Consider the following 107360-nt stretch of genomic DNA (forward strand, 5'->3'; position numbering starts at 1 on the left):
CATAAAAGTTTATAACTTTTTATAAGTTTTCAGTAACGGGTATTAGTAATGTTAAAAGGAAAAAATGTTTTATTATGTGTCAGTAGTTCAGTTGCAGCATATAAGGCTGCGGAGCTTTGTTCTCTTTTGGTGAAAGCTCATGCAAATGTTAATGTGATAATGACTGAAAATGCCACGAAGTTTATTTCACCTATAACCTTTGAATCGCTTACACATAATAGAACAGTTGTAGATACATTTGATAGAAATCACTCTTATGAAATCGAACATATCGCACTTGCTGATCTGTCAGATGTAGTAATGGTAGCGCCGGCAACAGCGAACGTTATTGCCAAACTTGCAAACGGACTGGCAGATGATATGCTTTCGACTACCGTTCTTGCATGTAACTGCCCTAAAATCGTGGCACCGGCTATGAATACCAAAATGTACGAGAATCCTATAACAACTGATAATATTGAAAAGCTAAGGCATTACGGATTCGAAGTAATAGAACCATGTAGTGGACATCTTGCCTGTGGTGCAACAGGAAAAGGAAAGTTGCCTGCTCCGGAAGATTTGTTTGAAAGCATTGTGCATGCTATAAGTCACGAAAAAGATCTGGCTGGGAAAAATATTCTGATTACAGCTGGTCCTACCAGAGAATCAATAGACCCTGTAAGATATATAACTAATCATTCAACAGGAAAAATGGGATATGCTATTGCAAAGGCAGCAGCATATAGAGGAGCAAATGTTACCCTTGTTTCAGGACCTGTTGATTTGAAAAAACCATCCTATGTTAACATTGTAGATATCGTTACAGCTAGAGAGATGTTCGAAGAAGTTACAGCAAGATCTAACGATATGGATATAATCATTAAAGCTGCCGCAGTAGCAGACTATAGGCCTATTACAATTGCAGATGACAAAATAAAGAAAAGCGATGATGAACTTTCTATAAAATTGGAACGAACAGATGATATACTGAAATTTCTAGGAGAACATAAGAAGGAAAATCAGTTTTTATGCGGATTTTCAATGGAAACAAAAGATATGCTGGAAAATTCCAGAAAGAAACTTGTTAAGAAAAATCTGGATATGATAGCTGCTAATAATGTCAAAGTAAAAGGTGCAGGATTCGGAGTCGAGACAAATGTCCTTACACTTATCACAAAAGACAAGGAAAAACAGTTGCCTTTAATGAGTAAGTTCGATGCTGCAAATGTTCTTTTGGATGAAATAATAGTTGATTCTAGGATAAAGTAAAAAGAGATTGAAGGCTGAATTCGTGAGATTATTTGGAGAATAGTATGCTTAGCTTGAAATAAATATATCTATCTGAGCTGATTATCTTTACGGCAATCTTAACCAGTTTCAAACGGATTGTATCTACACATTGCTTCCTCATGGAAGAGCACAGAGCCAGCCGTTTAAACCAATTGAATATGTTGTAAGCAAGTGCATGGACCTAAAGGCGGTTTGCATTGGCGAGTTTTGAGTGGTTACATACAGCCCCAAAATTAAATCCGTTCTTGCTCTCCTTTATGAAGTTCTCCATGTTTCCTCGACATTTTAAAGACACCCCCTCTTGGTTTATTCCAAGTTCCAATCTGATAAAAAAACTCACCATATCTTCACCTTCTTGTTTGCCTAAAGATTGAATCATCGGTAAGTTCATTTGCGCAGTTATCCTCATAGTATGATGAGAAAATTTGGTAGATGACTTTCAAAAGATTTTCATCGTCCTTGTGAGTCATATGGCCTGAAAAACCATTGGTATGAAATATGCTGCCTATCAGCTTATCAAAGTGAAGTTTGCTGATGAATTCTTTTATTAGAAGAAGATCAGCATCGGAGGATAAATCGCCTTCATCAAAATTTAATTTAAAAAGCTTATTGCTTTCTAAGGTTGTATACTCATCAATTAGATATATGAAGCCTCTTCTTTGTTATGTTTTTGGATTCGACACCTAAAATTTTAACAGAATTGAGGCTTTATTAATACCCCTTAAACTTCACTTATTGGGTAAAGGAAACATCCGATATAGAATATGTGTGTTTGTATGAGGAGGTATATATATGTATTATCAGAATTTAACAAAAAAGTATCCAGTGAGCAAAACTATTAGGAATGAATTGATTCCTATTGGGAAAACATTAGAAAATATTCGTAAGAATAATATTTTGGAATCTGATGTGAAGAGAAAACAGGATTACGAACATGTTAAAGGGATTATGGATGAATATCATAAACAGCTTATAAATGAGGCTTTGGATAATTATATGTTACCAAGCCTTAATCAGGCTGCAGAAATTTATTTAAAGAAGCATGTTGATGTGGAGGACAGAGAAGAGTTTAAAAAAACTCAGGATTTATTAAGGAGAGAAGTTACTGGTCGATTAAAGGAACATGAGAATTATACTAAGATAGGTAAGAAAGATATATTAGATTTATTAGAGAAATTACCGTCTATATCTGAGGAGGACTATAATGCATTGGAGAGTTTTAGGAATTTTTATACCTATTTTACAAGTTACAATAAAGTAAGAGAAAATCTTTATTCTGATGAGGAAAAGTCATCTACGGTTGCATATCGATTGATAAATGAGAATTTACCAAAGTTTTTGGATAATATAAAGAGTTATGCTTTTGTAAAAGCAGCTGGTGTATTGGCAGATTGTATAGAAGAAGAGGAACAAGATGCTCTTTTTATGGTTGAGACATTTAATATGACCTTAACACAAGAAGGAATTGATATGTATAATTACCAAATTGGAAAGGTCAATTCAGCTATTAATTTATATAATCAGAAGAATCATAAAGTAGAGGAATTTAAGAAAATCCCAAAGATGAAAGTATTATATAAGCAGATTTTATCTGACAGGGAAGAAGTGTTTATTGGTGAATTCAAAGATGATGAAACATTACTGTCATCTATCGGGGCATATGGAAATGTATTGATGACATATTTAAAATCAGAAAAGATAAATATATTTTTTGATGCATTAAGAGAGTCCGAAGGAAAGAACGTTTATGTGAAAAATGATTTATCGAAAACAACTATGTCAAATATTGTGTTTGGAAGTTGGAGTGCTTTTGATGAATTATTGAATCAGGAATATGATTTAGCGAATGAGAATAAAAAGAAAGATGATAAGTACTTTGAGAAACGTCAAAAAGAATTAAAAAAGAATAAGAGCTATACATTAGAACAGATGTCGAATCTTTCAAAAGAAGATATAAGTCCAATTGAGAATTATATTGAGAGAATTTCGGAAGATATTGAAAAGATATGTATCTACAATGGTGAATTTGAAAAGATTGTAGTTAATGAGCATGATAGTAGTAGAAAATTGTCAAAGAATATAAAAGCTGTAAAAGTAATTAAAGACTACTTGGATTCTATTAAAGAGTTAGAGCATGATATCAAACTTATTAATGGAAGCGGACAAGAATTAGAAAAGAATTTAGTTGTCTATGTTGGTCAAGAGGAAGCGCTAGAACAATTAAGACCGGTGGATTCTTTGTATAATCTGACAAGAAACTATTTGACAAAAAAACCATTTTCTACAGAGAAGGTAAAGTTAAATTTTAATAAATCAACACTATTGAATGGCTGGGATAAGAATAAAGAAACAGATAATTTAGGAATATTGTTTTTTAAGGATGGAAAATACTATTTGGGTATTATGAATACAACTGCAAATAAAGCATTTGTGAATCCGCCAGCGGCAAAAACAGAGAATGTTTTTAAAAAAGTGGATTATAAGTTGTTACCAGGTTCTAATAAGATGCTTCCGAAAGTGTTTTTTGCTAAATCTAATATTGGATACTATAATCCATCTACAGAGCTTTATTCTAATTATAAGAAGGGTACGCATAAAAAAGGACCAAGTTTTTCTATAGATGATTGCCATAATTTGATTGATTTCTTCAAAGAATCTATTAAAAAGCATGAAGATTGGTCGAAATTTGGATTTGAGTTTTCTGATACAGCTGATTATAGAGATATTAGTGAATTCTACCGTGAAGTTGAAAAGCAAGGTTATAAATTAACTTTTACCGATATAGATGAATCATATATTAATGATTTGATTGAAAAAAATGAATTGTATTTGTTTCAGATATATAATAAAGATTTTTCTGAGTATAGTAAGGGTAAACTTAATTTACATACATTGTATTTTATGATGCTTTTCGATCAGAGGAATCTAGATAATGTAGTATATAAGTTAAATGGAGAGGCTGAAGTCTTTTACCGTCCTGCGTCTATTGCTGAAAACGAACTGGTTATTCATAAAGCTGGAGAAGGGATTAAGAATAAGAACCCAAATAGGGCAAAAGTAAAAGAAACAAGTACGTTTTCGTATGATATCGTAAAAGATAAGAGATATAGTAAGTATAAATTTACACTTCATATACCAATTACAATGAATTTTGGTGTGGATGAGGTAAGAAGATTTAATGATGTTATAAATAACGCGCTAAGAACGGATGATAATGTAAACGTTATTGGTATAGATCGTGGCGAAAGAAATCTATTATACGTTGTTGTTATTAATTCCGAAGGAAAAATTCTAGAACAGATATCATTAAATTCGATTATTAACAAGGAGTATGATATTGAAACAAATTATCATGCATTATTAGATGAAAGGGAAGACGATAGGAATAAAGCGCGTAAAGATTGGAATACAATTGAGAATATTAAAGAATTAAAAACAGGATATCTGAGCCAAGTTGTAAATGTGGTTGCAAAACTTGTTTTAAAATATAATGCAATTATTTGCCTAGAGGATTTGAATTTTGGCTTTAAAAGAGGGAGACAAAAAGTTGAAAAACAGGTGTACCAAAAGTTTGAGAAAATGCTTATAGAAAAGCTTAATTATCTTGTGATAGATAAGAGTAGGGAGCAAGTTTCTCCAGAGAAAATGGGTGGTGCGCTTAATGCTTTACAATTAACATCTAAGTTTAAAAGTTTTGCAGAATTAGGAAAGCAAAGTGGCATAATTTATTATGTCCCAGCGTATCTAACAAGTAAAATTGATCCGACAACAGGATTTGTTAATCTGTTTTATATTAAGTATGAAAATATTGAAAAAGCAAAGCAATTTTTTGATGGGTTTGATTTTATTAGGTTCAATAAGAAAGATGATATGTTTGAATTTAGCTTCGATTATAAGTCTTTTACACAAAAGGCTTGTGGTATTCGCAGTAAATGGATTGTTTACACTAATGGAGAAAGAATAATAAAGTATCCTAATCCTGAAAAGAATAATTTGTTTGATGAAAAAGTAATTAATGTTACAGATGAAATAAAAGGCTTGTTTAAACAATATAGGATTCCGTATGAAAATGGAGAGGATATAAAGGAAATAATTATTTCTAAAGCTGAAGCTGACTTTTATAAAAGGTTATTTAGATTATTACATCAGACTCTTCAGATGAGAAATAGTACTTCAGATGGAACAAGGGATTATATAATATCGCCAGTAAAAAATGATAGAGGCGAATTTTTCTGTTCAGAGTTTTCAGAAGGTACTATGCCTAAAGATGCAGATGCAAATGGGGCTTATAATATAGCCAGAAAGGGCCTTTGGGTATTGGAACAGATAAGACAAAAAGATGAAGGTGAAAAGGTTAATTTGTCAATGACTAATGCAGAATGGCTTAAATATGCGCAATTACATTTGTTATAAGGAAAGCATGTAAAATGGAAGATGCTATACTCATTACTGAATTAAACGATTTTATATTTTGCCCGGTTTCTATCTATTTTCATAAAATGTATAAGGAAATGGATAGAATGATCTATCAGAATACAGATCAAATAAATGGGACTGCCGCTCATAAGACTGTTGATGATGGAACATATTCATCAAGTAAAGATATTTTGACAGGATTGGATGTGTATTGCGAGAAATATATTAGGGATTGAAGGTAATGCGGCAAAAGTATACTTTGCACGAATTTTTGACAATGTAAATTGGAAAAGACGGCAGCCAAGAATTAAATTTGATTATATAAACAGTCTTTTGGATATTGGATATACAATTTTGTTTAATTTTATAGAGTGTATTTTGAGTGTATATGATTTTGATGTATATCAAGGTGTTCTTCATACGAATTTTTATATGAGAAAGTCGTTAGTGTGTGATTTGATGGAGCCGTTTAGACCGATTATAGATTGGCGTATTAGGAAAGGAATTAATTTAGGACAGTTTAAAAAGGATGATTTCGTTTTGGTTGGTCAGCAATGGCAATTGGAATATAAGAAATCAAATGTTTATTCAATGATTTTTCTTGAAGATTTATTGAATAATAAGGAATGTATTTTTCTATATTTAAGAAGTTATTATCGAGCGTTTATGAAAGGGAAAGATTCTAGTGAGTTTCCATTGTTTGATATTAATTCTAGTGATGTCTCATTATTATCGGGGGAGATATGATTATAATTAGTTATGATATTTCGGATGATAAGTTAAGAACGAGATTTTCGAAGTATTTGTCTCGTTTTGGTCATAGAATACAGTATTCTGTATTTGAAATTGATAATAGTGAAAAGATTCTTAATAATATAATGGCAGACATATCTAATAGATATGAGAAAAAGTTTTCTCAGGAAGACAGCGTTATTATCTTTGTTTTATCGAAGTCGTGTAAAACAATCAGGTATGGATATGCTAAAAATGAGGAAAAAGATTTAATAATGATAACGTGAGTGCAAACCTTTAACTTAATTAATAAATATATGGTGCTAAGTGAAGAAAAAGTGGTTTTGATTATAAAAAGTATTAAAAGAATAATGTTTAAGCTCAGTGATTATTGTTAATTGTGACAGTGTACGAGCTTAGTACTTATAAAGAATTTCTACTATTGTAGATTGCTCAGGAATGCTCTCTATAAGATTATGCTTAGTACTTATAAAGAATTTCTACTATTGTAGATGGAGTTGGGGTCTCCTGTGCACTTGTGTGCTTAGTACTTATAAAGAATTTCTACTATTGTAGATTAAAAACTCATTCATATTTTCTCACTTTGCTTAGTACTTATAAAGAATTTCTACTATTGTAGATCCAACGGCTTATATAAGGGGGATGTGCTTAGTACTTATAAAGAGTCTTAACTATCGTAGATTAATAGGAATGGGTGACACTTAATGTGTTTTAGATAGAAGAAATTCTTGATAAAAATGGTTGGAATAAATATAAGACTAATGGTGAATTTATGAGATCAGTAGTCAATAAGGGCGTAAAAGAAGTAAACGATTTTACCATCTTTGAAGGTGAAAATTGACTTAGATAAGGACGGGAAATCTGTAAAAGGTATATATTTTTATGTGTCAGAGAAAGAAGAAAATGATTATGATTATGATATTGTACAAGGAATAAAACAAGAACTGACGAGCGAAGAGAAGAATGCTGTTCTGGATGAGGTAGCAGGTAAACTGATAGCGACTTTTAAATATACAGGGATAAAAGATATATGTGATTATGCTGGCTATCAAGATATAAAAAATTAAGCCTTTTATAAAGTGTGTTATTTTTTGAAAAAATAGAGGATGATGCTGAAAGAACATCAGTGAAAAGAATTGTAGGGAAATTGAATACAAGTTTTTTATCAATTTTTTGATAAAGATAAGGAAACATAACGAATAGGTATTCTTATAAATAAATTTAATTGTAAAGGAGCAATAGAGTTATTTCTTTAGCTTCTTTTTTTAAAATAAAATATTTTGCTAGATAAATTTATTTCTTATTTAAAAATTCTCTATATTAAAAATGAATCAGTTGATGAAGACTTAGTAGTCAAGATAAATTTACCAAGGGAGGAAAAGTTAAATGGATAGTAGTGCAAATTATTTTTTAACAAACGTAAAGGAATTATATAGAGAGCGAAAATTTGAATTACTATTTGTTCAACAGAGATTATGCTTAGATTCATGCTGATATGATTTATGGTAATGCCTATATTCGTGTTTACGAGTAAAGTGAGATATTAGGATTTGATGTTGTGACTGAAATCGGGAGACTATAGAAATGATACAAAGCTTAATATTAGGATTACTAAGTATACTATATCATCAATCCATATCTAATTAATAAAGGTATGAAAAAATAAAGAGTTCGTAAAAATGATAAGTAATGGTTGAAAACAGTTAATCAGTTCTTTTTTATGATAAAATCTTAGAAATATGAATGAAAGGAAAAGATAGATATGCTTAAAACATTAGAAGTATGTTTTGCTTCTGTTTTATTTATTGTTCTAATAGTAATTAACCTTTTTTATAATAATCAAAAAGGTTGCAAAATTCTTGAAACACTTAAAAATCTGTTGGAAAAGTTTCTGAAGTGTTTCAAAAAAATTTTGAATAGTTATACAAAAATATATAACATAGATGATAATAAAACAGGTGATAATAAAACTTGGAAACGTGTATGTGTTGTTTATGCTATTTTGTTTTTGGTATTTATTTTGTTGGTTTCTTTCTCCACTTCCATTGAAGCAAGTGATAATAAAGCTATAGTACTTGTTACCACGATAGTTTGTTTTATTGTTTTGTTTCTTTTATCATTTTCTATTTTTGGAATTTTATTTGCATCGATTTCTTGGTTTATTGATTTTTATGGAAATAATGAAAACAAGTACAGTAAGATTATATTTAGTATATCTGTAAGTATGGTTTTATTTGTGTTATTTGCTTTTTTATATCCAGATATTTTTTATTCACATAATAAATTTTTAGCTTATGTATTCCTAGCAGGAACTATTACTTTCTATTTAAGAATTATTGAATTGTTGTTTATAATGATAAAAAACCCATTTAATGCTGTGAATAGTAATGACGATAAAAAGTCAGAACAGAGTGATGAACTCAAAAAAACAGAGCGAAGTCTAAAACGAATTATAATATCATCAATCACTATTGTAATAATGATGATATTGGATCTTTTTTTTATGACATTAGGAGTAAATTGTATATGTAATAATGCTTATACTTTTGGTACAAGTAAAAAACACATTATTATACAATTGTTCTATTATACAATTATTTCATTCACGACAATTGGATATGGAGATGTAGTTCCTCAACATCTTTGCAGTCAGATTTTGGCTAGTCTAATTTCAATATCTAGTGTTTTGTGTTTAATTATTTTTATTGGTTCTTTATTCTCGCATAATATTTTTATTAACGAAGAAAAAGCAAGCAAAAGTTAAGATAAAACCTGTATACGAGGATGCTTAATTAGGTTTTTACAAATGATAAAAATTATCATTATCAATACTTGTTTTACTTCTCATTTTTGACTATACTAGTGTTTTGTTAGTAAGAGCTAACATCAAACATAGGAGGTTTGCGATGAGGAGAGGGAATAAAAAATTGTTTTATTCAGTAGGGCTGGCAGCTGCATTGTCTGTTTCTGTGATGTTCACACCACTTGGAATGGAGAATGTCAGTGCCAAGGAGCAAGTTGTACTCCACAAAGAAGAGAGCGTTTCTTTGGAAACTGGGCAGACAGCACTTCTTGAGTGTGAGAGAGCTTATGGCTACAGCGATTATGACATTAGCTGGTCATTTGACAAGGAAGGAATCGTTAGTATTGTAAGCAGTGATGATGGTAACACATATGATTCCTATACTAATGCTGTGATAAAGGCTGAACATGCAGGAAAGACAACAGTTACTATGCATGCTGACTATCATGGAATGTGGTCATATGATGAAAAGTTCGAAGTTGAAGTAACAGGTGATTCTTCTGATGACAATGGAAATAGTGAAGAAGAGAAAGAAGACACCAAAAATCTTTATATCCGATTAGTTGGAAGTTTTAATCACAAGATGGTTGGCGAGCAGGATGTTGATACTGTTTCTAGTGCAACACATGTAAGCTACAAAAGTGACGATGTGAATGCTGTTAAACTTGAGGCAGCACTTGTTGACAAGGATACTGCAAGAGACGACATCAGCGAGGATGCATGGCATTCTTTGAGCTATTTTGAAAAAAGTGAAGATGCTGTAAAAATAAATCCGGATCATACAAAGACCAAAATTGATATTTGTCCTCAGTGTCCGGGTGTTGAGGCATCATATAATGTTTGGGATGGAACAGTTATTCTTAAAGGAACTCCGCAAAAAGAAGGTAACTATAAGGTGTCTGTTACATTTACAGATACTGAAAATAGAACCGCAGTAAGTAACGAAGTTGATTTTCATGTTTATGCTCAAAGCGAAAAACTAATCGATAATTTGAAGTATGAAAACTGTACCAAGACACCAGATGGAAAATACATTTATGATCAGACATCATGGTATATGCCTGATCTTGGTGAAAGTACAGTTAAAGTGCCAAAGGATATAAAAGCCTGGTTTGGTTCTCATGAAATGGGAACATACGGTGAACTCGGAAAGGCGATTTCTCTTACTAATGGAGAGCAGCCTACTCAGACTCTTATAATTCCCAAAGGTGCCAATCTTACTATGGTAAATATGCGCGTTCATAGTAGCGTTAAGATTATCGTAGAAAAAGGTGCAAAATTTTCAATCAGACAGTCTACATTAGAGGGAATAGTAGATGTAAAAAAAGGCGCATCAATTTCTGTTGATTACATTGATTATGGTGAAGATAAGGGATTTATCTATGGTTCTGCTGTAAATGGACAGATAAGACTTCATGATGGCGCAACTATAGAAAATGCAAGAATTATTTCTCACACGAATTTTTCTCAAAGAGATGATTTTAACAGGAAAAACAGTGAACCTGTAGTTAAAGTTGATGGAAAAGTTAATGTTAAAGGAGATGTTTACATATTGGCAGATGAAGCAGCCGATTATGGTGTTGGCCAAAAAGCTTTATATGTAAAAGGCTCTTTGAACGTCCCAGAAGGCTCTACTTTGGCAGTATATGGTGGCGGAAGATCTCAGCTTTCTTCTAAAGGCGGAGATGCCATTACTTTGAATAAGGGTAAAATTGCAGGAAATGGAAGACTTGTTGCTATTGGCGGATTCGGAATGAATCTTACAGGTAATAGAAGCATTATAGGCGGCGGATGTGCTGTATCAGGAAATGGAAGCATTTCTATTAGCAAAGCATACCTTGAAGGTGGTTATAGCTTTGATAAAGAAACAGATCCTGTAGGCGGAAAAGTAAAGTTCCCGGCAAAAGCAAACTGCAAATTCGTAACCGGTAAGTGCATCGCAGGAACAGGTGAAACAACAAGTCCATATTATTGGTCAGGGACAGGCGACTCTAATGGTACATGTCCAAAGATTGATGCTATTCCATTCAACTAAATAGTGTTGTGACATTAAAAAAAGTAGCAATAACAAAACAAATATGTTTTGTCGTTGCTACTTTTTTGAAATTATCTAACTGATTCTCTTGCAAGTGCTCTTGGTTTAATTGCAAGTTGAGGAACTTTAATGCTTGCAAGTTTCTTTACAATGATGAAGAAAACAAGTGATGCAATAAGCGTAAGTGGAAGGTTTAAAGTGCTTTCTTCTGCTGCAATAAATTCATATGTATATATGATTACAACATACTGTATTACATACATTTTGGTAATATTACTGCTAAGCTGTTTAAAGTATGTCTTGACACTTTCTGGCAGTATGCAGCTTGCTACGTAGCAAAGTGCAAGATATCCAAATCCAAATGCGAGCATACAGAGGTTTCCATATAATCCCATGTGATAATAAGGTATCTGATATTTGTTATCAAGCTGTCCGAAGTCAATTGAAAGGTAGAAAGCAACTACCATCATTATTCCGTAGATAGGAAATCCGATTAAAGCAAGTTTTCCATAAAAAGCCTTTTTGTTGCTGCAATTTGAAAGTGCTGTTCCAAATATATATCCTGCAAGTGGGAAGATTATCCATGAGCAGTAAGGAAAATATGAAGTGTCATTAACTCCGATAAAAAGATCTATTGCATAACCAAATCCTTCTTCAGGAAGTGTAAGATATTTGGAAATCAATTCTCCAGCAAGAGATACGACAACTCCGTAGGCAACAATTTTTTTCATGTTCCAGTTGAATTTTTTTATAATAGCAAATGTGAGGAAAGTAAGTGCTGCAAACTGTAAGATGTCAACATTAAGAAGTTCACTTATAGCAGTTCCGAGTCTGCTAGAATCTTTTGCTGTAAAAAACAAAATTATATGTGGGAGTGAATAAACAAGGAAGTTATACACATAACTTAGTACAAGCATTTGTCCGCCACGCTTTGCAAGCTGTTGCCATGTATTATTTCTTGAATATACAATACCGATTCCAAGTGCGAACATGAAAATCGGAGCACCTGGAGGGCTTCCAAGGAATTCAATTATCGATTCAGCCAAAGAGTTGCTGCCATCGAAAAAGTATTCTGTGGTATGCACAAGAACCATGTAGATGATTGCTAAGCCTTTAGCAATATCAATTTCTACTTGTCTTCCCTTATTAATCATGACAAAATCCCTTTCTAAATAAAATACAACCTAAAAATGATACTTAAATAATTTTGGATTCATGCGGATTTACAAAAATCTCAGTAAGTAGTCATATTCTTTGTATGAGCAAGGTAAATTAGGTTATGGTTACCTAGCTGTAAATCATTGTAATCATAAAAATGCACCTTGTCTACAAAGAAATGCAAATTTATGATTTCTTAATCCTTGCTTTATAATTAAAAAACACTTTGTTATCAAAATATGCTCATTTCTAAACTAGCATAAATGGATAGCAAAGTGTTTGGCAATAAAGTGTTTTTTTAATAAAGTATTTGGTTTGTTTTAGGCAGCGTATGGAATTTGATAATCTTGCAAATAAGCTAAAAACAAAACATAGTTAGTAAAACTACTGTCTATTCTAGTTATTTTGGTTGTGTTTTTAAGGGTAATGCATACTTCCTCAATATAGTAGGAAGAATTCTTTCTTTGTTTATATGTAACTTCAGTATGGAATGAAGTTACATCGCTTAGTGAAAAAGATTGTTTTCTTCCAAGTAAGCTTTTTATTTCAATGTCTGGTCCGTTTATACTTACCGTTTTGGAGATATCATTAATTACCATTGCCACCGAACCAATAAAAATAAGTGTAATGACAATACTAAGGATATCTAAATTTGCTATTGAAAAACTGTTTTTATTCGTATACGAAATGTAGCACATAAAAGCTATAAGACATACTATCTCAAATATCGAATATGATTTTAACTTTTTGGACATTTTGAAAGAATGAGTTACAAAGGTGTTTGGTCTATAATTTTTAGGAACGCTTCCAACCTGGCGTATACATAAGTTGTTTTGTCTTAAGACATTAAAGAAATACTGCTTACCATTTGGATTTATGTTTAGAAGATCAATTATTATTTCTTTGTCTGGAGATGAAAGAGTTATAAAGCTCTGAGAATCACAAAGGCAGGTAGTTACTGTCTGTAATGGTATTTTCTTTTCGAAAATACCATATTTAACAGAAATACTGTTAGAAGTAATGACATATTTTCTTTCAAGTAATCCAAAAACTCCAAAATATAGCACAAAGGCAATAATTAAAGAACCAGCGCAAAGAAGAGGAGATTCAAGAATTCCATTTGACCATGCAAATGTGGTAAGACCGGATAGAGCAATAAAAGTTATAAAAAAGACTAGAGTTAGTGTTCTAAGGCGATTATCAATAATTATTACATTGTTTTTTCTAACGTGTGGCTGATATCTTTGTTTAAACATTTTTCAATCCTCTTTCTCTATGTTAAATTCTCAAACTTCTCATAATATTAAGATGAAAAGCTTTGTTAATTCTAAAATCTACTTAACTATAGCACTTTCATGAATTGTTTCAAGCCTTTTTAGAGTGTTGAATATACAACTAACCGAAAAATGGCAAGAATTGCTCATATTTTGCTTATTTTATTCATAATAATTGATTTGAGCATGTAACAAGTTTATGATGAAATTGTTACGAAAAACTTATGGGGTTATTTCGTTATAGTAAGTTATGCTGATTGTTATTACTCAGCATAACTTATCAATTCGAAAAGCTATTTAACATAGGGGGTATTATGGGAAAAAATAACTTCTATAAGGCAATCTGCATTCTATCTGTACCATTTCTTTTAGCAGGTTGTGAAGCAAAAAACGACAATAGTGCAAACGGCAAAAGCACTGAAATTAGGGAGGAAAAAACAGCAATGTCAGATGCAGCAGCAACAATTACAAAAGATAAAGGAATTGAAGATGCAATCGCACAGGAAACTTCTACAGTTGATATTTCAGTAGATGTAGCATCAGATGATGAAGAAAGAGTTCCTACTGCTACAATTGAGAATAAAATTCCGGTTAAGTATGTGAACATGCGTGTTACAGATGCAGGTACCATCGAGCATATAACCTATACAGCTCATGACTATTTTGGCGATGGTGCTGAAATTGAAAAGAAAGCAAATGTATATCTTCCAGCTGGTTATGACAAATCAAAGAAATACAACGTTTTGTACCTTATGCATGGTATAGGAGGCGATGAGAATGAATGGGGTATGACCGGAAATACATCAAGAGTAAAGAATATCATGGATAATCTTTCATACTATGGAGATATTGAATCTTTTATAGTAGTAACTCCTAATGGTCGTTCGGCAGCTAATCATGCAGCAAGTGGTTCTGATTACAATTCTTTTTATTGCTTTGGAAAAGAACTTCGAAATGATCTTATTCCTTACATCGAAAGCCACTACAGTACTTATGCTCAAACTGATAAGCCTGATTATAAGCTTTCTGATAATAGACAGCATCGAGCTATGGCAGGTCTTTCTATGGGAGGAATGCAGACAATTAACATCGGAATTGATGAATGCGTTGATTTGTTTAGTTATTTTGGTGCTTTCTCTGCGGCTCCAACCAGCAATCCAGCCAGCAAGACTGCACAGATTTTAAAAGATAATAAGTATAAGATTAATTATTTCTATAATATCTGTGGAACTGAAGATAACGTTGCCTATGCAAGTGCTTCCCAGGCTGCAAAAACACTTCCAGCATTGTGCAAGCAATTTGAAGAAGGTAAAAACTATATGTGGCAAGAACTTCCTGGCGGACATGATTTTAATATCTGGTACTTGGGTTTCTACAATTTTGCTCAGTTGTGCTTTAATTAAAAAAATATGTGCAAATTGGTTCTTTAAAGTTTTTTATGGACCAATTTGCACTTTTTTCTAATTATACTTGCAATTAATGTAGCTTTCTGGAAAATTCTGTATCTTTCCCATTAAATATGTTATGATATTTTACGGTTTGTTTTACCTTAGTAAAAATATAGATTTTTGTCACTTCGTTCCAAAAACTAAGCAAACTGGCCATTAAAAAAAGGCTTCGCCTTGGACCAGTTTGCTACTTGATTTTTATTCTCACGAAACTCGCAGTAAATGCGAGTTTCTGAATGTAAGTGACAAGAAGTCATGACTTTTTGCTGAGATTTATGATAATCATCAGCAAGAATATTGCTTTTTTGGACAAAATTTCTCTTGACGACAAATTTTGGTCTGGTACGGTTCTTGATTTTCCTGATGGAAACAATAACCTATTGTATAAAAACAAGTGCAGCAGGAATTATTACGTTTTTTATATTGAAGGAAAGTGATAGTTGTTGCTACTGAAGGGAGTTTGTAGCTTTGGAATGGGAAGAATATTTTAGTGACGATATTTTAAAAAGAGGAAAAGAGTACTTTGAAAAAGAAAAAGTAAAAAGATTCGAGGTAGATGACAAAGAAAAATCCTGTCAGGCAAAGGTACTAGGAACTCACATATATAATGTCAAGATTAAAAAAAGTAAATATGGTTATGATTTTGAATGTGATTGTGAGAATTCCAAAAACTTTCATTGCAAACATATGGCAGCAGTAATGTATAAGTGGTCATATACTAGTCTGGAAGATTTGAATGAGGAGTATGGGTTTGAGTCTGATAAGGATAGCTTCTTTTTTAATATAAAAAAAATAGTAAAATCTGAAAAAGATTTTTCATATTCTGATTTTGAAGAGGCTAAAGAGTTAATAGATAAAGGAAAGATTGAACTTACCGAAGTTGAAGATCATTCTCTAAATAATGGAATTACCGGTATAAATGTTCTAAGGCTTCAAGGAACATATCATAATAGCTTAGCAAGCTATGATGTTAGTGCTACTATATCTCAAGATAAGATTATTTTATCAAACTGTAATTATTGTAATTATGATATTCCAAATATATTTTTTAATTCAGGTTCAAAATGCAAACATATTTTAGCCCTGATTCTTTTAGCTGACAATTATATTGCAAAATATAATCCCGGTGATGCAACAGATTATGCAGGAAGTAGTTTATTGCAGAAATATAAAAATATACGTGGAATAAAGAAAATAGACGATGACATAACAAGAACGAATCTTGTTAGAATCGTTCCAAAGGTTTCAGTTGACAGTAAGGCTCAAATGTCTGTTTGTTTTAAAGCTGGTATTGAAAAACTCAATATTATTAAAAATGTTCCTGAGTTTATTGAGGCAAGAGAAAAGTTTAAAGTAATAGATCTTGCAAAGAATAATACTATTTCTTTTATGGATTACGATTTAACTGTGGAAGCATCAAAGTATTTTGATTTTATGCTCGAGTCAAAAAGATTGGATGAATATGTTAGAGAACAAGTTACAAGGCTTGTTTCATCTTTGTATGATTTTTCATTAAAAAAAGCGCCTAAACAAAAGATAAATCTGACATCTGAACTTATAGATAAGTTTTATGATATATCTGAAAATACTTATGTAGAGTTTTCAAGTGAAGGTGCAGGTAATCAAAGCGTATTTTTTGGAAAAAAAGATATAAGAGCAAGTGTTATTGTAGATAAAGTTATTGATGAAAAAGGAAATTTTGCCTATGCAAATGTAATAGTTAAAATGCCTCTTCTATTTAAGGGAAACGAGTACAATTATTTTTTTGATGAAGATGATGGCCTTTTCTCAAGAGTTGATGAACTTTCCGAGGAATTTATGCTATTGTTTGAATTTGCCAAAGACGGAAATACAAGCTTTAGAATTGGTAAAAAGAGATTATCCGAGTTTTATTACCGAATACTACCTCAACTAATGGATGCGCCTGATATTGAGGTTCAGATAACTGATCGTGAAGTATTGGAAGAAAATCTTCCGCCGCAGTGCCGGATTGTTTATTATCTAGATGCGGACGACGACATTTTAAAAGCCAGAGCCGTAGCTTTATATGGTGATAAGGAATTTCAGGTTCGTGTAGCTGCTGAACAGGAATATCCGCTTCCACAAGATAGAGATATAGAATATGAGCAGTCAGCTTTAGACGTTTTGATGCGCTATTTTCCACATAATGAAAAGGGAGATGATTTTTGTTATTCTTATAAAAGGAGTGACGTTATATACGAAATTCTGGAAGAGGGATTAAAGGAATTAATGTCAGTTGGTGAGGTCAAGGCAACTGATGAGTTTAACCGACTAAGAATAAGGAAGACTCCAAAGGTGAGCATTGGTGTATCTATTTCTAATGGTATTCTGGATCTTGATATACAAACTGATGATATGTCTTCAGAGGAGCTGCTTGAACTGCTTGAAAGTTATCGTAAGAAAAAGAAATATCATATACTTAGAAATGGTGAGTTCATACGTCTTGAGCGAGAGAATACTATTGAAGAACTTAATGCTACAATGCAATCAATGGGAATTTCTGCAAAAGAGTTTACAAAAGGAAAACTTCATCTTCCTTTGTATCGTTCATTATATATAAATAAGCTATTGGAAGAACATGACGAAATAGCAGCAAAGAGAGATAAGAATTTCAAGAATCTAATAAGAAATTTTAATGAAGTTAAAGATTCGGATTTTGAAGTTCCAGAGAGCCTGTCCAATACTTTGAGAGAATATCAGGCATATGGATTTAAGTGGCTTACGACATTATCAGAATTGGGCTTTGGAGGAATACTGGCTGATGACATGGGACTTGGTAAGACCCTACAGGTTATAACCTTTCTTCTTTCTCGTAAGGAAATAGAAAAGGAAAATGGAAAAAATATTTCAGCTCTTATTGTGTGTCCTGCTTCTCTTGTTTATAACTGGGAAGAAGAGTTTAAGAAATTTGCTCCATCTATAGATGTTAAGACAGTAACCGGTAGTACTTCTGAAAGAAAAAAGCTTCTGTCAGCCCAAAAGCTTCCTGAAGTTTTGGTGACTTCATACGATTTATTAAAGAGAGATATTGGGTTATATGAAGAACATAAATTTGACTATGAAATAATTGATGAAGCACAGTACATAAAGAATCAAACTGCTGCCGTAAGTAAGGCTGTAAAAGTTATAAAGAGTAATCAAAGATTTGCACTTACAGGTACACCAATAGAGAACAGACTTAGTGAGCTTTGGAGTATTTTTGATTATCTAATGCCGGGATTTCTATATACCTATGATAGATTCAAAACTGATTTTGAGAATAGCATCACCAAAGATAAGGATGAGAATGCTATTAATCAGTTAAAAAATATGGTAAGTCCGTTTATATTAAGAAGACTTAAAGAAAATGTTTTAAATGATTTGCCTGAGAAAATCGAAGAAATTAGATTTTCAAAATTTGAGAGTAAGCAAAGAAAACTATATGATGCACAAGTTACACATATGAAAAAAATACTTACAAGTAAGGAATATAGCGCTGGTAAAGATAAGATTAAAGTATTGGCTGAACTGACCAAGATAAGAGAAATCTGCTGTGATCCAAGTCTTATTACAGAAGGATATACAGGTGATTCGGCTAAGAGACTTTCTTGTATGCAGCTTATTGAGAGTGCGATTGATGGAGGTCATAAAATCCTTCTTTTCTCACAGTTTACATCCATGCTCGAACTGTTGGAAAAAGATTTACAAAGTGCAGGTATAGAGTATTACAAGATAACTGGTCAAACACCTAAAGAAGATAGAGTAAAACTGGTACATGCTTTTAATAAAAATGAAATACCGGTTTTCCTTATTTCGCTAAAAGCTGGCGGAACCGGACTCAACCTTGTAGGCGCCGATGTAGTAATACACTATGATCCATGGTGGAATCTTGCAGCCCAAAATCAGGCAACAGACAGAGCGCACCGAATGGGCCAGAAAAAGAAAGTATCTGTATTTAAGCTTATAGCAAAAGATACTATTGAAGAGAAAATCGTTGAAATGCAGAATGCAAAGAAAGATTTGGCAGATGCAATTTTGAACGGTGAAAGTGAATCTCTTATGAGTATGAGTAAAGAACAGCTTATAGAACTCTTAGGGTAAGTGACAAAAAGTCATAGTTTTTGGGTTTGATGATTGTATAGATGAGTTTTGATGGCTTGTAATATTTCATGAGCAGAACTGTTTATAAACGTTGGTACTTAGGTTCTGTTTTTTAGAACCTTATGTACCATTACGTTTATAATCAAGCGAAAGCGTGTCTGCGACGAAATATACAAACAACAAAACGGATTACATGAAATAAAAAACTATAGATTTTTGTCACTTCCATCCCTTACTTCTTGACGGTTGAATAGCCAATAACCTCTGCGTTTTCCATTTCATCTAGAAGGCTATTATATATTTTTTCTGCATCTTCGCTGCTTACAGAATCTTTTTTTGATCCGTCATCTGATTCATAGTGATAAGTTTCGTTTCCGTCTTTATCATATTCAACACTTACTTTTTCCATTATCATGAGCTTATTGTCTGTAAGAGAATATTTGCAGACAAAATGGTTGCCTCCTGTATAAAGCTTGCCGTCTTTTATCGACAATGGATAAGCTGTTCCGCCAGAGCATACCTTGCCGACTTCTACGATAACAGAATCCTTATACATGAAAATTGTAGAATCGATTGAGGCAAAGTTTCCATCCTGATTGTCATAGGTTCCGCTGCTTACAAGAAGAACATCCGTTCCATCTATGTTAGCATTAGCATAACCCATTCCATCTGTAAGCTTTTTATCTACTATCTGAGTAAAAGTATCACAGCCGGAAATATCTATATTAGGAGCTGTTTCTTCTTCCATATCTGCTTTTTCAGAAGATGTATTAGTGCTTGATGAATCAGAAGATTCTTCATTAGAAGCTTTGGTGTTTAAGTCAGAGCTTTTAGTTGCTGATTCATTTGAAGCAGTAATCTGTGTAGATGAATTACTTGTTGAAATGTTTTGGTCATTTTCACTGTTTTTACAACCTGCAAGTGAAAATACCATTATTCCCATAAGGGATAGTACTAACAGTCTTTTTTTCATAACCATTCTCCTTTGCTTTTTTAGTCACATATTTTAATTGTATCATGTATAAGATAAAACTCAATTCATTGTTATATACAAATAAAAGGTTATGTCTTTCAAATCTCATTCCGATAAACTATGTGAAATAGTAAAAACGTTGTTGAAAGCTAGGTAAATAACTTTATTTATTAGTTTTCAAAAAGTAAAATTACCAGCTTTTTATCAGGCAACAAATGCACCATACAACTGATATTCGATGTTTTATTTTTACAGGTAGTAAATTAAAAACAAGGATGTTAGGTTGCTGCATAAACAGCAACATGGCGTGGATTAGCAGAAAGGAGGACACAGATGCCTACGAAAGTTCAAGGAGGTACCGATGTCTTTTCATTTGCGCAATTGACTGATCCTGCAAAAGAATGGATGGAACCAGGAATGGATATTCCAAGTTTTGGACAGACTATAGCTCAGGTAAAAGAGTCATTTAAAAGCGCTTCGGCAAAGACACAGCAGATATCTTCAAAATCAAATGCTCAGGGCGTTATGCAAAAACAAAGACTGGATTTAAATAATACCGAAAAAAATACAGACTCTAATAATAAATCCAAAAATCTCGATGCAGGTAGTTTATCAAAGACAGACCAAAGGCAATTGGTAAAGAACAAGACAGTTCAGGTAACAGATAAAACCGCTGACACTCAAACAGATTATTCAAAGGATGATTTTATCTCGGAAGATTTGGAAAAAGCAGGAAAAGAACTTGTTGAGAAAATTGCTAAAGAGTTTGGAATTGATAGTGCACAGGTATTGGATGCAATGCAGATTCTAGGACTTGAATATGAAAGCCTTTTGCAAATTGACAATCTAAAAGATTTGGTTATGACAGTAATGGGAAGTGATGATTCTATAGATCTTCTGACAGATTCAGGATTATACGATCAGTTTAAGAAGATTTTAGAGGAATTAAGAAATGTTTTAGAAGAAATTTCTAATGGAAACGGTATTGAGGTTTCCGAACTTTCCGACATAATCAGTGAGAAAATTTTACAAAAGCATTTATCTGATTCCAAGGAAGAATTAGAATTAGCATCTTCAGATAATGATATTTCTTTTGAAAAAGCGCTTGAAGGTATGTCAAACAAACAGGTGGTAGATGAGTCTGGAAAGAAAACTGATGTGAAAGAAAACGACCAAAATATAGACACAGTAGTTACACCAGATAAAAAGGATACTGAAGAAGTAAAGAATATTTCTTCTGACAAAGATTTTTCGAACAAGCATGAAGAACTTCCGGAAAATGCCAGAAAACATCAACAGTATTTGGCAGAAAAATCTAATAATGACAATGTAGAAAAGATTGAAATTAGTCAGGATAGTAATGCTTTAAAGATGAATCTTCAGACCGCAAATCCTTTTGAACAAATTTTTACAGGAATTTCTGAAGCACTTAAAGAAAATATACAATCGCAGCAGATTCAGGGAAACTACACAGGACATGGAGTTGATCAGAGCAGTATTTTAAAACAGATTTCTGACGCAATTAAAGTTCAGATTAAAGCTGAGGCAACATCAATGGAATTACAACTTCATCCAGCAAGTCTTGGTAGCGTAAAGGTACTGGTACAGCAGGCTCAGGAAGGCGGACTTATAGCAAGATTTACAGCACAAAGTGATGCAGTTAAGGCAGCTCTTGAATCTCAGATTTTATCACTTCAGCAACGCTTTGATGAGCAGGGATTAAAGGTAAATGCAGTAGAAGTAACAGTGGATGCACATGCATTTGAGCAGAATCTTGAGCAAAACAGGCAGTCAGATGCGCAGATGCAGGAGCGTAAGAATTCATCATCTAGTAAAAATAGGAGAATTAATCTTGCTGATCTGGACCTTTCTTTGGAGGATGGCAAGGAGCTAGATGACGATGAACGCATTGCTAAAGAAATGATGAAAGCAAACGGTAGCACCATCGACTACATGGCATAGACATTTTAGCCTAGCTTTCATCGGAAAGGATGTATTTTATGTCAGTTTCAGCGATTGTCAACGAGAATGGAGAAATAGTCAATAATAGTGATCCTAAAAAAGCTAAAGGGATACAGGATAGTACAGGTACTTCTATTAAAGATTATAAAGATCAGTTCATGCAGCTATTAGTAGCACAGATGAAGTATCAGGATCCTCTTGAACCAACTTCAAACACCGAATATATTTCCCAGTACGCTCAGTTTACACAGGTTGAACAGATGCAGAATATGGCAGATGCAATGGCTCTGTCCAGAGCAGCTGATCTTGTAGGTAAGACTGTTCAGATTACTAAGGTTGATGACGAGGGTAATAGCAGAATAGTGGCAGAAGGCAAGGTTGACTATGTAACTTATCAGCATGGAGATGCATATGTAACAGTGAACGGTGTATCTTATAATGCAGATCAGGTATCTTCTGTTATAGATTCGACATACTCTAATGATACCAAGAGCCTTATGGAAATTCAGGAAATATTAGCTAAGCTTCCACCGGTAGAAGAAATTACTCTTGCCGCTAATGAAAAAGATCTTGAGAAGCTTGTTAACAAGTACAACAGCCTTAGCGATATAGAAAAATATCTTACAGATGCTCAGATTGCCAAGATAAAGGATTATGCTACAAAATATGCAGCTTTAGTAGTAGAAGAGACGGCTAGTAATGCGGCAAAAGAGCGTGAAAGACAAAATGAAAATGCGGTTTCACAAAACACAGGAACACAAGCGAATACAGAAGAAACATCGCAAAGTCAAGAAACTCAGAACCAGGGAACAAATGTTAATGCAGTAGAACAGGCTCAAGATAATACAGATAACAATAGCGCTGCAGATACTAATGAAGAACAGGCACAAGAAGCAACTGGTTCTACGCAGGCTCCTCAAGGGTCATAAAAATTTACAAAAAGAGATATTTAAAAAACTAATGCAGTAAATGGTCATGGGATGAATAAGCTTTGTCCCATGACCAGAAAAGAGGGAATGATGAACGGAATCAATAAAAACTTTCTCTCAATTGATCAGATTCAGAATACCTACTTAAAAGATGCTGTAGCGGTTACAAAGGAAATAGAAAAGCAGACAGCATCCTTTGCAGAAATTTTGGATATTGCGTCATCGAAGAACAAAGAGGCGGAGCCACTTCGTTTTTCAAAGCATGCGACAGCAAGGCTAATGGACAGAAATATAGAGATGACTACGGATCAGATTAATCGCCTTAATCAGGGTAAAATCGAGGCAAGTGAGAAAGGAATAAAAGAGTCACTGATTTTGGTAGATCAGTTGGCATTTATTGTAAATGTAAAAAATAATACAGTTGTCACAGCTATGAATAATGACGATACAGATGAAACAAAAGTATTTACAAATATTGATGGAGCTGTTATCGCATGAACCCTTTTTCATGAAACTTGCATCAAATGCAAGTTTCTAGAATAAAGGCAATAAAGTAAGTATAAAAAAGGAGTTAATGCTTAGACCGGACCATTATGGAGGTCGTGCGTTTTGGATTGAATGAAAAAGCGCAAAGAAAGCAGAAAAACTCCTTCTTAATCCGGATTTTGTTTCCGGCAAATGCATATAGGAAGGCATTTGGTTTTTTTAAGGAGGATTTATCTATGTTAAGATCTATGTACTCAGGTGTTGCAGGACTTAAAACTCACCAAACAAAGATGGATGTTATTGGTAATAATATCGCTAACGTTAATACAACAGCTTATAAAGCTCAGCAGATTAATTTCAGTGATCTTATGTATCAGACAACACAGAATGCATCTGGTGCTACAGCTACAACTGGTGGTGTAAATGCAAAACAGATTGGTCTTGGTTCTATGTCAGCATCCATTTCGACAGCTATTGAATCTCAGGGTGCAACTCAGACTACTAACAATCCTTTCGATATCATGATAAATGGTAATCAGTTCTTCGTTGTTAACAGTGGAACACAAAATCTTTATACAAGAGATGGTTCGTTCTATGTTGACGGTGACGGAAATCTTGCAATGCAGTCTAAAGGTTTCTATGTAATGGGATGGAAAGCAGAAGAAGACGATACAGGTGCTCTTATTATCAATACAACAGGTGAACTTACAAAACTTCAGGTTAAGAGTAAAGATATCGAGACATATCCACCAGAAGGAACAACACAGGGCCTTATGTCAGGAAATATTGATAAGAACGACAAGAATGTCCTTTCTTCAGCTGGAAAAACTCTTGCAATGGAATTCTATGACAACAAAGGTTATCTCTATACAGCTAAGTTTACAGTAAAAGATACGGATACTCTTAACAGATATACACTTGAACTTTCAGATGTTATTGATTCTACTAATACTTCAATTGGTAAGGCTGCAATGTCACAGCTTACATTCGGCTCGAATGTAGGTGAAGAGGACAGATCTCTTGGAAAGAGCGGAACTCTTAAGCCAGCAGTATATGGTGAGAAAGATGCAAATGGTAACATCATGTTCTTCCGTTCAGCTATAAATGGAACAACATATACATCAGAACGAATAAATACGCCTACAACAATTCCTGGTGTATATTCAATGGGCGGCACAACAACATTTACAGCGGATCAGATTACTCTTATGAATGAGGCTTACAATGGAACTTTTTCATTAGATAACGGAGTACTAAAATTCACATCTACAGAACCAAACGCAACAGCTCTTGTAGTTAGTAAGTATACAGTTGATGACAAGGGTAATATTTCATTCTCGGTTATAGATCCTGTAAACGGAAGTGACTCTGTTCAGACAGGATATTCAGTACTTACAGTTAATACAAACGTTGATCCTAATACGATTACTTTCCAGGATAGCAGCAGTACTCAGGTTGGAACATCAAGTGTCCCAATGACTTACACAGATGGCGGTTCAACAGCACTTACAGTAGACCAGGCAAGAATCCTTAGCACAGTAATGGGCGGAACATTTTCAATAAATGGATCTTCTCTTAGATATACCAATACAAATGGAGAAACTTATACAGTTGATAGCTACACAATAGATGCTAGCGGAGCTGTTACACTCCAGATGCATGATAAAGCTATAAATTATGAGATGAACAGAAACTCTGTAATTCTTAATTTTGCTCCATCAACTGGTAATATTGCAAACTTTGCAGAGGGAGCGGTAATGCCTATTATCAACTTTACACCTGACGTTGATGATCCGACTCAGGCAGATGGTGATGCAGCATGGACAGATATTACAGTTAACCTTCAAACACTTACAAATGTTAACACCAACGGTTCTAGTACAATAACAGCCAACAAGGGTGATAAAAACGGTAACAATGAAGGTCGTAAGCTTGGTAAGATGACAGGAATTTCTGTAGCAGTAGACGGAAAAATTACAGCAAGTTATTCCAACGGTCAGTCAAGACTTATTGGACAAATCGCATCAGCAACATTTGCCAATGCATCAGGTCTTGAGAAGCAGGGTGACAACCTCTATGCTTCTACAATGAACTCCGGTGATCCGGCAATTCAGGATATCACAGTATCAGGCGGATCAATGACTACAGGTGTTCTTGAAATGTCTAACGTAGACCTTTCAAGTGAGTTCACCAATATGATTACAGCACAACGTGGTTTCCAGGCAAACAGCCGTATTATCACAGTTTCAGATACTCTTCTTGAAGAATTAACAAATCTGAAGAGGTAACTGTAAAGTTTTAAAATCATAAGCCGATATTATTAACGAGATTTCGGAATTTAGATGTTTAAAAAGTTTTATCACATGCAATTTATTCGCACCTTTCCATGGGGGAAAGGTGCGAATAATTGATAAAAAACTGACAAAAAAATCTAAATTTTGGTGTCCTAATTTATTAAAATCGACAGACAAGTACGTGATATCGTGTTATAATGTTTTATATGTAGTACATTATTAATTTTGTTAGTCCCGACATATAAAACATGATAATGCTGATTGCAAGTAAATTGCTCATAAAATGTCGTCGATAAAACTGTCATTCCGCATTTGTTGACCAAAGGAAATATCAATTTAAAGGAGAGATAAACGTGGATATAGCTACATTAGGTTCAGTTCTTCTAGGTTTGGCAATGGTACTTTTAGGTATCGCGACTGCCGGTGGTCTTCAATCAATTCCTAGCTACATTGATATTCCATCTGTAGCTATTACCTTTGGTGGTGCATTCGCTGCAACACTTGGTACGAAGACAATGGATGGCTTCGTAAGCGGTATTAAGACATTTGGTATGGCTATGAAGCTTCCGAACATGGATATGTCTGCTATGATCAAGCAGATAATTGACTTATCTAATACAGCAAGAAAAGAAGGTCTTCTTGCTTTGGAAGAAGCATCCAGTAATATCGAAGATCCTCTTTTGAAAAAAGGATTGCTCCTTACAGCCGATGGTACAGAACCAGAGCTTGTAAGAGGTATTCTTGAAGCAGAGATTAGTTCAATCGACGGACGACATAAAGAAAATATTAAGTTCTGGGAAGACTTGGCTGCCCAAGGTCCTTCATGGGGTATGATCGGAACTCTCGTAGGTCTTGTTAATATGCTTAAGAACATGTCCGATGCTTCATCTATCGGTCCTTCTATGGCCACAGCCCTTTTGACAACACTGTACGGTTCACTTCTTGCTAACTGGATTTGTTTCCCGATTGCAGAAAAACTTAAATTTGATAATGGATCAGAGTTAACATATAAATCGGTAATGATAGAAGGTATTCTTTCTATTCAAGCTGGTGAAAACCCGCGTGTAACAGAAGAAAAACTTAAAGCATTCCTTAATCCTTCTCAGAGACAGGCTTATGAAGCAGCTAATGGTGAAGGTGGAGGAGGCTGAGAACAGGACACTCCTTTGTTTAGAATAGCTTTTATTGGAGATTTCAATGAAGAAAAAAGAAGAAGAAGTCAAAAAAGGTTTGCCTGCCTGGCAAGGTACATTTGGCGATCTTATGAATTTGCTACTTTGCTTCTTCGTACTTCTGTTTTCTATGTCTACTATGGACGCTGCAAAGTACGAGGAGGTTGCTGCTTCCTTTAGTTCGGCTTTTGGTATTTTAACAGGAGGTCAGGGCGCATTAGGAGATGGTGCTTTAATTGGTGATGGTATTTCACAGCTCAACAATCTTGGAACTATGTCTTCTTCAATGGGTAAAAAGACATCAGGTGAAGCTACAGAGGATAATGATTCCAAAGAAGGTGATAAATCACAGGCCCAGATGGAAGTAGAACAGGAACAGCTTGAAGCTTCAGAGAATCTGGCAAGTCAGGTTACAGAAAGTCTTCAGAAAGATATGACAGAGCAGGAAAAACAGGAGCTTACAGAGGAAGAAGTCATATCTGATGTTACGCTAAATTATACGAGTCAATATGTACAGCTTACAATTAACGGTTCAATTTTATTTGATTCAGGTAGTGCAGAAGTTAAGAACGATGCTCATGGCGTTTTAAATAAGGTTGGAGCAGTTCTTGAAACTTTCGCAGGAGGCACTATTGAAATAGAAGGTCATACTGATAATGTCCCTATTAAGAATTCAAAGTTTGCCAGCAATGATGAACTATCAGATGCGAGAGCCAGATCAGTCTTCTATTACCTGATAAAAAATACTGGTCTTGACCCGGCTAATATCAAGCATGCAGGTCGTGGAGATTATGTTCCTGTGGCTGATAACAAAACCGCAGAAGGAAGAGCCAAGAACAGAAGAGTAGAAATTAGGATTTATAATCCTCTAAGTCCTAACTATTAAAAAGATGGAGGCTGAACATGAAAAGAAACTTGCTATCAATCATTATATTGGCGTTGCTTTTAGTCAATATTGTAATGAGTGCTATTATGTTGATTTCTGTGATGAATACAAATCAGAAGACAGCTGATGTCATCAGTAAAATTGCAGAATCACTCGAGATTGAAACAACTTCTAATAATTCAGGAGCATCTTCATTTGGAAGAGATGCTCAGGATATCCCGGCATCCGAGTCAGCGAACTATGAGATTAAGGAGTTGACACTTGCACTTTCGGATGGAAATTATCTTCAGTGCAGTGTTGTATTCTCAATGGATACACAGGCAGCAGATTACGCCACAATGGGAACAAGCGATACTCTTTCAGGAGCAGAGAGTAAGATAAAATCCATTATTACAGATGTGGTAAGTTCCTACTCAATTGATACTGTATCTTCCAGCAAAAAAGAAATAGAGAAAGCTATTTTGGAGAGAATGCAGGAATACTTTAAATCAACATTTATTTATGAGGTCAGCTTTAGCCAGTTTATTCCTGTTAAGACCTGATTTGGTAGCTAATAACAAGGTGATTCATGAAAACCTAAGGCAGGTGAGAAGATTTGAGTGAAGTCCTTTCGCAAAATGAGATAGACAACCTACTAGCAGCTTTATCTAGCGGTGAAGTAGATGTTGAGGAGATGTCAAAAGGGGATGAAAAGAAAGTCAAAGATTATGACTTTAAACGTCCTGCCAAGTTCTCGAAAGAACACCTGAGAACGCTGGAAATAATTTTTGAACATTATGGGCGACTCCTTGCTACGACACTTCCTTTGTACCTTAGAAAAAATGTACAGGTTTCGGTTGAAAACTCAGAAACAGTTACATTTTCTGAATTTTCAAATGCTTTGAGTAACCCTGTAATACTTGGAATTGTAAATTTTCATCCACTCCAAGGCCAGATTGTTGTTGAACTACAGTCAAATGTTGGATTTGCATTCATTGATCGAATGCTTGGCGGAGAAGGAAATGGAATAGATAAGCCAAGAGCATTTACAGATATTGAGATGCCTCTTATCGAAAAGCTTATGACAATCTGTATTCAACAGATGATTGAACCTTGGGAAAACGTATTAGCTATAGATCCTATATTAGATAGAATTGAGACTAACCCGCAGTTTGCACAGGTAATTTCACCAACTGATATGATTGCGATTGTTACGCTTAATATCAAACTTGGTGAAATTGAAGGTCTCATGAATTTCTGTTTACCTTATTTCACTCTTGAGAGTGTAATGGATCACTTGAATACTAAATACTGGTATTCGAGTATGCAGAAACATGCAGAAGAAAATGATACAGTCTACATGGAATCAATGGTTAGAAGAGTAAGGGTTCCAGTTACGGCTGTTCTTGGAAAATGCAGAGTTTCAGTTGCAGATTTTTTGCAGCTTCAAATAGGAGATATTATAAGGGTGGATACGCGTGTAGATAGAGAGATGCATGTGTATGTCGGAGATATTGATAAGTTTACAGCACTACCTGGAACTGTGAATGACAAAAATGCTGTTCGCATAACATCAGTCATAAGAGAGGAGGATTGAGTGGATGGATGGAACGCTGTCGCAGGATGAAATAAATGCCCTGTTAAATGGCATGGATAGCTCTGACAACGCTGCTTCCGATGGTGATGCACAGGGGGGAAGCGATTCGTCCTCAGGAATAGATGAGTCGATTCTTACAGATGTTGAGAAAGACGCCGTTGGCGAAGTTGCAAATATATGTATGGGCTCTTCAGCCACAACATTGTTTTCGTTGCTGAACCAAAAAGTCAGCATTACGACACCACGGGTTGAACTTGCTAATTGGGATACTATCATAGAAGACTATGAAAGACCGTGTGTATTTGTTCAGATTAAGTACACAATCGGATTAGACGGTATGAACATCATGATTATGAAAGAACGTGATGTTCTTGTTATCACTGATCTTATGATGGGTGGTGATGGAACTAATATCGAAGGAGAGGTTGGAGAACTGCAGCTTTCCGCTATTTCAGAGGCGATGAACCAGATGATGGGTGCTTCGGCAACATCACTTTCATCCATGATTAACGAAAAAGTTGATATCTCACCGCCTCAGGCGATAAGACTTGCAACCTCTAATACGGATCCGGCTGAAATTGCAGAATTTTTACAACAGACTTTTGTAAAAATAACATTCAGAATGCAGATTGGCGATTTGGTAGATTCAACCATAATGCAGTTGTATCCGGTTGATTTTGCCAAGAGTTTGTATGAAACATTCTCTACAACTCAACCAGATAGTGATTCATCTTCGTCTCCGCCTCCTGCACCAGCACCTACACCAGCGCCTTCAGCTCCACCGCCGATGGCAATGGATCCGATGATGCAACCACAAATGGCTATGCCTCAGATGGGAATGCCTCAAATGGCACCGATGCAAAATATGAATGTACAACCAGCTCAATTTCAAACATTTAATCCAAATACACTTATTGGTCCGGGTGGAGAGAATATTTCTCTTATTAAAGACGTACCACTTGAAGTAACGGTAGAACTCGGCAGAACACATAAGCCGATTTCTGATATCCTGGATTTTGCTCCGGGAACGATTATAGAACTTGATAAGATTGCAGGCGAACCTGTTGACGTGCTTGTTAACGGCAAGTTCGTAGCAAAAGGTGAAGTAGTAGTAATCGAAGAAAGCTTCGGAGTAAGAGTAACAGAGATAATAAAGTAAACCAGACTCATAAAAAGAATGGAGAGTAACGATGGCACAGAATGTTTTAATTTGCGATGATGCAGCATTTATGAGAATGATGATCAAGGATATCCTCAGCAAGAATGGCTACAACGTAGTCGGCGAAGCTGAGAATGGTGCTAAAGCTGTTGAGAAATACAATGAGCTTAAGCCTGATTTGGTGCTTATGGATATCACCATGCCTGAGATGGATGGAATCCAGGCGCTTAAGAAAATTAAAGAAGGTGATGCAAACGCAAAGGTAATCATGTGCTCTGCAATGGGTCAGCAGGCTATGGTAGTTGAAGCAATTCAATCAGGTGCAAAGGATTTCATTGTTAAGCCATTCCAGGCTGATCGTGTTCTCGAAGCTGTAAAAAAGGTTATTGGCTAAATGGACGCGAGCTCATTTGCTCAGTTTTTTACCGTCATTCTCCTATTTGTCCTTGTGCTTGGGTTAACGGCATTTGCAACAAAAAAGATTGCAGGATTCCAGAGAACCCATGCACAAGGCACTAATATTGAAATCATTGAATCTTATCGTCTGTCACAGACTAAGGTTATTGAAATTGTTCGGCTAGGTTCAAAATACGTAGCCATTTGTGTATGCCAGGATACTGTGACAAAGCTTTGTGATCTTTCATCCGAGGACGTGGAAGCTTTCGAGGTAAAAAGTGATAAGAATAGCTTTGATTCTTTATTCAGGAGAATAAAAGGTGAAGTAAGTTCTGATGTGGATGCAGGGACACTACAAAATTCGCAAAGTAAAAAGGATGGGGATCTGACCGATATATGAGTAATCATAAGGGTACGGAAAGTCTAAAAAAATTATGGATTAAGGCACTTATGTCTACGGCAATGCTAGCTATACTTGTGCTTATCCTTGGTGGTATCACATCAACTGTATCCTATGCTACAGAAAAAGGCTCTACAATTGTAAATGATACAACCCCTACAGATCCTACAAGAGATCGAAAGAGTAATCTGACTGGTTCTAAAAAGGAAAGAACAAATGTTAATGAACCCGGAACCGCAAAAGATGAAGAGGATCTGAAAAAACTAAATATTGCTAATACAGTTACTGTTACCTATGACAATGGTAACGGTTCTTTAAATGGCAGTTTGCGAATACTTCTGACGCTCACACTTATTTCACTTGCTCCAACTCTTATTATTATGGTGACGTCATTTACGCGTATCATCATAGTTCTTCATTTTACAAGAACAGCCCTTAATACGCAGACTGCACCACCTAATATGGTACTTGTAGGTCTTGCGCTTTTTCTGACTTTCTATATTATGCAGCCTACAATAAATGCTATTTATACTAATGCTTATGTTCCTTTTGAAAGCGGGAGGATAGATCAGGAGCAGGCTATTGAAGCAGCAATTACTCCCATAAGAGAATTCATGTATCCACAAACTCAGAGAAAAGATGTGGAAATGTTCATGGAAATCAGCGATCAGAAATGGGATGGTACTCTTGAGAATATTCCTACAACAATATTAATACCAAGCTTTATGGTAAGTGAACTTAGATCAGGATTCATTATAGGTTTTTTGATTTATGTTCCTTTTATAGTTATTGATATGGTAGTTGCATCAGTACTTATGAGTATGGGTATGATGATGTTGCCTCCTACTACAATTTCCATGCCATTTAAGATTCTTTTGTTTATTCTTGCAGATGGCTGGAATCTTATTATAGGAAATGTAGTAAGAACGTTTTATTAGCAGAGGATTAAAAAAGGAGAAATGGCGTATGGATGTAGATATAGTAAGCCAAATCATTAGAGAGGCGTTATATTTGGTAATTCAGGTTTCTGCGCCTATACTTCTTATAAGTATGTGTGTAGGTCTATGCGTTTCTATTTTCCAAACGATGACCTCTATTCAGGAGCAGACATTAACATTCGTTCCTAAAGTTCTCGTTACATTTATTACCATTATCCTTCTTGGTAACTGGATGGGCACTAGAATAACAGACTATATGACGAAACTTTGGGGGAATTTTACTTTGTATATAAGGTGATATTTTTTAATACAAGGATTTGGGGAAATGATAGATTATTCTTTTTCATACGGTGATTTAGAATATTTTTTATTGATACTGATACGGGTGTCTGCATTTGTGTATGTAGCACCCTTTTTCTCGATTAAAGGGATTCCGAGGCTTATGAAAGTGGGATTTTCTGTCTTATTGAGCATGATGCTCTATGATGTAGTCCCTAGAGAAAGTATTGTATACAGTGATGTGTTAGGATATGCATTTTTGGTGGCAAAAGAAGTATTTGCCGGAGTGACATTGGGATTTTCTGCCCAGATTTGTATTCTTATATGTACATTTTCAGGACATATAGTTGATATGATGACTGGCCTTTCTATGGTGTCCATCATGGATCCTTCATCCAATCAGCAGGTTACAATAACAGGCGCATTGTATCAGCAGGTTATGATGGTAATACTGGTAATAACCGGAATGTATAGATTTCTGATAAGAGCTATTGCGGATTCTTTTATTGTTATTCCTGTCAATGGAACAGTGATTAATTCCGGAAAGCTTTTAACAGTTATAACTGAGTTCTTGAGAGATTATGTCATTATAGGTTTTAGAATAACACTTCCTGTTTTTATCATCATGTTTACAATGAATATTGTACTTGGTGTTTTAGCTAAAGTTTCTCCTCAACTGAATATGTTTGCAGTTGGTATTCAGATTAAGATTTTAGTGGGGCTTAGCATTATGTTTCTTACTTGCGGAATGCTAGGCAGCGCAGCAGATTTTATTTTTTCTACTATGAAAACTTTGATGCAGGAGTTTGCGTATGGATTACAGCCTTAGGCTTTCCTACAATCTACAGTTCTTTGCAAAAGAAGGCCCTGGCGGTGAGAAAACCGAAGAGCCTACTTCTAAACGTCTTGGTGATGCCAGAAAAAAAGGTCAGGTAGCCAAGAGTCAGGAGATAACTGTAGCTGCTGATTTGTTTGCTTTTTTTATATTGCTAAAAGTTTTTTCAGATATCCTTGGTAACAGAATAATAAATATTTTTAGAAGGTCTTATAACGATATTCCAGATCATATGAAGCAAATTAATGGAAGAATGCCGTTTAAGACCATGCATACAGAACTTGTAAGAATACTTTTGGAGGTATTGATTACAGCTGCACCTTTTTTTATAGCAGGTGTGGTGCTGGCTCTTTTGTGTAATTACATTCAGTTTGGATTTAAGGTTGTAACAGAACCATTGAAGCCAAAGCCTGATAAGTTTAATCCTATCAATGGTCTTAAGAGAATTTTTTCAATGCAGTCTATCTTTAATCTTATTAAATCTCTTTTGAAAATAACATTGATAAGTGCGATGGTGTTTATAACACTTACCAGAAGAAAAGAGTCAATTTTTCTACTATATGGAATATCGCTTAATCAGGGAATCTCTCTTATGTGGGATATCATGATTGAAGTAGGAATACGATGTGCGGCAGTTTATATGATAGTGGCATTTATAGATTTCGTTTATCAGAAACATAAATTCCACGAAGATATGAAGATGACTAAACAGGAAGTAAAGGATGAATATAAAGACTCTGAAGGTGATCCTCAGATAAAGGCAAAGCAGAAACAGAAAATGCGTGAGCAGTCAATGCGAAGGATGATGAAAGAATTGCCAAAGGCAGATGTAGTAATCACTAACCCAACGCATATAGCTGTTGCACTAAGTTACCATGAAGGAGAAGATATAGCCCCTAGAGTAGTAGCTAAAGGAGAAGATTTCCTTGCGAAGAAAATTAAAGACGCTGCTAAAGAACATGGAATTGAAATTGTAGAAAACAAACCACTAGCCAGAATGCTCTATGCAAACGTTGACGTAAACGAATTCATACCACCAGAACTTTATAAAGCAGTGGCAGAAGTACTCGCATACGTATATAAGCTTAAAGGCAAGGTATGACTTCTTGTCACTTACATTCAGAAACTCGCATTTACTGCGAGTTTCGTGAGAACAAAAGTCAAGTGGCAAACTGGTCCAAGACGAAGCCTTTTCAAATGGACAGTTTGCGTAGTTTTTGGAACGTAGTGACAAAAAACTATAGAATCATATCGAAAATAACGAAAGAATTCTTTAGTGATAAATGTTTAAAATATCGTTAATTTACGATGCAAAATTTAGGAAAATTTGATAAAATAATGATAAAGGGTTGAAAATCAAAATAAAGCATGTTTACATGCGCTTTATTTTGATTTTACAATCCGAATATTTTTCTTTTTATTACTCCAGATAGAAATCCAAGGAAGGGGGTGAAAGTATGGATACAGTCAAGCTCCGCAATGTGTTAATGGACTATGGTGTTGCTTTATATGTTGTATCAGCTCTTGTCATGCTTATCATACCAATTCCTACCATTTTGATGGACATATTGTTGGCAGTTGATCTTTCCATTGCTTTTGCAATTCTTTTTAATGCGATGTATGCCAAAGAAGCTCTGGATATGAGCTTTTATCCAACTCTTTTGTTGATGACCACAGTGTTCCGTATCGCTCTTAACGTATCCTCAACTAGACTTATTCTTACACAGGGAAATGCTGGTGAAGTTATCACAGTATTTGGTAATTTCGTAGGCGGCGGTGATTTAATAGTCGGAATCATTGTCTATATTATTCTTGTTATTGTTCAGTTTGTTGTTATCAACAAAGGTTCAGAACGAGTAGCAGAAGTTACAGCCAGATTCACTCTCGATGCTATGCCTGGTAAGCAGATGGCGATTGATGCAGATTTGAATACAGGTGCAATCGATGACAAGGAAGCAAAACAAAGGCGAGAACATCTGCAGCAGGAAGCAAGCTTTTTCGGTAACATGGATGGTGCTACCAAATATGTAAAAGGAGATGCAGCCGCAGGTCTTATTATAACAGTTATTAACCTTGTTGGCGGTATTCTCATGGGAATGACTAGAATGGGGCTTACTGCTGGAGAAGCTGCTGATAAATTTTGCATCCTGACAATAGGTGATGGTCTTGTTTCTTCAATTCCATCACTTTGTACATCACTCGCAACAGGTGTACTTGTAACAAAGGGAGCCGGAGAATCAGATTTTGGACATACGCTTATTAAACAGGTATTTGGACTTCCAAAAGTTATGATTCTAGTGGGTGCAGTAGTTGCCTTTTTGGGTGTTTTTTCACCACTTCCGTGGCCAGTTTATTGTTCAATAGGTATTCTGTATATTCTAGGCGGCCGAATGATGCAAAAGACAATTGAAAAATCCACAGTTGAGATGCAGGTGGAAGAAAGTGAGCAAACCCAGGCAGAAGAAATAAGGCAACCTGAAAATGTCAATTCACTTCTTCAGGTTGATCCAATCGAATTGGAATTTGGATATGGAATTATTCCACTTGCTGATATCAATCAGGGCGGTGATTTACTTGACCGAGTGGTTATGATTAGAAGGCAGATAGCCTTAGAACTAGGAACAGTTGTTCCTATTATAAGACTTAGAGATAATATTCAGCTTAATCCTAATCAGTACATTATTAAGATTAAGGGAATTCAAATAAGTGAAGGCGAGATATTATTTGATCACTACATGGCAATGAATCCTGGAAGTGTCAAAGAAGAAATAACAGGTATACCAACATTCGAACCTTCCTTCCATCTACCTGCGATATGGATTACTGAAAGCCAGAGAGAGAGAGCAGAAGCGCTAGGTTATACAGTAGTTGATCCTCCTTCCATAATAGCAACACATTTGACAGAAATAATAAGAGAACATATCGCAGAACTTCTTACAAGGCAGGATGTTCAGAATCTTATTAATAACCTTAAAGAAAATAATGGTGCTGTTGTTGAAGAACTCGTACCAAAACTTATGACTATTGGTGAAATTGAAAGAGTTCTTAAGAATCTTTTGTCAGAGGGCATATCTATACGAGATCTTGTATCAATTTTTGAAACGCTTGCAGATTATGCCGCGACGACTAGAGATACAGATATTTTAACAGAATATGTAAGACAGGGACTTAAACGAGCAATATCTTCGAAGTACTTTACAGATGAAGATTCTACAAATGTAGTAACACTTGATCCTATGCTTGAACAGGAAATAATGAGTTCAGTAAAACAGTCAGAAAGCGGCTCTTACCTTACTCTTGATCCGGAGAGAACCAGAGCAATATTAAAGAGTGTAAAAGTTCAGGCAAAGAAACTCGAAGATACAGGAAGAATTCCTATTGTAATGACATCACCTATTGTACGTATGTATTTCAGAAAACTTTCAGAGGAATCTTTCCCTGATTTAGTAGTAATCAGTTATAACGAAGTTGATACAAATATTAAAATTCAGTCAGTTGGTATGATAACTGCGTAAAGAGGGCGTGACGGGCATGATCATAAAAAAATTTGTAGGAAAAACTGAAGAAGAGGCAACACAGCAGGCGAAAGATGAGCTTGGAGAAAGCATTGTGATCATGAATGTCAAGCTGATTAGAAAAGGCGGCTTTTTCTCATTCTTATCTAAGCCAAAAACCGAAGTTACTGTTGCCAAAGAAGAAGAGGATGTGATGAAAAGTATTACTAACAAGAAGAACTCACATCCTGAAGAAAAAATAATAGAAAAAGAAGACTTTAGTTCAGTGAAGGTAAGCGGGCCGCATATTTCTTCTATAGATATTAAAGTCGGAGAAGAAAGTGATGAAGAGATTAGCCGCAGAAAAGCTGAAGAAGAAAAAGAAATTCGTGAAAGACGTGCAAAAGAGAAAGAAAAAGCTCTAAAAGAAGTTTCTTTGCGTGCAAAAGAAAAAGAAATATCAGGAAACAGTGATGCAGGCAAAAAACTGGCACAGGCTTCAAAAGAGGGAATTATTCCTCCTCTTAAAGTTGGCAAAGCCAAAATGTCAGAATCAAGACAGGCTACCATGGAAATTCCAGACAAGGATCCATATTTTAATAATCTTTCTATAAATGACATAGTTAACTCTGAGAAAAACATGGTAAATGCGGACAAAGATCAAGCTAAAATTATTGAAGAAAAGCTTGATAGTCTTCACCATCTTCTCGAAAAGAGCATGGGAGAGTCAGGAAAGACTACTGAGAAAAAAGAAGAAAAAACTTTTAATACTATTACAGAATCAGACAATGAAAGTGTTAATGAAGATGACGAAACAAAGTCTTTTGTGAAAGTACTTCGTAATACACTTATTGAGAATGAAGTCGATGAGAAAAATGCTGATGAATTAATAAAAGATGTAGAAAGAATTGCAAAACCTGATATGCCTATGGAATATTTGCTTGCTAATGTATATCAGAAGATGGTTTTGAGGTTTGGCGATTCAGTTAAGATAGTACCGGCCGAGAATACAGCGAAGGGACTTATTTTTGTTGGGCCAACCGGAGTTGGAAAAACGACTACAATTGCCAAACTTGCTTCATTTTTTAGTGTAACTCAGCACAAAAAAGTGGCACTTTTGACAGTAGATACATACAGAGTTGCAGCAGCAGAGCAGCTTAGAACCTATGCGTCTATTCTCGAAATACCATTTAGAGTTATTTATTCTGTGGAAGAACTTGAACAGGCGATAAAAGATTATATTGATGTTGATTATATTATGGTAGATACTGCCGGTCATTCTATTAAGAATGAAGAACAAAAAGAAGATGTTGAAAATTATGTGAAGTGTCTTGAACAAAATATTGATACCGATGTATTCCTTGTAATGAGCGCAACTACAAAGTATCGTGATCTTATCGGTATTGCGGATGCTTACAAAAATGCTTTTGAGTATAAGCTTATTTTTACCAAAATGGATGAAACAGGTAGTGCAGGAAATCTTTATAATCTTCGTATTTATACGGAAAAACCCATGTCTTATATCACAGATGGACAGAATGTTCCAGATGATATAGCCATTTTTGATGCACAAAAAGTGGTTAAGAGTCTTTTAGGTGGAGGAAGTGAGACTGAGGAAGAAGAGTCATAAGACAAGTGTACGTGAAAAAGTAAAGCACCTATTATTCTAAGAAAAGTGGGGACCGGAAAATATGGATCAGGCGACACAGCTTCGTAATATCATAAAATGCGCTAGCCTGGAGGCGGGCAGAGCATCAAGACCTCTGGCAAGAGTTATCACTGTAACTAGTGGAAAAGGGGGGGTTGGTAAAAGTAATGTTGCTATAAATCTTGCTATCCAGTTTAGGAAAATGGGGCAGAGAGTAATTATTCTGGATGCAGATTTCGGGCTGGCTAATATTGAGGTTATGTTCGGTGCAGTTCCTAAACATAATCTTGGAGATTTGATTTATCAAGATAAAAAGATAAAAGAAGTTATAACCTGGGGGCCAATGGGCGTTGGTTTTATCTCCGGAGGATCAGGAATTTCAGGTATGTATAACCTTTCTAGAGATTATTTGGTAAAAATCATTGTAAATCTTGCGGAATTGGATGCAATTGCCGATACAATAATTGTAGATACCGCTGCGGGTATTTCTGATGCAGTTTTGGAGTTCCTTGTAGCAAGTGGTGAAATCATACTTGTTACAACCCCTGAACCTACATCTATTACGGATTCGTATTCTTTGCTGAAAGCACTTAACGCTCATCCTCGTTTCAGTCCGGATGAAACAGTTATAAAGACTGTATCTAACAGGGTTGAAACAGAAGAAGAGGGAGAACAATTGTATCACAAGCTAAGTACAGTTGTGAGTCGTTATTTAAAACTTCCAATGATTTATTTGGGTTATATTCCTCAGGATGAACTTTTAGTTAAGGCAATTATGCAGCAGTCACCTATTTCGATTACGAACCCGAATGCAAGATCTGCTAAAGCGTTTGAACACATTGCAGCAGAACTAACAGGACCTTCATCTAGCATCAGGGAAGTAAAACCGCGTGGAATGGCAGCTTTCTTTTCTCATATAGTAAAAGGCAGAAAGCTAGATTCTGATGCGCAGACTCAGAAAGATAACTCTGCTGTATCATAAATTAAAAGTGGCTTAGAAACTGTGCCAGGGAGTGATTTTATGTTATCTGATTACATTTGCCCCGGAAATCGTATTGAATTGCAAGGCGTGACAGTCAATCCGGAAACTGGTGAAGAAGAAAAGAAAATATATGTAAGCGAAGTATATGATATTATCACGGATGAACGCATTGATTTAATGATGCCGCTTGAAAAAGGTCAGCTTCGTCTTCTTCCTGTTGATGCACGTTATCAGATTGTTTTTTATGGAAAAAAAGGTCTGTACGAGTGCGATGGAATCATTTCTGACAGATATCGTTCCAACAATATTTTTATTCTGACAATGGATCTTTTGTCTCCACTGAAAAAGTTACAACGCAGGGAATATTATAGATTTACCTGCGTTATCGACATGAAGATAAGGCAACTTCGTGACAATGAAAGAAAATTATTGCAAGCCAATAGGTATTTTCCGATTAACAAAACTGAACCAATGGATGATGCCACTATCGTTGATATCAGTGGTGGTGGTATGAGGATGATTTCCAAAATCAGGTATGATGAAAATGTCTGGGCATACGTTACATTTGAGCTTCCTAATGGTTCATCACCACAAAAATTTCAGATGTTCACGAGAATGCTTCGTGTATCAGAACTTGAGAATAGACCTGGATTTTTTGAACATCGTATGCAGTTTATTATAATTGATGAGGAACGAAGAGAGGATATTATTCATTATATATTTGAAGAAGAACGCAGGATGATGCGCAGACGATAGATTGTATCTATTTTGAGACGAAAAAACGTCTAAGAATGGAGAAAAAATGAAAAAAATTTTTTTGGTTGATGACTCTGCACTCATGCGAAGTGTGTTAAGTGATATTATAAACTCAGATGGAAGGTTTCAGGTAGTAAAAAGCGCAAAGGATGGTGAAGAAGCACTTTCTATACTGCAAAAAGAGGCTTCATCCTTTGATGTAATGGTACTTGATGTTAATATGCCACGAATGAATGGAATAGATCTTTTGAAATGTATTAATAAAGAGTCTATTCGAATAAAGACAATGATGTCAAGTACGGATACAAAAGAAGGTGCAAAAGTAACATTAGATGCACTGGATTTAGGAGCTATTGATTTTGTTCATAAGCCTGACAGGGCTAGCGCATGTAAAACAGAAGATTTTGCAAAAGAATTTCTTTCTACACTAGATGCGGTTTGTAGTAGTAGAATACCAACCACACCTATTCGTAAACCGGTAAAAAACGAAGAAAAAGAGAAAGAGAAAGATAAGGCAATCTTGAATGTGATTAAAAAGCATACTAGTAGTATAACTGGCAAAAAGTTAGTTGCTATAGCATCATCAACAGGTGGGCCTAGAGCACTACAGGCAGTTATCCCTAAACTTCCTAAAAATTTAAAAGCACCTGTTATACTGGTACAGCACATGCCTGTAGGATTCACAGCTTCATTGGCATCAAGACTTGATTCATTATCAGAACTTACTGTAAAAGAAGCTGCAGAAGGCGATGTGCTAGAGGCAGGTACTGTGTATATTGCAAAAGGCGGAATACACATGTACATTGAGAACACTGTGGGTAAATCAGTTATACATTTAAAAGATGGTCCTACGCGAGAAGGTGTTAAGCCGAGTGCCAATAACATGTATGAATCCCTTATGGATTCAAGATATGATGAGATTGTTTGCGTAGTCTTAACCGGAATGGGTGCTGACGGAACAGAAGGAATAAAGAATCTCAAAACAAAGAAAAGAGTTCATGTCATTTCTCAGGATGAGGCATCGTGTACTGTATATGGTATGCCAAGGGCAGTAGCGGTTGCGGGACTATCTGATCAGGTAGTTTCGTTAAATGATGTGGCACAGGAAATAGTTATGAACGTCGGCGTGAATTAATAAGGCGAGAAACGTCGGCATTACAAGGAGGGTAAATTTTTATGGATACATCTCAATATCTTGGCGTATTTCTCGATGAGGCAAAAGAGCATATTCAGACGCTCAATGACTCAATTATGACTCTTGAGGACGATCCTACTAATGAGGATTGTATTAATGAAATCTTCCGATCTGCTCACTCTATGAAGGGTATGGCAGGTACTATGGGCTATAAGCGTATGCAGCAGCTTACCCATGATATGGAAGATGTCTTTTCTGACGTTCGTAATGGTACTCTTAAAGTTGATTCTAATATGACAGATACTCTTTTCAAGTGTCTTGATGCTGTACAGGCATATGTAGACAATGTTGAAGAGACTCAGGATGAAGGTACAAATGATAATGAAGAGCTTATTAAAGCTCTTGCAGATATAAGAGCAGGTAAGAGCGGAGGCGGCGGTGCAGCGCCAGCACCAGCAAAGGAAGCAGCGCCGGCAGCTGAGGCAGCGCCAGCACCAGCAGCTGAGGCAGCACCGGCTGGAATAAATTTTAAAACAATGCGAATCGACCCAAGTGCAAAGACTACACTTGAGCAGGGCATTGCAGAAGGCAAGAAAGTATTTGGACTTAATGTTAAGATTGCCGATACATGTCTTTTAAAAGCAGCGAGAGCTTTTCTTGTATTTAAAGACCTTGAAGATATAGGTGAAATTATAGCTTCAGATCCTAATACACAGGATATTGAAGATGAGAAATTTGATCATACATTTGCTGTTTTGGTAATTACTGATGAAGAGGAACCTGATAAAGTTGCTGAAATCGCAAAGAATGTTTCTGAAATAGAGTCTGTTGAAATAGGTGAGGTTGATGCTAAGTCTATTAAGACAACAGAAGATCCTGTAGAGGCAGCAGAAGCAGCACCGGCACCAGCAAAGGAAGCACCAGCAGCGCCGGCACCGACACCGGCACCAGCACCAGCAGCAAAGGCAGCACCAGCGCCAGCAGCAAAAGCAGCGCCGGCACCAGCAGCCGCAGCAAAGAAGCCTGCTGGGAAACCGGTAGTTAACCGAACAGTCCGTGTAGATATTGAAAAACTTGATAGTCTTATGAACCTTGTGTCTGAGCTTATCATTGCCAAGAATTCACTTATAAGTGCGGCTAGCTCGGCAGGTCTTGCAGATGGAAATGTTAATGAACAGATTGAATATCTTGAATCAGTTACAACAAATCTTCATGAATCAGTTATGAAGGTTCGAATGGTTCCTATTGAATCTGTACTGCAGAAATTCCCACGTATGATACGTGACCTTAATAAGACACTTAATAAGAAAATGGTTCTCACCATGACTGGTGAAGATACAGAAATGGATAGAACCGTTGTAGATGAAATCGGTGATCCTCTCATGCACTTGCTTAGAAACAGTGCTGACCATGGTATTGAAGGAGATGCACAGATTCGTCTTAACAACGGAAAATCTGAAGAAGGACATATTTTCCTTAACGCATTCCAGGATGGAAACTCTGTTGTTATCGAAGTTGGTGACGATGGTAATGGTATTGATCCTGAAGCTGTTAAGAAGAGAGCTATTGAAAAAGGCGTTGTAACGGAAGCTGAAGCAGCTGCAATGACAGAACAGCAGTGCATAGAGCTTTTGTTCCATCCTGGTTTCTCAACAGCTAAAGTCGTAAGTGAAATATCAGGTAGAGGTGTTGGACTTGACGTTGTAAAGAGTAAGGTTGAATCACTTTCTGGCACAGTATCTGTAAAGAGCAAACTTGGAGAAGGATCTACTTGGACAATTAGACTTCCTCTTACACTTGCTATTATTCAGGGTCTTATGGTTGAAGTTGGCGGAGAAAAATATGCTATTCCGCTTGACTCTATCGAGATTATTGAGAATGTACCTGTATCTGAAATCAAACTTGTATCTAATAAGGAAGTTATCAACCTTCGTGGAACAGTTACACCTCTTATTCGCATGAATCAGGTACTTGATAATGAATCTGAGAGCGATCCTAATGAAGATATGATAGTTGTTATCGTTAAGAAGGGCAATCAGAGAGTTGGACTTGTTGTTGATAAGATGGACGGACAGCAGGAAATCGTTATTAAGCCTCTTGGTAAGTTCATTAATAAGTGCAAGTTTATCAGCGGTGCGACTATCCTTGGTGATGGTGAAATTGCTCTTATTCTTGATACAAATGCCATTGCATAAACGAAAAATGTTTTTGCTAAATCAGTTGTAAGAAAGGATAAATTGTTATGAATGAACTTAGAGATATAGAGGATATAGGCGAAATCGTGCAGTATATCATCATCAAACTTGGTGACGAACAGTATGGAATTGATATTAAGTTTATCGATAATATAGTTCGTATGCAGCAGATAACAAGAGTACCAAAAGTTGATAACTATTTCCGTGGAGTTATAAATATTCGAGGTTCTATTGTACCTGTTATGAGCATTAGACTAAAAATGGGAATGGAACCAGATGTTCTTACGGATAAGAGCAGAATTATCATCATCAAGATGGATGAAGGCGAACTTTTAGGTATTATTGTAGATCAGGTAGAACAGGTTATGAATATCGGCAACAAGAATATTGATAAGCCTTCTGTTGATAAGAAGAAAGAAAAGGGTGATTTTGTAAGCGGAGTTGGTAAATATGATGGTGGTCTTGTTTCTATTCTTGACCTTACAGCTCTTAATCCTGACTACGACAAAGAACGCAAAGAGGCCTAAAAGTTTTAAATCTTTATTTTCATTAAAAAGAAATTGTTGCTGTCAAAGTATTGTTTAGTAAAAAGTAACTGATATATAAGAGTCAAAAAGTCAAAATTAACTGCAAAAGATTTTGGCTTTTGACTCTTATATCGTTACTGTTTGTTCTGTAATGCTTATAAACAGTAATCTTATATCATATTGTTTTTCTGATTATTACTGCCTTTTTTAGTTTTTTTATAGCAGGCAGGGAATCTTTTTGTATAAAATTGACGAAAATACGAATATTAATATATAATACTTCACTAAATATTAGAAATAAAGTATAATAAAATAATAAAGAAACGATATTTAGTTGTTCATTTTTCATAAATTCTATTTGTATCTGCTTTTTGTTTTGAAGGAGGATACCAGATGGGCGAGATGAGTCTGGATGCACTGTCCGAAAAATATTTCGATGTGCTAAAAGAGTTAGGAAATATTGGTGCTGGAAATGCCACAACTGCTTTGGCTCAGATGATAGGTGATAAGGTCGACATGTCCGTTCCACAGGTACGTCTTCTTGAATTTAAGGATGTAGGCGACATTATGGGTGGTGCAGACAAGATTATGACTGCCATCTATTTGAAACTTGAAGGCGATGTTAATGGTTCGATTATGTTCATGTTAGGTCAGGCAGAAGCAAGACATCTTGTAAACAAACTGACAGGTCAGAACACTCCTGATGATGAGCCATTTGGCGAGATGGATATGTCCGCTCTTCAGGAAATTGGAAACATTATTACAGGTTCTTATTTGAATTCACTATCTCAGATGACGCAGCTTGTAATGCTTCCATCAGTTCCTTATGCAGCAGTTGACATGGCAGGAGCAATTCTTTCAGTACCAGCGATTGAATTCGGAATTATGGGCGATAAGATGCTTCTTATAGAAACAAGTTTTTCAGATGATATAAGCTTAAGTGGTTATTTTATTCTTTTACCAGATCTTGAAGGCTATACAAAGATTTTATCATCCCTTGGTATACAGTTAACGACAGAATGATAATAGTTCTGATGATTACGATTTTTTAGTATGAGGGACATATATGCCAACAATCGTAAAAGTTGGAATGGCGGATTTGAATACATGTAAAGCACCTGATGGGATAACGACTCTTGGACTTGGTTCCTGTGTAGGAATAGCAATTCGAGATCCGGTAACGAAAATAGGTGGGCTTGCACATGTAATGCTTCCCGATTCCACTGAAATAAAAAACAATAATAATGTTTATAAGTTTGCGGATACGGGCATTCGTGAACTTGTTAAACGTATGATTTCGCTCGGAGCAAGTAAGACTCGATTGGTAGCAAAAATTGCTGGTGGAGCGCAAATGTTCGCATTTCAGTCAACAAGTAATGCTATGCGGGTTGGTGACAGAAATGTGCAGGCTTCATTAAAAGCCTTAAAAGAACTTAATATTCGTGTAATAGCGCAGGATACAGGTAATAATTACGGAAGAACAGTAATTTTCTATCCTGAAACTGGAGATTATGTAATTCGAGCAGTAGGAAAGCCGGAAAAAACCATATGAGTGACGATATTAAAGAAAAAAGGGATGAGATACTTAGTCGGAAGGATCCGATGGTTGAAAACATCGTTAAGGCTATCCGGCTAAATGAAAAAAAAGGATCACAGGTTGTAAAAATCAATTACAAAGTCTTAATTGATCCTAAGGTTAAGCTTATAGCTCCTTTTATTATGCTAGGTGGTACATCTGTTATTGCAGTGTATACGTTTTTGCAGGGTAATTATTCTAAAGAAAAGTGGTTCGTGATAGTATTCTCCACAATGGTTTTGTTCTTACTGTTAGGGACAGTATTGCAGCGTTTTGTGGAAAAATTCGAAGTTGATGCAGTAAAAAGAGAAATTAAGCAAAGACTGGATGAAGAAGATGAAGCTGAAAAATTAAAAGAGCAGGAAAATGAAGATTCGATGGGACAGGAATAATTCATTAACGGTGCAGGGACAGATACGAATCTGAAAAAAATATGGGTATGGGGGTATTTGTTCAATGGATGAAGCATCCCGAATCAAAATGTGGAAAGAATATGAAAAAAATAAGACTCCTGAAATACGCGAAAAGCTTATTTTAGAATATGCACCGCTTGTAAAACTGGTTGCAGGTCGTTTGTCGATGTACTTGGGATTTAATGTTGAATATGATGATTTGGTTGGATATGGTGTCTTTGGACTTATAGATGCAATTGACAAATTCGATACTATGAAAGATGTCAAATTTGAAACCTATGCAAGTCTTCGAATAAGAGGCGCGATACTAGATCAGATTAGAAAAATGGATTGGATTCCACGAACAATTCGTGACCGTCAGAAAAAAATCGGTGCTGCTATTAAAGAAGTTGAAGCAGAAAGCGGACATGTGGCTACAGATTCTGAGGTAGCCAAGAAGATGCAAATTTCCGAGGATGAATACCTTAATTGGCAAAGCCAGATGAAAGTGACAGGTGTTATTTCTCTTAATGAATTCATGGAGGCTGGTAGTGATATTTCCGAAGATGCCGGAACCGGTCACACTTTTGAAAAGCCTGAAGAAGTAGTTGAGAAAAATGAATTGAAAAAAATTCTAGGTCAGGCACTTGATCTTTTGACAGAAAAAGAAAGAAAAGTTGTTCTTTTATATTACTACGAAGAGCTTACATTGAAAGAAATTAGTAATGTGCTGGAGGTTTCCGAGTCTAGAGTATCACAGCTGCATACTAGAGCACTTCAGAAAATGAGAGTTAAATTAGGAAAGTACATGGGCATTCTTACAGATCGCAACTAAATTGTAGATGAGGTTGAATGATGAACGGTTATTTTCAATTGGTAGCAGGAAAAAACGGAACAGCAATTAAAGTTTTTAGAGGAACAAATGGAGACCCGGATGCTACAGCCAGGGAGATTACTGAATATCTACATGTAAATGGTCTTGATTTTAATCCGACCGCACTCGACAATGCAATAAGAAAAGGTGACGGAGAACCGGTTGATATTATAGCAACTGCGCTTGAAAAACCGATTCCTGAATCTTTTGATATTGATATGTCGTTGGATCAGATGGAAGTTACAGTCCGTTTCTATCCTCCTTCAGAAAATGGACCTGAAATCGATTCTGAAAAAGTGATTTCAACCTTAAATCAGAAAAAAATAGTATTTGGAATTGACGAACAAGCGATTAATAGTTATTTTAATGATAGAAAGTATTGTACTAATTATGTTGTTGCTAAAGGTATCCCGACTAGAGAAGGTCAAGATGCCAAGATAACATTTTCTTTTGATACAAATTTGCGTATTCATCCAGAGACAAGAGAAGACGGAAGCGTAGATTATTATAATCTTAATCTTATTAATCATTGCAAAAAAGGCGATGTGCTAGCAACTCTTACTCCAGCAGATATGGGTGAGGGTGGCTGTAATGTTCTAGGAGCAAAAACAAGACCCAAAAATGTTAAGTCGATGTCGCTAAAAGGCGGAAAAAATGTTACAATGTCAGAAGACAAACTTACTTTGACTGCTGATGTTGATGGGCATGTTTCTTTGCAGGAAGGTAAAGTTGTTGTTTCTAATGTACTCAGTTTAAAAGAAGTAGACCTTTCTACAGGTAATATAGTATATGATGGCTCTGTTGAGATAGCAGGAAGTGTTGCCAGCGGTTTTAAGGTTGAAGCAGGTGGCAATATTCAAGTAAAAGGTAATATTGAAGGGGCTCATTTGAAAGCCGCAGCTGATGTTATTATAGAGCGCGGTGTTAACGGAATGGGTGAAGGTGTTATCGAAGCAGGCGGAAACATCGTAACGAAGTTTATTGAAAATGCTAAGGTTTATGCAGTAGGCAGTGTTGTTGCCGGTTCAATTATTAATTCTCACGTTGAATCAGGAACCGAAATTACGGTTAATGGAAAAAGAGGAAATATAGTAGGTGGACATGTTGTTGCCGCTGAGAAGATTACAGCTAAGGCACTAAGTAATGACATGGGCACTAATACAATTATAGAAGTTGGCGCAGATCCACAGCTTAAAGCAAAGATTCGTGATACTATGAAATTTATCACAGACAGTACCAAACAGCTTCAGCAGATTCGCCCAACACTGGATGCTTTTGTTAAAAAAGTCAAGTCAGGAGTTAAACTTACAAAAGAACAGATGGAATATGCTAGAAAACTATCTGATATCAATTCAAATCTGACTAAGAGTCTCGACGAACAGACAGAAGCTCTTACAACAATGCAGGATCAGTTATCACAGACTATGGATGCAAGTGTTGCTGTAGAAGGCATATGCCATTCTGGTGCAACAATCGTTATTGGAGATGTATCCATGGTTGTTAAGAATGATATAAAGTTTAGTAGATTTGTTAGAAAAGATGGAGAAGTTAAGATTGCACCGCTTTCGTAACTGGCAAATCCTTTTTTCTGACAGAAATTTAAAACAATTGAAGACTGCAGGGGAATGCGAGGAGGAGCTATATGCAGATGGGAGCTATTGTATTGGCTGTAATCGGTATTGCGGCAATTGTCCTAAGCTTTATTATTCCGGCCGATAAAGGCTTGGAAAAAGGCAGCAAAAAGGACATGGAGGCTGCTGTACACAAGGCTGTGCAGCGTAGTATTGAGGATTCACAAAGCATAATTCAGCAAAGAATCAATGATCAGATAGAAGAGTCATTGATTAAAACTGAGCGCGGAATGGACAGAATTACAAATGAGAAGATGAGTGCAATCGGTGAATATGCTGAAAATGTGATGAGTGACATCAAGAAAAATCATGATGAAGTAATGTTCATGTATGATATGCTAAGCGACAAGCATAAAAATCTTACTTCGACAGCTTCAGAAGTTGCAAAGACTGAGAAAAAAGCAAGACAGACAGTGTTAGATGCAGAGTTAACGGCTAAAGAAGCCAGAGAAGCTGCAAGTTCGCTTGCTATGCAGGCTGCGCAGAATCAGACCGCAGCACCAAACTTAAAGAGAGCAAGAACTGCTGTAAGTGATGAAGGGGTTCAGCTTGGAAGCAGACGTGTTATTATGCCTCAGGCACCTAGTCAGGGGCCATCAAACAGACAGGCTCAGAAGCTTGATGAAGAAATAAAGAAACAAAGAAAAAAGATTTCAGGAGTAAGCGGCAAAGGATTTGTATTTGATAGCGGCGATCCTGATTTGAGTTTTCATGATTCTGCAGCATCAGATTTTTTTGGTTCGATAGGGGAAGAAGAACAAATCTACGAAGAACAGGTACCAGTTAATCCTGTTTCAAACGATAATATTCCAGAGTTAAGTAAAGAAGATAAAGTTAGAAATCGTATTGCACAGTTCCAAAGAGCACATCAAAAAACAGCATTTGCAACGGGTAAAACACCTGCTACTAATGCAAATGCTCAAAGAAGTGTTGAAAAAAGTTCTGCAAGTGCAAGAGTTGCATACAATACCGAATCAAGACCTGAGCAAACAGAAGCAATGCTAAGAAATGCTGTTGCTACTGCAAGTGCTTTTGGTAATAAAAAAGAAGTTGATGAAGAAACAATTAAAAACGTGGCAGCAAAAGCCAAGGTGGCAAGTTCTTCTAGACAGAATCAGGAACCTGCTGTTTCTTCTAAAGTTACTACAGAAATTCAGGGAAAAGGGAAAACAGCTCCTAGCCAGCAAAGAAAGACAAGTACAGATTCTATTGCAAGGCAATCACAACAGTCCATTAATAGAATTAAAGATCAGGCAGCTGCACAGGTTAGAGAATTTGCCGGTGAAGATGCAAATCTAAATAGAGTGCAGAAGACTTTCGATGTCGAGATGAGCGATGATATTGAAGGTTCTTATGAATATGATGATGATCTTACACAGACAGTTGATGATGTAAGAAATGAAGAATTTGTTCCGCTTAAAGAAGAAAAACATTACTCACAAAAGCAGCTCAATGAGCAGTTTGCAAGAGTGTTCGGAGACGTTGCTTTGCCAAATCAAAATCAGGAAGAGGATACGGAAGATATAGATGATGTTAAGCAGGTAGCAAAGCATGTAATGACTTATGAGGAAGAACTAGCCAGCATTCCTGAGAGACCTCTTAGAAGAAGAGCTCAGACCCCGCTTCCAAAAGAAGCTGTTGTACCTGAAGATTTCTTTGACGATGTTATGGATGGGGTAGAAACAGTAGATACTTTGGATGAAAAGGCAAGAAGAAGCGAACAGATTCTTGAAATGCATAAACAGGGAAAATCCAATATAGCCATAGCAAGGGAATTGGGGCTTGGAGTTGGTGAAGTTGGATTAATGATTGAAATAGCTACTAAGAATCGACGCATGTAGCTTCTCTAAATGGCCAGCTTGCGAAGGTTTTTGAACAAAGTGACAAAAATCTATAGGTTATTGTTTTTATATAGTCCGTTTTACTGTCTGTATATTTCGTCGCAGACACGCTTTCGCTTGATTATAAACGTAGTGATACGTAATGCGCAAAAAAACAGCGCATAAGTACCAACGTTTATAAACAGTTCTGCTCATGAAATATTACAAGCCAGTAAAACTAATCTACTAAGTATTTAAAACAATAACCTATAATTATGGGAGAGTAACATGAAGTTAAAATATTATCTTAAGGGATTAGGAGCAGGGCTTTTAGTTAGTGCAGTAGCCTTTGTTCTAATTGGAAATGAAGGCAAACAAATGACAGATGCAGAAGTAATACGAAGGGCTGCAGCTCTTGGTATGACAATGCAGGGAACGACATTATCAGGAAGCTCTTCGAACTCTGATAGTACTACCGGAAATACTAATACAGGAAATTCAGATGATACAGAAAATTTGTACGAAGATGATTCAAAAGATGGTGCAAGAAATTCATCTGAAGAAAAGACTTTATCTGCTGCATTTGATGCGGATTTAACCTCGAATATAGTTGAAGTACCTAAGGATGATAGCTTAGATACTAAAGAAGCAGATAAAGATGCTGGTAGTAAAACAGGAAAAGCTCAGGTTGAAAAAACAAATAAAGCTGATGCAAACAAAACAGATTTATCTGACTCAGAAAAAACTAATAAAAATGATGTAGAGAAAACAAATAAAGCAGATAATAATAAAAAATCAGGCTCTTCTGATACGAAAGAGCCTGATTTAGGAGCATCTAAAGATAAGTATAAAAATGGTAAGGTTGAAATAACATCTGAGAAAAATGACAGTCTGTCTGAAAGTAATACTTCTGATATAAAATCTGGTAGTAAAGATACTGCTAACAAAGATGAAAAGAAAACAGAAAATAGTAGCACTGCCAATAAGACTGAAACAAAGAGTGCTGATAAAAAGACAGAAAATAAAAGTACTGAAAATGAGCAAGCAAAGAAAAACGATATTGATAGCACTGATACTAAGAATCAGAAAAAGGCTGGAAATGACCTGACAACTAATAAGTCAGAAAACAAAACGGATAATAAAAGTACTGGAAACAGTAAAGAAGATAAAACTTCAAATGAAATCAAAAATGTGAGCATTAACACAGAAACAGTCACTGTAAAAGTTCCTGGTGGAAGCAGTTCTGAAACTGTAAGTGCAATTTTAGAAAAAGAAGGTGTAGTTTCAAGCGCAAAAGAATTTGACAATTATCTAGTAAGTAATAATCTTGATAGGTATGTAAGGTCTGGTTTGTTCACAATAAAGCCTAACTCTTCCTATAAAGATGTTGCTGCAGTTATTTGTAGGCATTGAAAAATTATGACTTCTTGCTGAGATTTAGGATTCTTGATTTTCCTGATGAAAACAAGAACCTATAGATTTTTGTCACTGCGTTCCAAAAACTACGCAAACTGGCCATTTGAAAAGGCTTCGCCTTGGACCAGTTTGCCACTTGACTTTTGTTCTCACGAAACTCGCAGTAAATGCGAGTTTCTGAATATAAGTGACAAGAAGTCATAGATTATTGTTTTTATATAGTCCGTTTTACTGTCTGTATATTTCGTCGCAGACGCGCTTTCGCTTGATTATAAACGTAGTGGTACGTAATGCGCAAAAAAACAGCGCATAAGAATGCGGCATAATTTAAACACTTTTAAATTATGTCGTCTGCCAAAAGCAGATTTAAAGGCATTATTTATGCCTTTAAACCCCAGACCAACGTTTATAAACAGTTCTGCTCATGAAATATTACAAGCCAGTAAAACTTCTTACTGATGACTTTTTAGAATCGCAGTAAGAAGTATTTTTTTTATAAAAGCTCTATTTTAAAACAAATAGGTTTGTCGGTTGATGGCTTTTGATCCAAAGTAATAGATAATCCATTGTTGTCACGGCAAGATTTTGTGATTAAGTAATCGCCAAGAACTTCAACATTGGCAATTTCAAAATCATGGCTACCATTAATACAAAAAGATTTTACAAGGAAGTTATTACTGTCTGGTCGCATACAAAAGGCATAGATAAAACCGTTTTTATATGTAAATCTGTAATCGGAATTTGTGAACTTTTTTTCATCATTATCCTGAAAATAACCACCGATATTATTAACTTCGCCTTCTCCGAATTTTTTCCATGGAGTTGTTTCGTAGATTCCATCGCCATTTGTTTTCATCCACTGTCCGATTTCCTTCAAGACATCAGTTTCTTCATCAGTTATTGTACCATCTGATTTTGGACCTACATTAAGGAGTAGCATACCATTTTTGCTGACGATATCTATAAGGTCACAGATTATTTGTCTTGATGATTTGAACTGGTTATCTTTGGTATATCCCCATGAATACTTGCCGATTGCAGTATCTGTCTGCCAAGGTATTGGAGAGATTCCAGTTAGAGCACCGCGTTCTACATCGAAAGTTGCTACAGTCGGAGGAAAAGCTTCATGTTTGTAGTTAATGGTTACTTCTTTGCCCCATTCCTCAGCTCTGTTATAGTAGTAAGCACACAATTTCTTTAAATACGGCTTGAATGCAACATTTTGAATCCACCAGTCAAAATATAGAATGGAAGGTTTGTAGTTGTCGATTAATTCACAGGTTCTGACAAGCCAGTCATTAAGCCATTCTTTAGTTGGTTGTATAGGCGAAAGTGCATCATCTGTTGTTGAACCAAGTTTTGCCGTTGATAACTCTTCACAATAAAAGGCAGGTCCATAGAAGTCTCTATACTTCTCATCATTCACGTCGCTTTCAATTGTTCGTCCCATGTTCATGAAAAAATAGTGTTCAGCTCTATGAGATGAAGCACAAAAGGTAAGACCTGACTTATCGCATGCTTTTTTGATTTCTCCTGCAATATCTTTGCAGGGACCCATTTTAACTGAATTCCACTTGTTGAAGACTGTGTCGTACATTGCAAATCCGTCATGATGTTCGCAGGCAGGCATTACATATTTTGCGCCAGCTTCTTTGAATAACGAAATCCATTCCTCGGCGTTGAATTTCTCGCCTTTGAAAAAAGGAATGAAATCCTTGTATCCAAAATCTTTATGATTTCCAAAATGTTCTTTATGAAATTCATATTCTCTTTGGCCTTTGTCATACATGTTCCTGGGATACCATTCGTTTGCAAATGCTGGAACGCTGTAAATTCCCCAATGAATGAAGATTCCAAACTTGGCCTTGTAATACCAATCCGGTACCTTGTGGTTGGATAAGGAAGACCAGGTGTCCTTGTAACGTCCCTTTTCAATTGTCTTGTTGATTAATTTTAGATACTCTTCATGATTCATGATTTTTTACCCCTAAGATTATTTTTACTATACATACTTTATTATAAGACATCTTGAATAAAACAGCAGAAATATATAGGTTATTGTTTTCATCAGGAAAATCAATAACCGTACCAGACCAAAATTTGTCGTCAAGAGAAATTTTGTCCTGCGAAGCAGGATTCTTGCTGATGATTATCATAAATCTCAGCAAGAAGTCATGACTTCTTGTCAATTTCATTCAGAAACTCGCATTTACTGCGAGTTTCGTGAGAACAAAAGTCAAGTGGCAAACTGGTCCAAGGCGAAGCCTTTTCAAATGGCCAGTTTGCGTAGTTTTTGGAACGCAGTGACAAAAATCTATACTTTATTGTTACTTATATTTGATAAATGAGTTTTGCTGGCTTGTAATATTTCATGAGCAGAACTGTTTATAAACGTTGGTTTTTGGGGTTAAAAGGCATCAATGATGCCTTTTAATCTGCTTTTGGCAGACGACATAATTTAAAAGTGTTTAAATTATGCCGCATTCTTATGCGCTGTTTTTTAGCGCATTACGAACCATTACGTTTATAATCAAGCGAAAGCACGTCTGCGACGAAATATACAAACAGCAAAACGGACTATATATTGACGAAAAACTATAGGTTATTGTTTTCATCATGAAAATCAATAACCGTACTAGACCAAAAATTGTTGTTAAGACAAATTTTGTCCTGCGAAGCAGGATTCTTGTTGAAATTTAAACTATATTTAAGATTCTTTGGAGATAATATATCATCTAATGTTTTTACACGGATTATTAACGTGCAATGGGATTTTGTTGGCATATCAACGAAATGGAGCAAAATATGGAAGTTAAGCTTGAAAAATTATTACCAAACGACAGAGAACAGTTTATACTTGATAATCAGGAGGCATTTAATTTCGGCGCTTTAGAAGAATTTGGACAAAGAGATAATCATTTTGAAGAAGACGAGCAGATTATTTCCAGAGACACTATCGAGCAGTCAATAGACAGTGGAGAAGCGTATAGAATAATGCTTGAGGGTAAGAAAGTAGGCGGTGTCATTGTACGTGTTGAAGATGAAAAGAGAGATTTAGAGATTCTTTTTACTTCTCCAAAAGTTCACAGTAAAGGGATTGGCTATGCTGCGTGGTGTGAAATTGAAAAACTTTACCCTAAGGTAAAAGTCTGGGAGACAGTTACTCCATACTTTGAAACGCGAAACATTCACTTTTATGTAAATAGATGCGGTTTTCATATAGTAGAATTCTACAATCGTTTTCACAAAGATCCTAAAGAAATAGAAGAAAATGAAATGGATATTGATGAGCAGTTTCCAGATGGAATGTTTCGATTTGAAAAAATAATAAAGGATGAATCCTAGTATGAAAGAGTTTGATGCGGTGGTTTTTGATATGGATGGAGTTATTTTTGACTCTGAAAGAGCTACTATGTATTGTTGGATTGAACTGGCAAATAAATATGGTATTGAAAATATAGAAGAGCCGTATTTGGCATGCACAGGAACAACGATGGCAAGAACAAGGGAAATCATGTTGGAATATTATGGAAAAGATTTTCCATATGATGAATATGCCGGTAAAGCTTCGAAGATGTATCATGACCGGTATGATGGCGGAAAACTACCTATGAAAAAAGGTGTTAAAGAATTGCTTGGATTTTTATCTTTTAATAAGAAAAAGATCGCACTTGCGTCTTCGACCAGAAGACAAACTGTTGAAAATCAGTTAAGAGATGCTGGTATAATCGAATATTTTGATGAGATTATTACTGGAGATATGGTGAAAAAGAGTAAACCAGAGCCGGATATTTTTCTTCTTGCATGCAAAAAAATTCATGTGACGCCGCAAAGAACTTATGCAATCGAGGATTCTTATAATGGTATAACAGCAGCATATAGAGGCGGGTTAATGCCTATAATGGTTCCTGATTTACTGCCTGCAACAGACAAAATGCGGATGATGGCAGAGGTTAAGGAAAATCTTTTTGATGTGATGGAGTATTTTGATAATTAATAAGTCATTTTATGTAGTTTTGGGAACAAAAATGACAAAAAGTTATTAGTCAATTTCTTTAAGAAAGTTCTTGCAATGGATTCTTTCTTGTGGTATCCTTATAAGGTCGTGCAGAGATTTTCTTTGCGCAAATCAATAAATAATCACGTATATCTAAGTCTTTTCATGGTGCCTTTTAGGTCTGAAAAGAGCCTTCAGAAAGTGTAACGCCGTTTTCTGGTTTCAGGTCGAGATATACGGAAGAATAACCAAATGGAGGTATATCATGAGCGTTGTTAGTATGAAGCAGTTACTTGAAGCAGGTGTTCATTTCGGACATCAGACAAGAAGATGGAACCCTAAGATGGCTCCTTACATCTTCACAGAGAGAAATAATATCCACATCATCGATCTTCAGAAGACAGTAGGTCTTGTTGACGAGGCTTATCGTGCAGTATTCGAAATCGCTGAGCAGGGTGGCACAGTTCTTTTCGTTGGTACAAAGAAGCAGGCACAGGATGCAATCAAGTCTGAGGCTGAGCGTTGCGGAATGTACTATGTAAACGAGAGATGGCTCGGTGGTATGCTTACAAACTTCAGAACTATCCAGTCCAGAATCCAGCGCATGAAGGATATCGAGAGAATGCAGGAAGATGGAACATTTGACGTTCTTCCTAAGAAGGAAGTTGCTGGTCTTAAGAAGGAGCTTGAGAAGCTTCAGAAGAACATCGGTGGTATCCGTGATATGAAGAGAATCCCTGATGCAATCTTCGTTGTAGATCCTAAGAAGGAGCACATCTGCATTAACGAGGCTCACTCTCTTGGAATTACTCTTATCGGTATCAGCGATACAAACTGCGATCCTGAAGAACTTGACTATATCATTCCTGGTAATGATGATGCAATCCGTGCAGTAAAGCTTCTTGTTGGTAAGATGGCTGATGCTGTTATCGAAGCTAAGCAGGGCGCAGAAGCAGTTGCTCCAGCTGAAGAAGCAGTTGAAGAGAACGCTTAATTATAGATTTTCTTAATCTATAATTCTATATGTTGTAAGTAATACAGCTTTAGATTACAAATAAATTTATGACCTCGGCTAGGCGATTTCCTCGCCGGGGTCTTTTATGTAAATGCAGTTATTGTTCAGGGATTGGTATGCTTTTTGAGTATTACCTTTTTGGGTTCGATATCTGTAATAATGCAGAAGTTAAAGGAGAAAAATAAAATGGCAATCACAGCAGCAATGGTAAAAGAGTTACGTGAAGCAACTGGTGCAGGTATGATGGAATGCAAGAAGGCTCTTACAGAGTCTAATGGTGATATGGATGGTGCTATCGAGTACCTTCGTAAGAATGGTCAGGCTAAGGCTGAGAAGAAGGCTAGCCGTATCGCAGCTGAGGGTCTTACACGTATCGCTCAGAAGGACGACAAGACAGCAGCTGTTGTAGAAGTTAACTCTGAGACAGACTTCGTTGCACAGAACGAGAAGTTCCAGAACTTCGTAGCAGAAGTTGCTGAGCAGGCTGTTAACAGCGATGCAGCTGATCTTGATGCATTCATGGCTGAGCCTTGGCACGTAGATTCTTCTAAGACTGTTAAGGAAGCTCTTGTTGAGATTACAGCAGTTATTTCTGAGAAGCTTGATATCCGTCGTTTCCAGAAGGTTCAGGCTGAGAATGGTGTAGTAGTTGGATATGTTCACGGTGGCGGACGTATTTCTGTTCTTGTTGAAGCTGATACAGACGTTGTTAACGACGATGTTAAGGAAGCTGTTCGTAACGTAGCTATGCAGGTTGCAGCTCTTAATCCTAAGTATGTTAGCATGAACGATGTTTCTGAAGAAGTTCGTAACCACGAGAAGGAAATTCTTCTTGCTCAGGCTGTTAAAGAGAACGAAGAGCTTCCAGAGAACAAGAGAAAGCCTCAGGAAATCATCGAGAAGATGCTTATCGGACGTCTTAACAAGGAACTCAAGGAAGTTTGCCTTAACGAGCAGCCATATGTAAAGGCAGCTGATGGAAAGCAGACTGTAGCTCAGTATCTTGCAGAAGTTGGTAAGGCTAATGGTGCTACAATTTCTATCAAGAAGTTCGTTCGTTTCGAGACTGGTGAAGGTATCGAGAAGAAGCAGGACAACTTCGCTGAAGAAGTTATGCAGCAGGCTGGATTTAATAAATAATTTGTTTTGAATGATAGACAGAATTTAGTTTGTTAAATAGTCGACGAGTAGGAAAGCGGTTGCTTTTCTACTCGTTTATTGTTGAAGGCTTATTTTAAAAATGAATTCTTTATGTTTTAGTCTTTTATTTATCGCGAAAATGCGTTAAAATATAAAAAGTGTTGTTATAAGGTGTGGAGGCTTATAACGACTAGAAAGTTACGAGAAGAGGGATGGAGATGGCACAGCCGGTTTCTATTAAGGGGACTAAGTCTGGGATTATTCTTGTTCTGGATAAAGAAATTCCATTTGAAGAGCTTGTTCCTGTTATTGCAAAAAAATTCAAACAGGCATCTGGATTCCTCGGACAAAGCGACATGGGTCTGCTTATTCGTGGAAAAAGATTGTCTGATGAAGAAATCTCAACTGTTTTGGAACTAATAGCTCAAAATAGTAAATTGAATATTGTATGCATCTTAGATGAAGATCATCCTTTGGAAGAAGCTTTTACTAGAAGTGTTCTTCATGAAAGCAGAAATGCGTCTACTCCTGTAGAAAAAACTGCAACTTATTCTGCAGAATTATCACAGGAAGAAAAAGCACAAATTGAGAACGAAGCTTATAGAGCTGCTTTTGAACAGATTGGTGATGCTAATGCCAGAATTCATATGGGAAATATTCGTTCTGGTCAGGAAATTGTCTCCCAACATTCTATTATAGTTTTTGGAGATGTTAATCCTGGTGGAAGTCTTGTTTCTGCTGGGTGCATTTTTGTTTTTGGATCACTGATGGGTAATGCATTTGCTGGAGCTTTTGGTGATACCAATGCTTTTGTTATGGCGACTGATTTTCATCCACTGCAGATTAGAATTGCAGATGCAATTGCGGTTTCCGCAAATGATGAAGGTGGTAAGAGCGGCAGGATGCTGGGCAGAACTCGCAAAGATAAGAAAATTACTCCGGGTCCTGAAGTGGCTACATATTATTCAGGTCAGATAGCGAGATCTGCATATAATAAAAAGTTTCAGAGAAGTAACCAGTTTTTTAAGTAAAATCCTAATTTAAAGTGGAGGAATGTGGAAAATGGGTGAAGTTATTGTTATTACTTCTGGAAAGGGTGGCGTTGGCAAAACAACTACTACAGCCAATGTTGGTACTGGTCTTTCCCTACTTAATAAGAAAGTTGTATTGGTTGATACAGATATAGGTCTTAGAAACCTTGATGTTGTTCTTGGTCTTGAGAATCGTATTGTGTACAACCTTGTAGATATTGTTGAAGGTAATTGTAAATTACAGCAGGCTATGATTAAGAATAAGGATAATGAAAATCTTTATTTAATCGCAGCTGCTCAGCAAAAAGATAAAAACAGTGTAAATGAAGATCAGATGCGTAAGCTTACACAGGAACTTAAGGAACAGTTTGATTATGTTCTTATTGATTGCCCGGCTGGAATTGAGCAGGGATTCAAGAATGCTATTGCTGGAGCTGATAGGGCAATAGTTGTTACAACTCCTGAAGTTTCAGCTGTTCGTGATGCTGACCGTATAATTGGTCTTCTTGAAGCTAATGAACTTAGAGATGTACAGCTTATTGTTAATCGTCTTCGCCCAGATATGGTTAAGCGTGGTGACATGATGAGCGCTGATGATGTAGTGGACGTGCTTGCAGTAGGTCTTCTTGGTATTGTACCTGATGATGAGGAAGTCGTTGTTGCCACAAACCGTGGTGAGCCGCTTGTAGTAAATGCAAAATCAATGGCAGGTCATGCATACCAGAATGTTTGCAGACGTATCTGTGGTGAGCAGGTTCCATTCATGGATTTGGATTCTAAAAAAGGTTTGTTTAGCAAGTTATTTGGAAAGTGATTTAACTTAAAATGACGAATAACCTTTATAGGAGAATGGAGACTGAATATGAAGTGGTCAGATTTATTTCAAAGAAAAAGTTCCGGTGATGTCGCAAAGGATAGATTGAAAATGGTTTTAGTTTCTGATCGTGCATCCTGCTCTCCGGAAGTTATGGAACGTATCAAGAGCGATATTCTAGAAGTTTTGTCTAAATATGCAGAAGTTGATAAGGATCAGCTTGATATCCATATCACACAGGTTGATTCTGATGAAAAGGGCAGAGGAACAGTGCCTGCCCTATATGCGAATATTCCTATTCGCAATATGCACCACAATGCTTAGAATTTTCAGAAGTAGCTTACTTTTTATGCTATGTAAGAAAGTGATTCGAAAAAAGTTTAAAATTCATTTTAAAGCAGGCCTGTTCAGACCTGCTTTATTAATTAAAATACGAATATGAAAAGGGATGACGAATATGACTGGTTTGACATCAAAAGAAGCATATGATCGTTATATACGGGGATATAGTAACGTTCAGATTGATAATACTCAGAAAACAAAGGCAGATATTCTGCGTGAAAATATATGTACTTATTTCAATGCTATTTTTCTTATTCTTGCTATTTTGCTTATTGTTGCAGGTTCTTTTCGTTCGCTAACATTCTTACCTGTAATTATAGCTAACACATTAATTGGTATTTTTCAGGAACTTAAAGCCAAGAAGATCTTGGATAATTTGTCTGTATTAAATGAGCCAAATGCTCAGGTAATACGCGACGGCAAAGAAGTCACTCTTCCTGTTCAGGAACTTGTATTAGACGATGTAATTGTTTTAAGAAATGGTTGCCAGATTCCTGCTGATGGCGTTGTTTTATCGGGAGAAGTAAACGTAAATGAAGCGCTTCTAACCGGTGAAGCTGATGAAATCAAAAAAGAACAGGGAAGTCAGCTTATGAGTGGAAGCTTTGTCGTAAATGGATTATGTTATGCAAAACTTACCAAAGTTGGTGCTTCATCTTACATATCCCAATTAACTCTTAAAGCTAAAAAAATGTCTAGCACTGAGCAATCTGACATGATTAAATCTATAAATCATATAGTTATAGCTGCCGGTATTGCGATTATTCCGGTTGGTATCGCGCTTTTTTGGCAGGGACTTTCTCAGGGAAATGGTTTTAGTGCTAGTATTACGTCTATGGTTGCAGCTGTTATTGGAATGATTCCAGAAGGCTTATATCTTCTTGTAAGTATTGCACTTGCAATGAGTGCAGCTCATCTTGCATCTCAAAAAGTAATGCTTCACAACATGAAGAGTATTGAAACACTTGCAAGGGTTGATACATTATGTGTTGATAAGACAGGTACAATAACAGATAATTCTATGCTTGTTGCAAAAGTTATTCCTGTAAACGGAAGAACAATGGAACAGGAAACAAGTGATAGGATTCACATTACAGATTATATAACTGCGCTTTCTGATGATAATCAGACAATGCAGGCGCTTAGAAACTACTTTATAGAAATGGGAAGTGCAGACTGCGTTGCATCACTTCCTTTCACTTCTGTAAGAAAATACTCTGGTGTACAGTTCAAAGATGGAACATATCTTCTAGGTGCTCCGGAAATCATTCTCAAGAAGAATTATGCTCACTATAGCGAATTTGTTAATGCATATGCAAGCAAGGGATTACGTGTTCTTGTTTTTGCACAGTTTCTTGGAAACATTAATCCTGAAACCATTCTTAGTATAGATAAGAGTATGCTTTCTCTTCCTATTCCTGAATCCGGACTTGGAGATGAAAATGTACTTCCTGTAATGTTTATTCTGTTGCAGAATCCTATAAGAGAAAATGCGCCTAAGACTTTTAAATATTTCAAAAGTCAGGGTGTTGGAATTAAGGTTATTTCAGGTGATAATCCGGTTACTGTTTCTGAAGTTGCAAGACAGGCTGGAATTGCACATAGTGAAAAATACGTTGATGCCAGAACTCTTAAAGAAGAAGCGGATTATGAAAACGCTGTAAAGAAATATACGGTATTTGGAAGAGTTCAGCCAGAACAAAAGCAGATGATTGTACGCGCACTAAAGAAAATTGGTCATAAAGTTGCTATGACTGGTGATGGTGTAAATGATATTTTGGCTATGAAAGATGCTGATTGTTCAATAGCTATGGCGGCTGGATCTGATGCTGCTGTTCAGGCTGCTCAGATTGTTCTTCTTGATTCCGATTTTTCAAAGATGGAAGAGATTGTTAGCGAAGGAAGAAGAGATATTAATAACATTACAAGGTCGGCAACTCTTTTCCTTGTGAAAAATATTTTTTCTTTACTACTATCAATTTTTGCAATTATTAGCGTAATGACTTATCCGCTTCAGCCATCTCAGATTTCATTTATCAGTATGTTTAATATTGGTATTCCGGCGTTCTTTTTAGCACTTGAAAAAAATACAAAGAGAAGTGATGGCAAATTTATAATTAATGTCCTTGTTCAATCACTTCCTGCAGCGTTAACAGACTTTTTTGCAATTGCCGCATTGGTTCTTTTTGGTGATACCTTTGGTGTTACTCCAGTGGATGTATCTGTAGCTGCAACTTTTGTAATGGTTATTGTTGGATTCATGATTCTTGCCAGAATATGTATGCCACTTAATAAGTTTAGGCTTCGCATAATCATTGGATGTATTATAGGAATGATTTTTACAGCATTTACATTGAGTGACCTTTTTGCGATTACATATATTTCCAAAGAATGTGTCATGCTCTTTGTATTGTTTGTAATTGCAACTGAGCCTTGTATGAGATACCTTACACTTTTACTTGGCTTTTTAGAGAAAAAGGGAAGACATATTTATAAAAAAATACAGAAAAGACGCAAGGCACGTAAAGAAGCAAAAAACTAATTTTTTAAAAATGTTTTCTATATAAACTAATTAGAGAGAATATGAGGAAGAGGATAAATTATTTAGCGGTTTGTTTATTTATATTGTCTGTACTACTGCTTGATGGCTGCGAAGAAGCAGAGCTTTCCCGTGCCCAGAATAGTCATGGCTTTTGTATTGAAAATGAGGACAAGGACTTATACAATTCTAAAGTCAATTCTAATACAAGTGATGTAAATAAAACAGATACAGAGAATAATGAAAATGTTGAAAATTCTTCTAGTGCATTAAATAGTTCTTTTTCTGAAGGTGTGTTAGAAGATGCACAAACGTCTGATAAGACTATAACTCTTGGTTTTGCTGGCGATATCAACTTTGATGAAAACTGGGCAACTACAAAGTATATGGATGCTCAGAAAAATGGAATATATGATTGCATTTCCGCTGACGCTATACGCATGATGAATGATTTTGATATTTTCATGATTAACAATGAGTTTACGTATTCTGACAGAGGAATGCCACTTAATGGAAAGGCATACACGTTTAGAGCAAAGCCCAAAAGAGTTGAAAATATGAAGATTTTGGGCGCAGATATTGTCCTTATGGCCAACAATCATGTGTGGGATTATGGTCAAACTGCGTTTCTTGATACGTTAGATGTATTAAATAATGCCGGAATTCCATATGTCGGAGCAGGTCATAATATAGAAGAAGCATCAAGCCCGTATTATTTTTATAGAGACGGCTTTAAAATAGCTTATGTAGCTGCATCTAAGGCTGAAAAGTTTAAAATGACGCCCCAGGCAACCAATAATAAACCGGGTATATTAAGGTGCTATGATGAAAATCTTTTTCTTGAAGAGATAAGACTTGCAAGAAAAAATGCTGATTATGTAGTTGCAAGTGTTCATTGGGGCACAGAATATGATAATAACGCTGACAACGCTCAAAGGCAACTTGCAGGAAAAATAATTGAAGCAGGAGCAGATGTTATTATCGGAACTCACCCTCATGTTCTTCAGGGTGTTGAATATATAGACGGAAAACCTGTTTTTTATAGTCTTGGTAATTTTTGGTTTAATAATAAGGATTTATATACTTGTTTGATAGAACTGTCACTTAATCTGAATACAGAAAACAAGAAAGTGGTTTTGGATAAATGGAAATTTATACCATGTCACCAACAAAATTTAAAGACTACAATTGCATATGGAAGTGAAAGTAAGACAATTATCTCCTTTATGAACAAAATATCTTTTAATGTTAAGATAAATGAAGATGGATTTGGGGTTTTACTTTTGGAATAGATTTGTTATACTGTTACATGTGTATTAAAATTTAAATGTTTGGTTGTATTTAAGAAAGGTTTAACCGCGGGGGAGCGGTAGGCAAAATTATGAGATTTAATCGTGTTGATGATAATCGTGTTGAATGTATTATTTCTGAATCTGATCTTGAAGAATATGGTGTTGAGTTAGAAGATCTTTTCACTAGAAGCGGTAACGCAATGGACTTTCTGAAAGAAGTCGTAGAAAGAGCCAGGGAAGAAGTTGATTATAATCCTAAGGGCGGAGTTCTACCAATGCAGCTTAATGTATTAGAAGATCACAGTATATGCGTTATATTGGGCGAAAGTGATAATTCTTCATTTGATGATATGATAAAATTTTTAAAGAATCATTCGGGAGCAGATATTGCGAGAGATATTGTTAATGATATTGCTGATAGTATTGCTCAGGATTTAGAAGATGATTTAACTTTAGAAAATATGGAAGATGAGAATATGACAAATGAAGAGAGAGTAGATATGATAAATGAATATATCTCTCAGATTCATTCACTAAAAGATTCTAAAGATAGTAAAGATAAGAATAATAAAGATAATAACGATAAGAATTCTAATGACAATACAAATTTAAAATTTGCTAAAATTTTTAAGAATGTACATGGTAAAGTTAATGCTGATTCTGATAATCTTATGAAAAAGATTCCCGGACTTGATGTCAGGGAAAAGAAGCACGCTGTTGAAAGACTTGAAAACTCTGGTTTTGTATTCGCATTTAGTGATATGAAGGCTGTGATTTCTTTTTGTAGGATTTGGAATAGTCCGATTCGAATGGCTAGCAGTTTATATCATGATAAAAAGCGTGATGTGTATTTCTTGCATATGAGAAAAGGCAGAGAAAGTGTTGTGCATTTTGCGGGTATTTTCAATAGCGCATATGAGTTTGGAAGTTTCTATACAAGTGACCCTATTCGTATTTCATACATTGAAGAGAGTACTGATTGTTTGATTGCGAATAAGGCAGTTAATCTTCTGAAAAAATTTCAATAAGATATGAAGTGCAATGTAGCATGATTAGTAATAGGAGTCAATTATTTGACTCCTATTAGTTAGATTATAAAATAATTAGATTAGGAAAATATATGGAAAAACAAAGTGGTATCCGTTTGAACAAATATATTGCAGAATGTGGTATTTGTTCTAGAAGAGATGCAGATACTCTTATAAGCGAAGGTAAAGTCAAAGTAAATGGAATGATTCCTGAAGCTGGTACAAGAGTTTTCGATAAAGATATTGTTACTGTTAATGATAAGAAAATCACTCCGGTAAAAAAGAAGCATGTATATGCTTACTATAAGCCTGTTGGAGTGGTATGCACAGAAAAAGACGAGCATGCAGAGAAAACTATTTCAACAGAAGTTAAAACTCCTGTTAGAGTTACCTATGCGGGTCGTCTTGATCAGAATTCCTGCGGATTGCTTATTTTATCCAATGATGGTGATCTTATTCAGAAGATGATGAAGAGTAAGAACGGTCATGAGAAAGAATATGTTGTTAAAGTCGATAAAGATGTAACAGGATCTTTTCTACGTCAGATGGCGTCTGGAGTATTTCTTGAAGAATTAGGTCAGACTACAAAACCATGCAAAGTTACAAAATCAGGTAAGAACCAGTTTCAGATTGTTTTAACACAAGGTCTAAATAGGCAGATTCGAAGAATGTGTAAAACGCTTGGATATAATGTCAGGTCTTTAAAGAGAATAAGAGTTATGAATATTGTTATTGCTGATTTAAAGCCAGGTGAAGTTCGTGAAATTGTAGGAGTTGACAAGGTAAGACTTTATGAAAAGTGCGGCCTTAAGTGCGATTTAGATGACGAACAGTTTTCATGTAATGAGCGCAACACAGATTCTTTTGGCTCAAATACACGTAATGAAAAAAGAAATGAGCCAAAAAAATATGTAGCAAGACCAAAGGGAAAAAGGCGTAACACTTCGAAGGGACGAAGGTAAAATATTGTCTAATATTAGTAAACGATTTTGAATTTTGATTTATATATAGTTTTGACTTCTTGCTGAAATTTAAAATAATCATCAGCAGAAAACTATTAATATCTTGGGAAGGGCTAGAATGGACGAATTAATTCAAGAATATAATAAGTTATGTGATGAGATAAGGCATCACATGGATTTGTATTATAATCAGGATACTCCTGAAATATCTGATTATGAATATGATCAGCTAATGCTAAGGCTTAAGGAAATCGAAAAAGAGCATCCAGAACTAATAGCAAAGAATTCACCTACTCAAATCGTTGGAGGTAATACCAAAAGAGAAGCCGGAGTTACAGTTGAACATGATGTTCCAATGTTGTCTATTCAGGATGTATTCTCAAAAGAAGAAGTACTCGAATGGGTTCATGAAGTAAGAAATATGCATCCAGATGCTAAGTTCTGTGTAGAACAGAAAATTGATGGATTATCTATGAGTATTAGATACGAAAATGGAAAAATTTCTTTAGCAGAAACAAGAGGCGATGGTCTTATTGGAGAAGATGTTACTTTAAATGCTCTTGTGATTCCGGATGTTGTTCAGAATATTTCCACGAAATATCCATCAATAGAGGTTCGTGGCGAAGTATATATGACTCATGAAGACTTTGACAAGACTAATAGTCATCAGGAAGCTCTTGGCAAAAAGACATTTGCAAATCCAAGAAACTGTGCTGCAGGAACGCTTAGACAGTTAGATAGCGGTATGGTTAAAGAGCGTGGACTTTCAATGTTTATTTTCAATGTTCAGCGTTCAGAGCCTTCTTTTACTTCCCATTTTGAGGCTATGCAGGAATTGAAAGAGCTGGGAATGAAGGTGGCGCCATGTACTCTTTGTACAACTGATGAAGAGATACTTGCGCAGATAGATTCTATAGGCGAAAGCAGAGGAAGTCTTGCTTACGATATTGACGGAGCTGTTATTAAAATTGATCAGCTTGCTTATCGTGATGATTTCCCAGCTGGAAGTAAGTATTCTTCTGGCCATATTGCATACAAGTATCCCCCAGAAGAGAAAGAAGCGGTTATTACAGATATTGAGCTTTCTGTTGGAATGACTGGTAGAATCAATCCTACGGCTGTATTTACACCTATAAGGCTTTGCGGTACAACTGTTTCCAGAGCAACTCTTCACAATCAGGACTTTATTGACAGCCTCGGAATTGGTATTGGCAGAACAGTTGTAGTATATAAGTCAGGAGAGATTATTCCTAAGATAAAATCAGTGGTTGAGTCCAAAAATCCAGCTGATTCAGTTGTATATAAGATTCCGGATATTTGTCCTGTCTGTGGTGCCAAAGCTGTTAGAGAGGCTGATACAGCAGATATGGTATGTACAAATGATGATTGCCGAGCTAAGCTTGAACGCCGTATTATCAATTTTGTCGGAAGAGATGCCATGGATATTAAAGGCTTTGGGGAAGAAAATATAAAGACTTTGATAGAACATGGATATTTAAACAGTATAGCTGATATTTATCTTTTGAAAGAAAGTAAAGAAAAACTTGTTGCAGAAGGTCTTATCGGAAAAGAAAAAGGTACAACAAATGTATTGAATGCTATTGAAAACTCTAAGTCGAATGATCCTTCAAGACTACTTACAGGTCTTGCTATTCCAAATGTTGGAAAGACTTCGGCTAAAACTTTGATGAAGAGATTTTCCAGTATTGATGAATTATCTCATGCAAGAGTTGATCAGCTTACTGAAGTTGAAGATATAGGTGAGACAATTGCTCTTGGAATACATGAGTATTTTCATAAGGATAGCAACATTGAACTTATAAAAAGACTTGAAGAGTATGGCGTTAATATGACTTCTGAAAAAATCCAATCAAGTGAAGAATTGAGCGGAAAAACTTTTGTTATAACAGGTAAACTTGAAAGTTTTGCTAATCGTGATGAATTTATTGCTTTTGTTGAGAGTCATGGAGGAAAAGTTGCAGGAAGTGTTTCTAAGAAGACATTTGCACTTATCAACAATGATAGTACTTCTACTTCGGGAAAAAACAAGAAAGCATTAGAACTTGGTATTCCTATAATGACAGAAAAACAGTTTATTGACAGTGTTAAGTAATATTTGAGAAAAGTTTTGCCTCTAGGTCTTTAAAATTACTGCTTTATTAGTAGTAATTTTAAAGATTTGGCAAATTTTAATAAGGGGAATAAAAAAATGCCAATTAAAATTCAACAAGGTCTTCCAGCAAGAGAACAGTTGGAAGAGGAAAACATTTTCGTCCTTGATGAAGATAGAGCTCTCCATCAGGATATCAGACCACTTTCTATTTGTATCTTAAATCTTATGCCACTAAAAGAGGACACAGAGCTACAGCTTCTTCGTTCTTTATCTAATACACCACTTCAAATTGATGTGACTTTTATGAGAGTTAGTACTCATAAGGCCACCAATACATCTCCAAAGCACCTTGATTATTTTTATAGTACATTTGAAGAATTGAAAGACAATTATTATGATGGGATGATTATTACAGGTGCGCCGGTTGAAAAAATGGAGTTTGAGGAAGTTGATTATTGGAATGAGCTTTGTGAAATTTTTGAATGGACAAAATCACATGTAACATCAACTTTTCATATATGTTGGGGCGCTCAGGCTGCATGCTACTACCATTTTGGTTTGGAAAAAGTATATCTTCCGCAGAAACTTTTTGGTATTTACAGGCATAAAGTATTAAACAGAAAAGTTCCACTTATTAGAGGCTTTGATGATTATTTTTATATTCCTCACAGTAGATGGACTGCAGTTCCTGTGCAAAAAATATATGATTGTAAGGATTTGGTAGTACTTGCAGAATCTTATGAAGCAGGAGTAATGCTGTGTATGACAAAAGATGGAAAACAGATTTTTTCTTTTGGGCATGCTGAGTATGATAGGATGACTCTCGATCAGGAATATAAAAGAGATATTAATAAAGGAATGTCTGTTCCACTACCAAAGAATTATTATCCTGACGATGATCCGACAAATCAGCCAAAGCTCACATGGCGTGCACATTGCAACAACCTGTATTCTAATTGGCTCAACTACTACGTATATCAGAATACTCCATATATGTGGGGACAGATGCTTGATAAAGAAAAGCTAAAGAATGCCCAGAACATGCTAACAGATAAAGTTGAATAAAAAGGGAGGAAAAATGGATTTTACAAGTGACAATGATTTTAGTAATGCATTATCTGAGTATTTGCCGGATATGAATCAGATATCTAACAAAAAATCCGGCGATCATTATGAAATTGTTTCGAAGGTAGCATATTTATTAGGAATACCTAAAAGGATATTCGATAATGAACATGAACCACCAATGATTGATTATTATAATGAGCTAAATAAAGAGAAAAAAGCAAGAATAATTAGAAACCTGTGTTCCGCAAGAACACTTCTTGAACGTAATTTCAAGAGAATATGTATCGGTATTCAGCAGGAAGGTAAGAGCATTATGAGTATGCCTGAGTATATACCTTCTAGCATTCTTCAGGAATTATACAATGATGGAATAGATATTTATAAGAATATAAGTGACCCTAGTCCTTTTTTGTTTAATTTGAATCAGAATATTAAAAGCAGAATAAATAATTGCAGAGATTTTTTCCCGGATTGGCTTGACTGGGATTACCTGTCTAATATCTTTATTATGCCAGATGGAATGTCTCAGCAGGGAACAAAAAATGCAGCAGAATTTTATTATTCTAATATGCAGTATTATCCTTATCAGGTGTATATGAACTGGCCTGCTAAAGATGAAGGTAATATTCTTTATAGTGATTTGAGATTCGTTACACTATTGTATGAGTGGAATAATGATGAATTTTCTAATAAGAGTTTAGTATCTGATGTTAGCGAAAACACAAAGGGCAATATTTACAAGTTTATTGAAGAAAGTGATAAATGTATTTTTATAGTAGACTGTGAAAACTCTGATCCTTATAATTTGTGCGCTGCGATAAGAAATCTTGATGCTGAAAAATTATCAAAAATTGATAAGATAATTCTATTTGATGATGTTCATGCTGCGTCTGCATGGCAACTTTTAAGCTCATATATTGATATTCCTGTTGAGTATATTTTGATTGAGAGATTAAAAGATAATAAGTCGCTTGCTGATATGAAGGTCGCAACAAGAACTTGCAAAGAATTCTATTTGAATTCTGTTGATTCTTTCGTATTAGTATCTAGTGATTCAGATTATTGGGGACTTATGCAGGAACTTCCTCAAGCTAACTTTCTTGTAATGGTTGAACATGATAAGTGTAGTTATGCACTAAAAGAAACTTTGATTAATAATAATATTTTTTATTGTTATATTGATGATTTCTATGCTGGAGGCGGCGAGGATATAAAGGGTGAAGCCCTTAAAAGACAGTTGAGTCGTTCTTTTAAAGAAGCATTTAATGTTAATCTCAACACTATTATGCATGATGCTTTGGCTAAAACACGTATTGAAATGTCAGAAGATGAAATAAATAATTTTATTAAGCGCAAACTTAAGAATCAACTTAAGCTTGAAATTAGTGACGAAGGAGATGTTGAGCTAGTATATCGTGGTTGCAAGTAATAAAAATACGTTTGCGTATTAACGAAATTTGGTATAAAATTAATCTGTAGCGGTGTTATCATTATGAAAAGGAGACAAAAGTAATGGCTCTAGCTATGGATGAAGAAAAGAATACTGCGAAGGAAGTTAAGACTAGAAAGAAAACCAAACGAACTAGAGAACTTCTAGAAGAAGCTGATCGTCAGATGGAAGAAATTAAAACTCAGAAAAGAGATTTAGCTGCGCAGTTACAGGACCTTCAAAAAAAAGCGGAGGAACTTGGTGACAAGTATGCTGTCGGAATTAAAGTTGAACACAATATGTATGGAAAAGGTGAGATTATAAGGCAGGATGGAAAATACATTGAAGTAGACTTTAATGGCGTAGTAAAAAAATTTGTTCTTCCTGGTGCGATTGCGGATAAACATCTTTCGGTTGAGGATGAAAATTTGTTGGACTATTTCATGAAGAGTAATGATATTCATGTTAATTTGCTGAAAACAAAGATGCAGCTTCGATCCGCTGAATTTGCAATTGAAAGACAAACTGAATATATTGAAAAGTTAAATGAGAAAGCTTAACTGATTATTTTAAAACTCCCGTAGCAAATGCTATGGGAGTTTTTTAGAAAAATATTAAACAATATCGGTAAGCTAACAATAAAAAAATTAGCTTGTCTTTTTCTGATCTTTAAGTTTATTATTTGCAGAAGCAAGCATTAACTTGATTCGATTAAGCTGGTTAACTTCGGATGCACCTGGATCATAATCAATAGCAACAATATTTGTTCCAGGATATTTTTTTCTAAGTGCTTTTATAACACCCTTACCAACAACATGGTTTGGAAGACATCCAAATGGCTGAGTGCAGACGATATTTGGAACATCTTCTTTTATGAGCTCAATCATTTCACCTGTCAAGAACCAACCTTCACCAGTCTGATTACCAATATTAACAATTGGTTTAGCATATTCTACAAGATCGTATATATTGCTCATTCCAGTGAAGTGGACGCTGTTTCTAAGAGCTTTATCAGCAGGACTTCTAAGTTTTCCAAGAGCCCAGATGGCAAATCTCATTAATTTTGCAGCAGATTTGCTTGTCCCAAGATATTCTGCTTTATAAATCTGATCATAGAAACAGTAGAGCATAAAGTCGAGAAGATCTGGAACAACAGCTTCAGCACCTTCTTTTTCGAGTAGGTCAACCAAGTGATTATTAGCTGCAGGAGCAAATTTTACAAGAATTTCGCCTACAATACCAACTCTTGGTTTTACTTCGTCAGTGATTGGAATATTATCAAAATCTTTAATCATATCACGACAAATCTTTTTAAATTTTCTGTGACTTAAATGCTTGGCAGAAACAAATTCCTGACATATAGCAGTCCATTTTGCATGAATTTCTTCAGTAGAACCCTTGACTTCTTCGTATGGTCTCATACGATATACACATCGCATAATAATGTCACCGAGAACAGCACCATATGCGCAACGTTTTAACATATCAAAATTGATATTAAATCCAGGGTTTGACTCAAGTTTGCTAAGGTTAATGGAAATAACAGGCACCTGTTCCATTCCTGCTTTCTTCAAGGCTCTTCTTATAAATCCAACATAGTTGGTAGCACGACAGCCACCACCAGTCTGAGACATAAGTACAGCTGTTCTATTAAGGTCATATTCGCCTGAGCTTAGTGCATCCATAATCTGACCTACAACCCAGAGAGAAGGGTAACAGGCGTCATTATTAACGTATTTTAGACCCATATCGATAGCATTCTTATTGTCGTTTTGCATAACAATAAGGTTATAGCCACAAGCTCTCATAGCTGACTCTAAGATGTCAAAGTGGATAGGAGACATCTGCGGGCACAAGATTGTATAGTTCTGAGCCTGCATTTCTTTTGTATAGATAACTCTATGGTTTGCACAATCGCGTACAACTGCATGTTTTCCTTCTTCTTTACGAGCTCTTATAGCAGCCAAAAGTGATCTTACTCTAATACGTGCAGCACCAAGGTTGTTTACTTCGTCAATCTTCAGGCAGGTATAAATCTTGTCTGAACCATTAAGAATATCTGCAACCTGATCAGTAGTAACAGCATCAAGACCGCATCCAAAAGAGTTGAGCTGAATAAGGTCAAGATCATCTCTTGTACGAACATATGCTGCAGCTGCATAAAGTCTTGAGTGATACATCCACTGATCTGATACGATAAGCGGACGCTCAGGCTTTCCAAGATGTGAAATAGAGTCTTCGGTTAATACAGCAGCTCCATAGGAACAAATCATATCTGGAATACCATGATTTATTTCAGGATCAACATGGTATGGTCTTCCTGCAAGAACAATACCATGACGGTTGTTTGCTTTTAACCATTCAAGAGTTTCTTCACCCTTTTCGCGGATATCATCTCTGCACTTTTGCATCTCTTTCCAAGCTTTTTCAACAGCATCTCTTACTTCTGTTTCTGGAAGATCGCTGAATTCTTTGAGAATACCAATTAGTGCTGTGTCCATAGAAGCGAAAGATAAAAATGGTGCACGAAGCTTCATGTTACCAGATGTTATTGCTTCAACGTTATTTTTAATGTTTTCTGGATAAGAAGTAACAATAGGACAGTTATAGTGGTTGGTTGCCCCTTTAACTTCTTCTCTTTCGTAGTAAATACCAGGGTAGAAGATAAAATCTACACCTTTATGAATAAGCCATTCAATGTGCCCGTGACTTATCTTTGCAGGATAACATTCAGATTCTGAAGGGATACTTTCAATACCCATTTCATAAACCTGATGGGATGATCTAGGTGAGAGCACTACCTGATATCCAAGATTTGTAAAGAATGTGAACCAAAATGGATAGTTCTCATACATATTCAGAACTCTTGGAATTCCAACAGTTCCTCTTGTGGCTTTATCTGCAGTTAAAGGTGTATATCCAAATACACGCTTGTATTTATAATCAAAAAGATTTGGAATGCCCTCCGCATTTTTAACTTTACCAAGACCTCTTTCACAACGGTTTCCTGAAATGTGTTGACGGCCTCCAGTAAATTTATTGATTGTAAGTCGACAGTGATTAGTACATCCCTGACATGTGGTCATACTGCTTGAATACTCAAGTGAATTTATTTCATCGATTCCAAGCATTTTTGTTTCATAGTCAGGATTTGCCTGAAAACGTCTTCTTGCTATGAGTGCAGCACCAAATGCCCCCATAATACCTGCAATATCAGGTCGTATAACTTCGGCACCAGAAATAAGTTCGAATGCACGAAGTACAGCATCGTTGTAGAATGTTCCGCCCTGAACAACGATGTTTTTGCCGAGTGCCTTGGCATCGGATACTTTTATTACCTTAAAAAGAGCATTTTTAATAACAGAATAGGCAAGACCTGCAGAAATATCATCAACTCCAGCGCCTTCTTTCTGAGCCTGTTTTACCTTGGAATTCATGAAAACAGTACATCTAGTTCCAAGATCAATAGGATGCTTTGCAAATAAAGCTGCTTTTGCAAAATCCTGAACACTGTAATTAAGTGACTTGGCAAAAGTCTCTATAAAAGAACCACATCCGGATGAGCAAGCTTCATTAAGCTGAACAGAATCGACTGCTTTATTTTTGATGCGGATACATTTCATATCCTGTCCGCCTATATCAACAATGCAATCAACGTTTGGATCAAAGAATGCAGCTGCATTGTAATGTGCGATAGTTTCTACTTCTCCGTCATCTAGCTGGAAAGCAGACTTCATCAATGATTCACCATAACCAGTAGAACATGCTCTTGCAATTTTTACTCCTTCAGGCATAAGTTTATAAATCTCCTGAATTGAGCTGATAGCAGTTTTTAACGGAGAACCGTTATTACTCGAATAAAAAGAATAGAGAAGATCTCCATCTTCTGAAACAAGTGCGCATTTAGTTGTGGTAGAACCTGCATCGATTCCAAGATATGCATTACCCTTGTAGTTTCCGAGATTTGCTGTTTTTACTTTATGTCTATCCTGGCGAGAGCGGAATGCGTCATAATCATCTTTGCTTGGGAAAAGAGGATTCATACGAGCTACTTCAAACTGCATATGGATTTCATGAGAAAGTTTCTCTAAAAGCTCTGATACAGTAGTAAAACTGCCCTCCATAGCATTCATCGCAGATCCCATTGCTGCAAAAAGATGAGAATTATCAACGTCAATTGTATGCTCGTCATCCAATTTTAAAGTTCTAATGAAAGCTTTTTTTAATTCTGACTGAAAATGAAGAGGTCCACCTAAAAAAGCTACATGACCACGAATTGGTTTTCCGCATGCAAGACCGGAAATAGTCTGGTTAACAACAGCCTGATAGATTGATGCTGACAAATCTTCTTTGGTCGCACCATCGTTGATAAGTGGCTGTATATCTGTTTTTGCAAATACACCACAGCGTGCGGCAATAGTGTAAAGCGATTTGTAATTTTTGGCATATTCATTAAGACCAGCTGCATCTGTTTGCAATAAAGATGCCATCTGATCGATGAAAGAACCTGTACCACCAGCACAAATTCCATTCATTCTCTGTTCAACGTTTCCATCTTCAAAGTAGATAATCTTTGCATCTTCACCACCAAGTTCGATTGCAACATCTGTTTTTGGTGCAATCTCCTTTAATGAAGTAGCAACAGCGACTACCTCCTGAACAAAAGGTATGTTAAGCGCTGTGGCCATATTCATACCACCGGAACCAGTTATAACAGGGTGTATTGTAACATTGCCAACAGAATTTGAAACTTCTTCAACAAGAAGAGCCAAAGTCTCTCTGATGTTCGCATAATGTCTTTTATAATCGGAAAAAAGAAGCTTGTGATTTGGGTCCAGAAGAGCAACTTTAACAGTTGTGGAGCCAACGTCAATGCCAAGCGTGTAGTCCTTCGAAATCATCATTTAACCTCCATGCTACCTCTAAACATACTTGTTGATTATAAATCACGAGTAAGCTTTTTTCAACTATTATTGAATTTTGGTTAAATTTATAAAAAAACTTTAAAAAGTATAAAATAAAGTGTGTCGCGTTTACTTTTATATGCAGAAATGGTAAAATCGAATTATTGCGATTGATGTTAATTCATGGTTGCAGGTAGTTTGAAAATGGAGAGAATACTATGCTTAATAGATTAGAAAGAAAGTATGGAAAGTATGCTATAAGTAATTTGACAATCAAACTTTTGATTGTATATGCAGTAGGGTATCTGCTTATGAATGTTGGATTTAATGTTGGTTATTTGACGTTTGATCCTTATGAAATATTTCACGGACAGATTTGGAGAATTGTTTCATGGATTTTGATTCCGACAAGTGGTGGCAATAGCACAAGTGACATTATGTTGTTTGCTATTTCGATACTTCTGTTTTATCTTCCGGTTGGTAGATTGTTAGAGAGAGTATGGGGGGATTTTAGATACAATCTGTACATATTGAGTGGTTTTGTATTTACAATGCTCGGAAGTCTTATTATGTACTTTGTACTGACTTTGTCATTTGGAAGTGGAAGCGCTGTTCTTATCGGACCACTTATTGGAGCTTGTACCACTACATATTTTGTAACAATGTCTATAGTGCTTGCTTATGCATTTACATTTCCAGATGCAACAATGCTGTTCATGTTCATTCTTCCAGTTCAGATGAAATGGTTTGGAATGTTATATGGAGCATATTTTACATACGTATTTGGAAGCAACATTTTTAATTTCATAAAGACCGGTCAGTTTGCTTATCTTGTAATAGCAGTAATAATTGTTTGCTCCTTTATAAATTTCGCAATTTTCTATTTCCTTACCAGAAAGGGAAATAGAAGAGGTGGTGTTGCTTTCAAGAACAACATACAAAAAAACTTTCATAAGTCACTTATGAAAGAGAAAAAGTCGAGAGAAGAGAAAAACAGTGTAAATGTTAAGATGACACCTAAAGGACATCCTATTCATAAGTGTGCAGTCTGTGGAAAGACAGAAGCTGATGATCCTAATGCAGAATTTAGATTCTGTTCTAAGTGCAATGGCAATTATGAATACTGTCAGGATCATCTCTTTACACATGTGCATGTTAAATAAAAAATAAAGATATAATGTTTTTTTAGATATAGTATTAAAATGTTTTTTGATGCTTAATACATAAAGATATAAGAAGGAATATATTTACATAATGGATAATTTGCAGAAAGAATTTACAAAAAGACTTGAACGTCTAACAGAAAAAAAGAAACTAGAAGGTGAAGTTACAGGCAAGGATATCGAGCTTGAGTTTGAAGGCCTCGACTTAAGTGATGCACAGCTGGAAATTGCTAAAAATTTTTTACTTTCAGATAAAGTAGATGATAATGATAATAAAGATAAATCTGATTTGCTTACAGAAGAAGAGCAGGCATATCTTAAGGAGTATGAAGAAAGCCTTTCTTTTCTTGAAGAGGCAACAGAAGATGAAATTATCGGACATACTATTGCGGCAATGTCAGGTGATAGAACTGCTCAGCAGAAGCTTATCGAGATTTATCTTCCACTTGTTCCGGAAATTGCTAGAATGTACGCTCAGCAGGGTGTATACATTGAGGATCTGGTAGGTGAAGGTAATGTAGCACTTACAAGAGGTGTTACAATGCTTGATGTTATTGAAAAGCCTGAAGAAGGCAAATCATACATTACTAAGTTTATAATGGATGCTATGGAAGAAGCTGTTTCAGACAGTCTTGACGAAGATGCTAGGGGTCAGAAAGCAGTCGAGGCAGTTAATGAAGTTGCTGATAAAGCAAATGAACTTTCGAAAGAACTTAATCGAAAGGTTACTGTTGAAGAGATTATGAAAGAAACTGGGTGGGATAAAGAAAAAATAATTGATGCAATTCTTATGACGGGTAATAAGATTGAATCAATAGATTACGAGGAAAACTAGTAACAATGAAACAGTTCTTTTACTCGATTGCGGGGATGCAACTGAAAAAATCATTATTTTATGAATCAGAAGATTATTTTCGTTCACATGTATGTTCATCAATAGTTGCACATGTGTTTGTGGGAAATATGGAACCTTTAAAGGCTTATGAATTTATAAAACCTTTAAAGGAAATTTTTCCGGGAATCGTGATAGTCGGTGCTAGTGCGACAGGAACCATTTTAAAAGGTGGAATCAGGGAGCAGCAAACTTCTATTTCTATTTCTTTTTTCGAATCTACACGAGTCAAAACTACGATTTACAGCGCTAAAGATAAGAAATTATTTAATACAGGTTGGTTAATCAGTTCATTAGCTAATACTGAAAAACAATGTAAAGCGATTGAGATTCAGGTAGCTACTCACAATGGACTTAACGTTAACGATCTTTTTGATGGAATGGAAGCGCTGAATCCTAATATAGCAGTTTTTGGTGGAGCTGCAGGCAAGTATACTTGCATTTCTGAGACGTTTGTTTTTAACGAAAATGATCTTTCAACATTTGGTATATTAGCAGTTTTTTATTGTGGTGCTGAATTCGAAATTGAAATTACTCATGCCCTCGGATGGAAGGAACTCGGACATGTAATGATTATCACTAAGTCTGTGGGGCAAGATCTTTATGAAATTGATGGTGAACCTGCATTTAATGTATATAAAAGATATCTTAATATAGATAACGATGAAACGTTTGCAGATAATGCTCTAGAGTTTCCTCTTATGTATAAGGATGTTGATATAGACATTGCGCGAATTCCTCTTTGGTGCAGCGAGGATGGAATGCTTCATCTTGGCGGAGGCGTGAAGGAGGGAGATGAATTAAGACTTGGATATGGTGATCCGGCAGCTATAAAAAATGCTTTATATGAAGCAAGAGAAAAAGAACGAGTTTTTAGACCTCAGGGTATTATTATTTATTCTTGTAAAACTAGAAAGAGTTTTTGGAAAGGGGATATTGACCAAGAACTTCTTCCTTTTGAAAAAATCTCACCTATTTTTGGATACTATACTTTTGGAGAATATATTCGAATAAAGAAAAAGATTTATATATGTAATGCTGCACTTGTGGCAATTGGCATTCGTGAGGGCGAGCCTGTCGGAGACATTCTTCCTAAAGAAGAAAATGTTTATAACAAAAAGGTTGGTTCGACTCTTTCCATGGTTGAAAGGCTTGTGACATTTATCAGAGCAACGACCGCTGAACTTGAACTTTCTTATGAAAAGCTTGAAAGGGCTAATAAGAAACTTGAGCAGCTTGCAAATGTAGATGCGCTTACTGGAATTTATAATAGACGTTCAATTGAGGAAATAATGAAAAGCATGATTTTCGAGCAGGAAGAGTCAGATGAATCCGGTTATATACTTTTACTTGATATTGATCATTTCAAAAAAGTCAATGATACATATGGCCATGATGTAGGAGATAAAGTATTAAGGAAAGTTGCTAGTGTTATCAAACATGCTCTAAGAGGTAATTCAATGATTGGACGATGGGGCGGAGAAGAATTCCTTATCGTAATGGTTAGAAAAAATCAGGAAGAAGCTTTGAAAGATGCAGAGAATATTCGCACAATTATTGAAGAAACAGATTTTAATCCTGTTCCTAAGATTACAATTTCAATCGGACTTGTAAATGCTTTGAAAAAAGAATCGATGATAGATATTTATAAACGAGTTGATGGTGCATTGTATGATGCTAAAAATGGTGGAAGAAATCAGGTTTCTACTGACTGGAGAAAGAAAAACGCAGTGTGAACAGTAGAGTTGGCACTTTGATTTTTGTGAAAAGTGCCTATAAAGCAAAGCTAAATAATATCTAACTTTTTTAAAAAAAGGTATTGCATTAAAACAAATATTCTGTTATATTTTACTACGTTGAATCCACAAGATGAATTTTAGCAAAATAAGTGAAAACTTATGACGCAAAGCTATAGGGCCTGTAAAATGGCAGCCAGTTGCACTGTACTTTTAATTGTTCTAACGCCTGTCGTAATGACAGGCGTTTTTTGACGCGTATTTAAAATAACCGCATGATTTAAATTTTGGTGAGAATATAGTTTTAGTGATAAATCTGGTTCATGGTGGAGTTTTGCAAAGGCGGCTTTGCGTTTTTAAAAAACGATATAACAAAAATAATTATATTTTAGTGGATTTTTTACGAGTTTTAGTCTATAATATCAACGGGTATTGCAAGTTTGTATTAGTAGATCGTTGCAATATATATTTATTAGGAGGAGAAAAATAATGATTTGTTGTAAATGTGGTGCCACAATTCCGGATGGCACAAAGTTTTGTTCAGTGTGTGGAGCTGCTCAGGAAAATGTTTCTAATGCAAATGCGCAGGGTACAACTGCTTCATCAGGTAATTCCACTATTGATGCTGAAAAGGTTATGAGAGAAGCTTCCAATAAGCTTGCTAACTGGAGAGAGTATGCAACTCCTGAAAACTGTGAAAAGATTGCAGTAGCTAGCATTTTTGTACCGATTATTCTCGTAATTTTATATAGTGTTATTTTTGAACTTCTTTATTCACTTTTGAGTTGGATTCCAGGTTTTTATTTTGTACTTTATAAGATTATCGGAACAATTTTGAAAATCGCAGTTACTGCCGTTTCTGCATTTTCAGTTTATGTGACATTTGATTATATGTCTAAGAATCCTTCCAAGAAGACAAAGTGGGGTTATATTACTTGGGCTATGGGCATCGTAGGATTGTTTGTTTGTATCATCTATCTGTTTATGCTTTACAAGCTTTATGCTCTTCGTTCAGCTCTTTCCTTTGTTTGTTTTGTTATGGGACTTGATGCATTTTCAAGAGTTATCCTTCAGAAGAAAGGTTTTGAAGAAGATGCAGATGTTGCAAAAGATTTCACTTATCTTTTTGATGGAATCAAAGGCTTTTTCAATAAGAGCACAAGCAAACAGTAATAAAAAAGCGACTAAAAAGTAAATGAAAATAATAAAGAGGAAACAACACGTTAATGTAAGCAGTGCTTTAAAAACGTGTAGTTTCCTTTTTTATTTGAATCTTCTCTTGAAATGTTTCTTTTTCCATCGCACAAAAGCGTATCGTCCTATAAGGAAAACAGCACTTAATGATGCAATTAAGAATCCTATAAATCCGAGAAAAGGCAGTCCGAAAATTTTAGGACTCATTTCAGTAGTACATATAATAGCTGATCCAATTAATAAGCCGGTTAGGCACATTCCGATTACGAGGTTACGAACACACGAATAAACAAATTCTGCAAATGGGCCTGATATTTGTAATTGTAGATTTGTTTTTGCATCTCCTCGAAGATATTCCTGCAGTAAATCAGTTGCAAGAGCTGGAAGTTCCATTCCTTTTGAAAAAGATCTGTAAATAAGCTTGGCATTTTTCTTTAATTCAGCTTTTAAATCAAGGTTTTCGATGAAGTTTTCGCCGATTCTGGTAGTGGCAATTTCCAGCATATTGATGTCAGGAGATATTATAGCAAGATCACCTTCGATGTGAGCAAGACCTCTTGCAAGCATAGTAACACCATGAGGCATCGCAAGATGATTGTTTTTCATAATATCCATTATATCCTGCAGTGATGCAGGGACGTTGATTTCACCCATCGACATTGACCCGTATTTTTGGAGAAACTCTCTAAGGTCAACGTACAATTTTACGTTATCTACAACGCCATTTTCATCACATAAATCCCTCACTGCATTTACAAGCATATTTACATCTTTTAAAGCAATAGCTGACACGCCTCTTGCCATGATTTTTCGTTGAGACTCACATAATCGCCCCATCATGCCCATATCAAGCCATATTATCTGTCCGCCTCTTATCGAGATATTGCCAGGATGAGGATCGGCATGAAAAAAGCCATCATCCATTACTTGCTTTATATAATTGTTTACAAGTTTCTGACCGATTTCGTGGCAATCATAACCTCTTTTTTCTAAAGTTTTTCTATCAATAATAGAAACCCCTTCAATATATTCCATGACAAGAACACGATCTGTAGTATATTCCTTATAAACTGTTGGAACATCAACATATACGATGGACTTGTTGTTATGTGCAAATTCAACTATATTTGCTGCTTCTTTTAGAAAATCCATTTCTTGTTGAGCAACAACCCACATTTCATCCAACACCATATTTAAATCGACCATGTTCTTCAAATCACCTATAGGTGGCATGAGAGAAGCAAGATGATGAAGAAGGCCAATGTCTCTTGCCATAATATCATAGATGCCTTTTCGCTGGACTTTAATCACAACAAAAGATCCGTTTTTGAGAACTGCCTTGTGAACCTGAGCAATAGAAGCTGAACCAAGAGGAGTTTCTTCAATATTTGATAAAATATCGTATATATCACAATTCCAAGATTTTTCAAGAACTTCCCTGACTTCGGAAAAAGGCATTGGTGTAACGTTTGAATTAAGATTCATTAATTCATCACAATATGCTTTGGGCAATATATCAGAATGCATAGACATGATTTGACCAAGTTTAACATAGGTTGGTCCAAGTTCTTCCAAGATATTGCGAAGTTTTTCTGGAGAAATGCCCCTTGTTATATGATGTTTTTTAAGAACCTGCATTATTTCACGGCGTCTTTGAGAATTGTCAGCCTTTTGCTTTTTATTTTTATTCTTGTTATTTGGTGTGTTAGAATCTTTGTTTTGATGATTATTGTGTGATAATGTTGTATTTGAATCTAAATTACTAGCCATGCTGATGTTAGTCCTTTACGCTTTTATGTATACTAAAATAGGATCTTGTATTGATCAGGAAAAATAAGAACCGTTTCAGACCCCAAATGTTGTAATATAATAATGCTGTGTTTCGTTAAATAAACAAAGGGCGATTATTAAAACAAAAATGTTAAAAATCGCCCTTAATAAGATTTTATGACACGAAAAATAATTAAAAATTACTTATCTTTCAATGCTTCCTTTAATTTCTCAAGTTCTTCAGGAGAGAGTCCATTTACAAAACTGTCAATGTCCTTTGGCTTTGAGTCTCCGTTTTTATGTTCTTCATAAGTTCTCTTTAATTCTTTATTGAGTTCTTTTCCCTGTTCAACAGTAAGCTCACCTTTTTCAACAAGTGTATTAATAACATCGCCAGCTTTTTCGCCAGTAAGAGCAACTGCGCCAACACCTGCTAAAAGTAATTTTTTAACACCATCTGTAATTGGATTTGAATTCTGTGACATAGTTATTCTCCTTTGTTTTATAATAGTTTTGGTAGAAAAATAATGCAACCAATTAATGCAGCAATAATAGCAGACCAAAGAACTGCGCCTGCAGCAGCATCTTTAGCTTTTTTGGCTAAAGGTTTTGTTTCGGTGGTTGCAAGATCAACAACAGCTTCTATTGCTGTATTAACCAATTCAAGTGATACAATTAATGCAAATAACAAAAGGCATACAAGCCATTCTGTTTTTGAAATGTGTAAAAGAAAACCAAAGAGTGTTACCAAACATGTGGCAAGAAGGTGGATTTTGATATTGCGTTCATCTTTTATAGTATTAAAGATACCTTCAAAAGCAAAACCAAAACTCTTATATAGTGGACTTCTCTTTTTCATATGTCGAAACTCCTAAATGTATTATTATTCCTTTAACTATATTCTACACTTAGTTGAAAAATAATGCCACTATGCTACAATAAAACTTTTGAAACGATAAACGAAAATAGGAAAAAATAACATGAACAATAAGCGTGATAAGAAAATTAATACTCTGCTTTCACTTATGAATAGTGCTATTGAAAGTAAAAGAATTCAGGAAGAAGAGACTGTCGTTAAAGCTTTAAGTGATTGCAATTTTAGAGGAGCAAACCAGCTTAGAATATCTAGAAAAAAGTCTTATATAAGATTTGGAGTTTCGTTTAACCTGCCTGACTATTGGCGGGCAACTAAAATCAATAAACCTAACGATGCAATATTTCTTGAAAGCGGTCAAAGAACGGGTGGAATTTTGAATGTCACGCGCTTTAGAGCCGATTTTAGAGGGTATGAAAATTGCGATAAAATGGAACATTTCGCAAGTGCAATGATGAGAGATGTGTCAAACTTATCTTGTGAATTCATCGATACAGTAAAAATAAGAAAAAGAGACATGGTAAGAGCTGTATGCGTTCAGGAAGATGTTAAACAAGGCCACGGGGCATATAGAGTACGCTTTTATTACTACTATAAAAGCAAAACTGAAATACTTGTGCTAAAATTTTCATATCCACAAGAAAATGAACATCTATATATTAAGATGGTCCGTGAAACACTTGAAAGTTTGCATCGCGTCAGATAGAATTAATAGGTTGCACTATTTGCATTGCATAAAGACAAAGAATAACAGCTAAGTACAGCAGATAGATGCATGCAAGATATAAAAACATAATCTAAAAGCAGTATGTTAGGAGGGATGAAGCGTTTAGATGGGTAAATTGTCCTTTTATCTTTGCAGAGGTGATGATACTGTTGCATCCATGCTGCAAAGCATTAATGAAAACGATCCTGATGGTATAAAATATACCTGCGATGAAGAAAAAGATCAATGCTATATCGGTGATGAATTGTTTAGAAATGCCGATAAAGTTATAAATTATCATAATACTTATTATGCTGTTCACGCAGTTAAAGACTAAAAAATCTAAAAAAATCAGACTAATATAATTTTTTTTATATAAAACCGGAGGTAAAAATTGAAGGAAGTAAACGAGAATAAAATGGGTGTTATGCCCGTAAAAAAACTAATTGTTTCGATGTCATTTCCTATGATGATATCAATGCTTGTACAAGCACTATACAATATTGTTGATAGTTATTTTGTAGGAAAATTTGATCCAAATTATGGTGTTACTGCTTTAACTATAGCTTTTCCTTTGCAAAATCTGATGATTGCATTTGCAGCAGGAACAGGAGTAGGTATAAATGCTCTTTTATCAAGATCACTTGGAGAAAAGAAATTCGATAGAAGTAACGCAGCAGCAAATACAGGTCTTATGCTAGTACTTATCAACTACGTTATTTTCTTTTTGCTTGGAACTTTCCTTACGAAGCCGTATGTTTATACTCAGGGAAAAGAAGCACAGACAATTTCTTATGCATGCTCATATCTGCAGATAGTAATGTGTTTGTCTCTGGGACTATTCTTTCAGGTGACTCTTGAAAGACTTATGCAGGCAACCGGCAGAACAATTTTGTCTATGATATCCCAGACAATAGGCGCTGTCAGCAATATTATACTAGACTATTTGATGATATTTGGTGTTGGACCTTTTCCGAAAATGGGAATAGCAGGTGCAGCCTATGCTACTGTAATCGGTCAAACAATCGCAGCAGTTGTTGGTTTAATACTTAATATTAAATATAATCACGATATTAAGATTTCGATAAAGCTAGTTTTCTCACCCAAAATAGATGTAATTAGGGCTATTTATTTTGTCGGTATCCCGACAATTGCGATGATGAGTGTAGGTTCAGTAATGACATATGTTATGAACATTATACTAGGTGGCATTGGTGGAGAGGCAGCAATGTCTGTATTCGGTATTTATTTTAGGCTTCAGAGCTTTTTCTTCATGCCTGTATTTGGACTTAACAATGGTATTATTCCTATTCTTGCTTACAACTTGGGTGCGAGAAAGAAAGACAGAATTGATCAGGCGCTTAAGTTTGCACTCGCACTTGCAATATGTATTATGATGTGTGGAACAATATGCTTCTGGCTTATTCCAGGTCCTTTAATGGAACTTTTTAATGCTCCTTTAGCAGTAGAGAAAATGGGTGTTATTGCGCTTAGAATAATCAGTCTTAGCTTTCCGCTTGCAGCTGTTGGAATTATTCTAAGTTCGGTTTATCAGGCATTTTCTGAGAGTATTTATTCTCTTCTTATCAGCCTTGGAAGACAGCTAGTAGTTTTGTGTCCAGCTGCTTACCTGTTATCATTATTTGGAAAAGTTGACTATGTATGGTTTGCTTTTGTAATTGCTGAGATGTGTGCAATGGTATTTTCATTGAAATTTTTCAAAAAAGTGTACAACAAAAAGGTGGCTGTACTGTCAAATAAAATAAATTAAGCAGAGAACTTGCTATTATTTCAGAATATACAATTGAAATAATAGCAAGTTTTTTTGGTTTAAGTTTTTGTGCAAAAAGTGTCAACTACAAAAATAGGTAAGAAAATAAATTAAATTTTCATGATAATTGTGCATATTACTGAAATTATAAAAATGTGTTTACTTCCAAAAAAAAATGGGTATAGAATAAGCCTATCGGCCAAAATTCTGTAAATACCATATTTGTGATGTTTAAATGTTGCTGTTTAGTTCAAAAGAAAAGTAATGTATTAAATCAGATCCTAAACAGCAACGTGTAAATGTCAAAAATTTATAGTTGGTTTTGTATTGTTTGCATTAAAAAAGCCGTAAGACTAAATATTTTTAGAAAAAAGCCGAAATAAAGAGTGCAATTTTGCACAGAATGGAGGGATTAACATGGTACTTGAAGCTACTGGTGCTGAATCAGGTGGCATAGGTGCGATAATTAAAGGCGTCATTAACGAGTTAATCGGTAGTGATAAAACTGCAATTGTTGTACCTTTTGGGCATGGCATGTTCAATATCAATCAGAGTGTTGTTGATACTTGGATTGTTATGCTGGTACTTCTTGTTGTCTGTCTGATATTGACGACTAATCTTAAAGTCCACAATATTTCCAAAAGACAGGCTCTTGCAGAGTCAATTGTCACTGGTTTACGCAAAGTCGTATCAAGTTCGCTTGGTAGTCAGGCAGCAGAGTACACGGATTATCTGATCGTGGTGCTTGGCTACATCGGCGCATGCAACTTAATGGGCGTTTTTGGTAAAACTCCACCGACTATGGACTTGAATATTACTGTATCGCTTGCACTTATGAGTATCATACTGGTCGAAGCAGCAGGAATAAGAAAAAAGAAGGTTGGAGGATGGCTCAAATCCTTTACCAAGCCTATCTGGGTTATTACACCTATGAACATATTGGAAGTTGGTATTAAACCACTTTCACTATGCATGCGACTGTTTGGTAACGTGCTTGGCGCGACAGTTATCATGGAACTCCTCAAGGAGATGTTCAAACTTCTCTTTGAAGGAATTCAGGGAAATTTTTTCATTGCGCAGTTTGCAAGAGATGGTCTTCCTGCATTAGTTCCAGCAATTTTTTCACTATACTTTGATTTCTTTGACGGATTATTACAGGCTTATGTATTTGTATTCCTGACAAGCTTGTACATCAAAGAAGCTACAGAAACTGAAGAGGAATAAAAACAATAAAGCTTAACGACAATAAAGCAGCGCATAATGCGCAGTGAAAGGAGTAAAAGATATGGGTAGTTTAGCAGCAATTGGAGCAGGATTGGCAGCACTTACAGGTATTGGAGCAGGTATTGGTATTGGTATTGCTACTTCAAAGGCAGTAGATGCTGTAGCTCGTCAGCCCGAAGCTTCAGGTAAAATTATGACATTGTTAATTTTAGGTGGTGCTCTTGCAGAAGCAACTGCGATTTATGGAATGGTTGTAGCGATCATAATCCTGTTCGCGTAAAGGACACACAAAATAAACAGAAAGGATACGCGGAATGCTACTAAATATTTCTATAGCCAATGTGGTTTATACAATAGTAAATATACTGTTTTTGGCTCTTATTTTCCGTATTTTCCTGTTTAAACGTGTTGATAGAATTCTCGAGGCACGCAAAGAGGAAGCTGAAAAAGAGCAGATAGAGGCAAAGAATGCTTCGGATAAAGCAAATGCTTTGAAACAGGAATATGAAGCAAAAACAGTAGAACAGAAGGCAGAACGCGATAAAATTCTGGCAGATGCGAGAGAGAAAGGTTATACCGAGTATGCTCAGATAGTTGACAATGCCAGAAAAGAGGCGGAAGCACTGCTTGCAGATGCACAGGAACGTGCAAGAATTGATGCAGAGAAAGAAAAAGCAAAATATCTTGAGAATCTCTCAGATGTTATTGTTGATGCAGCCTCAAAAATCGCAGCTGGACAGCATAGTGAAGAAACAGACCATAAATTATATGATTCGTTTATTAACGATGCTGAGAACAATCAGAATTGATCAGGAGAAAACATTTTAGTATGAGCGAAACGAATCGTTTTGATGAAAATGCGAAAGCTGTTGTACGTTATGCACAGACGCCGCCAAGTGGTGAACAGCTCGATAAAATCCGCGACATTCTGATGAAAAAACAGAAGCTTACGGATTTACAGATTGAGCTTGTGCAGGATTCCTCTATTGGCGGAGGTTTCATAATTAGTTGCGGCAATTATGAATATGACTGGAGCGATCTAGGAAGAGCAAGACAGCTTCGCGATACATTAAAGAAAAATAAAAAGAAATCACATACAGATTCCCACGAAGTTATTTCCATGCTCAAGGGAGAGGTAGAAACCTTCTCACTTAAAGCCGAAGGAAATGAAGTAGGAACTGTTTCATGGGTTGGTGATGGAATTGCCCATGTAGTAGGAATTGAACAGGCTTTCTATGGTGAGATAGTAATCTTTGAAGATGGCACAAAGGGTATGGTACAGGATATCAGAACAGACCATATCGGTGTTATTCTTTTCGGTTCAGACGTAGGAATTGAACAGTCAAGTAAAGTTAAGCGTACTTACAAACAGGCAGGTATCGCGGTAGGCGATGGATTAATAGGACGTGTAGTTAACGCGCTCGGTGAGCCTGAAGATGGAAAAGGTCCGCTTGTTACAAATGAATACTATCCAGTTGAAAGACCTGCTCCTGGAATTGTTGAACGTCAGTCAGTTAATCAACCTATGGAGACCGGAATTCTCTCAATTGATACCATGTTCCCAATTGGACGTGGACAAAGAGAGCTTATCATTGGTGATAGACAGACAGGTAAGACCAGTATTGCAACAGATACAATTCTTAACCAGAAAGGTAAGGATGTTATCTGTATCTATGTAGCAATAGGTCAGAAGGCTTCCACAATTGCCAGAATTATAAATACACTTCAGACTGCCGGAGCAATGGATTACACTATTATCATGTCATCCACAGCATCAGATTCGGCACCTCTTCAGTATATTGCACCTTATGCAGGAACATCGATTGGTGAGTACTTCATGCATAACGGAAAAGATGTTCTTATCATCTATGATGATTTGTCAAAGCATGCAGTAGCATATAGAGCTATTTCACTTCTTTTGGAAAGATCTCCAGGACGTGAAGCTTATCCAGGTGACGTATTCTATCTGCACTCAAGACTTTTGGAACGTTCTAGTAAGCTTTCCAAGGAGCTTGGCGGTGGTTCTATGACAGCACTTCCTATCATAGAGACACAGGCAGGTGATGTATCAGCATACATCCCTACTAACGTTATATCCATTACAGATGGACAGATTTTCCTTGAGTCTGACTTGTTTGCTGAAGGCCAGAAACCTGCTGTAAACGTAGGTTTGTCTGTATCTCGAGTAGGTTCAGCAGCGCAGACAAAGGCTATGAAGAAGGCGGCAGGTTCAATCAGAATTGACCTTGCTCAGTACCGTGAAATGGCCGTATTCACACAGTTTGCATCAGATCTTGATGAAACAACAAAGAAACAGCTTCGTCATGGTAAAGTTCTTATGGAACTTTTGAAGCAGCCTCTTGGACAGCCGCTTTCGATGCACGAGCAAGTTATTACACTGGTTGCAGCTAATAATGGAAAGCTCGATGAAATAGATGTTTTGGAAGTTAAAAAAGTTCAAAAGAAGATGCTTGATTGGTTCTCTGCAGAACAGGGATCAATTATCAGAGAACTTGATGAGTCAAAGGCTTTATCTGATGATTTGAAGAATGAAATACTAAATGCAGTAGATATGTTCCTTCAAAGAGAAGTTGAAGCTAAAAAAGATTAAGGATAGAGGCGTTCATGGCAACAATTAAGGAAATTCAGGATCGAATCAAAAGCGTAAATGATACGATGAAAATCACGAATGCCATGTATATGATTTCCTCAAATAAGTTGCGTAAAGCCAGAAAGCAGTTAGAGCAGACCGAACCATATTTCTTTTCCGCACAGGCAATGATGGATAGAGTTATAAGACACCTTCCACCAGATTCAGACGATATCTTTCTTGATCATGATCAGGATAAAAAGTCTGAAGACCTAAGAAGAGGATATCTGGTAATTACAGGTGATAAAGGTCTGGCAGGTGCATATAACCACAATGTACTTAAACTTGCTGAGGATCATATAAAAAACGACGGCAAGGAATGGAAACTCTACGTTATCGGTGAAATGGGACGTCAGTATTTTGCACATAGAGATATACCTATTGCAGAACATTTTCACTATACAGCGCAGAATCCGACCTTGTCCCGTGCAAGGTGGATTACATCGATATTGCTAGATGCCTATAAGGCAGATGAATTAGATGAGATTAATATCATCTATACATCCATGAAAAACAGCATTGTCAGCGAGACGGTATACCACAGACTTTTGCCGATAGACAGAGGCAAGACAACGATGGATCTTAGCAAACTTAGCGGAATTAACATTAAAAATGAGGAATTCCAGATGCTTCCTTCACCTGAGGCAGTGCTCGATAACATAGTTCCTTCATTAACATGCGCATATGTATACGGTGCTATGGTTGAAGCCTTTTGTTCAGAGCAGAACAGCCGAATGATGGCGATGGATACAGCTAATGACAATGCCAAGGAAATGATTCATGATTTGAATATGCAATATAACAGACAGCGCCAGGCTAAGATAACTCAGGAGATTACTGAGATAGCAGCAGGAGCGAAAGCTTTGAAGCAGGCGCGTGAGGCGATGAAAAAGCAGAAAGAAAACAGAGGTGCAATGTGAAAGACGGATATATAGTTCAGGTGATGGGGCCTGTTGTGGACGTACAGTTCACAGATAGTAAGCTCCCGCCAATCAGCGATGCACTCGAAGTCGAAAACGATGGAAAAAAGTGTGTGATGGAAGTTGCACAGCATATCGGCGAAAATACAGTTCGTTGTATTATGCTCGCAGCTTCAGAAGGTCTATGCAAAGGAATGATTGCTCATCCAACAGGTAGCCCTATTAGCGTTCCTGTTGGAGAAAAGACGCTTGGTAGACTGTTCAATGTAACAGGCGAGACAATCGATGGCGGAGAAAGCCTTGAAGATAACGAGCATTGGAGCATCCACAGAGATCCTCCTTCACTTGCAGATCAGAGTCCAGTAGTAGAAATTCTTGAAACTGGAATTAAAGTTATAGATCTTCTTGCACCATACTCAAAAGGTGGTAAAATCGGACTTTTCGGCGGTGCTGGTGTAGGAAAAACAGTTCTTATTCAGGAACTTATTCAGAACATAGCTACAGAACATGGTGGCTACTCAATTTTCACAGGAGTTGGAGAGCGTTCACGTGAAGGTAATGACCTTTGGAGTGAAATGAAAGAATCCGGTGTTTTGGAGAAAACAGCCCTTGTATTTGGACAGATGAATGAACCACCAGGAGCTCGTATGCGAGTTGCTGAGACAGGTCTTACAATGGCAGAGTATTTCCGTGATATTAAACATCAGGACGTACTTTTGTTTATTGACAACATCTTCCGTTTCATTCAGGCCGGATCAGAGGTTTCTTCTCTTCTTGGAAGAATGCCTTCTGCGGTAGGTTATCAGCCGACCCTTGCAACAGATCTTGGTCTTTTACAGGAAAGAATAGCTTCTACACAGCAGGGTTCAGTAACATCTGTTCAGGCTGTTTATGTTCCTGCTGATGACCTTACAGACCCTGCACCTGCTACAACTTTTGCACACTTGGATGCTACAACAGTTCTTTCAAGAAAGATCGTTGAACAGGGTATTTATCCTGCTGTTGATCCTCTTGAATCTTCTAGTAGAATTCTTGAGGCAGATGTAGTAGGTGAGCGTCATTACAATATAGCTCAGAAAGTAATTCAGACATTACAGAAGTACAAAGAGCTTCAGGATATCATTGCTATTCTTGGTATGGAAGAACTTAGTGATGAAGATAAACAGACTGTTTATCGTGCTCGTAAGATTCAGAGATTCTTGTCACAGCCATTCCATGTAGCAGAACAGTTTACAGGTATTCCTGGAAAATACGTTCCTCTTGAAGATACACTTAAGGGATTTGAAGCTATTGTCAATGGCGAAATGGATGATTATCCAGAAGCTGCTTTCTTTAACGTAGGTACAATCGAAGACGTAATAGCAAAGTCAAAAGAATTGTAATTTTCTTTAGCTATTTTTGCAGGCAGTAACTGATAAGGAGATTTTCCATGAATGATTTACATACATTTGGATTACGAGTTATTTCCATAAATGGTGTATTTTATGATGGGCGTGCCAAGTGTATTATCTTGCCTTGTATTGATGGAGAACGTGCTATTCAGGCTAACCACGAAGAAATGTGGGTGGCAATTTATGCAGGTATCATCAAGATACAAAAGCCAGATGACACATGGATAGAATGTGTATGTGGATATGGCTCAATTCAGGTTGCTAATAACCGTTGTACAGTAATTTCTGATACAATAGAAAAACCTGAGGATATTGATTTGAAACGTGCGCAGGAAGCTCTTGAAATAGCCAAAGAAAAAGTGCGTCAGAAGAATTCTATCGCAGAGTATCGACTGTCGCAGGCAGCTATGGCTAGAGCACTTTCAAGATTGAAAGCTGGCTCAAAGATTAATTTGCACTAAATAATAAACAGTATAAAAACAAGGATGCGGTGAGAAATCATCACATCCTTGTTTTTTTGCATTATTCTAAGAGACTTAAATGATGAGATTTTCGCAAGAAAAAGGCATATTTTTTGATTTTGACATATGTATCACTTGTATAGTAGAATAAAATGAATTAGCGTCAAAAAAATAAATGGAGATTATTAAAATGAAAATTGCAGTAACATATGAGAATGGAAACGTATTTCAGCATTTTGGACATACAGAGAGTTTTAAAGTTTATGAAGTTGAAAATGGACAAGTAGTATCATCTGAGGTAATTAATTCTAATGGTACTGGACATGGAGCACTTGCAGGACTTCTTGCTGGAAAAGATATTAATGTGCTTATCTGCGGTGGTATTGGCGGTGGTGCTATGCAGGCGTTAACAGAAAACGGAATTGAAGTTTTTGCCGGTGCATCAGGAAACACTGATGATGCTGTAGAGACATACCTTAGAGGTGAACTTGAATCTACAGGCATCAATTGTGATCATCATGGAGAAGGACATAGTTGCGGACATCATGATGGAGAAGGACATTGTGGACACCATGGTGAAGAAGATAACTGTGGTAACAATGAAGAAGGATGTGCTGGAAGCTGTGGTGGATGCGGCAGATGTCACATGGAGCCAATCATGGAAGGAAAAAATGTAGGTAAGACATGTCGTACACACTATAAAGGAACATTCAATGACGGAACAGTATTTGATTCATCATATGACAGAGGAGAACCTCTTGAATTTGTCTGTGGTGTAGGAATGATGATTCGCGGATTTGATGAGGCAGTTGCAAATATGGAAGTGGGCGAGAAGAAAGAAATTCATCTTATGCCTGAAGAAGCATATGGTCAAGTTGATCCTGAAGCAGTTTTTACACTTGAGCTTTCACAACTTCCTGGTTCTGAGGAATTAAATGCTGGCGAAAAAGTTGTACTTCAGAATATGTATGGACAACCGGTACCTGTTACAGTAGTAGAGAAAACTGACAAGACTATTACTTTCGATGCTAATCATGAGATGGCAGGAAAAGAACTTAATTTTGCTATTGAACTTGTAGAAATTAAAGAATAATTATATGTGACACCAAAAAAGCTGTGACCAAAAAAGCTTTTTTGGTGTCATTTGTATTTGTATGGATAATTAAAAAAGTCTAAAGCTAAACTTTCCGATTTAGCAAATTAATCCGAAATAATAATAGAAATAGGCGTTGCAAAAGTGTAACAGCTTTTTCAAAGGAGATAACTAAAAAACGAGAAATGGCAGAAGTTTATGGGGTTAATATGGAAATTGGATTTGCTGATATAGTAGGTTTTGTTATAATTTTCTACGTTATTGTTTTAGCTTTACATAATAAGAATATCCATGGAATGGTAAAAAGAGGGGTTGTAACTTCAGGAATTGCAATGGGAGTTATATTCTTTTTGGATTTTTTGTGTGTTAATCTATATAACTGGTTAGAAGTTACACCCAAAAGTGACTTTATAGTTAATGCGCTTACAAGTATAATGTACTGCATGATTCCAATTATTCTTAGTACATTGCTGTTTTTGTATGGGCATAACAGGACAAGTTTTAAATACTATTTTTGTATTGTTTGTATAACAATAATATTTGTAGCTGATATAGTTAACATTTTTTATCCAGTTTCTTTTTATCACGAAGAACTTATTATGTATAATGTTCCAGGAGGCATTTTTGTTCATCTTCTAGGACTTATTGTGTATTTGACGCTTCTTACAGATATTTATCTGGTAAAATCTTTTGATTATGAAGATTATTTTTTGGTTATATTTGCATGCACAATAATGCTTTTAGGTACATTGGCGACACTTATAAATTATGATTTGATGACAGAATGGGAATGTCTTGGAATAGTATATCTGCTTATGTATATAACACTTTCAGAACTGTATAATAAGCTGGATGTGATTACAAATCTGCCGAATAGAAATGCGTTTGAGAAATATATGTCTCATGCCAAGAACAATTTCAAATCCATTTTGATGATAGATTTAAATAATTTAAAAAAGTATAATGACGAGATGGGACATGCAACAGGAGATAAATATTTAAATGCAACAGCACAGACATTAGCGTCTAGTCTTGAAAAGTATGGATCATTGTATAGAGTTGGAGGCGATGAGTTTTGCCTTGTATCGACTCATAAAGGATCAGAAATACATGCAGCAATTTTAAAAGTTTTATCAAAGGGACAATGTGATGAAAAATATGGAGATTTTCCATTAGACTTTGCATATGGAATAGCTGATAAAGAAGCTAATGAGACAGTTGCTGATGTATTTGCAAGAGCAGACAAACTTATGTATGATAATAAACGTAAAATGAAAATGAATTTATGACTTCTTGATGAGATTTAGGATAATCATCAGCAAGAATCCTGCTTTGCAGGACAAAATTTGTTGTCAGAATAATTATGATTTAGATGGGAGGAGAGTATGAAAAAAAGAGTATTAGTATTTTTATGTGCCGGGATGATTCTGTCAGGATGTAGTAGCTTTAATCTTGATAGTATTGATAACTATGATAAAGAGAACGATGAAGCCATTGAAGATTCTTATAATAAGAATACATCATCAGGCAATGACAGCAATTCTCAAAATGCAACTTCTTCGAATAATGATTCTTCAGAAGTATCAAAAGTTGCAGACGTTTCATGGAATAACGATCAGACAGATTTTGATGGATCAGTGGCAACCACTGTAACATTTTTATTTACAGATAAAACAGAAAAAATTATTGATACAAAGCTATCTTTTCGAGTTGAAAAAAGTTCTATGTTAGATATAGATAATGATGGAGAAGATGAATATTTAATCTATGGCAATTTCAATAATACAGCCGGAGAGTATTCTCTTATCTATGTCTATAAGGTAGAAGGTAATAACGTAACGACACTTTATTCTCCTTCTGAGTTTGAAATGTTTCCAGACGATGTTGTTAACACTACACTTACTACAACTACAGTGTCAGGGAAAACAATAAATGCCTTTGACATTTATACTTTGGAAAAGAATGGCGGAGAAGTCAGAGAGCAGAATAATTCCACTATTTATTATGAAAATGGACAGTGGAACAAGGTTGAGGAATAAGGAACAATAAATTATAGATTATTGTTTTTATATAGTCCGTTTTACTGTCTGTATATTTCGTCGCAGACACGCTTTCGCTTGATTATAAACGTAGTAATACGTAATGCGCAAAAAAACAGCGCATAAGTACCAACGTTTATAAACAGTTCTGCTCATGAAATATTACAAGCCAGTAAAACTAATCTACTAAGTATTTAAAACAATAATCTATAGGTTATTGTTTTCATCAGGAAAAACAATAACCGTACCAGACCAAAATTCGTCGTTAAGACAAATTTTGTCCTGCGAAGCAGGATTCTTGCTGATGATTATCCTAAATCTCAGCAAGAAGCCATAGGTTTTGGTTTTCATCAGGAAAACCCAAAACCGTACCAGACCAAAATTTGTCGATAAGACAAATTTTGTCCTGCGAAGCAGGATTCTTGCTGATGATTATCCTAAATCTCAGCAAGAAGTCATATATTTTTGTTTTTTTAAATTCATTCTAATTAATCGTATTCATCCATTTTTTACTTCTAAACATGAAAATAGTGATTCTAAATCTTACAAATTCTTTCAGAGATAGCTATTTTCATCAATCTAAAGATAATTGAAACTTTCTCATAAACATTCCGCCAAAGTACGATATGAATATATTATCAGTTATAAATTATATTGATAACTAGCGATAAGTATTACCTATTTCAAAACCTATTGATTTGGTAGGAAAATAATAGTATTATTATTTCAACGCATAAAACATAGCAGAAAGGTAGGTAATGTGTATGGAACTATCACAACATCATGTAAGAAAGAATCGAATGTGTATCTGTTGCTGGATTGAGAAAATGTTAAAGCCCAACTGTTAAAAGATTGGCTATAAAAAATAAAAATAACTATTTCAAGGGAGAAAAAAGATATGGGAAAATACAGATTTGAAACATTGGCACTTCATGTAGGACAGGAAAATCCAGATCCAGCATCTGATGCTAGAGCAGTACCAATTTACCAGACAACAAGCTATGTATTTAGAAATTCACAACATGCCGCAGATAGATTCGGACTTGCTGATGCAGGAAATATTTATGGAAGACTAACAAATTCAACTCAGGATGTTTTAGAGAAAAGAGTTGCAGCACTTGAAGGTGGTACAGCAGCACTTGCAGTTGCATCCGGTGCAGCAGCTATTACATATACACTGGAAGCACTTGCAGCAAATGGCGGACATTTTGTTGCACAAAAGACAATATACGGTGGAAGCTATAACCTCTTGGCACATACACTTCCACAATACGGAATTACAGCAACCTTTGTCGATGCTCACAATTTAAAAGAAGTTGAGGATTCAATAAAAGAAGATACCAAGGCAATCTACATTGAAACATTAGGAAATCCCAATAGTGATATTCCTGATATAGATGCACTTTCTGAAATTGCACATAGACATGGACTTCCACTTGTCGTAGATAACACTTTTGGAGCGGCATATTGGGTAAGACCTATTGAACATGGCGCAGATATAGTAGTACATTCAGCTACAAAGTTCTTTGGTGGACACGGAACTACACTTGGCGGAGTTATAATTGAATCTGGAAAATATGACTGGAAAAAGAGTGGAAAATTCCCGAATATAGCAGATCCAAACCCAAGCTATCATGGAATTTCATTTGCAGATGCAACTTCTCCGGCTGCGTTTGTAACATATATAAGAGCAATTCTCCTTCGAGATACAGGTGCAACAATTTCTCCATTTAATGCATTTTTACTTTTACAGGGAATTGAAACACTTTCACTTCGACTTGACAGACATGCGGAGAATACTAGAAAAGTTGTAGAGTTTTTGAAAAATCATCCAAAGGTTGCAAAAGTTAATCATCCTTTACTTGAAGATCATCCAGATCATGAACTTTACAAAAAGTATTTCCAAAAAGATGGAGGAAGTATTTTTACATTTGAAATCAAGGGAGGGAAAGAGGCAGCGTTTAAATTTATTGATAGCCTTGAAATTTTTTCTATTCTTGCTAACGTAGCTGATGTTAAGAGCCTTGTAATTCATCCGGCGACTACAACACATTCTCAGCTTACAGAAGAAGAACTACTTGATCAGGGAATAACACAGAGTACAATAAGACTCTCAATTGGTACAGAGCATATCGATGATATAATTGAAGACTTGGAAAAAGGCTTCGCAGCTATCTAAAAAAAGTTTATAATGATGTTAAATATTTTTATGAGAAGGAGAATATATACATGTCTAAAATTTATACAAGTGCAAGTCAGCTTATTGGTAATACACCTCTTGTAGAGGTTAAGAATATTGAAAAAGAGCTTGGATTAAAAGCAAGAGTCCTTGTGAAGCTTGAGTATCTTAATCCTGCTGGATCAGTTAAAGATAGAGCTGCAAAATTCATGATTGAAGATGCAGAAGAGAAAGGTATTTTAAAAGAAGGATCTACTATCATAGAGCCAACATCAGGTAACACAGGTATTGGACTTGCTGCAATCGCAGCAGCTAAGGGCTATAAGACAATTTTGACAATGCCAGAGACAATGTCAGTTGAACGTAGAAATATTCTCAAAGCATATGGAGCAGAGATAGTGCTTACAGAAGGTTCAAAAGGCATGCAGGGAGCAATAGATAAAGCAAATGAACTTGCTAAAGAAATTCCAGGAAGCTTTATTCCAAGTCAGTTCGATAATCCTGCAAATGCAAAGGCTCATAGAGAGACTACAGGACCAGAAATCTGGGATGATACAGATGGAGAAGTAGATATATTCATCGCAGGAGTAGGATCGGGCGGAACAGTTACAGGTGTTGGTGAATATCTTAAATCTAAGAAGCAAGATGTTAAGATTGTAGCATTAGAGCCAAAGGATTCACCACTTCTGTCAGGCGGACAGGCAGGACCACACAAAATTCAGGGTATTGGAGCAAACTTTGTACCGTCTCTTTTGAACACAGAAATTTATGATGAGATTTTCCTTGCAGAAGGAAATGATGCATTTGCAACGGCAAAGCTACTTGCAAAAAAAGAAGGAATTTCTGTAGGAATTTCTTCCGGAGCAGCTCTTTATGCAGCAATTGATTATGCTAAGAAACCTGAAAATGAAGGAAAGACGATAGTAGCTCTTCTTCCTGATAGCGGAGATAGATACTATTCAACAGCATTGTTCACAGAATAATAGTACTCGGTTCAAAAACATTTAGTTAATAGAAAAAACAAAAAGCATGTTTTCGTAAAAAACGAAAATATGCTTTTTGTTTTTAAAGTAAGATGATTTTATTAAATAATTATAAAAAACACCGATATAATACATAGGTTCTTGATTTTCCTGATGAAAACAAAAATCTATGACTTCTTGTCACTTATATTCAGAAACTCGCATTTACTGCGAGTTTCGTGAGAACAAAAGTCAAGTGGCAAACTGGTCCAAGGCGAAGCCTTTTTAAATGGCCAGTTTGCGTGGTTTTTGGAACGTAGTGACAAAAAACTATGGATTCTTGCTTAAAAAAACACCGATATGTTTTTCGATATTTTGTTGCGGATACGCTTTTAGTTGATAATAAACGAGTATATATATGAAATTGCATTTAACTTAGATTAGTTTTCTAAATAATTAAAAATATAATGAGGCACTTAAAATGCAAAAATACAAATATACTAAAGAAGAATTAAAGTTAATAGAAAGTAGTGTTATCCCAATTGCTATATATCAGTTTATTAATAAGCGGGTTGTAACAATAGCTTTATCAGATGGCTTTAGGACTTTAATAGGAATGAAGACATTTGAAGAAGCATATTATGTTATGGACAATGATATGTACAGAGATGTTCATCCGGAGGATGTTGCCAAAGTAGCAGATGCTGCAGTACGCTTTGCCACCGAAGGAGGAGATTATAATATTTTATATCGCTCGAAAAAAGGCAATGATTATATGATGTTACATGCGATAGGAAGACATATATATAAAGATAATGGTGTAAGACTTGCAGTAATAAATTACATTAATGAAGGAATAATAGATGATTCACAGGAAAGTAAATTGTTTGGAAATATTCTTTTAGATAGTTCTTTTTTAGCAAATGACAAAGAAAAAACAATTAGCTATGATTATTTAACAGGTCTTCCTGATATGAATTATTTCTTTGAATTGGCAGAAGAAGCAAAAAAAACAGCATACAGTGAAGGTAAGAAAATGTCCATGCTGTTTATGGATTTATCAGGCATGCAGGCATACAACCAGCGTTTTGGATATTCTGAGGGAGATATCCTTATCCAGAAAGTGGCGAAATTATTAGTCAGGTTTTTCGGAAATTATAATTGCTGCAGAGTAACAGCTGATCACTTTGCTGTTTATACAGATAAAGAAAAAATAGATGATATACTCACGGTATTCATAAAAGAACTAAAAAGCATTAATGATGGTAAAACTCTTCCAGTCAGAATTGGTGTGTATAATTCAAAATTCGCAGTAGTTGGCCCTGCCATTGCAACAGATAGAGCAAAAATTGCCTGTGACAATTGTGGAGTGATTTTTGAGTCTAAAATCAAGCATTTTGATGAAGGCATGTTGAAAAAATTTGAAAACAGGCGATACATTTTTGAAAATATATATAAAGCTTTGAATGATAATTGGATAAAAGTTTATTATCAGCCAATAGTAAGAGCATCTAATGGAAAAGTTTGTAACGAGGAAGCACTTGTAAGGTGGGAAGATCCTGTAAAAGGAGAAATGTCACCTAATGACTTTATACCAATATTGGAAGATGCAAAAATTGCATATCTTATGGATTTATATGTAGTGGATCAGGTTGTTGCCAAAATAAAAAAGCAGATGGAACAAGGTATATTTATAGTGCCTAATTCTGTAAATCTGTCACGTACGGATTTTTATTCCTGCGATATAGTAGAAGAAATAAGGAAAAGAGTAGATGATGCAGGAGTTAATAGAAGCAGTATTGTAATTGAACTTACTGAAAGTGTCATTTTGAATAATACCGATTTTATGAAGGTGCAAATTAATAGATTTAGAGAATTGGGATTTTTCGTATGGCTGGATGATTTTGGAAGCGGTTACTCTACTTTTTATTTATTGCAAAAAATTCATTTCGATGTGATTAAATTTGATAAATCATTCGTTGATCAAATTTATAATAACGAAGATAGTAAAATTATTATTACAGAATTAGTACGAATGGCAAAAGGGCTTGGAAGCGAAACTGTTGCTGAAGGCGTTGAAAATGAAAAAACAGTAGATTTTTTAAGTGAAATTGGATGCACCAGACTTCAGGGATTCTATTACAGTAAAGCAATTCCTTTTGGAGAATGTGGAAAAAGATATGAAAAAGAAGTAAACATAGATTTCGAAAATCCAAGTGAAGCCGAGTACTACTCAAAACTTGCAAGCGTAAATATGTACGATATATCAATGAATATGGATTATGAAAATGTAAGCCTTCGAAATTACTTTGACACCATGCCAATGTTTATTGTTGAAGTCTGTGGTAACAGCATAAGACATGTTAAAGGGAATAAGTCGTATAAGCAGTTTATGAATCGTTATTATCCTGATTATTTGGCTAAAGAGGAAAAAATATCCAAAAACGCAACTGATAATATCTTTTTCAACATTATTAAGGAATGTGAACTATATGGTAAGCCTATAATAACTGAGATTAGAGGGTTTAAGAATGATATTATAAAGCTTTTTGTAAGGAAAATAGCTACAAATACAGAAACTAAAGTTGTGGCATTATCAGTTGTTATTCTTGAATATATAGATAATGACATTGAACTAAGAAGAAAAGAAGAACTTGAAAAAGTAAAAAAAGAGCGAATGGCATATTCAAGAGTTACTGCACTAACCGGTGATTTCATAACTATATTTGCAGTTGATTTAGCAAATGACCATTATATAAGATACATACTTGATGACAACTTTGAAGAAATCGGAATGGGAAATGACGGAATTGGCTTTTTTGAAAAAATGAGAAAAAAAGGTTTGAAATTGGTATATTTAGATGATGTGGATCATTTCCTTATCATGTTTAGTAAAGAAAATATACTACATTCAATTGAACAAAATGGTATATTTACTTTGAATTTGCGCATTGTTATTGATAAAAAGCCAAAGTATGTATGCGTAAAGGCAACAATTATCGAAGAAGATATACCTAGATTGATAGTAGGTGTAGTTGACATTGATTCACAGGTGAAAAAAGATCAAGAGTACTATGAAAATATTGCAAAAATGAGTAAAATTGCCAATTTTGATTCTTTGACCGGTGTTAAAAACAAACACGCGTATATTGATGCAGAAGCCAAAATAAATACCCTTATAGAAGGAAAGGAAGTAGTAGAATTTGCAATAATTGTCTTTGACTTAAATGATTTAAAGGTAGTAAATGATACGTTAGGTCATCAGGCTGGAGATAATTATATAAAAGAAGGATGTAAAGTTATATGTGAGTACTTTGCGCATAGCCCGGTATACCGAATAGGTGGCGATGAGTTTGTAGCAATCGCCCAAGGACATGATTATAATAATCTTGAGAACATAATGGACAATTTCCGCAAACTTATTATTAAAAATAAAAAAGAGGGAAAGGTCATAGTCGCATCAGGTATGGCTAGATATGAAGGCGATAGAAGCACTGCATCAGTTTTTAATAGAGCTGATAAAAAAATGTATATCAATAAGAAACAGCTAAAAGATCAAGCGGTGTAACCGTTCAAACAAAAAAGTAATTAAACAAAAAACAAAAAGCGTATTGACAAATAAGGTCAGTACGCTTATATTTATATTAACATATGAATAAATGTTCATATGTTTTTAAAAAGACTTAGTTATTACAAATAAACAAGGAGGTTTCTTATGGCTATTACAGATGTGGAACACTGCGAGGACAATATAGTACATGCAGATAAGGTTCAGAGCGTTATATCCAAGCTCCCAGATGAAGATGAATTATATGATTTGGCAGAGCTTTTTAAAGTTTTCGGAGATTCAACAAGGATTAGAATCTTATTTGCACTTCTTGAATCAGAAAGCTGTGTTTGTGATTTAGCAGAAGCTCTTAATATGACACAGTCAGCGATTTCTCATCAGTTAAAGCTCTTAAAGCTTTCAAAATTGGTGAATTTTAGAAGAGAAGGTAAACAGATTATATATTATTTGGCGGATGATCATGTCAAAACCATTATATCGATGGGACTTGAGCATATTGAAGAAAAGTAGTTAACAAATATTTTTAAATAAAAGGAGAATAGAATTATGAAAAAGAAATTTAAGTGTGAAATTGATTGTGCTGCATGTGCTGCAAAGGTTGAGGAGGCCATCAAAAAGGTCGAAGGTGTAGCAGATTGTCAGGTAAACTTCATGACTCAGAAGTTTACACTTGTTGCAGATGAGGAAGGCTATGAAGATACACTTCAAAGAGCAATCAAAGCTGGAAAGCATGTAGAAGCAGACTTTGAGGTTGAGGTTTAATTTTTTTCGTTACTGTAGCAAGGAAATACGAAGACAGTAACATTTTTACTTCGGGTAAGGCAAGGGAGCAATACTATGAACAGGAAACAGAGAAAAAGGATTAGTCGAATAGTAATATCTTTAGTTTTATTCATATTATTATTGATTCTGGAAAAGGCAGGAACACTGGAAGGAATAAATGGATTTGTTTTATTTGCAATCTATTTCGTACCATATATCATAGTGGGTTATGACGTAATTGTCAGAGCTGCCAAGAATATAAGCCACGGACAGATTTTTGATGAAAACTTTCTCATGATGATTGCTACGTTCGCTGCATTTGGTCTTGGATTATTAGGAGATAATCAGTATGAGGAAGCACTTGCAGTCATGCTGTTTTATCAGATTGGTGAAGCTTTTCAGGATTATGCAGTTGGAAAATCTAGACAGTCAATTACAGATATGATGAACATTGCTCCTGAGTATGCAAACCTCGAACAGGATGGAGAGGTTGAACAAGTAGATCCTGATGATGTTCATATCGGAGATATAATCGTAATCAGAGCAGGCGAAAAAGTTCCGCTTGATGGTAAGGTTATAGAGGGAGTCTCATTTCTCGATACTGCGGCTTTAACCGGAGAATCAGTTCCAAGACGAATCTGCGTTGGTGACGAAGTAATCTCTGGATGTGTTAACGGAGAGGGAACACTTCGAATAAATGTTACAAAAGAGTATGAAGATTCAACAGTTGCTAAAATTTTGGATCTTGTAGAAAATGCAACATCCAAAAAGGCAAGACTTGAAAACTTCATCACACGATTTGCTAAATACTACACACCGGTTGTTACAATAGGTGCAGTAATACTGGCTGTTATGCTTCCTTTATTCTTTGGATTAGGAATAGCTGATGGCATAAGAAGAGCATGTAACTTTCTTATCGTGTCATGTCCGTGTGCTTTGGTAATATCTGTTCCACTGGGATTTTTTGGTGGAATAGGTGCTGCTTCTAAAATAGGCGTTCTTGTCAAAGGTTCAAATTTCCTGGAAGCTGCTTCTAGAGTTGATACTATTGTGATGGATAAAACAGGAACACTTACTAAAGGTGAATTCAAGGTTCAGAGTATTATTACTGACAATGGTTTTGAAGAAGAAAAAGTACTTGAACTTGCAGCATACGGTGAATTCAATTCCAATCATCCTATAGCACAGTCAATAATTAATGCTTATAAGAATGATGATTCTGACAGTACAAAAGAAAACCATGAGAATGAAAAATCTCTTAATATGGAGAAAATAAATCCGGCAGATACAAAAGAAATTGCAGGTTTTGGTGTTGAAACAATTCTTGATGGGAAAAAACTTCTAGTAGGAAATGCAAAGCTTCTGAAAAAAGAAAACATTTCTTTTAAAGAAAACAATACAGTTGGAACTATTGTTTATGTAGCATATGACAGTGTCTATGCCGGATGTATAGTAATCGCAGATTCAGTCAAAGATGGGGCTAAGGATGCAATTAGTTCGATGAAGAGAACTGGAATTACCAAGACAGTGATGTTGACAGGTGATAGAGAAGAAACCGCTATTGATGTATCTTCTAAATTGGGAATTGACGAAGTTAGAAGTAATCTTCTTCCGGCAGATAAGGCTGGAATTGTGGAAGAATTTCTGAATAAGAAAAAGCATTCTTCAGATAATAACATGATTGCATTTGTGGGAGATGGAATTAACGATGCTCCGGTTCTGGCAATTGCAGATGTTGGAATAGCAATGGGAGCTATGGGATCGGATGCAGCAGTTGAAGCAGCTGACATCGTACTGATGGATGATGATATCAGGAAGATACCGACGATATTGAAGATTGCACGAAAGACTATGAAGATAGTTAGAGCGAATGTTATTTTTGCGATTGCAGTTAAAGTGCTCATACTTATTCTGTCAGCAGTAGGTCTTGCATCTATGTGGGCAGCAGTTTTTGGTGATGTTGGAGTAAGTGTAATATGTATTCTTAACTCTATGAGAGCACTTAGTGTAAAAGAAGATTTCTCTAAAAATACTTATTGAATAGTTATTACTAAAAGACGATGTGACATATACAGAACAAGCCATGTTTTAAGGATTTGAAATTAAATCAAATCAATATCTTAAAACAAGGCTTGTTTTTATTTTGTAAGTGGGGTATAGTAATAATGTCACGGAAAACGTTTTCCTAAGAGAGGTGTTTATGAATTTAAGTGCTATATACCATAGAATGTCAGAACAATACTGCTACTGTCTTGATGAAAATCAGCTTATTATCAATATTAAAACAGGTTATGATATTGATAAAGTGTACATTATTTATGGTGATCCATATGGTGCCGGTATTATGGGTGGAAACGAGCATTGGAGCGGAATAAAAGAAGAAATCTATTTTAAAAAGAAATTAAAAAATCACATTTGGTGGACTACAACACTTAGACCAGAATATAAAAGATGCAAATATTATTTTGAACTTCACTCAGAAAATGAATGTATTTATATGTTCGAAGATGGTTTTTATACAGAAGATGAGATGAATCAGGATGGAAAAACGCTTTCCTATTTCATCATGCCTTGGATGAACCCTGCGGATGTATGCAGAACACCATCTTGGGTAAATGATACTGTCTGGTATCAGATTTTTCCAGAGAGATTTTGTAATGGAGATAAGTCGCTTGATCCGGAAGGCGTTTTGGAATGGCAGTCTGGAGAAGTCGGAATGAGCGACTATTACGGCGGTGATCTTAAAGGTATCAGAGATAAAATACCATATTTGAAAGACTTGGGAATAACCGGAGTATACCTAAATCCTGTGTTCGAAGCACATAGTAATCATAAGTATAATACAAGAGATTATAAGAAGGTTGATCCTCATTTTGGAACAAATAATGACCTTAAACTTCTTGTGCAAGAAGCACATGAAGCAGGTATAAAAGTAATGCTGGATGCAGTGTTCAATCATACAGGATCGGATCATCCGATGTGGCAGGATGTTATGGAAAAGGGAAAAGATTCAGAGTATGCCAACTGGTATATGATTAATAAATGGCCGATTGAACAGGGAAGAGATACAAGAGATGGAAGGTTTTACTCTTTTGCCTTTGCAGAATATATGCCAAAGCTGAATACAAATAATCCACAGGTTCAGGAATATCTTCTTGATATTATAAGGTTCTGGATAGAATCATTTGATATTGATGGACTAAGATTTGACGTAGGAAATGAAGTATCACATTCCTTTTTAAAGGCGGTTAGATATATGACTAGTCATATGAAACAGGATTTTTATCTATTAGGAGAAATCTGGCATGACTCTATTTCCTGGCTGCAGGGAGATGAGTATGATTCTGTAATGAATTATCCACTGTCAACTGCAATTGCTGATTTTTGGATATATAAAAACCGAGGAAGAGAAACTTTTGAATACGATATTAATAGATGTTTTACCATGTATTTTTCTCAGGTAAATGATGTATTGTTCAACCTATTGGATTCACATGATACGAATAGACTCCTTGATAAGGCGGGACATAATATTGACGTATTTTATCAGCAGCTTGCAGTGCTATTCACAATGCCTGGAAGTCCATGTATATACTATGGCACAGAAGTTGCCATGGAGGGCTCTTTTGATCCTGATTGTAGACGTTGTATGCCTTGGGATGAAATCGATTCTAATCAGAAAGATGAAGAGATTTCTGAGATGAAAAAACTCATAAAAATGAGGAAGACACTTCAGTCTTGTAAGAGTAGAAACTTTCACTTCCCAAATGATGTACCAAATAATAGAGTTATATCATATTTGAAAATTGGAGAAAAAGAAAGCATCCAGGTATATCTTAATTGTGAAGAAGAAAGCGTTGATATAAAACTATCTAACGTATCAAGAATTGTATATTCTCGAAAATGGAATCAGGAAAGAGAAGGCATCGGAAGCCTTGAAGCAAATGGAATACTAATCGTAGAGAAAAAAGAATTATAATAATAAAAAGGTTTTGCTACATAGGAATATAGTATTTCTCGTAGCAAAACCTTTTTTATTCATATTTGTTTTTTAGTACATTGTCTTACAATGATTATAATTTATATTATCATTATTTGCTGGTTAGAACAATAACCTATAGATAGCTAGGAATTACGTAACTATAAAAGCCTGTGAAAACGTTTATGTAACGTATTACACAGGCTTAACTTTATATGCGTTCATAGAAGAATATAATCATTGTTAAGATACTACTATGATTCTTAAAAAATCTTCTTGGATTATTCAGGTGATATCGTCTAAAACATCTTTTGCAGATTTGACAATCTCAGGATTGAATCCTTCATCTATAAGAGCCTGAACA

At 35.6% G+C, this 107360-nt stretch carries 88 protein-coding genes, 1 pseudogene, 1 CRISPR repeat array and 1 riboswitch; of the genes and pseudogenes, 78 read left to right on the plus strand and 11 right to left on the minus strand.

Going from position 1 to position 107360, the window contains the following annotated elements:
- The first annotated feature begins 48 nt into the window (after nucleotides 1–48).
- Nucleotides 49–1248 (plus strand): bifunctional phosphopantothenoylcysteine decarboxylase/phosphopantothenate--cysteine ligase CoaBC, encoded by a 1200-nt coding sequence (gene coaBC, locus G634_RS0104210; protein WP_026504234.1) that lies wholly within the window; start codon nucleotides 49–51, stop codon nucleotides 1246–1248.
- A gap of 49 nt (nucleotides 1249–1297) precedes the next feature.
- On the opposite strand, the pseudogene G634_RS22080 reads toward coaBC, so the two are convergent.
- Both G634_RS22080 and G634_RS22085 read right to left on the minus strand, forming a co-directional pair.
- A pseudogene (locus G634_RS22080) lies at nucleotides 1298–1549 on the minus strand (transposase); the annotation flags it as partial.
- Between the two features lie 67 nt (nucleotides 1550–1616).
- Entirely contained in the window at nucleotides 1617–1916 is a 300-nt protein-coding gene (locus tag G634_RS22085) for a transposase (protein WP_442855631.1), read from the minus strand.
- Nucleotides 1917–2061: 145 nt separating this feature from the next.
- Here G634_RS22085 and cas12a point away from each other — a divergent pair, with 145 nt between their 5' ends.
- From cas12a to G634_RS17965, 7 genes are all read left to right on the plus strand, one after another.
- A complete protein-coding gene (gene cas12a / locus G634_RS0104220) occupies nucleotides 2062–5682 on the plus strand; it encodes a type V CRISPR-associated protein Cas12a/Cpf1 (protein ID WP_035798880.1) in 3621 nt (1206 codons plus the stop codon).
- Nucleotides 5683–5696: 14 nt separating this feature from the next.
- Entirely contained in the window at nucleotides 5697–5921 is a 225-nt protein-coding gene (gene cas4, locus G634_RS0104225; protein WP_026504237.1) for a type V CRISPR-associated protein Cas4, read from the plus strand.
- Nucleotides 5890–6432, plus strand: coding sequence for a CRISPR-associated endonuclease Cas1 (gene cas1, locus G634_RS17960; protein ID WP_051233678.1), 543 nt, complete (start codon nucleotides 5890–5892; stop codon nucleotides 6430–6432). Before cas4 ends, cas1 begins: the two co-directional genes overlap by 32 nt.
- A complete protein-coding gene (gene cas2, locus G634_RS0104235) occupies nucleotides 6429–6704 on the plus strand; it encodes a CRISPR-associated endonuclease Cas2 (protein WP_026504238.1) in 276 nt (91 codons plus the stop codon). Before cas1 ends, cas2 begins: the two co-directional genes overlap by 4 nt.
- 126 nt (nucleotides 6705–6830) lie before the next feature.
- A CRISPR array of direct repeats spans nucleotides 6831–7120; the repeat unit is 37 nt; unit sequence TGCTTAGTACTTATAAAGAATTTCTACTATTGTAGAT.
- Between the two features lie 202 nt (nucleotides 7121–7322).
- Nucleotides 7323–7505 (plus strand): hypothetical protein, encoded by a 183-nt coding sequence (locus G634_RS0104240; protein ID WP_196805285.1) that lies wholly within the window; start codon nucleotides 7323–7325, stop codon nucleotides 7503–7505.
- Between the two features lie 695 nt (nucleotides 7506–8200).
- Nucleotides 8201–9202 (plus strand): potassium channel family protein, encoded by a 1002-nt coding sequence (locus G634_RS0104245; RefSeq protein WP_026504240.1) that lies wholly within the window; start codon nucleotides 8201–8203, stop codon nucleotides 9200–9202.
- A gap of 142 nt (nucleotides 9203–9344) precedes the next feature.
- Nucleotides 9345–11276 (plus strand): hypothetical protein, encoded by a 1932-nt coding sequence (locus G634_RS17965; RefSeq protein WP_026504241.1) that lies wholly within the window; start codon nucleotides 9345–9347, stop codon nucleotides 11274–11276.
- Between the two features lie 71 nt (nucleotides 11277–11347).
- Here G634_RS17965 and G634_RS0104255 read toward each other — a convergent pair whose 3' ends face one another.
- Nucleotides 11348–12430 (minus strand): acyltransferase family protein, encoded by a 1083-nt coding sequence (locus G634_RS0104255; RefSeq protein ID WP_026504242.1) that lies wholly within the window; start codon nucleotides 12428–12430, stop codon nucleotides 11348–11350.
- Nucleotides 12431–12754: 324 nt separating this feature from the next.
- Entirely contained in the window at nucleotides 12755–13690 is a 936-nt protein-coding gene (locus G634_RS0104260; protein WP_026504243.1) for a hypothetical protein, read from the minus strand.
- A 332-nt stretch (nucleotides 13691–14022) separates the two neighbouring features.
- Here G634_RS0104260 and G634_RS17970 point away from each other — a divergent pair, with 332 nt between their 5' ends.
- On the plus strand, nucleotides 14023–15111 hold the full coding sequence (locus tag G634_RS17970; RefSeq protein WP_051233679.1) for an alpha/beta hydrolase: 1089 nt from the start codon (nucleotides 14023–14025) through the stop codon (nucleotides 15109–15111).
- Nucleotides 15112–15624: 513 nt separating this feature from the next.
- Nucleotides 15625–19257: a DEAD/DEAH box helicase gene (locus G634_RS17975; protein ID WP_051233680.1), complete on the plus strand. Its 3633-nt coding sequence runs from the start codon at nucleotides 15625–15627 to the stop codon at nucleotides 19255–19257.
- A 232-nt stretch (nucleotides 19258–19489) separates the two neighbouring features.
- Here the strand turns inward: G634_RS17975 and G634_RS0104280 are convergent, their stop codons facing one another.
- Entirely contained in the window at nucleotides 19490–20230 is a 741-nt protein-coding gene (locus G634_RS0104280; protein WP_026504244.1) for a hypothetical protein, read from the minus strand.
- A gap of 333 nt (nucleotides 20231–20563) precedes the next feature.
- On the opposite strand from G634_RS0104280, the gene G634_RS0104285 reads away from it, so the two are divergent.
- From G634_RS0104285 to G634_RS0104425, 29 genes are all read left to right on the plus strand, one after another.
- A complete protein-coding gene (locus G634_RS0104285) occupies nucleotides 20564–22192 on the plus strand; it encodes a flagellar hook-length control protein FliK (RefSeq protein ID WP_026504245.1) in 1629 nt (542 codons plus the stop codon).
- 38 nt (nucleotides 22193–22230) lie between these two features.
- Nucleotides 22231–23121, plus strand: coding sequence for a flagellar hook capping FlgD N-terminal domain-containing protein (locus G634_RS20170; RefSeq protein ID WP_051233681.1), 891 nt, complete (start codon nucleotides 22231–22233; stop codon nucleotides 23119–23121).
- A 51-nt stretch (nucleotides 23122–23172) separates the two neighbouring features.
- Entirely contained in the window at nucleotides 23173–23619 is a 447-nt protein-coding gene (locus G634_RS0104295; protein WP_330364756.1) for a TIGR02530 family flagellar biosynthesis protein, read from the plus strand.
- 224 nt (nucleotides 23620–23843) lie between these two features.
- Complete coding sequence (locus G634_RS0104300; protein WP_026504247.1) at nucleotides 23844–25895, plus strand: flagellar hook-basal body complex protein; 2052 nt, start codon at nucleotides 23844–23846, stop codon at nucleotides 25893–25895.
- A gap of 359 nt (nucleotides 25896–26254) precedes the next feature.
- Nucleotides 26255–27052 (plus strand): motility protein A, encoded by a 798-nt coding sequence (locus tag G634_RS0104305; RefSeq protein WP_026504248.1) that lies wholly within the window; start codon nucleotides 26255–26257, stop codon nucleotides 27050–27052.
- Between the two features lie 46 nt (nucleotides 27053–27098).
- The gene (locus tag G634_RS0104310; protein ID WP_026504249.1) at nucleotides 27099–27959 is read left to right on the plus strand and encodes an OmpA/MotB family protein; all 861 of its coding nucleotides are present in this window, start codon (nucleotides 27099–27101) and stop codon (nucleotides 27957–27959) included.
- Between the two features lie 17 nt (nucleotides 27960–27976).
- Entirely contained in the window at nucleotides 27977–28501 is a 525-nt protein-coding gene (locus G634_RS0104315) for a flagellar basal body-associated FliL family protein (RefSeq protein WP_026504250.1), read from the plus strand.
- Between the two features lie 53 nt (nucleotides 28502–28554).
- Nucleotides 28555–29535 (plus strand): flagellar motor switch protein FliM, encoded by a 981-nt coding sequence (gene fliM, locus G634_RS0104320; protein WP_026504251.1) that lies wholly within the window; start codon nucleotides 28555–28557, stop codon nucleotides 29533–29535.
- Between the two features lie 4 nt (nucleotides 29536–29539).
- Complete coding sequence (fliY, locus tag G634_RS0104325) at nucleotides 29540–30694, plus strand: flagellar motor switch phosphatase FliY (protein ID WP_026504252.1); 1155 nt, start codon at nucleotides 29540–29542, stop codon at nucleotides 30692–30694.
- A 31-nt stretch (nucleotides 30695–30725) separates the two neighbouring features.
- Nucleotides 30726–31088, plus strand: coding sequence for a response regulator (locus tag G634_RS0104330; RefSeq protein ID WP_026504253.1), 363 nt, complete (start codon nucleotides 30726–30728; stop codon nucleotides 31086–31088).
- Nucleotides 31089–31490 (plus strand): flagellar biosynthetic protein FliO, encoded by a 402-nt coding sequence (locus G634_RS17985; protein ID WP_051233683.1) that lies wholly within the window; start codon nucleotides 31089–31091, stop codon nucleotides 31488–31490.
- A complete protein-coding gene (gene fliP / locus G634_RS0104340) occupies nucleotides 31487–32428 on the plus strand; it encodes a flagellar type III secretion system pore protein FliP (RefSeq protein WP_026504254.1) in 942 nt (313 codons plus the stop codon). The genes G634_RS17985 and fliP overlap by 4 nt, the downstream gene beginning before the upstream one ends.
- A gap of 28 nt (nucleotides 32429–32456) precedes the next feature.
- Entirely contained in the window at nucleotides 32457–32726 is a 270-nt protein-coding gene (gene fliQ, locus G634_RS0104345; protein WP_026504255.1) for a flagellar biosynthesis protein FliQ, read from the plus strand.
- Nucleotides 32727–32753: 27 nt separating this feature from the next.
- Entirely contained in the window at nucleotides 32754–33536 is a 783-nt protein-coding gene (locus tag G634_RS0104350; RefSeq protein ID WP_026504256.1) for a flagellar biosynthetic protein FliR, read from the plus strand.
- Entirely contained in the window at nucleotides 33520–34644 is a 1125-nt protein-coding gene (gene flhB, locus G634_RS0104355; protein ID WP_026504257.1) for a flagellar biosynthesis protein FlhB, read from the plus strand. The genes G634_RS0104350 and flhB overlap by 17 nt, the downstream gene beginning before the upstream one ends.
- A 355-nt stretch (nucleotides 34645–34999) precedes the next feature.
- On the plus strand, nucleotides 35000–37057 hold the full coding sequence (gene flhA, locus G634_RS0104360) for a flagellar biosynthesis protein FlhA (protein WP_026504258.1): 2058 nt from the start codon (nucleotides 35000–35002) through the stop codon (nucleotides 37055–37057).
- A gap of 16 nt (nucleotides 37058–37073) precedes the next feature.
- Nucleotides 37074–38666, plus strand: coding sequence for a flagellar biosynthesis protein FlhF (flhF, locus tag G634_RS17990; protein WP_026504259.1), 1593 nt, complete (start codon nucleotides 37074–37076; stop codon nucleotides 38664–38666).
- 61 nt (nucleotides 38667–38727) lie between these two features.
- Nucleotides 38728–39666, plus strand: a complete 939-nt coding sequence (locus G634_RS0104370; RefSeq protein WP_026504260.1) for a MinD/ParA family protein — start codon at nucleotides 38728–38730, stop codon at nucleotides 39664–39666.
- A 39-nt stretch (nucleotides 39667–39705) separates the two neighbouring features.
- Nucleotides 39706–40422 (plus strand): flagellar brake protein, encoded by a 717-nt coding sequence (locus tag G634_RS0104375; RefSeq protein ID WP_026504261.1) that lies wholly within the window; start codon nucleotides 39706–39708, stop codon nucleotides 40420–40422.
- A 46-nt stretch (nucleotides 40423–40468) separates the two neighbouring features.
- Nucleotides 40469–41557, plus strand: coding sequence for a chemotaxis-specific protein-glutamate methyltransferase CheB (gene cheB / locus G634_RS0104380; RefSeq protein ID WP_026504262.1), 1089 nt, complete (start codon nucleotides 40469–40471; stop codon nucleotides 41555–41557).
- 41 nt (nucleotides 41558–41598) lie between these two features.
- Nucleotides 41599–43752: a chemotaxis protein CheA gene (locus tag G634_RS0104385; RefSeq protein WP_026504263.1), complete on the plus strand. Its 2154-nt coding sequence runs from the start codon at nucleotides 41599–41601 to the stop codon at nucleotides 43750–43752.
- A gap of 47 nt (nucleotides 43753–43799) precedes the next feature.
- On the plus strand, nucleotides 43800–44279 hold the full coding sequence (locus G634_RS0104390) for a chemotaxis protein CheW (protein WP_026504264.1): 480 nt from the start codon (nucleotides 43800–43802) through the stop codon (nucleotides 44277–44279).
- Nucleotides 44280–44672: 393 nt separating this feature from the next.
- Complete coding sequence (locus G634_RS0104395; protein ID WP_026504265.1) at nucleotides 44673–45302, plus strand: chemotaxis protein CheC; 630 nt, start codon at nucleotides 44673–44675, stop codon at nucleotides 45300–45302.
- Nucleotides 45303–45345: 43 nt separating this feature from the next.
- Nucleotides 45346–45831 carry a chemotaxis protein CheD gene (locus G634_RS0104400; RefSeq protein WP_026504266.1) on the plus strand — a complete coding sequence of 162 codons (486 nt, stop codon included), beginning with the start codon at nucleotides 45346–45348 and terminating at the stop codon, nucleotides 45829–45831.
- Nucleotides 45828–46247, plus strand: coding sequence for a hypothetical protein (locus G634_RS0104405; RefSeq protein WP_026504267.1), 420 nt, complete (start codon nucleotides 45828–45830; stop codon nucleotides 46245–46247). The genes G634_RS0104400 and G634_RS0104405 overlap by 4 nt, the downstream gene beginning before the upstream one ends.
- Before the next feature lie 64 nt (nucleotides 46248–46311).
- Nucleotides 46312–47082, plus strand: coding sequence for a FliA/WhiG family RNA polymerase sigma factor (locus tag G634_RS0104410; protein WP_026504268.1), 771 nt, complete (start codon nucleotides 46312–46314; stop codon nucleotides 47080–47082).
- A 17-nt stretch (nucleotides 47083–47099) separates the two neighbouring features.
- Complete coding sequence (locus tag G634_RS0104415; protein WP_081676469.1) at nucleotides 47100–48692, plus strand: DUF342 domain-containing protein; 1593 nt, start codon at nucleotides 47100–47102, stop codon at nucleotides 48690–48692.
- Between the two features lie 71 nt (nucleotides 48693–48763).
- Nucleotides 48764–50593: a DUF6115 domain-containing protein gene (locus G634_RS0104420; protein ID WP_026504270.1), complete on the plus strand. Its 1830-nt coding sequence runs from the start codon at nucleotides 48764–48766 to the stop codon at nucleotides 50591–50593.
- A 267-nt stretch (nucleotides 50594–50860) separates the two neighbouring features.
- Nucleotides 50861–51985 (plus strand): hypothetical protein, encoded by a 1125-nt coding sequence (locus tag G634_RS0104425; protein ID WP_026504271.1) that lies wholly within the window; start codon nucleotides 50861–50863, stop codon nucleotides 51983–51985.
- A gap of 496 nt (nucleotides 51986–52481) precedes the next feature.
- Here G634_RS0104425 and G634_RS0104430 read toward each other — a convergent pair whose 3' ends face one another.
- Complete coding sequence (locus G634_RS0104430) at nucleotides 52482–53963, minus strand: alpha-L-fucosidase (protein WP_155830507.1); 1482 nt, start codon at nucleotides 53961–53963, stop codon at nucleotides 52482–52484.
- Nucleotides 53953–54183, minus strand: coding sequence for a hypothetical protein (locus tag G634_RS0104435; RefSeq protein ID WP_026504273.1), 231 nt, complete (start codon nucleotides 54181–54183; stop codon nucleotides 53953–53955). Before G634_RS0104435 ends, G634_RS0104430 begins: the two co-directional genes overlap by 11 nt.
- 610 nt (nucleotides 54184–54793) lie before the next feature.
- Between G634_RS0104435 and G634_RS0104440 the strand changes: the two genes are divergently transcribed.
- The 15 genes from G634_RS0104440 to G634_RS0104510 all read left to right on the plus strand — a co-directional run bounded on the left by G634_RS0104440 (nucleotide 54794) and on the right by G634_RS0104510 (nucleotide 71318).
- Entirely contained in the window at nucleotides 54794–55333 is a 540-nt protein-coding gene (locus G634_RS0104440) for a GNAT family N-acetyltransferase (RefSeq protein ID WP_242826762.1), read from the plus strand.
- A 1-nt stretch (nucleotide 55334) separates the two neighbouring features.
- Nucleotides 55335–55985 (plus strand): HAD family hydrolase, encoded by a 651-nt coding sequence (locus G634_RS0104445; protein ID WP_026504275.1) that lies wholly within the window; start codon nucleotides 55335–55337, stop codon nucleotides 55983–55985.
- A gap of 265 nt (nucleotides 55986–56250) precedes the next feature.
- Nucleotides 56251–56979 carry a 30S ribosomal protein S2 gene (rpsB, locus tag G634_RS0104450; protein ID WP_026504276.1) on the plus strand — a complete coding sequence of 243 codons (729 nt, stop codon included), beginning with the start codon at nucleotides 56251–56253 and terminating at the stop codon, nucleotides 56977–56979.
- Between the two features lie 207 nt (nucleotides 56980–57186).
- A complete protein-coding gene (tsf, locus tag G634_RS0104455) occupies nucleotides 57187–58140 on the plus strand; it encodes a translation elongation factor Ts (RefSeq protein WP_026504277.1) in 954 nt (317 codons plus the stop codon).
- Between the two features lie 212 nt (nucleotides 58141–58352).
- Complete coding sequence (locus G634_RS0104460; RefSeq protein ID WP_081676471.1) at nucleotides 58353–59171, plus strand: septum site-determining protein MinC; 819 nt, start codon at nucleotides 58353–58355, stop codon at nucleotides 59169–59171.
- 31 nt (nucleotides 59172–59202) lie between these two features.
- Entirely contained in the window at nucleotides 59203–59985 is a 783-nt protein-coding gene (gene minD, locus G634_RS0104465) for a septum site-determining protein MinD (protein ID WP_026504279.1), read from the plus strand.
- A 48-nt stretch (nucleotides 59986–60033) separates the two neighbouring features.
- Nucleotides 60034–60309, plus strand: coding sequence for a cell division topological specificity factor MinE (minE, locus tag G634_RS0104470; protein WP_026504280.1), 276 nt, complete (start codon nucleotides 60034–60036; stop codon nucleotides 60307–60309).
- 133 nt (nucleotides 60310–60442) lie between these two features.
- Complete coding sequence (locus tag G634_RS17995) at nucleotides 60443–62869, plus strand: HAD-IC family P-type ATPase (protein ID WP_242826763.1); 2427 nt, start codon at nucleotides 60443–60445, stop codon at nucleotides 62867–62869.
- Nucleotides 62870–62910: 41 nt separating this feature from the next.
- Nucleotides 62911–64158, plus strand: coding sequence for a CapA family protein (locus tag G634_RS18000; protein ID WP_081676475.1), 1248 nt, complete (start codon nucleotides 62911–62913; stop codon nucleotides 64156–64158).
- 89 nt (nucleotides 64159–64247) lie between these two features.
- A complete protein-coding gene (locus G634_RS0104485) occupies nucleotides 64248–65186 on the plus strand; it encodes an adaptor protein MecA (protein WP_026504281.1) in 939 nt (312 codons plus the stop codon).
- 92 nt (nucleotides 65187–65278) lie between these two features.
- Nucleotides 65279–66148, plus strand: coding sequence for a pseudouridine synthase (locus tag G634_RS18005; protein ID WP_081676477.1), 870 nt, complete (start codon nucleotides 65279–65281; stop codon nucleotides 66146–66148).
- Between the two features lie 118 nt (nucleotides 66149–66266).
- A complete protein-coding gene (ligA, locus tag G634_RS0104495) occupies nucleotides 66267–68261 on the plus strand; it encodes an NAD-dependent DNA ligase LigA (RefSeq protein ID WP_026504282.1) in 1995 nt (664 codons plus the stop codon).
- A gap of 96 nt (nucleotides 68262–68357) precedes the next feature.
- Nucleotides 68358–69326 carry a homoserine O-acetyltransferase MetA gene (gene metA / locus G634_RS0104500; RefSeq protein ID WP_026504283.1) on the plus strand — a complete coding sequence of 323 codons (969 nt, stop codon included), beginning with the start codon at nucleotides 68358–68360 and terminating at the stop codon, nucleotides 69324–69326.
- Nucleotides 69327–69339: 13 nt separating this feature from the next.
- On the plus strand, nucleotides 69340–70758 hold the full coding sequence (locus tag G634_RS0104505; RefSeq protein WP_026504284.1) for an NYN domain-containing protein: 1419 nt from the start codon (nucleotides 69340–69342) through the stop codon (nucleotides 70756–70758).
- 83 nt (nucleotides 70759–70841) lie between these two features.
- The gene (locus tag G634_RS0104510; protein WP_026504285.1) at nucleotides 70842–71318 is read left to right on the plus strand and encodes a hypothetical protein; all 477 of its coding nucleotides are present in this window, start codon (nucleotides 70842–70844) and stop codon (nucleotides 71316–71318) included.
- A gap of 87 nt (nucleotides 71319–71405) precedes the next feature.
- On the opposite strand, the gene G634_RS0104515 is transcribed toward G634_RS0104510, so the two are convergent.
- A complete protein-coding gene (locus G634_RS0104515; RefSeq protein WP_026504286.1) occupies nucleotides 71406–75659 on the minus strand; it encodes an acyl-CoA dehydratase activase-related protein in 4254 nt (1417 codons plus the stop codon).
- Between the two features lie 221 nt (nucleotides 75660–75880).
- Here G634_RS0104515 and G634_RS0104520 point away from each other — a divergent pair, with 221 nt between their 5' ends.
- From G634_RS0104520 to G634_RS0104535, 4 genes are all read left to right on the plus strand, one after another.
- Nucleotides 75881–76825 carry a hypothetical protein gene (locus G634_RS0104520; protein ID WP_026504287.1) on the plus strand — a complete coding sequence of 315 codons (945 nt, stop codon included), beginning with the start codon at nucleotides 75881–75883 and terminating at the stop codon, nucleotides 76823–76825.
- Nucleotides 76826–76916: 91 nt separating this feature from the next.
- Complete coding sequence (locus G634_RS0104525; RefSeq protein ID WP_026504288.1) at nucleotides 76917–77660, plus strand: hypothetical protein; 744 nt, start codon at nucleotides 76917–76919, stop codon at nucleotides 77658–77660.
- 5 nt (nucleotides 77661–77665) lie between these two features.
- A complete protein-coding gene (locus tag G634_RS0104530) occupies nucleotides 77666–79453 on the plus strand; it encodes a sensor domain-containing diguanylate cyclase (protein ID WP_026504289.1) in 1788 nt (595 codons plus the stop codon).
- A gap of 132 nt (nucleotides 79454–79585) precedes the next feature.
- A riboswitch (cyclic di-GMP riboswitch) is annotated at nucleotides 79586–79661 on the plus strand.
- A 281-nt stretch (nucleotides 79662–79942) separates the two neighbouring features.
- Entirely contained in the window at nucleotides 79943–80626 is a 684-nt protein-coding gene (locus tag G634_RS0104535; RefSeq protein WP_026504290.1) for a zinc ribbon domain-containing protein, read from the plus strand.
- 90 nt (nucleotides 80627–80716) lie between these two features.
- Here the strand turns inward: G634_RS0104535 and G634_RS18010 are convergent, their stop codons facing one another.
- The 3 genes from G634_RS18010 to G634_RS0104550 form a co-directional block, all read right to left on the minus strand.
- A complete protein-coding gene (locus tag G634_RS18010; protein WP_051233687.1) occupies nucleotides 80717–82285 on the minus strand; it encodes an ABC1 kinase family protein in 1569 nt (522 codons plus the stop codon).
- Nucleotides 82286–82617: 332 nt separating this feature from the next.
- Entirely contained in the window at nucleotides 82618–82902 is a 285-nt protein-coding gene (locus G634_RS0104545) for a phasin family protein (RefSeq protein ID WP_035798885.1), read from the minus strand.
- Nucleotides 82903–82919: 17 nt separating this feature from the next.
- Complete coding sequence (locus G634_RS0104550) at nucleotides 82920–83276, minus strand: diacylglycerol kinase family protein (protein WP_026504292.1); 357 nt, start codon at nucleotides 83274–83276, stop codon at nucleotides 82920–82922.
- A 121-nt stretch (nucleotides 83277–83397) separates the two neighbouring features.
- Here G634_RS0104550 and G634_RS0104555 point away from each other — a divergent pair, with 121 nt between their 5' ends.
- From G634_RS0104555 to G634_RS0104650, 20 genes are all read left to right on the plus strand, one after another.
- On the plus strand, nucleotides 83398–83997 hold the full coding sequence (locus tag G634_RS0104555) for a hypothetical protein (RefSeq protein WP_026504293.1): 600 nt from the start codon (nucleotides 83398–83400) through the stop codon (nucleotides 83995–83997).
- A gap of 127 nt (nucleotides 83998–84124) precedes the next feature.
- Complete coding sequence (locus G634_RS0104560) at nucleotides 84125–84334, plus strand: hypothetical protein (protein ID WP_026504294.1); 210 nt, start codon at nucleotides 84125–84127, stop codon at nucleotides 84332–84334.
- A 57-nt stretch (nucleotides 84335–84391) separates the two neighbouring features.
- A complete protein-coding gene (locus G634_RS0104565; protein ID WP_026504295.1) occupies nucleotides 84392–85768 on the plus strand; it encodes an MATE family efflux transporter in 1377 nt (458 codons plus the stop codon).
- A 417-nt stretch (nucleotides 85769–86185) separates the two neighbouring features.
- Nucleotides 86186–86992: a FoF1 ATP synthase subunit A gene (locus G634_RS0104570; protein ID WP_051233685.1), complete on the plus strand. Its 807-nt coding sequence runs from the start codon at nucleotides 86186–86188 to the stop codon at nucleotides 86990–86992.
- A gap of 61 nt (nucleotides 86993–87053) precedes the next feature.
- Nucleotides 87054–87272, plus strand: a complete 219-nt coding sequence (gene atpE, locus G634_RS0104575) for an ATP synthase F0 subunit C (protein ID WP_026504297.1) — start codon at nucleotides 87054–87056, stop codon at nucleotides 87270–87272.
- A gap of 34 nt (nucleotides 87273–87306) precedes the next feature.
- Entirely contained in the window at nucleotides 87307–87801 is a 495-nt protein-coding gene (locus G634_RS0104580) for an ATP synthase F0 subunit B (RefSeq protein ID WP_026504298.1), read from the plus strand.
- A 20-nt stretch (nucleotides 87802–87821) separates the two neighbouring features.
- A complete protein-coding gene (gene atpA, locus G634_RS0104585; protein WP_081676481.1) occupies nucleotides 87822–89603 on the plus strand; it encodes a F0F1 ATP synthase subunit alpha in 1782 nt (593 codons plus the stop codon).
- Between the two features lie 14 nt (nucleotides 89604–89617).
- Nucleotides 89618–90562, plus strand: coding sequence for an ATP synthase F1 subunit gamma (gene atpG / locus G634_RS0104590; RefSeq protein ID WP_026504300.1), 945 nt, complete (start codon nucleotides 89618–89620; stop codon nucleotides 90560–90562).
- Nucleotides 90559–91944 carry a F0F1 ATP synthase subunit beta gene (atpD, locus tag G634_RS0104595; protein WP_026504301.1) on the plus strand — a complete coding sequence of 462 codons (1386 nt, stop codon included), beginning with the start codon at nucleotides 90559–90561 and terminating at the stop codon, nucleotides 91942–91944. Before atpG ends, atpD begins: the two co-directional genes overlap by 4 nt.
- A gap of 47 nt (nucleotides 91945–91991) precedes the next feature.
- Nucleotides 91992–92414: an ATP synthase F1 subunit epsilon gene (atpC, locus tag G634_RS0104600; RefSeq protein ID WP_026504302.1), complete on the plus strand. Its 423-nt coding sequence runs from the start codon at nucleotides 91992–91994 to the stop codon at nucleotides 92412–92414.
- A 190-nt stretch (nucleotides 92415–92604) separates the two neighbouring features.
- Nucleotides 92605–93507 carry an FKBP-type peptidyl-prolyl cis-trans isomerase gene (locus tag G634_RS0104605; RefSeq protein ID WP_026504303.1) on the plus strand — a complete coding sequence of 301 codons (903 nt, stop codon included), beginning with the start codon at nucleotides 92605–92607 and terminating at the stop codon, nucleotides 93505–93507.
- A 185-nt stretch (nucleotides 93508–93692) separates the two neighbouring features.
- Entirely contained in the window at nucleotides 93693–94796 is a 1104-nt protein-coding gene (locus tag G634_RS0104610; RefSeq protein WP_026504304.1) for a GGDEF domain-containing protein, read from the plus strand.
- A 96-nt stretch (nucleotides 94797–94892) separates the two neighbouring features.
- A complete protein-coding gene (locus tag G634_RS0104615) occupies nucleotides 94893–95546 on the plus strand; it encodes an eIF2A-related protein (protein WP_026504305.1) in 654 nt (217 codons plus the stop codon).
- 898 nt (nucleotides 95547–96444) lie between these two features.
- On the plus strand, nucleotides 96445–97725 hold the full coding sequence (locus G634_RS0104620; RefSeq protein ID WP_026504306.1) for an O-acetylhomoserine aminocarboxypropyltransferase/cysteine synthase family protein: 1281 nt from the start codon (nucleotides 96445–96447) through the stop codon (nucleotides 97723–97725).
- Nucleotides 97726–97775: 50 nt separating this feature from the next.
- Entirely contained in the window at nucleotides 97776–98708 is a 933-nt protein-coding gene (gene cysK, locus G634_RS0104625) for a cysteine synthase A (RefSeq protein ID WP_026504307.1), read from the plus strand.
- 460 nt (nucleotides 98709–99168) lie between these two features.
- Nucleotides 99169–102255, plus strand: coding sequence for a sensor domain-containing diguanylate cyclase (locus G634_RS0104630; protein WP_026504308.1), 3087 nt, complete (start codon nucleotides 99169–99171; stop codon nucleotides 102253–102255).
- A gap of 147 nt (nucleotides 102256–102402) precedes the next feature.
- On the plus strand, nucleotides 102403–102765 hold the full coding sequence (locus G634_RS0104635) for an ArsR/SmtB family transcription factor (RefSeq protein WP_026504309.1): 363 nt from the start codon (nucleotides 102403–102405) through the stop codon (nucleotides 102763–102765).
- Nucleotides 102766–102801: 36 nt separating this feature from the next.
- The gene (locus G634_RS0104640) at nucleotides 102802–103017 is read left to right on the plus strand and encodes a cation transporter (RefSeq protein ID WP_026504310.1); all 216 of its coding nucleotides are present in this window, start codon (nucleotides 102802–102804) and stop codon (nucleotides 103015–103017) included.
- Between the two features lie 75 nt (nucleotides 103018–103092).
- Entirely contained in the window at nucleotides 103093–105057 is a 1965-nt protein-coding gene (locus G634_RS0104645) for a heavy metal translocating P-type ATPase (RefSeq protein WP_026504311.1), read from the plus strand.
- A 160-nt stretch (nucleotides 105058–105217) separates the two neighbouring features.
- Nucleotides 105218–106996, plus strand: a complete 1779-nt coding sequence (locus G634_RS0104650; protein ID WP_026504312.1) for a glycoside hydrolase family 13 protein — start codon at nucleotides 105218–105220, stop codon at nucleotides 106994–106996.
- Nucleotides 106997–107360 lie beyond the last annotated feature (364 nt).

The organism is Butyrivibrio sp. NC3005 (genome assembly GCF_000424545.1).
In the GTDB taxonomy this organism is placed as follows: Bacteria; Bacillota; Clostridia; order Lachnospirales; family Lachnospiraceae; genus Butyrivibrio.

What these genes read in the sequence shown, in the direction of transcription:
- coaBC (WP_026504234.1), top strand. Translation starts at nt 49, where the DNA reads ATGTTAAAAGGAAAAAATGTTTTATTATGTGTCAGTAGTTCAGTTGCA.
- cas12a (WP_035798880.1), top strand. Translation starts at nt 2,062, where the DNA reads ATGTATTATCAGAATTTAACAAAAAAGTATCCAGTGAGCAAAACTATT.
- cas4 (WP_026504237.1), top strand. Translation starts at nt 5,697, where the DNA reads ATGGAAGATGCTATACTCATTACTGAATTAAACGATTTTATATTTTGC.
- cas1 (WP_051233678.1), top strand. Translation starts at nt 5,890, where the DNA reads ATGTGTATTGCGAGAAATATATTAGGGATTGAAGGTAATGCGGCAAAA.
- cas2 (WP_026504238.1), top strand. Translation starts at nt 6,429, where the DNA reads ATGATTATAATTAGTTATGATATTTCGGATGATAAGTTAAGAACGAGA.
- G634_RS0104245 (WP_026504240.1), top strand. Translation starts at nt 8,201, where the DNA reads ATGCTTAAAACATTAGAAGTATGTTTTGCTTCTGTTTTATTTATTGTT.
- G634_RS17965 (WP_026504241.1), top strand. Translation starts at nt 9,345, where the DNA reads ATGAGGAGAGGGAATAAAAAATTGTTTTATTCAGTAGGGCTGGCAGCT.
- G634_RS0104255 (WP_026504242.1), bottom strand. Translation starts at nt 12,430, where the DNA reads ATGATTAATAAGGGAAGACAAGTAGAAATTGATATTGCTAAAGGCTTA.
- G634_RS0104260 (WP_026504243.1), bottom strand. Translation starts at nt 13,690, where the DNA reads ATGTTTAAACAAAGATATCAGCCACACGTTAGAAAAAACAATGTAATA.
- G634_RS17970 (WP_051233679.1), top strand. Translation starts at nt 14,023, where the DNA reads ATGGGAAAAAATAACTTCTATAAGGCAATCTGCATTCTATCTGTACCA.
- G634_RS0104280 (WP_026504244.1), bottom strand. Translation starts at nt 20,230, where the DNA reads ATGAAAAAAAGACTGTTAGTACTATCCCTTATGGGAATAATGGTATTT.
- G634_RS0104285 (WP_026504245.1), top strand. Translation starts at nt 20,564, where the DNA reads ATGCCTACGAAAGTTCAAGGAGGTACCGATGTCTTTTCATTTGCGCAA.
- G634_RS20170 (WP_051233681.1), top strand. Translation starts at nt 22,231, where the DNA reads ATGTCAGTTTCAGCGATTGTCAACGAGAATGGAGAAATAGTCAATAAT.
- G634_RS0104295 (WP_330364756.1), top strand. Translation starts at nt 23,173, where the DNA reads ATGAATAAGCTTTGTCCCATGACCAGAAAAGAGGGAATGATGAACGGA.
- G634_RS0104300 (WP_026504247.1), top strand. Translation starts at nt 23,844, where the DNA reads ATGTTAAGATCTATGTACTCAGGTGTTGCAGGACTTAAAACTCACCAA.
- G634_RS0104310 (WP_026504249.1), top strand. Translation starts at nt 27,099, where the DNA reads ATGAAGAAAAAAGAAGAAGAAGTCAAAAAAGGTTTGCCTGCCTGGCAA.
- G634_RS0104315 (WP_026504250.1), top strand. Translation starts at nt 27,977, where the DNA reads ATGAAAAGAAACTTGCTATCAATCATTATATTGGCGTTGCTTTTAGTC.
- fliY (WP_026504252.1), top strand. Translation starts at nt 29,540, where the DNA reads ATGGATGGAACGCTGTCGCAGGATGAAATAAATGCCCTGTTAAATGGC.
- G634_RS0104330 (WP_026504253.1), top strand. Translation starts at nt 30,726, where the DNA reads ATGGCACAGAATGTTTTAATTTGCGATGATGCAGCATTTATGAGAATG.
- G634_RS17985 (WP_051233683.1), top strand. Translation starts at nt 31,089, where the DNA reads ATGGACGCGAGCTCATTTGCTCAGTTTTTTACCGTCATTCTCCTATTT.
- fliP (WP_026504254.1), top strand. Translation starts at nt 31,487, where the DNA reads ATGAGTAATCATAAGGGTACGGAAAGTCTAAAAAAATTATGGATTAAG.
- fliQ (WP_026504255.1), top strand. Translation starts at nt 32,457, where the DNA reads ATGGATGTAGATATAGTAAGCCAAATCATTAGAGAGGCGTTATATTTG.
- G634_RS0104350 (WP_026504256.1), top strand. Translation starts at nt 32,754, where the DNA reads ATGATAGATTATTCTTTTTCATACGGTGATTTAGAATATTTTTTATTG.
- flhB (WP_026504257.1), top strand. Translation starts at nt 33,520, where the DNA reads ATGGATTACAGCCTTAGGCTTTCCTACAATCTACAGTTCTTTGCAAAA.
- flhA (WP_026504258.1), top strand. Translation starts at nt 35,000, where the DNA reads ATGGATACAGTCAAGCTCCGCAATGTGTTAATGGACTATGGTGTTGCT.
- flhF (WP_026504259.1), top strand. Translation starts at nt 37,074, where the DNA reads ATGATCATAAAAAAATTTGTAGGAAAAACTGAAGAAGAGGCAACACAG.
- G634_RS0104370 (WP_026504260.1), top strand. Translation starts at nt 38,728, where the DNA reads ATGGATCAGGCGACACAGCTTCGTAATATCATAAAATGCGCTAGCCTG.
- G634_RS0104375 (WP_026504261.1), top strand. Translation starts at nt 39,706, where the DNA reads ATGTTATCTGATTACATTTGCCCCGGAAATCGTATTGAATTGCAAGGC.
- cheB (WP_026504262.1), top strand. Translation starts at nt 40,469, where the DNA reads ATGAAAAAAATTTTTTTGGTTGATGACTCTGCACTCATGCGAAGTGTG.
- G634_RS0104385 (WP_026504263.1), top strand. Translation starts at nt 41,599, where the DNA reads ATGGATACATCTCAATATCTTGGCGTATTTCTCGATGAGGCAAAAGAG.
- G634_RS0104390 (WP_026504264.1), top strand. Translation starts at nt 43,800, where the DNA reads ATGAATGAACTTAGAGATATAGAGGATATAGGCGAAATCGTGCAGTAT.
- G634_RS0104395 (WP_026504265.1), top strand. Translation starts at nt 44,673, where the DNA reads ATGGGCGAGATGAGTCTGGATGCACTGTCCGAAAAATATTTCGATGTG.
- G634_RS0104400 (WP_026504266.1), top strand. Translation starts at nt 45,346, where the DNA reads ATGCCAACAATCGTAAAAGTTGGAATGGCGGATTTGAATACATGTAAA.
- G634_RS0104405 (WP_026504267.1), top strand. Translation starts at nt 45,828, where the DNA reads ATGAGTGACGATATTAAAGAAAAAAGGGATGAGATACTTAGTCGGAAG.
- G634_RS0104410 (WP_026504268.1), top strand. Translation starts at nt 46,312, where the DNA reads ATGGATGAAGCATCCCGAATCAAAATGTGGAAAGAATATGAAAAAAAT.
- G634_RS0104415 (WP_081676469.1), top strand. Translation starts at nt 47,100, where the DNA reads ATGATGAACGGTTATTTTCAATTGGTAGCAGGAAAAAACGGAACAGCA.
- G634_RS0104420 (WP_026504270.1), top strand. Translation starts at nt 48,764, where the DNA reads ATGCAGATGGGAGCTATTGTATTGGCTGTAATCGGTATTGCGGCAATT.
- G634_RS0104425 (WP_026504271.1), top strand. Translation starts at nt 50,861, where the DNA reads ATGAAGTTAAAATATTATCTTAAGGGATTAGGAGCAGGGCTTTTAGTT.
- G634_RS0104430 (WP_155830507.1), bottom strand. Translation starts at nt 53,963, where the DNA reads ATGAATCATGAAGAGTATCTAAAATTAATCAACAAGACAATTGAAAAG.
- G634_RS0104435 (WP_026504273.1), bottom strand. Translation starts at nt 54,183, where the DNA reads ATGAAATTGACAAGAAGTCATGACTTCTTGCTGAGATTTATGATAATC.
- G634_RS0104440 (WP_242826762.1), top strand. Translation starts at nt 54,794, where the DNA reads ATGGAAGTTAAGCTTGAAAAATTATTACCAAACGACAGAGAACAGTTT.
- G634_RS0104445 (WP_026504275.1), top strand. Translation starts at nt 55,335, where the DNA reads ATGAAAGAGTTTGATGCGGTGGTTTTTGATATGGATGGAGTTATTTTT.
- rpsB (WP_026504276.1), top strand. Translation starts at nt 56,251, where the DNA reads ATGAGCGTTGTTAGTATGAAGCAGTTACTTGAAGCAGGTGTTCATTTC.
- tsf (WP_026504277.1), top strand. Translation starts at nt 57,187, where the DNA reads ATGGCAATCACAGCAGCAATGGTAAAAGAGTTACGTGAAGCAACTGGT.
- G634_RS0104460 (WP_081676471.1), top strand. Translation starts at nt 58,353, where the DNA reads ATGGAGATGGCACAGCCGGTTTCTATTAAGGGGACTAAGTCTGGGATT.
- minD (WP_026504279.1), top strand. Translation starts at nt 59,203, where the DNA reads ATGGGTGAAGTTATTGTTATTACTTCTGGAAAGGGTGGCGTTGGCAAA.
- minE (WP_026504280.1), top strand. Translation starts at nt 60,034, where the DNA reads ATGAAGTGGTCAGATTTATTTCAAAGAAAAAGTTCCGGTGATGTCGCA.
- G634_RS17995 (WP_242826763.1), top strand. Translation starts at nt 60,443, where the DNA reads ATGACTGGTTTGACATCAAAAGAAGCATATGATCGTTATATACGGGGA.
- G634_RS18000 (WP_081676475.1), top strand. Translation starts at nt 62,911, where the DNA reads ATGAGGAAGAGGATAAATTATTTAGCGGTTTGTTTATTTATATTGTCT.
- G634_RS0104485 (WP_026504281.1), top strand. Translation starts at nt 64,248, where the DNA reads ATGAGATTTAATCGTGTTGATGATAATCGTGTTGAATGTATTATTTCT.
- G634_RS18005 (WP_081676477.1), top strand. Translation starts at nt 65,279, where the DNA reads ATGGAAAAACAAAGTGGTATCCGTTTGAACAAATATATTGCAGAATGT.
- ligA (WP_026504282.1), top strand. Translation starts at nt 66,267, where the DNA reads ATGGACGAATTAATTCAAGAATATAATAAGTTATGTGATGAGATAAGG.
- metA (WP_026504283.1), top strand. Translation starts at nt 68,358, where the DNA reads ATGCCAATTAAAATTCAACAAGGTCTTCCAGCAAGAGAACAGTTGGAA.
- G634_RS0104505 (WP_026504284.1), top strand. Translation starts at nt 69,340, where the DNA reads ATGGATTTTACAAGTGACAATGATTTTAGTAATGCATTATCTGAGTAT.
- G634_RS0104510 (WP_026504285.1), top strand. Translation starts at nt 70,842, where the DNA reads ATGGCTCTAGCTATGGATGAAGAAAAGAATACTGCGAAGGAAGTTAAG.
- G634_RS0104515 (WP_026504286.1), bottom strand. Translation starts at nt 75,659, where the DNA reads ATGATTTCGAAGGACTACACGCTTGGCATTGACGTTGGCTCCACAACT.
- G634_RS0104520 (WP_026504287.1), top strand. Translation starts at nt 75,881, where the DNA reads ATGCTTAATAGATTAGAAAGAAAGTATGGAAAGTATGCTATAAGTAAT.
- G634_RS0104525 (WP_026504288.1), top strand. Translation starts at nt 76,917, where the DNA reads ATGGATAATTTGCAGAAAGAATTTACAAAAAGACTTGAACGTCTAACA.
- G634_RS0104530 (WP_026504289.1), top strand. Translation starts at nt 77,666, where the DNA reads ATGAAACAGTTCTTTTACTCGATTGCGGGGATGCAACTGAAAAAATCA.
- G634_RS0104535 (WP_026504290.1), top strand. Translation starts at nt 79,943, where the DNA reads ATGATTTGTTGTAAATGTGGTGCCACAATTCCGGATGGCACAAAGTTT.
- G634_RS18010 (WP_051233687.1), bottom strand. Translation starts at nt 82,285, where the DNA reads ATGCAGGTTCTTAAAAAACATCATATAACAAGGGGCATTTCTCCAGAA.
- G634_RS0104545 (WP_035798885.1), bottom strand. Translation starts at nt 82,902, where the DNA reads ATGTCACAGAATTCAAATCCAATTACAGATGGTGTTAAAAAATTACTT.
- G634_RS0104550 (WP_026504292.1), bottom strand. Translation starts at nt 83,276, where the DNA reads ATGAAAAAGAGAAGTCCACTATATAAGAGTTTTGGTTTTGCTTTTGAA.
- G634_RS0104555 (WP_026504293.1), top strand. Translation starts at nt 83,398, where the DNA reads ATGAACAATAAGCGTGATAAGAAAATTAATACTCTGCTTTCACTTATG.
- G634_RS0104560 (WP_026504294.1), top strand. Translation starts at nt 84,125, where the DNA reads ATGGGTAAATTGTCCTTTTATCTTTGCAGAGGTGATGATACTGTTGCA.
- G634_RS0104570 (WP_051233685.1), top strand. Translation starts at nt 86,186, where the DNA reads ATGGTACTTGAAGCTACTGGTGCTGAATCAGGTGGCATAGGTGCGATA.
- atpE (WP_026504297.1), top strand. Translation starts at nt 87,054, where the DNA reads ATGGGTAGTTTAGCAGCAATTGGAGCAGGATTGGCAGCACTTACAGGT.
- G634_RS0104580 (WP_026504298.1), top strand. Translation starts at nt 87,307, where the DNA reads ATGCTACTAAATATTTCTATAGCCAATGTGGTTTATACAATAGTAAAT.
- atpA (WP_081676481.1), top strand. Translation starts at nt 87,822, where the DNA reads ATGAGCGAAACGAATCGTTTTGATGAAAATGCGAAAGCTGTTGTACGT.
- atpG (WP_026504300.1), top strand. Translation starts at nt 89,618, where the DNA reads ATGGCAACAATTAAGGAAATTCAGGATCGAATCAAAAGCGTAAATGAT.
- atpC (WP_026504302.1), top strand. Translation starts at nt 91,992, where the DNA reads ATGAATGATTTACATACATTTGGATTACGAGTTATTTCCATAAATGGT.
- G634_RS0104605 (WP_026504303.1), top strand. Translation starts at nt 92,605, where the DNA reads ATGAAAATTGCAGTAACATATGAGAATGGAAACGTATTTCAGCATTTT.
- G634_RS0104610 (WP_026504304.1), top strand. Translation starts at nt 93,693, where the DNA reads ATGGCAGAAGTTTATGGGGTTAATATGGAAATTGGATTTGCTGATATA.
- G634_RS0104615 (WP_026504305.1), top strand. Translation starts at nt 94,893, where the DNA reads ATGAAAAAAAGAGTATTAGTATTTTTATGTGCCGGGATGATTCTGTCA.
- G634_RS0104620 (WP_026504306.1), top strand. Translation starts at nt 96,445, where the DNA reads ATGGGAAAATACAGATTTGAAACATTGGCACTTCATGTAGGACAGGAA.
- cysK (WP_026504307.1), top strand. Translation starts at nt 97,776, where the DNA reads ATGTCTAAAATTTATACAAGTGCAAGTCAGCTTATTGGTAATACACCT.
- G634_RS0104630 (WP_026504308.1), top strand. Translation starts at nt 99,169, where the DNA reads ATGCAAAAATACAAATATACTAAAGAAGAATTAAAGTTAATAGAAAGT.
- G634_RS0104635 (WP_026504309.1), top strand. Translation starts at nt 102,403, where the DNA reads ATGGCTATTACAGATGTGGAACACTGCGAGGACAATATAGTACATGCA.
- G634_RS0104640 (WP_026504310.1), top strand. Translation starts at nt 102,802, where the DNA reads ATGAAAAAGAAATTTAAGTGTGAAATTGATTGTGCTGCATGTGCTGCA.
- G634_RS0104645 (WP_026504311.1), top strand. Translation starts at nt 103,093, where the DNA reads ATGAACAGGAAACAGAGAAAAAGGATTAGTCGAATAGTAATATCTTTA.
- G634_RS0104650 (WP_026504312.1), top strand. Translation starts at nt 105,218, where the DNA reads ATGAATTTAAGTGCTATATACCATAGAATGTCAGAACAATACTGCTAC.